This window comes from Trinickia sp. (assembly GCF_057351765.1).
On the sequence record NZ_JBMRBK010000053.1, the window covers coordinates 1 to 86,975 of the forward strand.

Genomic DNA, 86,975 nt, shown 5'->3' on the forward strand with positions numbered 1-86,975 from the left:
CGTTGCCGAGATTCGGCACGATGCCGCATGCCTTCACTTTTACGAGCACGTCGGTCGGGCGCGGCGCTGGAACCGGGATGTCCTCCACTACCATCGGCTCGCCTACGTTGTGCATGCGCGCCGCCCGCATCATCTTCGTCGCCATCGTTTGTCTCCTGTTTGTCAGTACGTGCACGATATGTATTTTTGTGCACAAATCAAATCATCGTTTACCTGAACATCACCGCAGCCCGTCGAGCCCTTGGATTTCCGAGGCCCGTAATCCACCGAGCCGCGCGTGCACGCGTCCGCCCGTCGCCATGGCCAGTGCAAACGCGATCTCGTTGCGGCGCGGGCCGTCCCACACCGTGACCTCGCACGTTCCGAAATGGCTGCGGACATAGGAAGCTTGAATGTGACCGAGCGGAACCATCAGACGTGTGCCCACTCCGCCGATGGTCTTGGCCGATGGCACGATCGCCTTCGGGCCGCCCAAGGTTTCGCGCATCGCCCAGCCGCCCGCCTCGTGCCAAACAGCGCCGTGTTCAAGTTCGCCGTCCTCGCCGACGATCGCGCCCTTTCCATATGCCTGCACCTTCGATGTACCGCCCAACTGCGCCATGAGACGGGACGAAAGATCCGCTCCAAGCTGCCGCAACGCACTCATGAACGGCAAAAGATCAGGCTCGTACCGTCCCGCGTAAGGATTCGCGACGATCGCCGTCGCCACGGCAACCACCAGCGGCTCGGCGAGCCGCTCACCGCCTTCGTGCCAGATCTCTTCGATATCCAGCTTGACCTTTCTTACATTGACTAGCGACATCCGCTGCTCCGAGGAAATAGTTCGCATCCACTGCTTCGTCTAGATCGACTACTCAGCCGGCGTTATCTCACACGCCAGCGCTTGCATTATATCCATCACGGTGTAATATGCACAAAAATATCTTTTATGCCCATCAGGAGCGAACACATGAAACTGGTCTCGTACCGATACCAAGGCCAACCGGGATTCGGCGCAGTCAAGGGTGAGGGCATCGTCGATCTGGCGACACGGCTGCCGACCGTCCCCGATCTCGCGGCGCTCGTATCGAACACGGCCGCACTCGACGAGGCGCGACGGCTCGTCGATGCGGCCGAGGCTGACGACTTCGCGCTTACCGCGGTTGCGCTCGAGCCGGTCATTCCTCGGCCGAACAAGATCATCTGCGTCGGGATCAACTATGTTGCCCACGCCGCGGAGGCGGGACGCACGGTGGGCCAGTACCCGGTCATCTTTCATCGCTTCGCTCAAACGCTCGTAGCGCACGGCGCGCCGATCATCCGGCCGCGCGTGTCGGAGCATTTCGACTTCGAAGCCGAACTCGCGGTCGTGATCGGCAACGGCGGCTCGCACATCAAAGCGGAAGATGCGATGGATCACGTCGCCGGCTACACGTGCTTCAACGACGCGAGCGTGCGCGACTGGCAGTTTCATACGCACCAGTACGGAATGGGCAAGAACTTCCGCGGCACGGGTTCGCTCGGTCCCTGGCTCGTTACCGCGGATGAAATCCGGGACTATCGGGAATTGTCGATTCAGGGGGTGCTCAACGGCGAACGCATGCAAACCGGCAAGCTCTCCGAACTCGCCTTCGACATTCCCCACCTGATCGCCTACGTCTCGCAGGCCCTAGATTGGCAACCCGGCGATATCTTGGCGACGGGCACGCCGAGCGGAATCGGTTTTAAGCGTCAGCCGCCGATCTTTCTGAAGCCGGGCGATACATTCGACGTCGTCATTCCGGGCATCGGAACGTTGTCGAACCCCGTCGCAGACGAGGCGTGAATGGGCGGACACATCAGCAGCCCTGCATCTAGACGTCCAACCAGTTGAACAAAACGCAAACGAGACATCCGGAGACATCCATGGCAGCCTTGCCGAAAATTCAGTTCACGCACTGCGGGATTTTTTGCAGCGACCTCGAAATGATGGTCGACTACTACCGAAAATTCCTGGGCTTCGTCGTCAGCGACAGGGGTGTCGCCTCGACAGGCCACCGTCTGTATTTCATGACGCAAGATCCCGAGATCCACCATCAACTCGTCTTGTTCGATGGAAAGCCGACCGATCTTCCGTTCAACCCTGTCAATCAATTGTCGCTTCTGCTCGATTCGCTCGCCGATTTGCAGTCGTACTATCGGCGGGCCGTGAAAGCCGGGGTCAAAGGCATTGAGCAAGTCGACCACGGCAACGCCTGGTCGATCTATTTCAAAGATCCCGAAGGCAACCCCATCGAGTTGTACGTCGATAGTCCGTTCTTCACCGCTCAGCCGTGCCGAGAACCGCTCGACCTCGACCTTTCGATAGACGAAATCCTGAAGCAGACCGAAGCGATGTGCCTGCGCCGTCCCGGGTTCTTGTCGCGCGAGGCTTGGATTGCCGAGATGCGCGAGCGGATTGCCGCCCAGCGCGTGGCGTTCGACGCTTGAGTACCAACCGGGCCTCTATATGAAGCGCAATTTTATCGGTGGCCACTGGCACGAAAGCACGGCATCGCGCAGCGACCTCAATCCGTCCGACCTGGACGATGTCGTCGGGGAATACGCCCAAGCCGATGCCGACGGTGCGCGAGCCGCCATCGAAGCGGCTCGCACGGCACAAGGCACGTGGGCGCATAGCGGCATTCAGGCGCGCTCGACGTCACTGGATTTCATCGGCTCCGAGTTGCTGGCGAGACAAACCGAACTCGGCACGCTGCTTTCCCGCGAGGAAGGCAAGACGCTTGCCGAAGGTATCGCGGAAGTGGCGCGCGCCGGCCAAATCTTCAAGTTCTTCGCCGGAGAGGTCCTGCGCACGGGCGGCGAAAAGCTGCCGTCCGTTCGTCCGCTGGTCGACGTGGAAGTCACACGGGAACCCGTCGGCGTTGTTGGCATCATCACGCCCTGGAATTTCCCGATCGCCATTCCGGCTTGGAAGATCGCGCCCGCGCTCGCCTACGGCAACTGCGTCGTGTTCAAGCCCGCGGATCTCGTTCCCGCATCGGCGTGGGCGCTCGCCGAGATCATTTCTCGCAGCGCAATTCCCGCGGGCGTGTTCAACCTTGTCATGGGACGCGGCAGCGTCGTCGGCAACGCAATCGTTTCGTCAGCCGATGTCAACGCCCTGTCGTTCACGGGCTCTGTCGAAACCGGGCGCACGCTGTTGCAACGCGGGGCGCAGCAGTTCACGCGCATGCAGCTCGAAATGGGCGGCAAGAACCCGCTCGTCATTCTCGACGATGCGGATCTCGATGTCGCGATCGATTGCGCGGTTCAAGGTGCCTACTATTCGACGGGGCAACGGTGCACCGCTTCGTCCCGGTTCATTGTGCAAAAGGGAATTTATTCCCGGTTCGTTTCTCGTCTGACGGAAGCGGTCGAGAGCTTACGCGTCGGCCATGCGCTCGATCCGCAAACGCAGATCGGCCCGGTAGTCGACGAGTCGCAGTTGCGGCACGACGAGGGCTATCTGAACATCGGCAAAAACGAGGGTGCCAAGCTTGCCTGCGGAGGCCAGTTCCTGACGCGAGACACCCGTGGCCACTACCTATCGCCTGCGCTATTCGTTGATGCGACACCGAAAATGCGCATTGCACGGGAAGAGATCTTCGGCCCCATCGCGTGCGCCATCGCCGTGGAGAGCTACGAGGAAGCACTCGCCGTCGCGAACGACAGCCCGTTTGGGCTCTCGTCCGGCATCTGCACGAGCTCGCTCAAATACGCGGCGCATTTCAAGCGGCATGTGAAAAGCGGCATGACGATGGTGAACGTGCCGACCGCCGGCGTGGATTATCACGTGCCGTTCGGCGGAACGAAGGCGTCCAGCTACGGGCCGCGCGAACAAGGCACGTATGCGGTCGATTTCTTCACGACCGTCAAGACCGCTTACACAAAGGCATACTTCGATTAATACATGCGCCGGCCAAGACGACCAGCGCACCGCAAACGCTGCCGCGCGCGCTTGCGCAATAGCATTCCTTAAGGAGGAGACGTGGACTTCGATTTGATCATCGTCGGGCTCGGACCGGTAGGCGCGGTCGCAGCCAATCTGGCCGGCGAGGCCGGGCTGCGCACGCTCGTGCTCGAAAAGTCCGTGACGGTCTTCGATAAACCTCGTGCAATGGGCTTCGATCACGAAATCATGCGGATCTTCGGCGATCTCGGACTCGCCGACAAGCTTGCGCCTTACGTCATGCCCTATCGCCCTTCGGAATATCGCACGACCGATTCCAGCCTGATTCGCCGCATCGAGGCCGCCGAGCCGCCGTTCCAACTCGGCTGGGCACCCAACTACGTTTTCATGCAGCCCCAGATCGAAGGCATCCTGCGCGAGAACCTAGCCCGCTTCCCGTCGGTGACAGTCAAGCTCGGCGCGCAAGTCGAAGCCGTGACGTCGGGCGACGACGGGGCGTCGGTGACGGTTGTCGAATCGTCGAACGAGAAGAACCTGCCGAACGTACCGAGCACGTACCGATCGCACTATGTGCTCGCATGCGACGGCGGCACGAGCCCGATCCGCACGGGGCTCGGTTTGGAGATGGAAGATCTCGACTTCGACGAACCTTGGCTCGTGGTCGACATCGTCCTCAAGGACGGGTGCGGCGCAAGCCTGCCGGCGACGAACGTCCAATACTGCGAGATCGAACGCCCTTGCACATTCGTAGTCGGGCCGGGTCAAGTCCGGCGCTGGGAATTCATGATCAACGCAGGCGAAACGCCCGCACAAGCCACGGAGCCCGCGTTCGTCCGCCGGCTCATCTCGCGCTGGCTCGACGAAAGGGAATACGACATCTGGCGCGCCTCGGCTTATCGTTTCCATGCCCTCGTCCTGCGCCAATGGCGGTCGCAGCACGTGTTCTTCCTCGGCGACGCCGCGCATATGACGCCCCCGTTTCTGGCGCAGGGGATGTGCCAAGGCATCCGTGACGCAGCCAATCTCGTTTGGAAGCTCACGCTCGTCAACCGCGGCGCGGCCGGTCCCGGCCTGCTGGACACCTATCAGGCCGAGCGGCTCCCGCATGTGAAGCAAACCACGCTCGTCACGAAATCACTCGGCAAGGTGATATGCGAGCGCGATCCCGTAGCTGCACTCGAGCGGGATAAACGCCTGCTCGAAGAAATGGCCGCCAATCCGCGCGGAACCATCAGGCAATCTTTGATTCCCCCGCTCAACGCGGGCCTCCTGGCCGCATCGAGTGACGGCCCGCGCGGTCAATTATTTCCGCAACCGCTCGTCAAAACCGCAGACGGTCGTCAATGCCTGCTGGACGAAGCGACCGGCATGACGTTTCGCATCGTCGTCGAGAACGACACCGATGCAGCCATCATCGAACGCATGGTGGCGCAATGGGATGCACTGAGCGATATTCCGGCGGCGCGGGTCGTGATCGGCACTGAACCGCTCAAGGCCGGTGCACCGTCATATGCCTATCAGGACGCCGATGGCGTACTCGTCAGTTGGATGCAGCGGCATGGTTGCGCCGTAGTGATCGTGCGGCCCGATCACTACGTATACGGCGGCTGCCGCAAAGCAGAAGACGCAGTTGCGATGATCAGTGAGTTGGCCGCTGCGCTGAGGGCGAGCAATGCTCACGAATATTCCGCAACCTCAGCCTGCGCCTGATCGAAAACGCACTCTGTGCAGCGCGAGGGATCCTACCCTCGCGCTTTTTTTGTTTACGCGGTAAAACAGTTCGATCTTGCATATCGATCAATTTTGCGCATAAAATGCGTCTCATCGACAAATGCGTAGTCAACTCAAACCCATGGACTCGACATCCGCTTCGAATGGTGTACCGCTGATCGATGTAGCCTTCGCCCGGATGAAGACGTCCATCATCCGCTGCGAACTCGCGCCGGGCACCCGCCTCAAGGTCGAAAGCCTCTCCAAGGCATACGGCCTCAGCAGCTCGCCGATCCGCGAAGCCTTGAACCGGCTCGCACAAGACGGCATCGTCCAAGCGACGGAAAACCGTGGGTTCTGGGTCGCCCCAATCAGCATCGACGATTTCAAAGACATCACACGGCTGCGCGTCCTGCTCGAACTCGAGGCGCTCAGCGATTCGATCGCGCATGGCGACGAAGAATGGGAAGTGACCGTGCTCACGGCCTTTCATCGATTGAGCCTCGCGGAGAAACGTCTCGGCTCCGGCCCGGTAGCACTCGACGACGACTGGTCCGAACGCCACCGCGCCTATCATATGGCGTTGCTGTCGGCCACGCCCAGCGCTCTGCTCTCCAATATGGTGGCTTCGCTCTTCGATCGCGCCGAACGGTACCGCCGCTATTCCGCACTGCATCGAACCGAAGAGCGCCATAAGAACAGCGAACACGAGGCACTGATGAAGGCTGCGATCGATCGAGACGCGGAAAAGGCTGCGCGTCTGCTGCGCAAGCATATCGAAGGCACGCTGACACGTGTCACAGGCGCGCTCGAGCGCCAATTAGCGACGGTCCAATAAGCAAGCGCCGTGCTGATCTGAAACCGCACGGCGCCTCCTTTGTGGCGATATCGGCAAGGCAACGTTTTGTCTCACCTGGCCGACATTCGCGTCCTCAAAACATCGTTTGCATGCCGATCCGGCCTATGAACTGCGAGCGGCCGCTCGACGGGCCGAAGGTCCCGTTGATGGCTGCGGTAGCGCCAGAGTTGGTCAACTGATAGGCGCCTTGAACATAAACCGCCGTACGCTTGGACAGGAAATACTTGGCAACGGCGCCAACTTGATGCGCATGGTTGTGATCCACCCCTGCATTGCCCCACATATAGGTGTAGGCGAGGCTTGTGGAAAAGGCCGCCGTAAAGCGATAGAGCGCGCCGACTTCCACGGCGTTCACCGCCGCACCGTTCTGCGTGTTGCGCGTATTGGTGAAGAGCGCCGTCAACAGCAGTTTCTGTCCATTGTATTTCGCACCGAAGCCGAAGTTGCGAATGCTGTCGCCGAGCATCGCCGCGTAGCGAACGTCCGTATAGGCTGCACCGAATGCGAACGGCCCGGTGGTGTAGCTCGCACCGAAACTATCCGCGCTATTCTGACGAAAATTCCCGGCAGTGCCGCCAAAGGCGTACATGCCCCCGAACCGCAGCCCTCCGAAAAGCGGACTCGTATATTTCACCGAATTATTCAGCGGGGTATCGCCGTTCATCCGATCGAAATCGAACGCCTCATCCGGTGGTGAATCTGGAATGCCCAGCTTGGCAAACGGGCCATCGCGAAACTGATAAAAGCCGCCGCCATACATCGCTATATCGGCGCCCACGTCTGCAAACAGCGTGTCGACCATGAAGTCGTATTGGCGGCCGAGCGAGAGCTTCCCGTACCGATCGTTATCCAGACCCACCCACGCATTTCGCGCGAATAGACCGACTCCGGAGCCGCTGCCGTTCGATTTCTGGGAAACGAGCGTTCCATTCAAAGAGAACTGTGTCGTCAACTGAAAAACCGCGCGGGTGCCGTTGCCCAGGTCTTCCGAGCCCTTAAACCCCATCAGGTTCGGCAGCGCGATGCCGTCGTCCATCCTCCATGCGGAATGTCCTCCGATATTGCTGATGTACGACACGCCGGCATCGAGCAAGCCCCACAGCGTCACGCTGCTTTGAGCGTGCGCACTCGGCACGGCGCCGACACACGTTCCCACCGCGACTGTCGCCGCGGCCATGATGCGCTTCTTCACTATCGTCTCCTCCGGTTACATTGCTCAGATCACATTTAACGCACAAACAGACACACAATCCATGTTTTATGTTTTTGTGCATATTCAACCAAACGCCCATGTTGGTCAATGCCGATGTGGGCAAATCGGGCTCAGTGTTTACTCGCGTATGCGTGCGTGTGCATCGTGGAAGTCAACAGGAGGGAGCATCGAACTTGCGAAGTGGCGAAGGCGAGTCACATCGCGAACGGGGGCCTCGCACGTGGGATGGCTGCGACGAGGAATGGGCCAGGATGAGGGGGCGCTGCGTCTTGCTGCTGGAACCGCTTTGTCACAACATCCACGGTGTCGTAGCAGTAGATGCGTGGCACCCAAGGTAGGAGTGATGCGCCTAGTAGCGATGAAGCTCGTTCTGAGTTTGCTGTTCGAGTTGGTGCCGCGCGTCAATCAAGATGAGAACCGCATTGGCTCAGGTTTTTTGTTACCAGGCGAATTTGCTTCGATAGTGCGCCACACGTCTTTAGGGACGCCACGACGGGAGAGATACCCCGTTCCAGAACGGGTTTTGAACATGAATTGAGGCATGCGGTCACCTTCGGCCGCGCCCCCGTTCTTCGCATGGTTTGTACCTGGCTTTTGTACCCGGCTTTGTACCGTACAAAAAATAAACCCCCTGTAACGCCAGCAGATTCTGGCAAAACAAGGGGTTGCAGGCAACCTGGCGGAGAGAGAGGGATAGGCTCCCCGCACACCAAAACCTGATAAAAATCAGCAACTTAATCCTGTGGGCGAAATATCAGTGTACCAGCGGTTGTGTACCGGTCAAGCTTGCGACCGGATTCAAAATCGCCGTGTATCAACTTGGTCACACCCACCGGAAATCGAAACCCCGCGCTCATACAAGGGGATACGGGCGTCTCTGCTGTCGAGTAAGCGCACGACTCCCATCCGCCCCGAAGCGGAAGTAGGCAATCAGCGTTGCGCGCCATAGCGGACATATACTGTTGGCACTGACTCCGCTTTGAATCACCGCATCGATCCAGCGGCCACCTGATCGGTGCATGTGCCATACACGCATGCGGGTTTGGAGTCTGAAGGCTCGGTGCTCGCTGACGTCGGCATATCTTCTGAAACGTGGCTCATTTCAGCGTCGGCGCCAACGTGAAAATGCGGAAAACTGCTCATAAAGGGAATCGATGGCTCCTGTACTTGATGACCTGCTTAACGATGGCCGGCTAGCGCGGCTGTTTTCGAAGGACACGCGCCACTGCGCGCTGCAGCTGTGGATCTTGCAGATCAAGTCCGAGCAATCGATTGAGAGCCGCGTCATCTACGGTCGCTTACTCCCTTACAGCCATTCCAACGACCACTGGTCCTCCAGTGACGATAACTTCCATACCTTCGGACAAGTCCAGGCGCAAGTTATACGGCTCGAACTGTACGTCAAAAGCACCCATTGCGCGGACCTCCTACGGCAATTGAGCGTCGGCCGAACTGTCTCGACATTAAGCGAGGACCTGAAGCTCGGGCTCTCGGACGAATTGAAGGCGCGGTTCGGAGCGACCGCGCTTGCCGCCGACGACTTGGCGTACCGCCCGGTCGCCTACCTGCTCAATCGCGACGCACATGACCATCATTCGCCATCCAGCCCGCATGGTGGGGCTGGGGCCTTCAGCGCTTCGATAACCCAGACCGACAAAGGGACGCTGTTCCGCGTAGGTCAGGACTACGACGTCGCCTTGACCGCATCGATGGTCAAGCACCTCAACGCGGATACTGGCCTAGACTTCGGTGGCGTCGATACCGCTCGGTTCGGCGACCTCGAACTGTTGGTTTTTCCTGCGCTGGACGACCTAGAGAGGCGCTTGCTAAGCGTGAGCTGGGTTGACGCCCCGTGCGCCTTGGTCGCCCGATTCGATTCGATACAGGTACCGCACTTCAGCGGCTTCCAGTTCCGCCTGAGCATTGCGAACGACAGCCAAATCGTCTACTCGGGCGTCGCCACAGCAGAACGCAATGCGGAGGACGTGTTCGAGTGCAAGTTCGAACTGAACGACCAGCTGCGCGCCAGTACTGACAGCACCGATTTGGAGATCTTCGGCTTCCATGGCGACGATTCCCGCGAGGGTACGCTGTGTTGCCGGTGGCGGATCGGATATGTTCGGGAGTTCCGTCTTCAGGGTCATGTAGTCGGCCACGCGGTCAGCCCGGTCAAGTTCGACTGGCTAGAAAGAGCTACTCGGAAGGCGGTACCGGCGCGGGTGAAGGCAGCCCTGACGATCAATCGCGGCAATATGGGATTTGCCAACCGCTTCGGTGGGCGAGAGGCGGACCCTTGGGTCCCGGCCAACCGAAATCTCGCGTCCCTTTTTGCACGGCTCCATCCGCCGAAGTCGGAGGGGCAGTTCTTCATGCGCTGGGGCTTGGGCGATGGCGAGGGGCGGCTGCAATTCGTGGAGTGGTTTAGGGCGCTGCTGGCCAAGTACCAGCAACACCAGATAGTCATTTTTGATCCCTATTTCGAGACCGCTGGCCTGGGGCTGGTGTTGCTCTGTGCCGCACCGCAGGCCGATTACATCATCTTCAGGTCCCTGCCCAAACAAAAACCCAAGAAAGGCGAAGCGACGCCGGACGAATCCGACAAGCCCACCCCCAGCGGGATTGACAACCTGGTGGCGAACTGCGAGCAAAACCGCTACCTACTGAAGCACATCAAGCTGCGCATCTACGGCCTGAGGAAGGGCCGGCTGCATGATCGCTACATTCTGATCACGGGAGCGGACAAGTTGCCGGTCGCGGGCTTCAACCTGTCCAACTCGTTTCAGGCAGCCGCTCAAGACCAACCATTGCTGATCACCCCGATCCCTGCGGATGTCCTGCTCAAGGTTCAGCAATACAAGTTCGAGTTGGTACAAGAGGCCGAGAGGACGCAGGCAGCACAGCCCGAAAGCGAGAACGAGAATCCCTCCATGCGACCTCTCTTCGACTCCAAGGCGTTGCCGACGGCGCCCCGAAACTACGAGCTACTCAGCTTCATCGAAAAGGCCCGGGCGGGCGACGTATTAAGCGTGTGGACTGGCGAGCCGTCACTACAGGGCTTGAGCGGAGATCCGTTGAAGGAACGGATGGTCACGGTGGGACTGCTCATGGATGACTCGCTCACGCTGCCCGAGACGGCAGGCTTGCGCAATTTCTTGGCTCAGCACGCGGGTAACTTCGCGGACTTCACGGCGACCTGGGAGGTGCTCGGCGACGTGCTCGCGCATTCGCGCATCGAGGACCGCCACTTTCGCGAACTCGAATCCGAGCGCGGCTTTTTGGAATTCCTGGCGCGGTTCCTTGAGACGTCGTTCAACCGCGTGTATGACGAGGGAGATAAGGAATTGGCCGTGATGGACGCTCGATTCTTTCGGGAACCGGTCGAGACCCTGCTACACAGCTCCTATCACTTGCATCACTTGTTCCACGCGACAAAATACGCGGCCCTGACTTGGCCGGAGTACTTCGCCATCAAGTTTCTATGGTGGTATGCCCCAGAGGCTCTGCTATCGATCGCCGAAGCTCAGGTGGCCGGCGTGCCAAGGGAACCGCAAGTTCGGGACGTGGTGCGGCTGTCTCTGTTGAGCCAGATCGTCGGCGACATTTCGCTGTCTATACAGTTCGATATCAACGAGGTGCAACGGGATCTCCTCGTTCGCAGCAGCAACGGTCTGCTGCAATGGATGGGACTGAACGCGATTGAGCGGCAGCTGGAAAAGCCTGAAGGGCTCGCGCCAGTGCTGCAGTTGACGGGCTCCTTTGCCTACCCGGAGCAAGTGCGTGCCCTTGGTTGGATGGTTCATCACGCGGCAGGAAATCCGGAGAAGGCCGAAATCTTCAACGGCCTGGTTGCGGCGCTGCACGACGCGCTACCAGCGACCATCCCCACTGAAGAGCTCAGGCGTCTAGTCGACTCCATGCGTGGTCATATGCGGCAACTGGCCTGGGCCGAACCATGGCTGTTCCACGATGTGATCTTTCCGCTGTTACGGAATGGCCGCGCAAACACCGACGATGCCTGCAAGATCTGGGTGCAGGAGCTCGCCCGCATGCTGGAACCGGAGTTCAAGGAACAGCCCCGGCTGTTTGACGGAGCGCGCGAAGGCCAGATGACCAACATCGCCGCGTTCCTCTTTGCCTACAGCAGCCCCGAGCGACAGCTGGCCAGCCTGAAGTCGATGCAGGTGATCCTGAAGCGGCAGCAGAAGATCGTGCTACAGCCTCTCGCCAGCACCTCGGACTGGACCCGGTGGGACGGCGCCCTCACTGTGTCGCTGTGGATACTGGCCTTCGCCAGATGGGGTGAGTACTACTTACGCCAGCGCGGCATGACCGATCGCGAGTTGGAGTGGCTGTCGCGGGACGCCCGAGAGCTGACCAAGTTTAGGCCGATGGTCGAATGGCGCAGGGAGGGCGCTGGCAAACCCGACCAACTCGTCGCGTTCCTTGATCAAGTGGAGGAGCTTCTGGCCTCATGCAAAGAGTCGCAAAGCAAACTTCAATAGGTTCACCCAAGCAACAGTGCTGGTGAGCGACAACGAGTCCTGAGCGGCGGCCGAATGCGAGTCGACCCAGAACAGAATGGCGAAAAGCAGCTAGTGGTCGTGCTGCCAGCAATCGCTGTGTACCAGCAGTTCGTGCAACCGGTTTCAAAAAGGCAGGTCGCAGCGCGTACTGCGTACATGCCCCATGGAGTTGGCCGCTTTGACCTAGAATCCTTGGGATTCAAGTCTATCTCGGCATACACCAACCGACCAAGGAGCGCGTGAGATGGCAATCGCCCAAGAGGTCCTTGAGACTGGACGCCAGGTCGCCGCTGTCTGCGCAGGGACTCTTTCAGCCGCCTTGCGAGCGGGAATCGAACGGTACGTCGGATGGCCGTACAAGGTAGCGTCCGCCAGCGTTGTCGATGCTGACGGCGCGGTGTCGGATACCTTCGCAGCTGTCGTGTACGCGGCGAAGGAAACGTCGCCGGCTGCAACTCTTGCGCAAGTGCCGGCGGATTCTACCGCGGTCGTTGCTGACGCGACCGACAGTCTGACGATCGACAACTTCCGGGCAGCTTACGCGCGCGTTGCACGCGCGAAGCGGCTGAAGAAATCGCCAGCACCGAAGCGGGATACGCCGACGACGACCGTAACACTCGGCGTGATCTACGCTCAGAGGTCGGATTTGCCGCTGGAGGCTTTTGCCGAAGAGCTTGAGCGGCTCAACGCCGCGACTGCGAGCAGGGAATGGCCTGACATGATCGTCGTTGCTTCGATGGGCGCGATCCAGTATGCGGCGCAGTTTCCGGGAGAGTCACTGAGCGGCGACTATCTGCCGCCAGCAGAAGGTGCGCTCAACAACTACATGCCGGCAGTCTACGTCCTGATCGTCCTGAGGCCGACGGGCGCGTTCACCTTCAACAAGATGATGTCTTTTGTTGTCGCGCACTTGGGCATCTTCTCGCCGGGCGCGAAGCTTTCCAACTTCACCGAATTGCTGGACGGCGTACCGAACGCGGCTGTGGTGATGTGCGGCTATCAGTACGACCTCAAGGGCAATCTAAGTCCCGTTCCACACAATCAGTACCAAGACCGCTTTGTGCCAGCGCCGCCGTTTCAGATCACGGACCGGCGCGGGCAACACATGGCCACGATTCAACTTATCCCGTGGCAGGACGGAGGCACGATCCTTCTTAAGGGTAAATTGTCGCTGCTCGGCCTGCTGCCGTTCTTCGGGAGACAGGACATACTGAAGGCCGGAGTTATCACCCGGCCGGATGATTTACAAATTTCGTATGTCCTACCAATTACGCCGGCAGATTTCGGCGACATGCTGACTCGGTTTCAGCAACGGTCAAACATGCTGGTAAAGCAACCGCAGAGTCAGTGGATCGTTCAGAAGCTCGCCGACGAGGGCTCGGCGTCACCCTTCATGGCGCGTCTGTTCATGGGCCTCATGCGGCTGCGCGACGCCGTTTATCCCGATCCGGTGGCGCGCGAAAGCTTCGACAAGGCTTTTGACTTCGTCCCAAACTCGCTGTTCACGGCGCGAACAGCGGCTAAAGAAATATCCGAGCTCTGGGCAAGACACGCGCACAAAGTCGCCGCCGGGGAAGTCGTGCGGCGGCAAGGTGTGGCAATCCACATTGACGAAAACATCGACAAGGAACTTAGGAAGCAGGCGGAGCACTTCCTTAACAGCGCCGCGCGCGTCATCAAGCAAGGCATGCAGGGACTCACGACGCAGCTTGGCGTAGACATCGGCTTCATGTTCAAGCAGCAACCTGCCTTTGAGCGCGGTATTGCTGCACTGAAGGCAACCGATCCGCTGCTAGCAGATTATCTAGAGAAGTGTCGGCAGACGTGGTCAGAGCGGCTTATCAAAAGTCGCAACGATCTGGAGCACAACAACTGGTCCTTGCCACGCGTCACGTATGACACCTCGGGCGCGAACATCGTCGCGGTCGAACCCCTCGTCGCCGGCCAGCCGGTCACGGAATTTGTGCAAGCGATGCTTGACCGCGTGTGTTGTTTTGTTGAGGACGTAACTGCACATTGCATACAGCAAAAGATGGCCGCGCCGATTACCATCACGGAAATCCCGTTGGCGGAGCGTCGTTCGGAAGCGCCCGAGCGCTTCCAGCTCACTCTTGCCGTAGGCGGCCAGCCTCGCTGGAATATTTCCTACCAGTCCTCTTTGTTCGAAAAAGTGTAGGAGCGGGCAATGCGTTGAGGTCGCGTCGCCCATCCACGGGTCGTCAATGTCCGCACTTGGCCCGACATGGGACGGACACGCGGCGCGCTGCGGGCGAAACCAACCGTACCGCGGCTTTTGGACACGTCATCGGCAGATGTCCAAAAACGGACGATTTTGGACGGGTCATGTTGCCACGTCGGGCAGCAGACGACCCATAGCAGCCATACACCACGCCGACACTACCCCTTTCATAACGCCATTCTTTCGGCGCCATTGGCGGCGCAAATGAGCTTCTGTTATCGTGGTCTACTTTTTAGGGGAAGACGATGGCTGCACCCATTGACGACATGAAAACATTTCTTCTTGAGGGCTCTCGCTTGTACGAGGCCATGATTCGGCTGACGACCAGCGAAGTCATCAGGCGATACCTGGCGTTCAGAATCATCGTGAATGCAATGGCTTTCGAGGATTTAATCGGCAACCGCATCCACGCCCGGTTCCGGCAAATCAGAAATGTCCTTCTGGCTCACAAACAGGAGTCGGATTTCTTTGCCGGCTATCGAGCTGCCGACGAGATCACAAACGCCAGCGTCTCATCGTTAATCACGTTTATGGCTGCGTCAACGCCCGCTCCCGATCCTTCTTATATCGCACCTGAACTCTCAGCCGGCAGCACGCATAGAACATTTTCCTACCTGATGCCGCAGGTCTTCGACCAGTATCACTCGGACTTTCTCGCTGGCTTCAGGTTGATCAACAATCACCTTTGTTACACAGGCTTGAGCGTACAGGAGGTGAGCGCCGGCGAGCTCCCAGGAGTCTTCTACCGCTACCACAGCTCTATGGCCCTGTTCCAGCTCGCCCAGTACGTCCACAACAATGCTCAGAATTTCCCGGAGCTAGTTTGGACAGTTCGACACGCGAAGCTGGACATGTTGCTGCATGCCCAGAATCTCGCGGATACAGTGTTCAAAGATGTCAACAACCAGCACTCGATTGAGGGCCTTTTTGAAGTGATGACATCAGAGGGAATTGGGAGTGTCTTTAGTCTACAACAATTAAGGGGAAATCCACGGTTTGCGGCCATCTATCCCAGTATCCGGAAAGTGCGCAACAAACTAGTGGGCCATATTGACAAACAAGCCCAGCTACCTGTTCTGCTGGCCGACCTGGATGCACTGCCCATCGCGGATATTTGCGAACTTGTCAATTTGATTGACAAGGCCGTATTTGACGCCGCGCAGACACATATCGCAATCAGGCTTAGATACACGTCCGGAAATCAGCCAATAAACAACCCTATGATCGTCGACATAGCTGGTCTCAAGCCCGCGCCTTACTTTTGAAGGTACGCGCATCCAACTGATTCAAGCGACGTGCGGTCGGGAGAGTGCTGTCGCTTGTCCGGTGGCGCTATGTCCGTTTCTGGGCCGAACTGGGACTAACACGGGGCGCTCAGGGGTTGGGAATTGACCGGCAAAAAAATTAGCCGTGAAAGGGAGATACCAAAAATTTGCAACCGGTTGCACGAAGTTAGTGCCCACGTCCTCGCGACCCGCGCTTTGCGGTGATGCGTCGGCCGAACTTCGCCGGACTGCCACGCTGTCTCAAGACTCGAGAGGAAATCCGCGAGTGGGACCTCGCTTGCTGTCTTGGTCTCCGTTGAGACGTCACCGGAGGCGCTGCATTCTGCGAGATGCTGCTGTGCTTCGCGCATTCGACGCAGCAGATCCAATGGATCGAGCGTACGAAACCGCGCACGAAGGTGGCGTTTGGTTGCCTCTGGAATCGAGACTGACCGCAGGACGCGCTCAAGTGGCGTCAACGGCGCCTCATAGCGCTTCGTTACCTTGGCGCCGTGGCGAGTCTTCGATTTAAGTTTGAATGACGGCTGGAAGAAGTTGATGTACAGCCGCGACACTTGATACAGGGAGGCAAGCGCTTCTGTGGCTTCGAGGCCTCTTAGCCTTCCATATCCAACGAGGCGACGCACGACGGCGCCATTCTTTTGCTCGACCCACGCCTGATCGTTTTTCTTATATGCCCGCGAGCGCGTCAGCTCGATATCCCTTGCCTTGCAGAAGTCGAAGACAGCCGCGTTCATAAACGCGCTATCGTTGTCGCAATCCAGACCACGCAGCGGAAACGGCAAGGCATCGCGAATCCGCGAGATGTGCTCGAGCACGAACGCCCCGCTGCGCAGCGGCATAGCGAGACACTCGGTCCAGCCGGTGGCGATATCCGTCATCACGAAGCTGTGAACGAAGTCACCGTCGATCTTCGGTATGCGGTCCACGAACGACGCCCTTCAGAGAAGGTGTCGGAGTGTGTGAGGTGGGTAACGCTGCGGGTCAGCGGAGCTCGGCAGGCATCTTCCAGGGCAGCAGCGCGTCGTAATCGTCAACGGTCTTCGCCAGGGGCAGACGCTGGAACAGCCAGGTGAGGTATCGGTACGGGTCGATGCCATTGGCCTTCGCCGATTCGACCAAGGTATAGAGATTGGCGCTCGCGTTTGCACCATCGACGGTGTCGGAGAACAACCAGCCGCGGCGCCCCACGCAGAACGGGCGAATCGCGTTTTCGCAGGGATTGTTCGAGATGGGCCAATCGCCATTCTCGAGGTAGCGGATCAACTTCGGCCATTGCGCGCGCAAGTAGGTCAGTCCCTTGCCGAGCAGGCTTTTCGGTACGATACCCGGCGATTGCTCGAGCATCAGCGCATGGATAGCGTCGAGTACGCGTGCACTGTAGCGTCGTCGCAATCGCTGTCGTCGCTGCGACGGCCACGTCTCACTGCGCGTCTCGGCAGCGAACAGCTTTCCGATCAGCTTGATGAAGCGCGTCGCGAGCAGATTGGGCGTTCGGGCAGCCCTCGGTACGCTGTCCTCCGCTTTGACGAAGTACCGTCTTACGTGCACCCAGCATCCAAGGTGAACGAGCTGGTGACGTTGAGCGATGTCGTTGTAGGGCTCGTAGCCGTCGGTCATCATGACCGCGCCTTCGTGGATTCCGGTGAACAGCTTGTCGGCCAGCTTGGTGCCGCGCCCCGGCGTATAGGTGAAGCAGCGGATGGGGACACCCGAACCGGTCATTTGCGCCCAGAGGTAACTCTTCGTTTGGGGGCGGCGGCCTTCCTCCTTGAGCACCTGGAGCGTCGTCTCGTCGCAGTAGATCAGCTCGGCATCGAGCAACGCGTCGCGCATCAGGTTGATCACGGGCTGCGTCGCGAGGCCAACTCGGACCATGCTGGCGGCGATCGTGTTCGACGAGATGTCGCCGCCGAAACGACTCAGCAGGCCGGCCTGGCGATACAGAGGCATGCCGAACTGGTACTTGCCGGTGGCAATCCACGCGAGTGCGGATTCGCTCAACAGTCCGCGAGGGATGATGCGCGGCGGCGCCGGCGTGACCTTGATGCCGAGATCGCAGCACGGACACGTGTATTTGACGCGATGGTGCTGGATCACGCGAAGCTGCTCGGGGATCACATCGAGCTGCTCGCTTATCTCTACGCCGAACTCGACGAGCGCGTGCCCATCGTTTGCGCAGAAGCGTTCAGCTTCGGGCAGTTCGTGTCGCACGACGTCGCGCGGCAGGTTGGGATCGAGCGGTTTGCGGTGGCCGCGCTTCTTGCGCGTATGCGCAGCGACCGCCAATTCCGCAGTGTCTTCCTGCGCCGGCGTCGCCTTCGTGCCCAGTGCTTCGGCTTCATTGAACAGACCGAGCTGTTCCGAGGATCGCGCCTCACTTTTGGCGCCGAATAATTCGTGCCGATAGGCGCGCAGCCGCTCCTCAGCGAGATCGCGTTCCGCCGTCACGAGACGCAGCGTGCCGCGAACTTCTTCATGCTCGCGCTGAAGCGAACCATACGCTTCGCGTATCGCGAGCAGCGCGGCAAGTTCGTCGGCGGTGATGGTGACCTGGATCGGCATGCCGATTCGACAGACACGCCGATCCCGCGTTCAACTGACGCGACGATATTCGCGTCTCGGATGCCGCTGGATCATAGTAATGTCGTCACCGTCGAGCAACGCGTGCAGCAGATCCGTCGTCATCGTCACGACTTCGGTTTTCTTGTCTGGCCAGGTGAAGCGATCGGCCTCGAGGCGTTTCATTAGCAGCCAGAAGCCGTTCCCATCCCAGCCGAGGATCTTGATTCGATCACGACGCCGATTGCCGAACACGTAGAGCGAAGCATCCATCGGGTTCAGTCGCATCGACTGTTCGACGAGAATCGACAGGCTGTTCATGCCGTAGCGGAAGTCGACAGGATCGCGGTGCAGGTAGACCTTCAAGCCTTCGTCGAACCGGAACACGGCATCCTCCCCAGGATCTGAACCAAGGTCGTCAGTTCGTCGACGGTCGCGATGGCCTTGCCCAGCTCAAGTTCGACACCGTTGGATAGACGCACATGCAACGCGAGCGTCATCGATGCTGATGTGGGCGGTGTCAACGACGGCGCCGAAACGACCGGCACGAACGCAGATGCTGGTGCCGTGGCCGAAATGCGCTTGAGCGAACCCGGGAGATCGATAGCCACACCATCGACCACTTCGACGGCGGGGGGCAAATCGTGCCCGTCAGCGTCGTTATCTTGCGACGCCGGCACGAGGCCTTTCTCGCGCTCCATCAGATACTTCGAAATCCACTTGCGTAGCAGGTTGGCGTTGATCCCGTGCTCCTGCGCCAGGCGAGCCACCGACACGCCCGGGCGTAACGCCGCCTCGACCAATGCGCGTTTGCCCTTCTCGTCGTAGCGGCGACGGCCGTCGCTGTTTTGACGAACCACTCTCAACTCAGAGTCTTTGTCAGCCATAGGTGTCCACCTCCAAAATAGGTGGACACCTATGCTCCTCGCTCAGAGCGCCGTTGGGTAGACGCCGACAATGGACCGCATACGGTGAACCGCCGCATGGGGATTCATTTCACGTTATTGATGTGGCCGGGCGCAGATTTCCAGGCTATGCATGGGGCTGCATGTTTTCGATGTCCGATTGCTCGAGCGTCATTGCTTTCAGTTGGATGGAACGGAAATTCGAACGACTGACGACGGTTATCGACGTGAGACATTCTAGGTACTTCGTTTTGCCGCAATACATCTACCATCCACGCGTCGAATGGCCATCAATCCTAGACGCGACGAACGACCAGCAAGGGTATGCGTTCGACGGGACGGAGGCTTGGAGGATCTTTTGACGAACACCGAACTCTTACTCAAGATCGATGCAGCTCTATCAGCTATCGGACCTCTGGTGGCTCCCACATGGCCAAATGTACAGAGCATTCATCGGCAATTGACGTGGTGCCGTGCCCAAATTTCCGACGAATCGTCGGAGCCAAAGCAGGGGCCACTCACAATGGGACTGATTGCCACTCGGGAATTCGACATGTGGGGTGACAAACCGGAACTTGCAGCCCTGATCAATCAGATACAACGCGCTTTTGAGTGAGTTGAGTGACCGCTTTCGGCAACCTCGAATGTCGGCTTAGGGTCGTTCAGCGACCGCTGGCTGGCGGGCACACTGGATATCCCTTCGATTGAAAGGAAATCCTCATGGAAAAGCATACGGCGCCCGTCGGCTCGCGCGCGCCGTGGAACAAGGGCACGCTCACCGGCCAGAAGCCACCGTTGAAGCTTCCGGAAGTCTGGGCGATTCGCCCTAGGCTGCAAATGTCGTCGAACTTCCGCGAGCTGGCGATGTTCAATCTTGCAATCGATAGCAAACTTCGGGCGTGCGACCTCGCACGCCTGCTCGTGCAGGACATCTGCCAAGGCGCCCACGTCGGATCCCGGGCAATGGTAATGCAGCAGAAGACGCAACGACCTGTTCAATTTGAGATCACCGAAGAGCATCGCGGCCTGGGTCCAGGTGCGTGGACTGAAGTCTGCCGACTATCTTTTCCCAAGCCGCTTGCGTGCGTCGCCGCATCTGTCGACACGGCAATACGCCCGACTGGTTCATCGGTGGGTCGCCGCTATTGGACTTGACGATACCAGCAGCTACAGCAACGACGCAACGACGGTATCAGGAGTGAGGCGAGCCGCGTCTGTCGGGCGACTAGAAGGCCCAGCCGATCTGTACCCATCCACGCATCGGGCTGTCCGGCTCGGCCTGGGCATGCTGAGCGCCGCGAAACGCCAGAGCAATGCTCCAGGCGAAGGTGCCGCGACTGCCGTGGATGCCTGCGCCATATCCCCGCAGTACCCGCGAATTCGCGCTATCGAGGTAGGGATGCTTGTTGATCGTCACCCCGCCGAGGTCGTAAAACACGCTGGGAATCAACATGGAGCTGATCTTGTACGAAAGCTCCGTGGATGCGAGCCAGCCTTCGTCACCAGTGCCTTCCCCGGCCGGATAGGCACGTACGCCGCCGGGGCCGCCCAGCGTGAACTTCTGGTACGAATCGAGGTTGCGTGAGGCGAGTTGCCCGCGCGCACTGAGGAGTACGCTCCAGCGGCTGCTCAACTGCTGATTGCGCTGCAGATCGAGGTTGAGCGTACCGTATCGTCCTGTGGACTGAGCGCCCGCGGCGTCGATCGCCGCTGCAGGCTGCGACAGGATCGTCAGCGTACCGGTGCCGAGGCGCAGCGCAGCCTGTGTGTTCGCGCCCGCTATCAATTCGTCTTTGCCGCTGAACAGCAGGTTGATGCTTTGGTGAAACGCGTGTTTATGTGTGTCGCTCGATGTCGCGCCGACTTCGTCGAACAAGTCGCGGAATTCCGATGTGAATTGCCCGATGACATTGATCGGGACGCTCCGCACCACCGCATAGGCCAGGTTCCACTGGACGATGTCCGCGCGGCCGCGGGCACCGAGCGCGGCGAAGTCAGACCCGAGCAAATACTGAGTGTGCGTGAGGCTCATACCGGTGCTCAAGCCGGCGTTGGCCACGGGCATCTGCCCTGCGAGCCGTCCATAGTAAAGGTTCGAGTCGCTCGCAAGGAAATGGGCGGTGAACTGCTCGCCATAGCCGAGGGGACTGTTCAGGCTCAGAGAGCCGCCGATGCGGGCCTTACCGGTGTAGCGTGAACCGTAGTTGTCCGCGCTCAGCTCGCCGCTGACGAGCGGCGTCGCCGCGTTGCGGACGTCCAACACGGTCTGTCCAGGCTGCGCGCCGGCCGTAAGGTTTGCAGTAAGTCGCGCACCGCTCAAGTCCGATAGCAGCAGCAATGCCCGGTCGACTTCCGGCTGATTTAACGGGGCGCCGCGTTCAATCGCTGCAAGATGCGCGTCGATTACGCTCGAACGCAGGCGGCTGTGCGGATCGTTCACGACGTGTACGCTCGACAGCGTTCCTTCCTCAACGCGGATTTCGACGTCGCCGTTCTTGATCGATTGAGCCGGCACGTACGCGTGCGCCAGTATCCATCCGTGATCGCGATAGAAATGCGTAATACGTGCGGCGCCTCGCACGAGATCTGCGAGCGTGCGTTCGCCGTCGTTCAGGCCGAAAACGAGCGCTTCAAGAACGCGCGGCGAATAGAGATGCGCACCCGTCACTCGAACGCGACGCACGGAAATGCGTGTTCCGTCTCGCGGCAACGCATCGGTGTCGGTGTCTTTCGGCAGAGCGAGCGACCTGTCTTTCGAGGGAGCAGGTAGCGCTTCGATCGGTGCGACGTCGCGTGCGACGCCGCCGGCGTCAGGCCGAACCTGAGCTAACGCGGCGTGTGATGCGAAGGTGACGAGCAGGCCCGGTATGGCAACTCCCAAGCCTGCGCGCGCGAATCCGGCGCGGCGTTTTATCTTGCGCAATGACATGATGCTGCGGTTCACTCCGATGCTGCCGCGCGAGTGCCACCCACCTCATCGCCAACGGAATCGTCGATATGGAAGGTGGCCGCCACGGCTCGCCACCCCAGCCTGATCTTTTGTGCAGGCAACGGTGCGTCGACGCTGCCGCTCACGCGTGCTTTGGCCTCGGCATCGGCAACGGCGCTCACGTACGATGAGTCCATGGAAGTGGACCCGAGCATGACGGTGGACACACTCGCCGTGCGGACTGTCAGTATCCCGGGAACAAAGCTGATGCTGTAGTTTTGGCTCGAGAGTCCATCCACGGAAACGGCGTAGGCCCCGGCGCCGGAAAGGGTGTTGGCAGTGGTCGAAAAGCTCAACTGGCCTTGGAGTCCCGCCGTTTGTATCGTCTCTCCGCTGACTAGTCCGCTGTATGAAGCGCTGAACGACGGGTTTTGTTGGCCGATGTACCGACTCGCTCCGTTGACCGAGATCACGAGCGGCGCGGGGGTGATTCCGAAGGTATGGCCGGTGGTGAACGTCACCTGATAGCCGAGCTGATCGGCCAGCGTGCCGGACGCTATCACGTAGCTGCCCACGTTTTGCCCCGATGCGCGCTCGAGCGAGCCCGAGAAGATTTGCGCCGCGGTATCTCCGTTGACTTGCCCCATCGTGCCATACGCCAGCTGCGGGTCCGCGCCGGCGCTACCGTTGTACACCTTGGTGTTGGTGGAGTCCGTCGGCGTGACTGTGACCGTCGGCCGCTGGCGATACATGACGTAGGTAGCGCCATCACCGATGCCCGTCGCGCCGGCTGCGTCGCCATTCTGCCGGTCGTAGCGGAAATTGCCCGAGCCCGCGGCCGCCCGCTGCGCGAGCGAGCCGCCCAGCATTGTCGAATCGATGGAGCCGCTGTACACGGTGGCCGTTTTGCCCGTGTCCAGCGTAAAAGTCGCGCTGTTCTTCACATCGCCGCCACTGCCCGTTCCGCGCGCGGTAGCGGCACCGGCGGACAGCGTCAGATCGCCGTTCGAGACGGTCCAGTTGCCGGTCGTGGTCAGATTGCCGGAGAGCGTCGTCAGGCGCACGTTGCCAGTCGAGTTCACGCCGGAGACGGTGAAGGCGGTGGCGGCGGTGATGGTCGCATCGGCGGCACTGCCGACCGAGAGCAGACTGAACGAGTTGCCGCTATTGGTCAGTGCGAGCGAGCCGCTACCGACGTTGAGCGTGGTGGCGCCGCTTACGTTCAACGTACTGCTTTGCGTAATGCCGCTTGCGGCCAGGTTCAGCGAACCGCTGAGCGTGGATGCGCCCATGTTCAGTGACGAGCCGCTCGAGAGCGTCGCATCCGCGGCCGTCAACGCGATCGCTTCGGAGAACGTATTGCCGCTATTGCCGAGCGTGATGGCGTTGCTGCCGGCGTCAAGCGCAGTGGTGCCCGTGACCCTGACAGCACCGGTTTGAGCGATGCCGGGTGCGGTGAGCGTCAAGTTTCCGGCGATTGCCGACGTACCCAACGTCAGGGCCGTGCTATTGGACAGCGTCGTATCGGCCGCATTCATCGAGAGTGTCCCGTTGAAGGCGTTCCCGCTGTTGGTCAGGCTGATGGTGTTGCCCGATCCGCTCGCGTCGATCGTCGTTGTACCGCTTACCTGGAAGTAGCCGCCATGGGTCGTATCGTCAGCGATGGAACCGCCCGTGGACATTATGTCGAGGTTGCCGGGCGTGATCAGTCCACCTTTGTTCCAAACCGCCTTGCGCGCGTCCACGTTACTGAGCGCGGTGATGTTGAGCGGCGCCGCGGTCGCGACCGTCAACGTTGCACCGTTGCCGATATAGAACCCGCTATACCCGCTCACCGAATCGAGCGAACGCGCGTCGATATCGATCGACGAAGCGCTGGGGGCGCTCATTGTCACAGCGGCGGTGCCGGAACCCCACACGCCGTCCCCGCCGGCGTTCGATCCGGAAATGGCGATAGCGCCGCTGGTTGCCGTGACGTTCACTTTGCCGGCGAATTTCACTGCGGCGTTTGCATTGCTCGTGCTGGCTGAGCCGCCCACGACTTCATTCGTGCCAGCGATATCGACGGTCCCGCCGCTCAAGGTCGCCGCATTCGAGGACGTCGCCGTGATATTGACGGCTGAAAGCTGATTGCGATAAGTCGTCGACGTCGGATTGCTCACAGTTCCGATGATCGTCAGCGCGCCCGACGTCGAGAGGCTGTCCAGCGCGCCGATCGTGACGCCGCTGCCGGCCCATGTGCTCGTCGCCCCCGTTGCCGTGCCGGTCAACGTGATCGCGCCGCCACTAGTGCTCTGAATCGTGTTGCCGCCGACGAGGTCCACGCCGATGTCGTTGATGGAGAAAAGCGGTGCGCCGCCGCTGTTGGTGCCCGTGACCGTAGCGATGCCGCCGCTCGTGCCCGATATCGAAATTGCGCCGGAAGCCGTTCTCAGCGTCGTCGATTTCAGGTACACGCCCTGGCTGTTACCGTTGCTGGGCATCGTGCCCGACAGACTAATCGTGCCACTGCCGGTCGTCACCCACGTGCTGTTCTCGAGATCGAGTGCCGCAACGGTGCCCGACCGCGCACCGGTGGACACCGCGCTGATATTGCCGCCGTTGGCGGTGATATCGAGGTAGCTGAACTTGATGCCGTTGGTGTTCGATGCGCTCGTCGCCGCATTGGCCGTCATCGATACGTTGAGCGCGCCGCTCGTGCTTGTGATCGTTCGGTGCGCTCCGCTGCTGGCGTTTGTCGTGATACGACCGTCGGCGATCAAGGTCAGCGCGGCGTTGCCGCCGGCGGTCTTGGCGATGCTGCCGTTGATGGCGATGTTGCCTTCTTGCGTGCCCGCGCCGGCCGTAGTGATCGTGACGTTGCCGCCACTGTTCAAAATGCTCTGGATGCTCGAGACGTTGACGACGGAGCCATTGGCGCTGGGCGTCCAGACGTTGCTCGAAAACGCCCCGCCCGTTTGAGTGCCCGTGGATATCGTCACGTTGTACGGGTCGAGCAGCCACAGTCCCCCCGTGCCGCCCGTCGTTCCCGCAGCCACGCTGACCGCAATGCCATCGGTGTCCAAGACATGGCCGGACGTCTCGATGCTGCCGCCGTTACCGCCTGCGACTCCGCCATTGGCGGAAAGCAAGCCGTGCACGTTTGCACTGTCGGTGCCCCAGACGACTATTTTGCCGCCGCTGCCCGTGCGAACGGCGTCGGCATCGATCGCGGCACCGCTTGCGACGTACGTTGCCGATGCATCCTGCTTGGGGCCAGCACCGCGCGAGTTTCCGCCGATCAGCGCCGTGCCGCCGCCGGCCATCCCGCTGACATCGACGCGTGCGCCGTCGAAAAGCCCCACCTTGGCACCGAGCACTTTGACCGCGCCCCCTATGCCCCCGGCTTCTGGCGCGCTGGCGTCGAGTTGTCCGCTGACGGCCGTGGCGCCGGAGTCCGGGTCGCCGACCAACTCGATGGTGCCTTGTTTGTTGGCCACCGTGCGAGCCCGCACCACGCCGCTTGAGTTAACGACGGCTTCGCTCAAAGCGTCGAGTCCTTTGGCGGTCAGCACAACATGGCCGCCGTCCGCCTGAATCAGGCCCCCGTTGGCGGCGAGCGTGCTGGCTGCGCCGCGACTGATCGTATAGCCGAGCGGGCTGCCGTCCACGAGCGTCAGCGTGACAGCGCTCGCACCTGCCATCAGCACACTGCCCTGTGGTGCGTTGATGGTGCCCCCATTGTTCACGGCGGCCGCGATCAACGCGACCTTGCCGCCGGGCGGCACCATAAGCGTTCCTTGATTGACGACACTTGCCGTGCTCGCGCCACTGAGCGCGTAGCGGCCCGCCAGAAAATCGGCGTCGCTCAAGCCAAGCGTGCTCGCGACCAGCCCGCCGACATTGACCTGCGCGCTGCTGCCGAACAGGACGCCGTTCGGATTGAGAATGAATACGGTGCCGTTGGCATTGAGGTTGCCCAGAATGGCACTCGGCTCTCTGCCCGTTACGCGGTTCAGTGCGATCGCCCCGGTGCCTGGCTGGAGGAAATTGACGGTTTCGCCGGCCTGGATGCTGAATTTCGACCAGTCGATCGCGAGCTTGTTCGTATTCTGGGTAATGGTGGTAGTTGCACCCGTCTGACTGATGTTGGCGCTACCCGCGGTGACGGTGCCGCCGGCGGGGGCGGCAAGAACGGCAGCGCTTGCGAGCGCCGAGCACGCCAGCGCGATTACCGTGGGGACGCGGAATATCGAGGGATCGCCGTGCCGGGTGCCCGCCGCGCGGGAATATGCGGGAGAGCAATGCCGGATTACACGATCGGCATGTTGGCTCATCGTGCGGGCTGACATGGGGACGTATTGACTGATTGAATTCGCCGGCAATGAATAAAGGAGTTATCGGCACTCTGATTCGATTCTTGAGGGCGTTTCCATGCCCCTTTTTTGCCGATAAATCATCAAGAAAGGGCGAGGTTTGCCGAAATAGCAACTCCGCGCTTCGCGACGCTGTCGTCGCGAAAGTACGATCACGCTCGAAGAGACCTGCAAATGGCCAACAAACCGCTTTCCCGCACCAAGGCGCTGTGCATGTTGCTCGCCTGCCTATTCTTCATTCCCGTATTCGGCGTACTGACGGCGCATTTCATGGCCTCGGAGTACGAGAGCCAGTTTCACGATTCGGTAGTGTTCAATCAGCGCTTGGTCACCGAAGAAAACTATCAAGCTCGGCACCTGAGCTATGTTTCGGTTTGTGCACAGATCCGCGCTGGGGAAAACGCGGAGGGATATAAGGAAATGTGTTCCCCGGCGGACGAGGTCGCGATCGTCAAATACGCTTCGTGGGCGATTGCAGCCATCGGTGGTTTGATCTTGCTCGTGATTTACGGCGGCAGAGCGATCGCCGGCACGAATCGCGCACGGTTGAGCCGGATATTCGGCTTCGTTGTGCGTGCCGTGATGTTCCTGCTCGCGCTCTCGGTGTTCGGGCAAGCGGTGTTGTTCGTCTTTTCGGTCTACACGATCGAGACCATGACGATTCATCAGGTTCACGCGGTGCTGCTCGCCACCGTGGGATTTGCAGCGCTGCTCGTGTGCTGGACGCTGCTGCGCTCGACGTTCCAGTTCCTCAAGGAAACACCGATGCTTATCAAGGCCGTGCAACTCGATCGCGATTCTCAGCCTCGGTTGTTTCAATTCGTCGACGACATCGCACGTCGGCTCGGCGCACGATCACCGGTCAATATCATCGCCGGGCTCGAGCCCAATTTCTTCGTTACCGCAGGGCCCGTTGCGTTGTTTGGCCGTCACGGCACGGTCGCGAACGAAACGCTGTTTATTTCGCTTTGCACGATGCGCTTGTTCAGCAAGCCGGAGTTTGCCGCAGTGATCGGCCACGAACTCGGACACTTCCGTGGCGACGACGTGTCGCCGGCCATGAACCGTCATTCGACACCTCGACCAGAATCGTCGACAATCGACCGATCTGACCATCCACGATGCACCAATGTCGATCGACGTTCCGGGAACCGAAGGTTATGCCAAGCATGCCGAGGCTTTGGCTAATGAATGGCGCAAGATTTCATTCGAAGACCACCACCGACCAGTTCTGCATCTGATCCCGGACGTACCTTCACGCATCCTCGATCTAGGGGCAGGCATGGGCCGCGATGCTGCCGCATTGGCATCGATGGGGCACGCGGTGTTGGCGGTTGAGCCCGTCGACGAACTGCGGGCTGCTGCGACCAACATCTATCCCGCTTCCAGCGTTGTCTGGCTCGACGATAGCTTGCCGGATCTGTGCCTCGTCCGCGAGAGGGCGAACCGGTTCGACGTTGTCATGGTTACCGCAGCGTGGATGCACCTCGACGAAGTCCAACGTCGCCGAGGCATGGGCACCATCTCTGACCTGTTAGTCGATGGTGGCGTCGTCATTTTGTCGTTGCGCCATGGCCCGTTTCCGGAGGGGCGGCGCATGTTCGACGTCTCCGCGGCGGACACGATCCGGCTTGCCGAAGCCCATCGTCTCCAGCTTCTGCTCAACGTTCGCAGCGGCTCAGCCCAGCAAGCAAACAGGAACAAGGGCGTCACATGGACGCGCCTTGCTTTCGGGAAGTGAGAGCCGGTGTGGCGGTATCCTCTCGGCCAGCTTCTGCCGCTCGCCCGAGCTATAAAGCGCACCGTCGAACGGCTGGTCCCCTCCGAAACCACCATTCCATGTCGGATCCGCAAACGAACGACTGGCACGCCGCGCGGCCGGTCATCGCCGTGATCGTCAGGTGATTGGCAGACAACATGTGTGCCTCCGGCTGGAATACAGGTTACAGATATCCGCGCAATCGCGGTCGTTCCAGATGTCGAGCGACGAACCGTCCAGGAAAACAAGTCGATCGATGGTTCCCAAGTGCTGTATGGCGAGCAACGCGCTCCGGTTGACGAACGCACCGGGTCGATCGTCAGGAAAGACGACCTGCGTCAGGGGAGCGAAGCGCTGGGTTACCTCGGTGAAGCTCACCTCACTGGACGGCTCCGTCCCGTCAAGCCAGTAGACAAGCGCCGCCGTTGGACTGCCTGGCTTTCGCGCAATGAAGCGTACTGTTTTTTCGCCTGACAATTCATTCATGATTACCTGCCCGGTTAGTGCGTTCCTCTTTCAAAAGCAGTTCGGCGTTGCTTGCCGGGCTTGTTGATATGACGCGCTGTACGGCGCCTTTCGCAAGCCGGTGCTCGACCCAAATCCGCCCCCATCGGATCGCGTACTGCAATGCCTGTGCTGGGTCGTAAAAATAATCCAGCGCGTGGAAGCAGCGCTGCGTCGGGCAGCCTGGCCGTTCGATCACAAGATGGGCTGCATGCAACGCACTCTTCACGGGTTCTGCTCGGGCCGTCAATCGGTAGCCCTGGCATTGGGCCTGACAACTGACAGGGCCGATGATTGCGACGGAGCGTTCCCGACTGAGCGTCGGCGTCTCATTCAGATGTCTGGTTTGCTTTCTCATGGCTTCTCTATCCTTCGACGACGATCCCATCCCGCTGCAGTTAGGTCGCGCGGCTAAGGAGCGGCGCGCAGGCAGCGCAATGGATCTCGAGTTCGTTCGGCACGCGAGCGGACACCCATCACGCAAGCCGCGATGGAGCACCGTCGGTGGTCAACAGAAAGATGGTGGGCCCGGCTCTCGTTTAATTGGCTTTTGGTTTATTCGGAGAGCCGGGCAGGAGAAAGTGCTGCCTTATCCGCGCAGCTGGCGCGGTGTTGTGTGCGCCTAGAGGTATCGGTTTTCCAGTGCCCGCCAGTACGCGCCCCCATTAGTGCAGGAGTGCAGAACAAGGCGAGGCGAGAACGCGGGATGAAAAGCACGACTATGACCTCAAGTCAGTGGCCAGCGAGTAATCAAATCAAGAATGCGGCAGTCGTTCCATTAGAGCGCATCTGTAAGCATTTTGCAAGGTTACCTGGTGATATCGCCGTGCGGCATTGGGACGCAAAGGCATTTCATGCTGGGCGCCCCAATCCTGGAAACGCCGGGTGCAACGGCGGAACCGTGTGTGGCCGGCGCAGACGACGGGACCACTCTGTTAGCTGCTGTGGTGTCGGACCTACGACGCATGGGCGATACTCCCCGTGTTGTCGCGGTCGCCCGGCCCTGGGATCGGGGGACGCACGCGCCGCCTGTCCCCAAGACGGACTTTATTACTCCGGCTCATTGGTGTAAGCGCAACGGCTATCGCCACCACAATACTTGACATCTAAACTATTCCAACCTAAATTTCCTCCATCGCCAAGGAGGATGGAACATGCGCATCGTCTGTATCGGAGGGGGCCCCGCCGGCCTCTACTTCGGCCTCCTGATGAAATTGCGCAATCCGGCGCACCATGTATCGGTCATCGAGCGCAACCGCCCCTACGACACGTTCGGCTGGGGCGTAGTTTTCTCGGATCAAACGCTCGACAATCTCCGCGCAGCCGATCCGCCAAGCGCGGATATGATCCTGGATGCCTTCAACCACTGGGACGACATCGATATCCATTTCCGTGGCCGCACCCTCCGCTCATCGGGTCATGGATTCTGCGGTATCGGACGCAAACGTCTGCTCAATATCCTGCAAGCCCGTTGCGAAGCGCTCGGTGTCGAACTCGTGTTCGAAACCAGCGTGACAGACGACGACCGCTACGACGCCGACCTGATCATCGCGTCCGACGGCGCGAACAGCGCGATCCGACAGAAGTACGCCGCGACTTACCAACCGGATATCGACTTGCGCGACTGCCGCTTCGTATGGCTCGGCACGAAAAAGCGCTTCGATGCCTTTACATTTGCATTCGAGCAGACGGAATGGGGTTGGTTTCAAGCGCACGCCTATCGCTTCGACGACGACACATCCACATTCATCGTGGAAGCACCCGAGCGCGTCTGGCGTGCCGCCGGACTCGAAGAGATGAGCAAGGAGCAAGGCATTGCGTTTTGCGAGCGTCTCTTCGCGAAGTACCTCGACGGCAACCCGCTGATCTCGAATGCGGCGCACCTGCGCGGCTCCTCGCAGTGGATTCGTTTTCCACGGGTGGTCAATCGCGAGTGGGTTCATCTCAGGCCGCGTTCGGACGGCGGATCGACGCCGGTTGTTCTGATGGGCGACGCAGCCCATACGGCGCATTTTTCCATCGGCTCCGGCACCAAGCTCGCGCTTGAAGACGCAATCGAACTCGCGAACAGTATCGATGCTCATGCCGACGATCTTCCAGCCGCGCTCGATCGATACAAACGCATACGCAGTGTCGACGTGCTGCGGCTGCAAAACGCCGCTCGCAATTCGACGGAGTGGTTCGAGCATGTCGACCGATATGCCTCGTTCGAACCGGAGCAATTCGCCTATTCGCTACTGACGCGATCGCAGCGTATTTCGCATGAAAATCTGCGGGCACGCGATGCCCATTACGTGGCCAGCTTCGAAAACTGGCTCGCCGCGCGCACGGGCACCTCGCAACCGCGCACAGCACCCTCGATTCCGCCGATGTTCACACCCTACGCTGTACGCGGCGTCCGGCTGAAAAACCGCATCGTTGTTTCGCCGATGGCGCAATACTCAGCCGTCGAAGGCACGGTGGGCGACTATCACCTGACCCACCTCGGCGCCCGTGCCATGGGCGGCGCGGCACTGGTAATGACCGAAATGACGTGCGTCAGCGCCGAAGGCCGCATTACGCCCGGCTGCCCAGGCATGTATACAAGCGAACATCGTCAAGCGTGGCAGCGCATCGTCGATTTCGTACACGGCGCAAGCGATGCCAAAATCGGCATGCAGCTCGGCCACGCCGGCGCAAAAGCATCGACGCGCGTCAGTTGGGAAGGCATCGACCAGCCGCTCGACGAAGGCAACTGGCCGCTCGTTTCTGCTTCGCCGCAACAATATCTGGCGGGCATCAGCCAATGGTCACGCGAAGCCACGCTCGACGATTTGCGCGAAATCGAAAACCAGTTCGTGCGCGCAGCGAAGATGGCGGACGAAGCGGGCTTCGATTGGCTCGAACTGCACTGCGCGCACGGCTACTTTCTATCCAGCTTCATTTCTCCATTGACGAATCGGCGCACGGACGAATACGGCGGGGCGCTCGAACATCGGCTGCGCTATCCGCTCGAAGTATTCGCCGCCATTCGCCGTGTATGGCCTGAGAACAAACCGATTTCCGTACGCATCTCGGCGCACGACTGGGTGGAAGGCGGCACGACGCCGGACGACGCGGTACAGATTGCCCGCGCATTCAAAGCGGCCGGCGCCGACATGATCGACGTTTCCTCGGGGCAAGTCAGCAAGCTCGAAAAACCGGTCTACGGCCGCATGTACCAGACGCCGTTTTCCGATCGCATTCGCAACGAGGCCGGCATCGCGACGATAGCGGTTGGCGCGATCTCAGAGGCCGATCACGCGAACAGCATCATCGCAGCCGGTCGCGCGGATTTGTGCGCCGTCGCGCGGCCGCATTTGGCCAACCCGGCATGGACGCTCACCGAGGCCGCAAAAATCGGCTACCTCGACATCGGCTGGCCCAAGCAATACACGGCCGCAAAGGCCCAACTCGAACGCAACGCAGAACGCGAGCGTGCTCAAACCCCATCTTTGCCGATATCGGACACGCAATGAACAACCACTCCCTCAACGGTAAGCACGCCGTCGTGACAGGCGGAGGCAGCGGCATCGGCGCAGCAATTGCACGCTCGCTCGCGCAAGCCGGCGCGCGCCTGACGCTGACGGGCCGCGATGCAAAGAAACTTGCCGCCCAACGCGAACAGCTGGCCGCCTATGACGATGTGGGCTGCGTCACGATGGACGTGACGGAACCCGACTCGGTCGCGCAAGCCTTCGCCGCTGCGGTGCAGGCGATGGGGCCGGTCGATATCCTGATCAACAACGCCGGCCAGGCGCAGGCCTCGCCCTTCACGGCTACCGATCTGGCGCTGTGGCGCCGCATGCTCGACGTCAATCTGACCGGCGTCTTCCTGTGCACGCAGGCGGTCATGCCCGCGATGCTCCAAAGAAAATACGGCCGCATCGTCAATGTGGCCAGCACCGCGGGGCAAATCGGCTATCCCTACGTGGCCGCCTACTGCGCCGCGAAGCATGGCGTCATCGGTCTGACCCGCTCGCTGGCGCTCGAAGTCGCGGCCAAAGGCATCACCGTCAACGCGGTTTGCCCCGGCTACACCGAAACCGAGCTGCTGCATACCGCACTCGATCAAGTCGTCTCCAAAACGGGCCGAAGCATGAACGAAGCCCGCACCGCGTTGCAGCGCGCCAACCCGCAACAACGCTTCATGTCGCCGGAAGAAGTCGCGCATGCGGTGCTCTGGCTCGTGCAGCCCGAATCGTCGGCCATGACCGGGCAATCGATTTCAATCTCTGGTGGAGAAGTAATGTGAGCCGCACTGCCCGTTCCTCGGCAAAAAAAGACGCCGCGCAATCGATCGAAACGACGAAGCCAGCGCACGGCGACAATGTCGTCGATATGGAAGCCCGTACAGGCGCCGATAGCCACATGAGTCTGCGCCTATGGTTGAGATTGCTCGCAACCACCAATCTCGTGCAAGCCGAGCTGCGTCGCCGCCTGCGCGACGAATTCGAGACCACACTGCCGCGCTTCGACTTGATGGCCCAACTCGAACGCCATCCCGAAGGACTGAAGATGAGCGAAATCTCGCGGCGCCTGATGGTCACCGGCGGCAACGTGACAGGCATCACCGATCAACTCGAGAAAGAGGGTTTCGTTGCACGCGAGGCGGACCCGAACGACCGACGCGCCTTCAGCGTGCGTCTGACGCCTGCGGGCCGCATCGCTTTCGACAAGATGGCGCGCGCCCACGAACAATGGGTCGTGGAGCTGTTGGGCGGCCTGGGCCGCGACGAGAAGTCGAAGATGTATCAGCGTCTCGGCAAATTGAAAACGCATTTGGTCGAAAACGCGCAGCGTTGAATGGTCGCTTACGCGCCATCACGCACTGTGCCTGACGTCCAACGAACGATTCGAACCCGCCCATGACTCATTCACCCTCATCCGCCGCACGCCTTCGCGCAGGCAACGCCGTCGCCCTCGCCGGCTATGCAGCCCACCACTTCGGCTGGTCCGTCAGCGACGGCGTGGGCACGATCGTGCTGAACCGACCCGAGCGCAAGAATCCACTGACCTTCGATTCCTATGCCGAACTGCGCGATCTGTTCCGCCAGCTCGCCTACGCAACAGATGTCAAAACAATAGTCATCTATGGCGCCGGAGAGAACTTCTGCTCGGGCGGCGACGTGCACGAAATCATCGGTCCGCTGATCGGCTTGCCGATGCCAGAGCTGCTGATGTTCACGCGAATGACGGGGGATGTCGTGAAAGCCATGCGCCATTGTCCGCAGCCGATTGTAGCGGCCGTGGACGGCGTATGCGCCGGAGCGGGAGCGATCCTCGCGATGGCGGCCGATCTACGCTACGCCACCGCGCGCAGCAAGCTGGCGTTTCTGTTCACGCGCGTCGGTCTCGCGGGCTGCGATATGGGTGCCTGCGCGATTCTGCCGCGCATCATCGGCCAGGGACGTGCATCGGAGCTTCTGTTCACGGGCCGGGCGGCGAGCGGCGAAGAAGCTTTTACGTGGGGTTTTTATAACCGCCTCTGCGAGCCCGGCGATTTGGTTGCACAGGCAACCGAATTGGCGCGCACACTCGCGAGTGGCCCGACCTTCGCGCACGGCATGACGAAGCGGATGCTGCATCAGGAATGGAGCATGAGCGTCGACGACGCCCTCGAGGCGGAGGCCCAGGCGCAGGCAGTCTGCATGGCCACCCAGGACTTCGAGCGGGCTTACCGCGCATTTGCGGCGAAGGCACGTCCCGAATTCAAAGGAGATTGACGTGGCGATCGACGCCCCTTCGAGCATGCTGGATTGGCCGTTTTTTGAAGCGCGGCACCGCACCCTCGCGACGGATATCGATGCGTGGTGCAACGAGCACTTGCCTGCAGTGAGCTCGCTGTTGCACGAACGCGATGGCGCGGATGAAGGATGTCGCCAACTCGTGCGTATGCTCGGCGAAGCCGGGTGGCTGCGCTACGGCATCGGCGGACGAACGTACGGCGGCGATGGCGACGAGATCGATACGCGTGCGGTCTGTCTGTTACGCGAGACCCTGGCGAAACACGCGGGTCTCGCCGACTTCGCGCTGGCCATGCAAGGGCTGGGTTCGGGCGCGATCACGCTCGCCGGTACGCAAGCGCAAAAACAGCGGTATCTGCCGGCCGTTGCCAACGGCACGGCGATTGCCGCGTTCGCCTTGACGGAGCCCGAGTCCGGCTCGGATGTGGCCGCACTCACGCTGACAGCGCACGACGACGGCGATGCCTATGTTCTCGATGGCGAGAAGACATGGATTTCGAACGGCGGCATTGCCGACTTCTATATCGTCTTCGCACGCACGGGCGAGGCACCCGGTGCACGCGGCATCAGTGCATTCATCGTCGACGCCGATACGCCCGGACTCACGATCGCGGAGCGCCTCGAAGTCATTGCACCGCATCCGCTCGCCCGGCTGGAATTCGCGGGCGCACGTTTGTCCAAGCGCTGCATGCTCGGCGCGCCCGGCGAAGGGTTCAAGCTTGCCATGCGTACGCTCGACATCTTCCGCACTTCGGTCGCGGCAGCAGCGCTCGGTTTTGCCCGCCGCGCGCTGGCCGAGGCGCTGCACCGCGCAAGCACGCGGCATCTTTTCGGGCAAACGCTTTCCGACTTGCCGTTGACGCAGGCAAAGCTCGCGCAAATGGCGTTGACGATCGATAGTGCCGCACTGCTCGTCTATCGGGCCGCCTGGATGCGCGATCAAGGCAAGCGCGTGACGCGCGAAGCGGCCATGGCGAAGTGGCACGCCACGGAAGGCGCGCAGCAAGTCATCGATGCGGCCGTGCAGATCTGGGGGGCGCAGGGCGTGCAAAGCGGAACGACCGTCGAGACGCTTTATCGCGAGATCCGTGCGTTGCGCATTTACGAAGGCGCGACAGAAGTTCAGCAATTGATCGTTGGGCGCGACCTTCTGGCGCAATATGCTGCGCGCGAAGGGGCTGTGCGATGAGCATTCCGGGCGCCATCCTCTTCGAGCGGTCGGTGCGGGTTCGCTTCTCGCATTGCGACCCGGCCGGCATCGTTTTTTTTCCGCAATATCTGACGCTCACGAACGCCCTTGTCGAAGATTGGTTCAACGAGGGGCTCGGGATCGACTATGCAGCGATGATCGGAACGCGCCGCATCGGCCTGCCGATTGTCAAACTCGAATGCGAATTCGTCCGCCCGAGCCGAATGGGCGAATCGCTATCGATGCGATTGTCACTCGATGCGCTCGGACGACGCTCGATCTCCATCGGCATCGAAGCGCTTCGTCATGACGGTGTCTGCTTCCGATCGAAGCAAGTGCTCGTGACGACATCGCTGGCTTCACATCAATCGATCGATATTCCTGACGATATCCGCACCGCGCTCGAACGCGCTGCATCGTCACCTTTGAGCTTCGAGGCCCAGTCTCTATGAAACGCACTTTTCTGCCATCCGGCTGGACGAAGCCGCGCGGGTACGCCAACGCGGTTGCCGCACGCGGTACGTCCGTTTATATCGCCGGGCAAATCGGCTGGGACGCCGACGAACAATTTCATTCGACAGAGTTTGCGGCGCAGGCGCGTCAGGCGCTGCTCAATGTCGCCGCTGCACTGGAGGCCGCAGGCGGCCGGCCCGAGCATCTCGTGCGCATGACATGGTACGTCACCGACAAGCGCGAATACCTGGCTTCATTGCGGGAAGTGGGACAGGCGTTTCGCGAGGTGATCGGCGACTACGACATCGCCATGAGCGCCATGCAGGTGGCCGCACTGATCGAAGATGAAGCCAAAGTCGAAATCGAAGCCACCGCCGTCATTCCCGACTGATCCCGGAGGGATGTCATGGAACCGTCTGCCCACGTCGATACTTTCGCCCGGGACAATTTGCCCCCGCTCGAGCAATGGCCCGTATTGCGGCTCGACGATCCCGGCCTTGCCTACCCTGCCCGCCTTAACTGCGCCGCGGCATTGCTCGATGAGGCCATCGACGCGGGGCACGGCGAGCGGGTTGCGATCTGGTCGAACGTCGACGGTCAGCCCAACGCGACGACCTACAACGAGCTTCGCGCCATGGTCGATCGCTGGGCACACGTGCTCGTAGAGGACTTGGCACTCCGACCCGGCAATCGTGTGCTGCTGCGCGGACCCAATACGCTGCAAATGGCTGCGGCGTTGCTGGCCAGTCTCAAAGCCGGGCTTGTCGTCGTGCCGACGATGCCGCTTTTGCGTGCCAAAGAACTGAAGCAAATCATCGATAAGGCGCGTATCGGCGCTGCGCTGTGCGATGCTCGGCTTGCGGATGAGTTGAACCGGTGCCGCGAGCCCGGCGATGAATACTTCGCCGCGGATCTCGCACAGGTGGCGTTCTTTCATAGCGATGCGGACGATTCGCTCGACACGCGCGCCGCTGGGAAGCCTGCACATTTCGATGCTTGCGATACGGCGGCCGACGATGTCTGCCTGATCGCTTTTACAAGCGGCACGACGGGCGCACCGAAAGGCTGCATGCATTTTCATCGCGATGTGCTGGCGATGTGCGACCTTTTCCCGCGCCACGTTCTGCGGCCGAACGCCGACGACGTGTTTTGCGGCACACCTCCGCTCGCATTCACATTCGGGTTGGGCGGTCTGCTCTGCTTTCCCTTGCGTGTCGGCGCATCGACGGTGCTCATCGAAAAGCTCACCCCGGAGACGCTGCTGCAAACGATCGAGCGTTTTCGCGCGACGATCGTGTTCACGGCACCAACGTTTTATCGGCAAATGGCTCCGCATGTCGCGCGCTTCGATCTGTCGAGCCTCGCAAAGACCGTATCGGCCGGCGAAGCGTTGCCCGACGCCACGCGCGCGCTCTGGCGCGACGCCACGGGTATCGAAATGATCGACGGTCTCGGCGGCACCGAGATGATCCATATTTTTATCTCATGCGCAGCCGAGGACATTCGCCCGCACGCTATCGGCAAGGCGGTGCCGGGCTACGAAATCGCGGTCGTCGACGATGCCATGCGGCGGCTGCCACCGGGTACGGTCGGCAAACTCGCCGTGCGCGGCCCGACGGGCTGCCGCTATCTTGCGGACGAAAGGCAGAAAACGTTTGTGCGCGAAGGCTGGAACCTGCCCGGCGATGCGGTCTATATGGACGAGGACGGCTACGTGTTTTACCAGGCGCGTGCCGACGACATCATCGTATCGGCTGGCTATAACATCTCGGGGCCTGAGGTCGAAAGCGTGCTGCTCGAGCACGAAGCTGTCGCGGAGTGCGGTGTGATCGGCGTGCCCGACGACGAACGCGGGCAAATCGTCAAGGCGTTCGTCGTCGTCAATCCGGGTTATGTGGCGGACGATACGCTCGTTGCCGAGTTACAAGCCTTTGTGAAAAGCCATGTGGCGCCGTACAAGTATCCGCGCGTGATTCGATTCATCGAGGCATTGCCGCGCACAGAGACAGGCAAATTGAAGCGTTTCGCGCTGCGGACAATGTAGGTTCTGTCGGCAGCCGAGATCACAGGGAATTCATAAGCAAATATTACCAATTGCACAAGTTGAGATTCGGAAAAATATTCTTATCGAGTAATTGACGGCTCATTCTATTTTGTGGGAACAAATTTGTGTGTAGAATCGCGCGACCGTCGATATCGGCGATCCGTCAAGCATACAAATGAATACCGACCTGTCCGTTCAAGACCTCCGAAAGCTCGCTGCGGGAGGTCAGAATAATCGGTTTTTGACGCTGTCGTTTCCAGACGGCGACGCTCCCGGGGAAATTCTGCTGGCGAATCGTCTCGAAGGGGAAGAATTCCTGTCGCGCGATTTCCGATTCATTGTCGAAATTCTGTCCGACAATGCGAAGCTCGACCCGAAAGATTTCGTTGGAAAGTTGGTGTCCGCGCGATTGCTGCGCAACGATGGCAACTTTCGGTATTTCACCGGCTATATATTTTCGTTTCGCTTGACGAAGGCGGATGGCGGGATTGCGTTTTACGAAGCCGAGATCGGCCCCTGGTTACGCTATCTGACGCTGCGCAAGAATAACCGGCTGTTCAAGGACTTGACGATAGCCGGTCAAACCGATGCCATCTTTCAAAATTACGGCTACCTGCCCGTCTGGGAGTGGAGAGTCCGCGAGGACGACCCGAGGATGAAGATGGCGTGCCAGTTCGACGAGCACGACCACAATTACGTCCATCGTCGCTGGGAGCACCTGGGCCTCACCTACTGGTACGAACATACGGCCAAGGGTCATAAGCTGATCCTGTCCGATCCGCTTCGCGACGACCAGTCGATCGATGGCAGCACCCCGGAAATTCGCTATCAGAGCGAGGCCGGGTCGCAGGAAGCGGATGGTATTGCATCGTGGTCGCCCGTTCAGACGGTCACGTCGACGCACATGGCGCTATCGCGGGCCGACTTCAAGGATCCTGGGCGCACGGCAAATACCGGCGGCCTGGCCGATGCGCAGGTCGACGGATGGGACGGCCGCATTCCGAAGCTGGAATGGTACGAGTACGCCGGTGCGTACGGCTATCGCAACGCCGACGATGGCCAGCGGTTGGCGCAGCGACGCGTCAACGCAATCGAGGCGAACGCGCGGCACTATGAAGCGCGCGGCAATTGCCGCTCCGTGATGCCTGGCCGCTGGTTCCGGTTGACCGATCACTTCGGCGGCATGATCGGCCGCACGAGCCGCGACGACGAATACCTGATCGTTTCCGCGCGTCACGTTGCGACGAACAACTACCTTCAGGGCGTTGACGCGCCGGCTGCGTACGAGAACGCCTTTACGTGTGTCCGTCGGGACCTGCGGTGGCGGCCAGCGCCCGGTTACAACAGCGTCGATACACGCATACTGGCGCCGCAGACCGCCACCGTCGTCGCGCCGCAACCCGTCGTCGACTCGAAAGGCGACAGTATCTTCACGGACGAGCACGGGCGGTGTCTCGTGCAGTTCCATTGGGACAGAGAAGGCAAGTACACGACCTGGGTGCGCGTGTCGAGCGGCTGGGCCGGCGGAAGCCAGGGCATGACAGCGCTGCCGCGAATTGGCGCGGAAGTGGTCGTTCAATGGCTCGACGGTAATCCGGACCATCCGATCGTCACGGGGCGGGTCGGCAATACGACGAATCAGCCGGCGTGGCAGTTGCCGCATCAGCGCGCATTGACGGGCATTCGCAGCCGCGAGTTGGTGGGCGATGCCGGCAACCGGGCGGCGGGCAACAGCAATCATTTGATTTTCGACGATACGGCGGGCGCCATTCAGACGCAATTGCGCAGCGACCATAAGGCCAGCCAATTGTCGCTGGGCAGCGTCACGCGTATCGAGGATTGGCAGGGACGGCAGGATGCGCGTGGCGAGGGCTTCGAGTTGCGCACCGACGGAGTCGGGGCGGTCCGCACGGCTCAGGGGATGGTGGTCAGCACCGAGGGCCGGCCGAAGGGTCAAGCGCATATCGCCGATGTGAGTGAGCCCGTATCGCGTCTGTCCAAGGCGCAAACACTGCACGACCAACTTGGCAAGCTCGCTCAGAAGCATGATGCACAGGACAGCGGCGCCGATCAGAGCGTGGTCGCCGATGAACTGAAATCGCAGGCCGACGGCATCAAGGGCTCAGGCGGTGGCGCTAGCGGCGATGGATCGTTCCCGGAGCTGAACGAACCGCACTTGTTGCTGGCGGGCGCGGCCGGTCTCGAGATGACTACTCCTGCAACCGTTCATATGGCGGGCGGCCAGCATGTGGCTGTCACTGCAGGCCAGAACGTCTCGATCGCGGCGGGCAAATCGCTTTATACGAGCGTCTCGGAAAAGTTCTCGTTGTTCGTGCACCGCATGGGTATGAAGCTCGTCGCGGCGAGCGGTAAGGTTCAAGTGCATGCGCAAAACGACGACCTCGAACTGCTCGCGAAAAAGGTCGTTGCGATCATCAGTACAACGGACTGGATAAATATCACTGCGAAGCAGGGTATCCGGTTGACGGCGGGCAACAGTCAGTTCGAGGTCAGCGCGAAAGGCATCGTCGGTTATACGCCCGGCGAGAACAAGGTTCATGCGGGCAGTCACGATACGGTCGGACCGGAGAGCGTGCCTGCGCAGTTCCCCGGCAACGATTTGTGCGAGCAGGTCGCTGGCGCTGCGTCGCAGGCCGGTCAGGCGTCGGTCGCGCTGACCTGACGAGGCCATCATGACGATCTCTCAGATGCAGGCCGCCCCAGCGTCTTCGGGGCCATTGATGCACGGCTTTTTGCTCGTCGAACCGACTATGCTCGTCCACGTGCCTGAACTGGCCGCACTGGACATGCGCCCGTGTGTACACCGCACACTTGCTCATCGGGAAGAGCTGATGCCGCAATTGATCGACGTTGCCGCGTTGGACGATGAAGCACGTGTGCTGGCGACTGAGTCCTGGATGGCGGAAACGCATGTCGAACGTCCGCCAGTGGTGTGCGCATGGTTAGATTGCGATGCCGGGGTCGATGCCGTTAGCGAACATATCGCACAGTATTTGGTAGGCCCGGGAGCTGGCGGCAAGTCGGTGTTCTGGCGGTATTACGATCCGCGTGTATTGGCATTGACGTTGGCGATCCTCGATCCGGAGCAGCGCGAGGCGTTGCTCGGCCCGGTCAAGGTATGGCAGTTCGCATGGGCAGGACACCGCTGGAGCGTTACTGGTACTGCCGACGGGTCCAAGGACGCCGATCGATCGTCGGGCTGGCCACGCGCGGAGCAATGGACGCGCATCAATCGTAGCGAAACCGCGGATCGTGTGATGCGTCGTCTCCCCGTCATGTCCGTCGAGCAAACTGCTCGGTTGCCGGCGGCCCTCGATCAGTTGTTTTCCGATGTGGCGCTGAACAGCGACGCGGAAGACGTGGATGTGCTTGCGGGGTTCATGTCGGAGCGTGTACGCAATGACTTTGCGCTCGATGCCGAAATTCAGGGATCAAAATCATGACAACTAAAGGATGCCCGTTGTGCGATCGGCAGTCGCTGCTGATCTATCCGGTTCGCTATGCCCTCGCGTGCCCGCGCGGTGCGGCGAAAGCGCCGGCCCTGTCCGGCAACTTCAAGATCGATGGTCGCGCTCCGCCGTCAGTTGGTACCGCCAAGTACACGCTGCGTGCGCTGCGGCAGGGGTACCTGTACACCTACGATGAGAAGCGTAAGCGGCTTAGCGCGTATATGGTTCTCGACGATGGCTCGTTGTGGTATTTCCCGCCGGATACGACGCCGCCGCCGGGCGCGAAGGACGCGCTCACCCAAAGCTGTGTCTACAACGGCGAAACGGACTTCGAATCGCTTGGGCGATGTATCAGTGTCCAGCACACGCCTGGCAGCGATGAAGCGACGAACCTTTGGATTGGTTGGTCGAATGTCCGATGGACCAAGGATCTCGTTCACAACAAGGTCGTTGATGAGGCTTGGCGCAAGCAGCATATGCAGTGCATCAACGTCCCGGCGATGCTCGCGGGTGGCGCCATCGATACAGGGGAATTTCAAGCCAGTCAAAGCAAGGTGGCGCATTTCGCGATGGACGATCACGCGATGAAGGACGCGTTCGGCTTTAGCAATCGCGCGCCCAAGGACGAAATCCGCCTGCGCCAACGCAACGTCGCAAAACGCATCAGCGACGCGATGGCGAAGTCACCGCTCAAGAAGGGCTTCATCGTCGCGGTCAACGATCCCGTCGGTATCGCGAACGATCTCGCGGAATTGACAGTCCCAAATCTGAATAACGGTTTCGACGAGCAGATCTACTGGAAGTACGTCTCAGCTCAACTTTTGGAGCGGGCCGAAGCCGGTATTCGCGCCAACGCCAAGGCATCGACTGGACTGTCGTACCGAATGTCTCAGACGGCCCAACAAGTCAACGACCTCAATTCGCGAATCGGCAATTACAACGCCCCGCCCATGGCCGATTTGACCGGGCTTTATCGTCTGATCAAGGGGGTCTTCAAGACGGGTAGCTTCGAACAGGCCGCGAAGGAAGAAGATGCGCGGATGGCCAACGTTCCAGCGACGGTAGAGGCGTCGGCCAATGAGGCTTGGGAAGAAGCGTCGACCAAGGTCGGGCCGGATGGCAAGCGAACCAGCGTGTTGGACGAGGAAGCACTGAAACGCTTCCCGCAGGAGTATCAGCAAGCGCTCGAAGCGTTCAAGCCGAAATGGCAGCCGCTAGTGCAAGCGCATGCCGATTGGCTCAATTCAAAGCTGCTCGCAGAATGGATGGCGGGTAATCACGACCCGCAGGATCTTCGCAGCGGCTATGCGTACAGTGAGTCATGTGCACAGGCAATTGGGTCGGCCGCCGGTACGGAACCATGCAAGAAGGTGATCGATGAGTGGCTGAACGGTCAGGCCGCGAATGTCCGCAATGTCTACGTACGTGCCCTGCTGTTTAATCAGGACGCAATGATAAAAGCAGCGGATGCACAGGTACACGGTTCCGATATCCAGTACGAGAACTTCCTGAACTTATACAAGGAAGCGTTCAAAAAGATCGAGAGTCTAGGTAACGCGGCCAGCTTGCGGGACCGGCTTATCGTGACTACCGCCAATCATATTGTCGGCGTACTCACAAGTACGGCACGCGGCGCGGCGATCGGATTTGTGACCATTCGTCTGGCGATGCAGTCCGGCGTTCGCCTCAAGCCATCGCAGGTCAGCAAGCTTGCAATTCGAGACTGGGTCCTGCGGGAAGCCCGGGCAGCGGGCGTCCAACTGGACGGCGACCGTACCGACCAGCGCGCATCGGCGACTCAAGTCGGTAAGCAGGTCATAAAAGCCGCGCCACCGCGCGATCCGAATATCGTTGCCTATGAGATGGATGTGGATGCCCTGGTCAAGGACGGAAAGTTGGACGCCGATGCGATCAAGGCCATCAGAGTACCTGGTGTGGACGCCGCAAAGAAGTGGCTCAATTCGTCCCGAGAGTTCAATCTCGGTGTCGTGACGGTGATTTTTCAGATGGCAACACTGACGTTCGCAGCTAAGGATTGGGCTGGCAGTGACCAGTTCAATCAAGGGGAAACCGGGCTCAAGGCGGTTGGCGCTGTCGTTTCGATCGTCGGCACCGTCATAGAGACGGCATCGGAGACCGTCGCCAAGGCACCGGCTCATCCGTTGTCGGCATTCATCATGAAGCAGTGGGCTGGGGCTAGCGAGTGGGCGGAGGTAGGTGCAAAAATCGGTCGCGGATTAGGTGCGATTGCTGGCATCGTTTTGGCTGGATATGACCTTTTCAAGAACGTACCGGAAGCATTTCGCAACAAAGAATATGGCTTAACCGCGCTCTATGCTCTAAGCAGCGTTCTCGGTGCATACGTGGCCGTCGCTGCCTTCTTCAGTCTACCTATGTTCTGGCCTGCCTTGATACTTTCCATTCTGGTTGGTGTCGCAATTGCAATTTTCAAAGCGTCGGCGCTTAAAGACTGGGTGTCAAGGTGCAAGTTCAGCAAGGAGGAACACTACGATTCTCTCGAGGCGGAACTCACGGCATTTAGCTCGGCGGCAGGAGGCTAGCGTATGGACGAACGCGTCATGAAAAAATGCATCGGCCAACCAGTCCCGGAGTGGGATCTGGCGCATCGATTGTCAATCAACCGATCGGCCGGTCCTACCATTCAGGATTTTGGCTCGACGTTCAGTGTCACATCGACCTACATGGATGTGATAGAGCCATCCTTTCTTGAAAAGCAATGGTTCGTCACGGGTACGGTGCTGGCTTTCTTGTGTATAGGAATCGGCCCATATATTTATTTTCTTACACACGCCGATCCGGCTCCTGCATTTTGGATGTTCATATTCAATTGTATCGCTATCCTTCCGGTAGTCCTTTTTGGCACGATTGTTTGGAAGCTCGGACGCGGCCTGTTCTTCGGCTTACTCCACCGCCCAATCCGCTTTCATCGTGAAGCCCGCAAACTATATGCGATCCGCGCGCGACGCTTCTTCGCCAAACCCGGCGAGGGTGACGTGGTCTGGGAGGCACCTTGGACGGAAGACTCGATTTTCTGCCTCCACCGTGAGGTGACATCCTTCGGCACGATCTTCCACATTCGGCACTATACGGTCGACGATCACGGCAATGTCACGCGTGTGTTCTCCATCGGCCGAGAATGGACTGGTAGGCTACAAGTCGAAATGGCGCTTGCACAATGGAACTACTGGCGCCTGTACATGAATGACGGCCCGAACGGTTTGCCTAAACCGATGCTGTTTCACACGCAGCACGAGACGCTGCGCGAGTCGTTCCTTTTTTCGATGTACAGCTTCGGAATGCGAGCTCCCGTCGTCGTTCGACTGTTTATGATGCCGCTTATCCTCGTCTTCACCGTCATGCGGACGTTGGCCAACAAGACTTGCCGCGCTCCTGTCTGGCCCGACGCCATCAAACGAATTTCGGCTGTTGCGTCCGACGATCCGTACGCCGAGCCGCGCCCCGGTACTCCAGTTGGCTGGGGCGACACCGTCTTGGCTCAACAGCGCGGTGAGTATCCAAACGATCCCAAAGCACGGGTTAACGGCTGGTCAGGGGAGGCTGATGGCCGCGAGTACGCGCTGGCTTGGCTTGAGAATCCTCATTCCAAGATGGCGCACTCGGCAGTACAAGGCTAATGACACCGAACAGAAAGATGAAAAGGCAAATCGTCACATCCCTGTATGTAGGACTCGCTTTGCTCGGTAGCTACCCACCAAGTGCATCGGCGAAATATGGCACTGCAGAAACGGCTGTCAAATCCGCTCTAGCCAGCGCTCGAGATATTAGATTTGACGATGAATACGAAATGACTCATGACTTGCATGGAACGGACCCAGTCCGGAACTTGAAGCGAACTTTCATTTGCGGACATGTCGCATACAAAAATGCGGACGGTAAAGGTGTCCGGGCGCGCTTTATCTACGTGACAGATTCGAATGATCCGCTACTCGCCGAATATGGCCCGCTTGCATTGGAGAAGCCCGAGCTGGATTACGGGATTCTTGATGAAAGCAATGGAGGGAGGTATGCGACCGCATTCGAATTTTCCGGCTGGAATAAGACTTGCGCCAATGCGCAACATCCCAAGACGTTTAGCGGGGTTGCTCCAAAGAGCGACAATTGAGCCGCACGGAGGAGTCCACGCAGCGGTTCTTGGCCCAGCGCGTCGATGCGACACCGAACTACGGTCCAAGGATGAACGTCCGGCAACCCGCCGGGGCTTGAATAGGGTGACTGCCACGATGACAAACACAGTTGACGGGGAAACGGGCAGCGTGCATGAGTTGCCTCTGACAGAGGAGACCGCTCGTGACTTAGCTGATCCGACCGCTACCGCCGCCAGTGCGGAAGGCATTCCCCATAATCTCGTCTGTCTCAATACATTGTGGACGCTTGCTCTCATTGATCAACCACTTTTGGAGCAGGCAAAGGACCAACTAGGCGATCGTCCGGATTTCGCGAAAGAAGGACAGCAGCCGGCCATAGGCGGCCCCGCGGCTGCGCTGGAATGGATGATTGAAAGCAATCTGCTGACAAGGGCTCAATTTGAGGCACTCGCGGAGCGCTACATCCGGGAAGGCGTCGAGAGAGAGAAGAATCAAAAGGAAGATTTGCAACGAATATTGATCGTCGAGACTGTCGATTCTGGCTTCTGCGATGGCGTCTTTCGGAAGGAAATGAGCTTAAAAAAAGCAAGAATCTATAGTCCGTACATCTCCGGCGTCATCCTGTTTATCGCGTTCTTTTATCTGCTTCCTATGCTCGTTAGATTCTTGAGGCATGTTTTTGGTTGACTGTAAGGGGGGAACACTATGACTCGTTCGCAGCAGACTCAACTCACCTGTTCCGGAGTAGGAAGCTGACACATGGACGAACGAGTCATGACCAAATGTATTGGCAAGCCGGTGCCGGAGTGGGACATGGCCCATCGCTTATCGATCAATCGGCCAGCAGGCCCAGATATTCAAGATTTTGGTTCGACGTTCTGCATCAATTCTGTCTTTATGGACGCAATCGAGCCGTCCTTTCTAGAAAAGCAATGGTTCATCACAGGTGTGTTCGTTGCGTTTCTGGCGGCCTTAAATGGCCCATATATGTACAGCTACACTCACAAAGGTGATTCCTCATCGTTTTATCTGTTTGTGGCCGATGTGATGGCTCTATGCTTCGTAGTGTTGTTTGGCGGAATGGCTTGGAGACTGGGGCGAGGTCTGTTCTTCGGCTTGTGCTACCGTCCGATTCGCTTTCATCGTGAAGCCCGTAAGCTATATGCGATCCGCGCGCGACGCTTCTTCGTCAAGCCCGGTGAGGGTGACGTGGCGTGGGAGGCACCTTGGGCGCAAGATTCAATCTTCTGTCTCCACCGCGAGATCACATCCTTCGGCACGATCTTCCACATTCGCCACTATACGGTCGACGACCTCGGCAACGTCACCCGTGTGTTCTCAATCGGCCGTGAATGGACCGGCAGACTGCAAGTCGCAATGGCGCTCGCACAGTGGAACTACTGGTGCGTCTATATGAATGACGGCCCAAACGGTCTGCCCAAGCCGATGCTGTTTCACACGCAACGCGAGACGTTGCGCGAGTCGTTCCTGTTTTCGATGTACAGCTTCGGCATGCGCGCACCCGTCGCCGCCCGATTGCTCATGATGCCGCTGATCCTGGTGTTCACGGTCATGCGGACACTGGCCAACGCGACCTGCCGCGATCCGGTCTGGCCCGACGCGATCGAACGAATTTCAGCCATCGCTTCCGGCGATCCCTATGCCGAACCCCGCCCCGGTACGCCAGTTGGTTGGGGCGACACAGTCTTGGCTCAACAACGCGGCGAGTACCCGAACGATCCGAAAGCCAGGGTTAACGGCTGGTCGGGCGAAGCTGATGGCCGCGAGTACGCGCTGGCATGGCTTGAGAATCCGCACTCCAACCCGGCGCACTCCGCAGCGCGTATCTAGCGCTCATTGACGACGATGGCTCTCGGGTTGCACGGGGCCGCCTTTGCGGCTCACTCGAGGCGGAACTGAAGACAGGCTAGCTCGAGGAAATGAGGCGAATACATGGACGAACGAGTCATGAGGAAGAGTATCGGCAAGCCGGTGCCAGACTGGGATTTGGCGCATCGCTTGCCGATCGGCCGGCCAGGCGGTCCAGACGTTCAGGATTTCGGCGCGACGTTCAGCATCAACTCACTCTTCATGGACGCGATAGAGCCATCTTTTCTCGAAAAGCAATGGTTCATCACAGGTGTATTGCTTGCTTTCGTGTTCATCGGAATCGGGCCGTACATCTATTGGCTCACCAATATTCGCTATCCATACGCGGGCAATATATTGGGGGATGTTTTCGCAGTATGCGTATCCCTAGTTTTTGCCTCCATTGTCTGGAAACTCGGACGAGGCCTCTTCTTCGGCTTGCGCCACCGACCAATCCGCTTTCATCGCGAAACTGGCAAGCTATACGCGATCCGCGCGCGACGCTTCTTCGCCAAACCCGGCGAGGGTGACGTGGTCTGGGAGGCACCTTGGACAGAAGACTCGATCTTCTGCCTCCACCGCGAGACCACATCCTTCGGCACCGTCTTCCACATTCGACACTATACGATCGACGATCATGGCAATGTCACCCGTGTGTTCTCGATCGGCCGTGAATGGACCGGCAGGCTGCAAGTCGAAATGGCGCTCGCGCAGTGGAACTACTGGTGCGCGTATATGAACGATGGCCCCAACGGTCTGCCTAAACCGATGCTGTTTCATACGCAGCGAGAAACATCGCGCGAGTCGTTCCTTTTTTCGATGTACAGCTTCGGAATGCGCGCACCCGTCCTCGTTCGACTGATGATGATGCCGCTGATTTTGGTCTTCACCGTCATGCGAATAATCGCGAACGCAACGTGCCGCGATCCCGTCTGGCCCGACTCGATCGAACAAATTTCCGTCATCGCTTCAGACGATCCATACGCCGAGCCCCGCCCCGGCACACCGGTCGGCTGGGGCGACACCGTCTTGGCTCAGCAGCGCGGCGAGTACCCGAACGACCCGAAAAGCCGTGCCCAAGATTGGAGCGGTGAATCCGATGGCAGGCTGAACGCAGCGGCTTGGCTCGACAATCCAGCTGCCGGCAGGGGCCGGGTGACGCAACGCGCATGATGCCGAACGGAACACAACGATATATACCAACGCGAGGTTGAGAATGAAAGACGAAAACGGACGCGGGGTAATCCGCTTGAACGACAAGACGACGCACGGCGGTCACGTAACCACCGCCAGCGATGATTTGAAGGCGTTAGGCGTGCCCGTCGCGCTGAAGGGCCATCTGACATGGTGCCCCAAGTGTGGCGGCCACTTTGCCATCGTCCCCGAAAACAGCACGCGCCAACACCATGGCGTACCAGTCGCGTTTCACAACGACCCGACCGAATGCGGCGCGCGCTTGATTTCGTCGCTGTAGCGCGAGAACACGGAGAAAAAAACGTATGAGCGAACTTCCGAAGGCGCTCGCATTCCAACGCGATCACTGCGGTCGCCGCCACGAAGCCTCGAAGAATCATATATAGGCTGATTCCTCTCGCCTCATGCGCCGGGTGGCGAACCGCCCTCACCCCCCAGCCACCCCCTGCGTATTGACATACAACGCATACACCGACTGACACGACGCCATAAAAAGGCGATTGCGCTGCAACCCGCCGAAGCACAGATTCGCGCATCGCTCCGGCAATGCAATACGCCCGATCAGCTTGCCGCGCGGCGAAATCACCATGACGCCGTCGAGCTCCTCGCTACCCATGCCCCAACCACACCAGAGATTGCCGTGAATATCGCAGCGCATGCCGTCTATGGTGCCCTCCCCTGCATCCAGGAACACGCGGCCGTTTTCGATCGTCCTGCCATCGTCGGCCACGTCATACACCCAGATCTTGCGGTTCGGCGTGCCCCGCGATTCGATGAGATAAAACAACCGCTCGTCAGGCGAAAAGCACAGCCCGTTCGGCCCGGCCACATCGGCAGCCACGATCGACGCCTCGCCCGTCGCCGCGTCGACACGATAAACATGCTGCGGTAACTCAGGCTCCGCCTGATAACCCTCGTAATACCCAAGAATCCCGAAAATCGGATCGGTGAACCAAATGGAGCCGTCGGACTTCACGACAACATCGTTCGGCGAATTCAACGGCTTGCCACCGAAGGAATCGAGGATCACCGTCAGCGAGCCATCGTATTCGGTGCGCGTGACACGCCTGCCGCCATGCTCGCAACTGATAAGCCGCCCCTGGCGATCCCGCGTATGTCCGTTAGCAAAATTCGACGGCTTCCTGAAAACACTCACCGCTCCGGTCTCTTCCTCCCACTTCATGATCCGGTTGTTGGGAATGTCGCTCCACAGCAGATAGCGCCCATCGCCGAACCACACGGGGCCTTCGCACCAGCGAAACCCGGTGGCAATGCGCTCGACGGCCGCAAGCGGCAGACAAAACGCTTCGAACTCCGAATCGATGATCTGAACGCGGGGATCGGGGTATCGCTCGCTCTGCTGCCACATGGAAAAACGCTCCTCCGTTCGAATTCGCTTCGCTCAGAAATAGTTGAAATGCTACGACTCAATTCGCACGCAACGCCGTTGCAATCGGCAAGCGCGCCGCACGAATGGCAGGCAGCAGCCCCCCAAGCATGCCCACGGTACAGGCCAGTACAACGCCCGAAACGAGCAACGATGCCGTGACGGTCAGATGAAACACCACCTGGGTAAAACTGGCGCCAAGCGTATTGACCGTATTGCCGTCGAAAAAAATCCATGCGGCAACGGAGCCGATCGCACTGCCGATCAAGGCGAGCAGCAACGACTCTACCAGAACCGAAATGACGATCGGCAACCCGCCGAAACCAATGGCGCGCAGCGTCGCAATCTCGCGTGTCCGCGTGGAGACAGCCGTATACATGGTATTGAGTGCGCCAAAGCACGCGCCCAGCGCCATGATGCCGCCGACGAAATACGCCAGCAGATTCAGCAGCTTCGAGAGACGGCTCGATTGAGCCGCATAGTAGTCCGTCTCGCGCTCCACGCTGACCTTCAGCGTCGGGTCCGTCGTCAACGCGGCTTTGAAGCGATCGAATGCACCGGCCGACTCGAGCATCACCGAAACCGATTGAAAAAGATTACGCCGATAAGCGGACAACACGGTCTCGACATCGCCCTGCAACTCGGATTCATGCGCATCTCCACCGGTTTCGAACACGCCCACCACGGTCCACTCTGAATCGCGAAATGCAATTCGACTACCTAGCTCGAGGCCTTTGAACTGAGCCAGGGCCGACTTCCCGACGATGATCTCGCGCACAGCCGGCTTGAACATGCGCCCGGCAATCAGATGCATTTCAGGCCGCAACGTCGACGCATTTGCGCCGATTCCACGCAGCGTCACATTGGCGTCCACGCCGTCCTTCTTCTGCGGCAACGCGACGATGACTACGGCTTCGGCCGATGCGATGGGCCGCCCCGCCGCATCCTTGCGAACGCCGGGCGCATCCATGATCGTCTGCGTGTTCTCCCGCGAGATCGTACTGGCGAGTTCGCCTTCCGAACCCGAGCGCAATACGATCGCGCGGTCTGTCCGGGCGGTGCCCTTGAGCGTCTTGGTGAATCCCTCGGCCATGGCGAGCACGGACACCATGACCGCAACGGTGACCGCAATCCCAATCACGATGACCCACGCCGTGCCCATACGCTGGGGCAAACTGCGCAGATTCATCGCGGTAACGGCTACGATTTGCTTCATCATCATGAGCGTAGGGCCTCCACGATCACTAGCCGCTTGGCACGCCACGCGGGCACGATACCCGTGGCGGCAGCCAGGATGGCGGCCATCAACACACCTTCGGCAATGACGCTCGCCGGCATCTTCACGACACCGAACGTGTCGCGCAACATCGGAAACAGCAAACTCGCAACGCCAAGCCCCACCAGGGCTGCAACGACGCACAACATCAACGCCTGCACGAGCACCAGCATGAGCATCTGCGTATCGCTGAACCCAAGCGTCTTCAGCACGGCAAGCTCAGGCACCTGCTCGCGCACCGCCTGCATCGCAGTGCTGCCGACGGCAAACAACAACGCAAAGAACACCGCAAAAAGAATGTAGGTGACGATCAGGCTGATATCCGCGATCTGTTTCATGAAGGACTGCTGAAACTCTTTCTCAGTCTGGGTCTTGGTCTCGTTGGGCGAATTGGCGAAACGCTTGTCGATCTCGGCGGCCACCTGAGCCGATTGCCGCGGATCGCTCAATTGAACGACATACCAGCCCACCGTACCCTTGCCGAAACTGCGCGCCTCGTCGAAATACTTGTAATTGAAGAACATGGCGTCTTCACGCGCGCGATTGGAAGGCTCCTCATAGATGCCGACGATATCGAAATCCCAATCCGACGTTCCGTCGGATGCCTTCACCCAGATCGTCGAATGCAGTGGGATGCGCTGGCCGATCTTCCATCCGTACTTCGCGGCAAGCCCTTTTCCGATGATTGCGCCTGTGCGCGTGCGCTTCAACGCTTCGATCTGGTCCTTAGGAACCACGACTTCCGGATGCGCGGCAAACTCGCGATCGGGCTCGACGGGAAACGCGGCAAGAAAGTTCTTCGGGTCCTGATAGTACGGACCGAACCACGACTCGTGCGACACCTTGGCGACGCCGGGGATCGTTTCGAGCTGTGACAGATAGGCGTACGGCAGGCTCTCGGTCAGCGAAATCCGGTTCGTCACGATGAGGCGATCGACATTCGACCGCTCAATGGTTTCCTGAAACGCCGCGTTGATGCCTTGCAGCATGCCGAACAGCAAGAACGCAATGACGATCGATAAGAGCGTCAGCGACGTACGCATTTTCTTGCGCCATAGCATCGCCCATATCAAGGGAATGAATTTCATATTTCAGCCTCCGGGGCTTACGCTTCAGTCCTGACGCGCTCGTCGACGAGCCTGCCCTTGTCGAGGTGCAGCGTATGCGTGGCGAAATCGGCCGCTTTTTGGTCGTGCGTCACCATGACGATGGTCTTGCCGTATTCGCGGTTGAGCACCTGGAGCAAATGCAAAATTTCATCGGCCGTGGCGCGGTCGAGGTCGCCTGTCGGCTCGTCGCATACGAGCAGCTTCGGATCCGAGACGAGCGCTCGCGCAATGGCTACACGCTGCGCCTGCCCCCCGGAGAGCTCGGACGGTTTGTGCTTCGTCCGGTCCTCCAATCCCACCACCGATAGCGCGGTCTGCACGTTGCGCCGCCGCTCTTCCTTGCTCAGCGACGTCAACAAAAGCGGCAACTCGACGTTGCGCTCGGCACTCAGCATCGGCATCAGGTTGTAGAACTGGAACACGAAGCCGACGTTATCGGCACGCCAACGGGCCAGACGGCTACCCTTGAGCCGGTCGATGTGCTCTCCGGCCACGACGATCTCGCCGCTCGTCGGATGGTCGATACCTCCGATCAGATTGAGCACCGTCGTCTTGCCCGAGCCCGACGGGCCCATCAGCGCGACGAAGTCGCCCTCGGCCACCGAAAGATTGAGGCGGTGCAGCACTTCCACGGACTGCTTGCCGCGCGTATAGGTCTTGACGACGTCGCGCAGAGAAACGATTGCACTCATGTGTTGCTCCTCGTTGAAGTGTCGGCTGCGTGTTGAGCGCCGTTCAGCGCTCGGCGATCTTGACGCGTGCCCCATCCTTCAGCTTTGAAAAATCGCCAAGCGCGACGCGCTCGCCCGCCGAAAGGCCCGACAGCACTACCTGTCCATCGGCGGAACGCGCACCGAGCCGCACGACGCGCCGCTCGACCGTATCGCCATGGATCACAAATACTGCGCCCGTGTCCGCGCCCGACTGAGCGCCCGGCACCACCGCTTCGGCCGGAATCACGACGCCGCCCGCGGCCGGCGTCGCCCCCGACTTGTTCTCGCTGCTCATGAACGAGACCCGTGCGCCCATCTCGGGCAGGATGCGCGGATCGCGCGACTTGAAGCCGACGCGCACCTTGACCGTCGCCTTGCTGCGATCGGCCGTGGGAATGACGGCGATGACATAGGCGGGGATCTGCCAGTCCGGATACGCGTTGAGCTTGAGGATCGCGGGTTCGCCGGCATGCACACGGCTGATGAAATTCTCGCTCACGTCGACCTCGACCTCGAGAGAATCCATATCGACAAGTGTGCAAATCCCCGTGCGGGTGAAGCCGCCTCCGGCAGACAGCGGCGAGACGATTTCGCCCGGCTGCGCATTCTTCGTCGTCACGACGCCGGTAAATGGGGCGTGCACGATCGTATCTTCCTCCTCGCGCTGCGCCACCAGCAAGGCCGCCCGGCGCACGGCGAGATTGCCTTGGGCCACCGCCAGATCGGTCTGCTTCGCGTCGAAATTCGCCTTGCTCGTATCGAGCACTTCGGCGCTGATGACGCCGGCCGCCGCGAGCTTGCGATCGCGGCGGTAGATCGGCGCGATATCGTCCGCGGCCGCCTTGGCCTGCGCAACCGTAGCCTCGGCCTGTATCACGCCGGCTTTCGCCTGCATGAGCGCTGCGGCAGCGTTCGTATCATCGAGCTTTGCGACGACCTCGTTTTCCTTGATGTGCTGCCCCTCTTCGATGAAGAGCTCGGACAGCTTGCCCGTGATCTTGGCGGAGACGGTTGCTTGCCGGCGCGCCACGACGTAGCCCGAGGCATCCAGAATCGATGCGCCGGATGGCCCCGACGCGTCGGAGCCCGTCGAAACCGCACGCGCGGCAGCGGCTTTGACTTCCGGCACGGCCGATCGGGACCAGATCAACGCGCCCGCTCCCAATACGATCAGCAGGGCGACGATCGCGACGACAACCCGTCGCCAGCGTGGACCGCCTTCGTCACCGCCTCGTTTGTCGCGATCGATGCGCAATTGGCGCAGGAGCTCGGATTTATCCGTCTTGTCCGTCATATCGGGTTTTCTAGTGGTGTCGAACGACTGGTCTCATGGGTTCATTGCTGCAGCGCCGGCGCGCGCTGCGCACCGTCTCCGGCTTGCCGGTCGCGCCAATCGCCGCCGAGCGACAAAAACAGGGCCGCAGTGTCCTGATAACGCGAGGCCAGCGCTTGGACATAAGCAATCCGCGAGCGCTCATACTGCTGCTGAGCGACGAGCAGCTCGACGTGATTGGCGCCACCGAGGCCAAAGCGTTGCTCGATCAGGCTCAGACTGTCCGCAGCCGCCTGCTGCGCGCGGTATTGAGCGTTGAGCGTCTGCGCATCGGTATCGAGCGCGCGCAATGAATCCGACACATTCTTGAATGCAAGCAGAACCGTCTGTCGATATTGCGCAAGCGATTGATCGTAAAGCGCGATCGCCGCGCGCCGCCTGGCATTGAGTGTGCCCCCTTGAAAAAGCGGCTGCGTGACGTTGCCGGCCAGGGAAAAAACGCCGCTCGAAAAAAGCGAGCCCAGCTTTTGGGCCGAATCGCCCGTACTTGCACTGAGGCCGAACTGCGGCAGCATGTTGGCCGTGGCGACGCCGATGTTCGCACTCGCCTGATGCAATTGCGCTTCGGCGCGGCGGATATCGGGCCGCTGGCGCACGATATCGGACGGCAGCATGACGGGAATCTCGCGCGGTAAATGCAGCGACGCGAGCTCGAAGCTCGCCTCGGTGTAGTCGGCGGGAGAACGGCCCAGATAGACAGCCAGCTGGGAGCGCGCCGCGGCAAGCTGCTGCTCGAGCGGCGGCAGCAGCGCTTGCATGGATGCGAGATTCGATTCGGCCGACAGCACGTCCGATCGCGACGCGCCGCCGAGCTCGAATTGCTGGCGGCTCAAGTCGGCCTGATGCTGGGCCGACGCGATGAGGCTCTGCGTCGCATCGATTTGCGCGCGCAGCGACGCTTCGAGCAGCGCCGCCGTCACGACGTTTGCCGCGAGCGTCTGATAAGTCGCCTGCAGTTCTTCCTGCTGTGCGTCGCGCGCCGCCTCCTGCGCTTCGATGCCGCGCCGCACGCCGCCGAATACGTCGAAGTTGTACGAGAGGCTGACGGACGCGTTATACAGCGTGAACAGGAAACTGCCCGCTTCAGGAAAGCCTTGGGCGGCGCCGTTGATCTTCTGCCGCGAAGCGGTGAAACTGCCGCTCGCCGAAGGAAACAGTCCGCCGCGCTGCGCGGCGACTTGCTGCTGCGCAGCGCGCAGCGCAGCCTGCGCTGACGCCACGGTCGGACTCGCGCGCAGCGCCTCGTCGACGAGCCGCTCCAGCGTTGGCGAGCCATAAGTACGCCACCAGTGCGAATCGAGTGCCGCGGCAGCGGTGAATGTCTGCGATTCGCCGCCCGCAACGGGCGTGGCCTGCGTTTGCGGCGGCAGCGGCGTTTCCGTCACGGACGACGCGACAGGCGGCGGTGGAGCTTTGAAGTCGGGGCCGACTGCACACGCGCCAAGCAGCGTTGTCGCAATCAATACCAAAACCACCCGGTACGACTTCACCGGATATGGACACGCAATCGGATACCGTCGCGATTCGCGACGCTCTTTGTTATCCATGCTTGAAATCGAGGGGCTGTGCGGCTTGATTCCTCCGTTATTTCCCGGAGGGGCCCAAATCCCGTGACGGGCGTATGAGGTTTGCAAAGCGGCAACGAGTATAGCGCTGCGCTTCATTTATCGATAGTGACGGCGTACGTCAGCCAATGCGAATAGCGATTGATGAAACCACGGATTTTCGCAGTCCGCGATGCGGAAAATCCTGCCGTCGCATCGTCGGCGCCGATCGTTCGAAAATAGCGACGAAAGGCCGCGCGCACTCGCGCGAGCACCGGCGTTTTCAGCGAATGCCCCATTCAATCGGTTGAAGCGCTTGCCCAAACCGTGCGATGGTGCGAAATGCTCGCGAAGCACCCTTCAGGCTGCGCTCGCTTCAACCGGAATTTCGCCCACGATGAAAACGCTGACCGATCAGCTCGCGCAATATGCGGCCTATCACCGCGACAGACGCAATATCGCCACCCATTTCGTCGGCATTCCAATGATCGTCGTCGCACTCGCCGTGTTGCTCAGCCGGCCCGCCTCGACGTTCGGCGTGCTCCCGCTCGCCGTCTCGCCTGCATGGCTCGTCTTCGGCGCGGCGACGCTCTATTACCTCGCACTCGATGCGCCGCTCGGCGTGGCGATGGCATTCGTCAGCGCCGGGTGTCTGGCGCTTGGGAGATGGATCGCGTCATCGTCGACGACGACATGGGTCGGCACGGGCGTCGCCCTCTTCGTCGTCGGCTGGGTCTTTCAATTCGTGGGGCATGCCGCCTACGAGCACAGAAAGCCCGCTTTTGCCGACGATCTGATCGGCCTCCTCATCGGACCGCTGTTCGTGCTGGCCGAGGCGCTCTTCGAACTGGGATGGCGGCCGCGCTTGCGCGAAGCTATCGAGAACGCAACAACAGCACGGCATGCGCGGCCGTGATTGCCACCGCGAACCAGATCGGCACGTAGGTGGCGAGTTGTCCCGCGCGCAGCGTCTCGCCGAGCAGCAGCACCGATACCAGAACGATCAATACCGGCTCCACATAGCCGAGAATGCCGAACAGTGCCATCGGCATCAGGCGGCTCGCTTTCAGATAGCAGGCAAGCGCGATCGTGCTGAGTGCGCCAAGCCCGGGCAGCAACAGCGCGCCGAGCACCGGAAGATGAAACGCGGCATGCGCTGTGGCGCTCGTGGCAATGAGCCAGATGGCGGCCGGCAGCAAAAGCAGTACCTCGGTCGCAAACGTGACGAGCGAATCCGAGGCAATCGTGCGTCGTACGACGAAGTACGGGGGATAGCCGAGCACGACGACGAGCGTGGGCCAGGAAAACGCATGTGTGGCACGTAGTTCGTGGGCGACGCCGATCGCGGCGCAGGCAACGGCGAGCCATTGCAACCGCGCGAGCTCTTCGCGATAGTAGAATCGGCCGACGAGGACCATGGAAAGCGGCAGCAAAAAATAACCGAGCGACACCTCGAGCATATGGCCATGGAGGGGTGCCCACATGAAGAGCAGGAGCTGGGAGCCCATCAACGCTGCGCACGTCACGAGCTTGAACGCCAATCGCGGCGCGCGGCTGGCTTGCACGAGAAGATCGCGCAATTGCGGCAGGCGCGAGCGCCACGCGACGAGCAGCAACGCGCCGGGCACGGTCCAAACGATGCGCCACGCAAAGATGTCCACACCGCCGAGCGGCGAAAGTAACCGCGTATAGGCCGCAAATAGTGCAAACAACGCTGACGCCGCGACTGACAGCGCAATTCCGCGACCCACTACAGAAGAATTCATTTAAAAGGGGAAATTGTTGGTATTGTGCTGGCCATCGCTTCGGCGGATCAGATCAGGAGCTCTCTTTCGATGACAATGCAACGAACAGGTGATATCGGTTGAACTCAATGCTGCTCGAAACGTGCGAAACGCTTCTCGAGCGCCCGCTCTTCGCTGACGAAATCGGTGACGCGGGCCGAGGGCGGCCCGCGCCGCATCCATTCGAGCATTCTGTCGATCTGTTCTGCCGGCCCCTGCACCAACGCCTCGACGGAGCCGTCCGCGAGATTGGAGACCCAGCCGGTGATGCCGAGTTCGTGCGCGCGCCGCACCGTCGCATGACGGAACCCGACACCTTGCACGACACCGCGCACATGCACGTAATACGTTTCGATCCTCGTGTTCAAATCGGGCCCAGTCATACCCGCGTCTCCCAATGCTCGGCTGCTCCAAGCCGGCATTGTAGTCGTCTTGCGTGCACCGCATCGGGGCACCGCTTGCTAGTCTAAAGAATGCCGGCAAAACAGCCGTTAAATCGCACTATTGAGTTTGCGCGCTTGCTCATTGGCGTGACAGGAGACTTTACGGTGGGTCAACGACACCACGCGGCACGAGTCGATCGCCACGGAAAAGCCACGATTCGGTACGCCGAACAGGCACGGACCGTCGCGGCCCTCGCGCTGGGCGCGGCGGCTGCGTACGCCGCCTGGCTCGCAACCGGTCGCCTCGCATTGGGCCACCAGTTGGATGCCGCGGCCGTTGCGGCCGCCTGTGTCGTTTTCGCTTACGGCGTGCATGCGCATTGGCGCATCGGAATCGAACGTGCTCGCGCACAAAAAGACGCGATCGAAAAGGAACTGGCGCAAGCGGCCCTGCAGGAATCCAAGCAGATGCTCGAGGCGGTCATCGACAGTGTGCCGCAACGGATTTTCTGGAAGGACGTCAATTCCCGCTATTTGGGCGGCAATCGCGCGTTCGCGCAGGATGCGGCAATCGAGCACCGCGCCGCGATCGCGGGGCTCACCGACGACGATATGCCGTGGCATAGCACGGCGGCCGAGGCGCGTCGTCGCGATCGGGAACTCGTCGAAAGCGGCAAACCCCTGCACTACGAGGAATTGGTGCCGACCGCCCGCGGCGAGCTGCGCTGGCTGCATACCTCGAAGGCACCGATCAGAAGCGCCGACGGCACGGTGATCGGCGTGCTCGGCAGCTACGAGGACGTGACCGAACTCGTGCAATCGCGCGAGCTGCTCAATCGGCAAGCCAACGTCGATTCGCTGACGATGCTGCCGAACCGCAACCGGTTCACCGAAAGGCTCGAACAGGCGATTCGCGACGCGCAGACGTCCGGTACGCGCGTCGCACTCGTCTTCATGGATATCGATCACTTCAAGGATGTCAACGACAGCCTTGGCCACGGTGTCGGCGACCGCCTGTTGCAAGAGATCGGTGCGCGGTTGTCCGCGTCCACGGAGCCAACGGATACGGTCGCGCGCTACGGCGGCGACGAGTTCGTGATCATCGTGCTCGAAAGCGGTGTCGACGATCGGCTGAGCGAAGTGCTCGCGCGCGTCTCGCAGACCTTCGCTCAGCCCGTGGTCGTCGACGATAGCGAGTTTCATGTGGAAACGAGTATCGGCATCGCGTGTTTTCCGAGCGACGGCGCCGATGCGGAAACCTTGCTGCGGCGCGCCGATCTCGCGATGAACCGCGCGAAATCGAACGGCCGTAACGGTGTACAGCGCTTTACGGCGGAACTCGGCCAGCAGGCCGATCAGCGGCTCGCGCTGTCGCGGCGCATGCGCGTGGCACTTGCGAACGGCGAATTCCGTCTTGCCTACCAGCCGCAAGTCGACGTGCGGACGAATCGCGTGACGGGTGTCGAAGCGCTGTTGCGCTGGGACGATGCCGAGCTGGGCCCCGTGAGCCCAGCGACCTTCATCCCGATCGCCGAAGAAAACGGCCTCATCGTCGCGATCGGCGAATGGGTCATGCAGCAGGCCTGTTTTCAGGCGCAGACGTGGCAAGCGACTCTGCCGGGCCTGCGCATGTCGGTCAACCTTTCGCCCCGTCAATTCGCGCGCGGCGATATCGTGCGCGTCGTTCAGCGGGCGCTTTCGCGCGCCCAGCTCTCGCCGCAACTTCTCGAGGTCGAAATCACCGAAAGTGCGTTGCTCAATCTCGGCTCGCTCGATGTGTTGCGCGCCTTGCGCGCGTTGGATATCGACATCGCCATCGACGACTTCGGCACCGGCTACTCGAGCCTGTCGTATCTGCGGCGTTTTCGCGCCGAGCGCCTCAAGCTCGACATGTCGTTCGTGCGCGGCATCGGCGTGCATCGGGAGGACGAAGTCATCACGCGCGCCATCTTGTCGCTCGGGCGCGCGCTAGGCTTCAGCGTCGTCGCGGAGGGCGTCGAAACCGACATGCAGCTCGCCTTCTTGCGCCGCCACGGTTGCAGCGTCGTGCAAGGATATCGATTCGCCCGTCCGATGCCGGCCGCGCAGGCGCACGCGTTCATTCAGCGCTTCAATCAAGGTGTTCTCGCCTTGGAATGAGCGAATCGGCGCGCTGTCGTTGAATTCGAGAAAACCGTTCGATTGGGGCTCTCGCCTTCGTCAGCGATTACAATCGCACGTTTCGGCGCGGCGGACCTGCCCGCGCCGCGGGTCATGAATCGAGGAATCCAGTCAGATGAGGGCCACTTCGGGCGATCTCGTGCTCGTCACCGGGGCATCGGGCTTTGTCGGCTCGGCTGTCGCGCGCGCGGCAATCGAGCGCGGCTTCAAGGTACGCGTGCTCGTACGCGCAACCAGTCCGCGCAAAAACCTTGAAACGCTCGATGCCGAAGTCGTCATAGGCGATATGCGCGACGAGGCATCGATGCGCGCGGCACTCGGCGGCGTGCGGTATCTGTTTCACGTGGCGGCCGATTATCGCCTTTGGGCACCGGACCCCGACGAGATCGAACGCGCGAACCTCGAAGGCACCGAGGCGACGATGCGTGCCGCGCTTGCCTCGGGTGTCGAGCGTATCGTCTATACGAGCAGCGTTGCCACGTTGAAAGTGACGCGCGAAGGACGCATCGCCGACGAAACGGCGCCGCTGCGCGCCGACGAAGCCATTGGCGTCTACAAGCGCAGCAAGGTCCTTGCCGAACGCGCCGTCGAGCGCATGATCGCTGCCGAACGCCTGCCGGCCGTCATCGTCAATCCATCCACGCCGATTGGTCCGCGCGATGTACGGCCGACCCCGACGGGACGGATCATCGTGGAGGCGGCGCTCGGCAAAATTCCCGCATTCGTCGACACGGGGCTGAACCTCGTGCATGTCGACGATGTCGCCACGGGACATTTGCTCGCGCTCGAACACGGGCGCGTTGGAGAGCGTTATATCCTCGGCGGCGAGAACCTGCCGCTTCAGCAAATGCTCGCCGATATCGCCGCACGCACAGGGCGAAAGCCGCCCACGATCAGCCTGCCGCGTTGGCCGCTCTACCCGCTCGCGTTCGGCGCCGAATGTGTCGCGAAGCTCACGCGCCGCGAGCCGTTCGTGACCATCGACGGCCTGAAAATGGCTAAAAACAAAATGTATTTCACGTCCGCGAAGGCCGAGCGGGAGCTTGGCTATCGCGCGCGCCCGTATCGCGAGGGTCTCTACGACGCGCTGGATTGGTTCCGCGCGGCAGGCTATCTCGGCACGTAGCGCACCGGTGGCACGCCGCGCGTTGCGTGCATTTTGTTACAACGTCGATATCGGGCGATGCGGAGATACGCGTAGCGAGCCGGTAAAATCGCGAGTTCTTTCCGGACTATGCCGCGCATGAACCTTCAAGAACAGATCGGCGCACTCGAAGTGCGCGTCGATCAGATCAACGAGCTCAACCGGCTCGCACAAGCCGCGCTCGCCGCCGCAGCGCCCGAAGCCGCAGCCGCCCCGGCTTCGGATCCTGATTCAGACGAAAAGCCTGCGCTGCACGTGAGCCGCCCGTCGCAAAACGCGCTGACGCTCGCTATCGGCGCTCAATCGGTGACATTGCAGCCCGAGCAAATCGGGCAGCTCATCGAAGAGCTCGCGAACGCCCGCGCCTCGATGTCGCCGGAGCCCCCGATGGCGATCCCGCCCGGGTGGCGTTTCGCATCGACAAAAAACCCCGTGATGGCCGTGCAAAAACAGCCGAACGGCGACCGCCTGCTCGTGGCGCGCCACACCGGCCATGGGTGGGTGCCGTTCACGTTTGCGCCGGATGTCGTCGTTCAGCTCTATATGTTGTTGTCGCAGTGAGCCGGCTGAGGCGAACGGTCCCTCAGCGGTCCTGGACCGGTGCCTGCACGCGCGCCTTCCACTGACCGCCCTTACCGCGCCAATAGCGCACAGCCGAGGCAAGCGTTGCACCTACATAAAAAAGTGCGACGAGCGGCAACGCCGGCGCCCAATAAGGCGAGCGGCCGTAGTAACGCAGCATCGGCGCATAGGCGCAGCACATCGCGGCCCACGCGAGCCACGCCGGCCAACCGGGCGCACCGCGCACGAGCGCGATCACGGGCGGGGCGAGATAGATCAGCGCCATCCCCACCAGTGTGCCGGCCAGCAGCCACGGCGAATAACGCAGTTGCGTGAATGCCGTGCGCGCGATCATGTTCCAGATTTCGCGCGGACTATCGTAAGGCCGAAGCGACACGCTTCGCGCCGCCACATCGAGCCGAATCGGATGCCTGCCGCCGCCACGATGCTTGATCCGGGCGGCCAGACTGCAATCGTCGATGAGCTCTGCGCGAATCGACTCGATGCCCCCCGCCTCTTCGAGCGCGTCGCGCCTGACGAGCATGCAGCCTCCGGCCGCCGCCGCGGTCTTGTTGCGCGGATCGTTGACCCATGCGAACGGGTAGAGCTTTGCGAAGAAAAAGACGAATGCCGGAATCAGCGCCTTCTCCCAAAACGAATCGCACCGCAGGCGAACCATCAACGAGACGAGATCGCGCCCTTCGGCCGTTGCACGCGCAACGAGCTGGGCCACGGCATCGGGAGGGTGGCCGATATCCGCATCGGTCAGCAGTAAATACTGCGCGGCAAGCCCCAGCGATTTGACGGCCGCAATGCCTTGCGACTGTGCCCACACTTTGCCCGACCATCCGGCCGGCAGGGCGGCCGCCTCGATGACCGTGAGCCGCTCGGGCCGCCCGAGCGCGAGCGCGGCGGCGCGTGCGGCATCGGCCGTACCATCGGTACTATGATCGTCGACGACGATGACGTGAAAGTCCCCTGCGTATTCCTGCACCAGCAGGGTGCCGATAGCCTGACCGATCACGTCGGCCTCGTTGCGGGCCGGCACGATGGCCACCACGGCCGGCCATTCGGTCAGGGCTTCGAGCTGGCCGGCCGGCAGGAATGCCGGGGGGCGCGTACGCCAAAAACCGCCGCGCGCGAAAAGCAGGACAACCCAGATGACGAGAGAAACGACGGATACGGCGAAAAGCACGGCGTTCATACTCGGCGCTCCAGCTTGCGAGCAACTATATTGATGGTGCGGGCCGGCGAATAGGTCATAGCGATCGAGTCAGCGAATTGTAAGGGTCTCGGCGAGGCTGCCTAGTTTACTGTGGTCGGCGCCGCGCTGCCGTGCGGCGGACCGGGCAGGCTCCGATGGCGCGTCCGTACAACGCGGCCAAGCCAGCTTGGGAGCGTGCATTGGCCGAAACGCGTTAGAATGCGCGTTTTGATTCCTTTGCCGGCTATCACGCCCGCTTTCTAATAATTGGTTGGGTCCGGGCGATTGCGAGCCATGTCGTTGGCTTGGTTCGATACCCCGATTCAGTCGGAGTTCGCCAGAATATGCGAGTCATCCTTGCTCAACCGCGCGGCTTTTGCGCGGGAGTCGTCCGCGCAATCGAGATCGTCGATCGCGCGCTCCAGCGGCACGGTGCGCCCGTTTATGTGCGCCACGAGATCGTCCATAACCGGCACGTGGTGGAAAACCTGCGCAGCAAAGGTGCGCGTTTCGTCGAAGAGCTCGACGAGGTGCCCCATGGCGCGGTGACCGTTTTCAGCGCGCATGGGGTGGCGCAGAAAGTGGAACACGATGCCGAAAGCCGCGGGCTCGACGTGCTCGACGCCACCTGCCCGCTCGTCACGAAGGTTCATGTCCAGGGGCGTCAGTATGTCGCCGCCGGGCGCACGCTGATCCTGATCGGCCATGCCGGACATCCCGAAGTCGAAGGCACGATCGGCCAGATTCCCGGCAAGGTGCTGCTCGTGCAAAGCGAAGCGGAAGTCGCCAAGCTCGAGCTGGCCAACGATACGCCGCTCGCATATGTGACGCAGACGACGCTTTCGGTCGACGATACGCGTGGCATCATCGATGCCTTGATGCGCCGGTTCACCGATATCGTCGGGCCCGACACGCGCGATATTTGCTATGCGACCCAAAACCGCCAGGCCGCGGTGCGGGAGCTCAGCGAGCATGTCGATGTTCTGTTGGTCGTGGGTGCGACCAACAGTTCGAACTCGAACCGCCTGCGCGAAATCGGCGCGGAGAGCGGCGTACCGAGCTATCTCGTGGCGGACGGCTCGGAAGTGAAGCCGGAATGGTTTGCCAACGCGCAAGCCGTCGGTATCACGGCGGGCGCTTCGGCGCCCGAGGAAATGGTCGAACATGTGATCGGCGCCCTGCGCGCGCTTGGCCCAGTCGAAGTATCGACGATGGCCGGCCGCGAGGAAAAAGTCGAATTCAAGCTGCCGTCGAAGCTCGCCGAGCCCGTCGCCGCACGTTAAGTTTAAGGAGGACGCCTTGTCGATCCCGCTTCTTCAGAAGGTCCGCGTGGGCGCTTATATCGCGCGCCAGCATTTCACGGGCAACAAACGCTACCCGCTCGCGCTGATGCTCGAGCCGCTTTTTCGCTGCAATCTCGCATGCAATGGCTGCGGCAAGATCGATTACCCCGATCCGATCCTGAATCAACGGCTGTCGGTCGAGGAATGCCTCGGCGCCGTCGACGAATGCGGCGCGCCGGTCGTCTCGATCGCAGGCGGAGAACCGCTCCTGCATAAGGACATGCCCGAGATCGTCCGCGGCATCATCAAGCGCAAGAAGTTCGTCTATCTCTGCACGAACGCGCTGCTGATGGAAAAGAAGATGGACGATTACCAGCCGAGCCCGTACTTCGTCTGGTCCGTGCACCTGGACGGCGACAAGGCGATGCACGATCACTCGGTCTCGCAAGAAGGCGTGTACGACAAAGCCGTGGCTGCCATTCGCGAGGCCAAGCGCCGCGGCTTTCGGGTCAACATCAACTGCACGCTGTTCAACGACGCTCAACCGGACCGCGTGGCCGCGTTCTTCGATACGGTTGGCCCGATCGGTGTGGACGGCATCACGGTCTCGCCCGGTTACGCTTATGAGCGTGCGCCCGACCAGCAGCACTTTTTGAACCGCGACAAGACGAAGCAACTTTTCCGCGAGATCTTCAAGCGCGGCAGTCGCGGCAAGAACTGGGCGTTCAGCCAATCGGCGCTGTTCCTCGATTTCCTGGCCGGCAACCAGACCTATCACTGCACGCCCTGGGGCAACCCCGCGCGTACGGTATTCGGTTGGCAACGTCCGTGCTACCTCGTTGGCGAGGGATATGCCAAGACGTTCAAGGAACTGATGGAAGAAACGGACTGGGACGCCTACGGCACCGGCAACTACGAGAAGTGCGCCGACTGCATGGTGCATAGCGGCTTCGAAGCGACGGCCGTCATGGACACAGTGGCACATCCGTTGAAGGCGTTGGGCGTCAGCTTGCGTGGGCCGAAGATCGAAGGTGCCTACGCAAAGGACATCCCGCTCGACAAGCAGCGTCCCGCCGAGTACGTGTTCTCGCGGCACGTCGAGATCAAGCTCGAGGAAATCGGTCGCGCGGCGAGCACGAAGAAGACACAGCGGACGGCCCCCGCGCATTAATCGTTTTCATGGCGCGGGCGGTATGCGCGCCTTGAAAACGGTGTTGCGGTTCTATCATCGATAAAAACATAAGCCCCGCGCTCTTATTGCTGAGCGCGGGGCTTATTGCATTTCAAGGCCGATACTTCGGCGCACGGTGAGCTCGCGGCGGTGCCTGATCTAACAGGAAACCCGCCGCCCGCCCCGCCGATCAACGACCGCGATACAGGTCGTCGACGCTCGATTGGGCCCGAGCGATCGAGCTGTGAACCCCACCCGATTGCACGGTTACCGCGGTACCGCCAACGTCGCTCGAGCCTGCGGCTTGTTGTTGGACCGCCGCCGCTTGGACAGGCACGTCGGCGTGTGACGAGGAATCGGCGATTACAGGCCGATAAAACGGTGCCGGGCCGAGGCCGCTTGCGAATGCGGGCGCTGCGAGTGCAGCCGACGTTGCGATCAAAAGACCTGCGATGAGTTTCGATTTCATGATGACCTCCGGTGCTTATCTGGTAACTGGAACGCGTCTCGGTTGGTTCGTTCGACGCGCTGGTTTCGATGTCGACAGGAGGCAGTGTAGGTTTGTGAGCGGCCCGGAAAAAGAGCCGAAAGTTGACAAGACTTTTTTCAAATTTCGAACAATCGTTGCCTATGCAGGTATCGACGACGACGCGCTGACCGGCTCACGGAGCCGGATAGGCTCCGAATCGCCTTCTCAGCAACACGTCCCGGCCCCGGCCCCATATCGCGCGTTCTGCCGCTCCCGAAAGAACGCTTCGTAGCTCATGACAGGCGCATCGGGATGCGTCGCGCGCATGTGATTCACATACGCGTCGTAATCGGGCAAGCCGACCATCAGGCGCAGCGTCTGACCGAGATAACGGCCGGCGCTGCGCAGTTCGCTGAGATTGGAGAACATCGTTTTGTGCCCCGATCACTGAGCGGCGGCGACGGTCTGCCCGATCTGAGGCGCCTGTTCGAACGGCGTTTCCAACGTGCTCGGCCGATCGCTGCGACGAGCGCGCATGATCGCGAGCACGCCGTACACCACCATGCTCAATACGACGACAACGAAAAGCGCACACAACGTCGCGTCGATGTAGTCGTTGAAGATGACACGGCGCATCTGCTCGATCGACTTTGCGGGTGCAAGCACCTTCCCTGCATCCACCGAAGCGCCAAGCTTTGCCGCATGAGCGAGGAAACCCACCCTCGGATCGGCCGAGAAGATCTTCTGCCAGCCCGCAGTCAGCGTACAGACGAGCAACCATGCCGTCGGCACGATCGTGACCCACGCATAACGCTCGCGCTTCATCTTGAACAGCACCACCGTCCCGAGCACCAGAGCAATCGCCGCCAGCATCTGGTTCGATACACCGAAAAGCGGCCAAAGCGTATTGATTCCGCCGAGCGGATCGACCACACCCTGATGGAGGAAGTAGCCCCACGCGGCCACGCATAGCGCCGTCGCAATCAAGTTGGCCGGCAGCGATTCCGTGCGCTTGAGCGCCGGATGGAACGAGCCCAGCAGATCCTGCAACATGAAGCGGCCCGCGCGCGTGCCCGCATCGACGGCCGTCAGAATGAAGAGCGCCTCGAAGAGAATCGCGAAGTGATACCAGAAGGCCATCATCGCCGGACCGCCGATCACGCGATGAAGAATCTGCGCCATGCCGACTGCGAGCGTCGGAGCGCCGCCCGCACGACCGACGATCGTCGTTTCGCCTACCGCGCGTGCCGTCTCCGTCAGCATATCGGGCGTCAGCAAGAAGCCCCAGTGCGTCACTGTCTGTGCGACCGCCTCGGGCGTCGTGCCCAGCAACGCTGCCGGCGCATTCATCGCAAAGTAGACGCCCGGCTCGATCACGCAGGCCGCTACGAGCGCCATGATCGCGACGAGCGATTCCATCAACATCGCGCCGTAACCGATGAAGCGTGCATCGATTTCGTTTTCGAGCAGCTTCGGCGTAGTTCCCGACGCGATCAGCGCATGGAAGCCCGAAACGGCACCGCATGCAATGGTGATGAAGAGGAACGGGAACAGGTTGCCGGACCAGACGGGACCGGTGCCATCGACGAACTTGGTGAACGCCGGCATCTTCATTTCAGGCGCGACGATGAGAATGCCAATGGCGAGACCGAGAATGGTGCCGATCTTCAGGAACGTCGACAAATAATCGCGCGGTGCAAGCAGCAGCCACACGGGCAGGACCGACGATACGCACCCATAGCCAATCAAGATCCACGTGAGCTGCGCGCCGCTGAACGTGAACCACGCGGCGAGCGCCGGCACGTCATGCACATGCTGACCGAACGCGATCGACGCCATCAACGACACGAAGCCGATGATCGAGACTTCGCCGATGCGGCCGGGCCGAATGAAGCGTGTGTAGACGCCCATGAACAACGCGATCGGAATGGTTGCGGCCACCGTGAACGTCCCCCAGGGCGAGTTCGTGAGCGCCTTGACGACGATCAGTGCGAGCACGGCAAGAATGATGATCATGATCAGAAACGCGCCGAACAGCGCGATCACGCCTGGCACCGTTCCCAGCTCCATCTTGACGAGATCGCCGAGCGAGCGACCGTCTCGGCGCGTCGAAATGAAAAGCACCACGAAGTCCTGCACCGCACCCGCAAAGACGACGCCCGCAAGCAGCCAGAGCATCCCCGGCGTGTAGCCCATCTGTGCGGCGAGTACCGGTCCCACGAGCGGGCCGGCGCCGGCAATGGCGGCGAAGTGATGGCCGAACAGCACGAAGCGATGCGTCGGGACGTAATCGAGGCCGTCGTTGTGCTTGACGGCCGGCGTCATCCGGCGCCCGTCTAGCTGCAATACGCGGCTCGCAATGAAACGGCTGTAGAAGCGGTAGGCGATCAGATAAATGCAGACGGCCGCGATGACGACCCACAGCGCACTCACCCGCTCGCCGTGCGCGAGTGCAATGGTGCCGAATGCGTATGCGCCCGCCAGGGCGAGCAGTGACCAGAGCGCAAAGCGCCCGAGCCGATTCGTAGGATTCACGATTGTCTCCTCCTCCGTCGATCCTTATGAAGTTCCGATCCTGCGACCGGCCCGCAGCGGTCAAGCGAGCAAGAGGCATGACGCCCCGATGCGCGTGTAGTATTCAGATTCGCTCTGCCCCTCACAAGCGCATAACTACGTAACAGGGCTAAGTAGTAGTACGTATCAACTGCATGAGCGCCGCACGCGCGCATGCCATCAACGTTTCAGCGATGAAGGTCAAAACCAAAATCTTTCTGCTGGCGATCGTGCCGTTTCTCGTTGCGATAGCGGGTATCGGCATCGGGGTTCGACTGCAAGCGACAGCGCTCGCGAAAGCGCAACATGCAACCGTCGAAGCGGCCTATATGTCGAGCAAGCAGACGGAGTTGCGGCACTACGTGGAACTCGCGACGAGCGCGATCGCGCCGCTTGACGAGGCCGTCGCTCAGGATCCACGCGATGACGAGGCGCTGCGGCATCGCGCCCTGGCCGTACTGCAAAACATGGACTTCGGACCCGACGGCTATTTCTTCGTCTACGACATGGAGGGCAATTCGCTGATGCATCCGCGCGAGCCCGACCTCGTCGGCCGCAATCTTTGGGGGATGCGCGATCCGCAAGGCGCGTTGACCATCCAGGAGCTCATCGCGGCCGCGAAGCACGGCGGCGGCTACGTGCGATACGTCTGGCATCGGCCATCGACGAATCAGCTCGAACCGAAACTGGGCTATGTCGTCTTGCTGCCGCGATGGGGCTGGATGATCGGCACGGGCATCTATCTCGACGGCGTGACTGCCGCCCTCGCACGGATCGACGAAAGTGCATCGGCCAACATCCGGCGCACGATGATGTGGATCGGGGCCATCGCGTTGGCGGGTTTCATCGTCATTGCCGCATGCGCCGTGTTCGTCAACGTCACCGAATATCGCAGCGCCGATGCGAAGCTCAAGCGCCTCGCGCAGCAAGTCGTCGAATCGCAGGAACAAGAGCGCGCCCGGCTCTCGCGAGAATTGCACGACGGCATCAGTCAGAAGCTCGTCTCGGTGAAGCTGCTCGTCGAATCGGCGCTCGCACGCCTCGAATCTGCCGGCCCGCAGCGCGTCGGCGCGTCCGATCCCCAGGCCCCGCTGGCCACCGGCCTCACGCGTCTCGCCGATGCGCTGCGCGAGGTACGCCACATCTCGCATGCACTTCGGCCCGCCATGCTCGACGATCTCGGACTCGCGGCGGCGCTCGAGCAACTGACTCGCGAGCTCGGTGAAGAAGCAGGCATCGATATCGCATTCGTTCGGACTACTGACGACGATGCGGCCCACGCTCGCCTGCTAGGGCTGTCCGAAGGCGTCAATACGGCATTGTTCAGAATCGCTCAGGAAGCGCTCGCCAATATCGTGCGGCACGCACACGCCGCGCATGCGACACTCGCGCTCGATGTGTCCGAGCACGCCGTCGCCCTCTCGATCTCGGACGACGGTCGCGGCTTCGACATCGACCGCGTGCAGGCCGATGCACGCGGCGGCATCGGCCTGCGCAACATGCGCGAGCGGCTCGAGCCGCTCGGCGGCACGTTGACGCTCGCGTCGGAGCCGGGCCGCACAGTCGTCACGGCACGCGTGCCGCTGCCGTCGAAAAAACGTGAATCCCCTTCCCTCGCCTCCCAGAGCCGCACTTCATGACCGCACAGCATCAGTCCATCGCCAATATCATTCTCGTCGACGATCATCCGCTCGTTCGCGACGGCCTGCGCCTGCGGCTCGAAGCGGTACCTGGCCTGCATGTCGTGGGCGAAGCCGGCAACGCGCAAGAAGCGCTCGCGCTGGCGGAAACGTCGAACCCGGATCTCGCATTGATGGATGTCGGCATGAATGGCATGAACGGCATCGTGCTCGCCGGCATCTTTCACGAGCGCTTTCCGGCGGTGCGCGTGCTGATGCTGTCGATGCACGACAACGTCGAGTACGTGACGCAGGCGGTGCGCGCCGGCGCAAGCGGCTATGTACTCAAGGATTCGCCCGCCACCGAGATCGTGCATGCCATCGAGGCGGTGCTGGGCAATCGCACGTTCTTCAGCGCGGGAGTCGCTGCTCGCATGATTCAAGCGAGCGCGCTGCAAACGCCGGTGGAGCGGCTCACGCCGCGCGAGCTGGAGATTCTCGACGCACTGGCGGAAGGTCTCGCGAGCAAGCAGATCGCGGAACGCTACGGTTTATCGGTCCGTACCGTGGAAACGCACCGCCTCAATCTCAAGCGCAAGCTCGAGATCGAGGGGCAAGCGGAATTGATCAAATTCGCGGTCGAGCGGCGTCGCCGCTGAGGCTGCTCACTCGGTCCGCGCGTTATGCTTTTTGAGGAAGTCGATGAGCGCGGGCACGCCGCCTTTTTGCAGTTGCGTCTTGAACTGCCCTTGATAGACCTGGATCAACCAAGCCCCGGACATGTCGATGTCGTAGATTTTCCAGGCGCCGCCGACCTTGCCGAGCCGATAGGCGACCGTCTGGGAGTCGCCCGGCGTGGTCACCGTCGACGTGACGAGCGCATCGTTGCCCGTCGTGGTGCTTTCCTTGAAGCTGAACTTGGCGTCTTGCGTGCCCAGTTGCGCAAGCGAGGCGGCATAGGTGGCCGTCATCAACTTACTGAACTGGTCGACCAGCTCCTTTTGCTGCTCGGGCGTGGCCTGCTTGTACGCCTCGCCGACGGCAATGCGCGTCGTGCGGCCAAAATCGGTCGCCGGAATGAAGTCGTCATTGACGATTTGCTTTATCTTCGTCATGTCTCCGCCGCTGGCGGCGGGGTCCTTCTTCATCGCGTCGACCGTGCCGCGCACCGCATGCTGAACCACGTCGACGGGCGCAGTCTGCGCCTGAGCGGCCAGGCTGACGAACGCAGCCGTGAAAAAAGCGAACAGATGACGTTTCATGGGGAATCGGGTTCGAGTGGAGAAGAAGCCGGAGCCCCAGCGCAGGCGCGTTGCCTGCTCGGGTGTCCGGTGTAGCGGCAGTATACCGAGCGGCGCGGGTCGAGCATCCGTTTGATACAGCTGCTTGCAAACGTATAACTGGCGATACAAGCATCGCGCGTACCCGGGCAGCTTTGGCCGTGCGTCGCGCGCTCGACGCGGCGCGATACCCGTTGGCCGGTATACTTGCTTATTTTGTCGTTTACCCTTTCCGAGCTGGCCGATTCATGCTGATGTCCCTCATCGTTCGCCTCGTTGCCTCGTCGGTGCGCCGCCCGGTCTGGGTCGTCGTGCTTTCGTTGGTGTTGGCGGCCGCAAGCAGCGTCTACATCGCCCGCCATTTTCGGATCAATACCGATATCAGCACGCTGATCGAGAACGATCCCCAATGGTCGGCACTCGGCGACGCCATCGATCGGGCCTTTCCCCAGCGCGGCCAGACGATCCTAGCTGTAGTCGAGGCCCCGGCGCCCGAACTCGCCGACGCCGCGGCCGACGCGCTCGCGACCGGGCTCAAAGCGCCGGCGTATGCAAGCAAGGTGGGCGATGTCTCGCAACCGGGCGGCGGCCCGTTCTTCGAACACAACGGGCTGCTGTTCGTCTCCCCCCGCACGCTGAGCGGCACGACATCGCAGCTGGCCAGCGCCCGCCCGCTCGTCAACACGCTCGCGCACGACCCGAGTCTGACGGGACTCGCCACGACGCTGTCGACCATGCTGGGTCTGCCGCTCGAATCGGGTCAAGTTACGCTGCCTGGACTGACGACCCTTTTTTCGCGCAGCGCGGACACCGTCGATGCGGTCCTCGCCGGCAAACCCGCCGCCTTCTCGTGGCGCGCGCTCGTCGATGCGGACTCCGCTCGCCAGCCGGCTCGCGCCTTCGTCACCGTGGCGCCGGTCGTGAACTATGCGGTGCTGCGGCCCGGCGCCGAGGCCACGGCGGCCATTCGCGCCGCGGCCCGGCAGCTCGAGCTGGAAAAGCGCTTCGGCGCCGTGGTTCGGCTGACCGGGGAACAGCCGCTCGCCGACGAGGAATTCGCTTCGGTCGAAGACGGAGCGCTCGTGAACGGCATCGCGACGCTCGCGGTGGTGCTCGGCATCCTGTGGCTCGCGCTGCGCTCGAAGCGGATGATCCTCGCCGTGTTCGTGACGCTGGCCGTCGGGCTGCCCATTACTGCCGCGCTGGGGCTGTTGATGGTCGGCTCGTTCAACATGATTTCGGTCGCGTTCATGGTGCTGTTCGTCGGTCTCGGTGCCGACTTCGCGATCCAGTACGGCGTCAAATATCGAGAGGAACGCTACCGCGACGAGCGCCTCGATCATGCGCTCGTCGGCACGGCGCATTCGATGGGCGCGCCGTTGACGCTGGCTGCGACGGCCGTCGCCACGAGCTTCTTCGCGTTTCTGCCGACGGCTTATCGCGGCGTGTCCGAACTCGGGCTCATCGCCGGCGTCGGCATGATCGTCGCCTATCTGAGCACGATGACGCTGCTGCCCGCTCTGATCAAGCTGATGGCACCGCCCGGGGAGCCCGCGCGGCCGGGCTTCACGGCGCTCGCACCCATCGACGAGTACCTGCAGGACCATCGCAAGCCGATACTGATCGGCACGCTCGTCGTGGTAATCGGTGCATTGCCGCTGCTCCTGCATCTTCGCTTCGATTTCAATCCGCTGCATCTGAAGGATCCCCACACCGAATCGATGGCGACGCTGCTTTCGCTCAAGGACTCGCCCGAAGCAGCGGTCAACGACGTATCGGTGCTTGCGCCATCGTTGAGCGCCGCGGATGCCGTCGCGGCGCGGCTGACGAATCTGTCCGAGGTCGGGCGCGTAACGACGCTCTCGTCGCTGATTCCCCCCGATCAACCGCAAAAGCTCGCATCGATCGCACAAGCCGCCCAGTCGCTGCTGCCCGCGCTGACGCAGCAGCCGGCTGCGCCGGCGACCGACGCTCAGCGCGTCGCCGCACTCAAGCGCGCCTCCAATCAGCTCTCCTATGCGGCCGAGGATCACCCCGGGCCCGGCGCGGCCGAAGCGAAGCACCTGTCGGCATCGCTCGCACAGCTCGCTGCCGCCGATCCCGCCACGCGCGATCGCGCCGAAGCGGCATTCTCCGTTCCGCTTCGCCTTGCGCTGCGCCAATTGACGATGCTATTGCAGCCTTCGGCGATTACACGACAGACGCTGCCGCCCGAGATGGTTCGCCAGTGGGTTGCCCCGGACGGTCGTGCGCTGGTGCAGATCTCCCCGCGCGTGCCGCCGGGCGTGGACCCCGGCGACGATACGATGCTGCGCCGCTTCGCCAATGCCGTGAAGAAAGCGGAGCCGGGTGCCACGGGCGGCCCAATTTCGATCCTGCATTCGGCCAACACGATCATCAAGGCGTTTCTGCAGGCGGCCGCACTGGCCGTTATCGCGATCACGGTGCTGCTCTGGATCGCCCTGGGCCGCTTCGCCGATGTGTTGCGAACGATGATCCCGCTGCTCGTTTCGGCCATCGTCACGCTGGAGCTCTGCGTGGCTTTCGACATGCCGCTCAATTTCGCCAACATCATTGCGTTGCCGCTGATGCTGGGCGTCGGCGTGGCGTTCAAGGTCTACTTCGTGATGGCGTGGCGCAACGGCCAGACGAGCCTGCTCGCATCGAGCCTCACGCACGCTGTGCTGTTCAGCGCCGCTACGACGGCTGCAGCGTTCGGCAGCCTCTGGCTCTCGCACCATCCCGGCACTGCTAGCATGGGCAGACTGCTCGCGCTCGCGCTTTCGTGTACGCTCATCGGCGCGGTCGTCTTTCAGCCCATATTGATGGGCAGACCGCGCGACGCTCACCCGCCCACAAAAGAACTAGAAGGAATCGATGGATAAGTTGCGGACCCTCCCTGTGGCGCTGGGCGCCGCGATCGTCCTGGCCGGCTGTGCGAGCGCACCGAACCGAACGGCGGGCGATCCGCTCGAGCCGATGAACCGGGCGATCTTTCGCTTCAACGATGCCGTCGACAAAAGCGTGGCCGTGCCGATCGCGAAGGGCTATCAGAAGATCACGCCGCACCCGTTGCGCACGGCCATCAGCAATTTCTTCTCGAATCTGGGCGATTTGACCAACGTGGCCAATGAGTTGCTGCAACTCAGAATTACGGATGCCACTTCGGACCTGATGCGCTTCACGATGAACACCACGTTCGGGGTAGGCGGCCTGATCGACTTCGCGACGCTCGCCCGGCTGCCCAAGCACCATCAGGACTTCGGGCTGACCCTCGGGCGTTGGGGCATCCCCTCCGGACCCTATCTGGTCCTGCCGATCTTCGGTCCCAGCACGTTTCGCGACAGCGTCGGACTCGCCGTCGATGTTCGCTTCAATCCGCTGAACTACGTCGAGCCGGCGGCACGCACTCCGCTTTACATCCTGCAGTTCGTGAGCGTGCGCTCCGACATGCTCGGCGCGACGAACATCCTCGAACAGGCAGCCCTCGACAAATACTCGTTCGTCCGCGACGCCTATCTGCAACAACGGCGCTCACGGACGAACACGGGCGGCGCCGCGGCCGCACCCGCGCTGCCGAACTATGGCGACGAGGGTGAAAGCGATTCGAGCGGCACGACCGCAGCACCCGCTGCCGCGAGCGACGCCGTGCCTTCGGCGCCCGCACCCGCGCCGGCAAGCGGCGTCACCCCCGCTCCGGCCGCGGTCACCCCCGAGCCTGCGGCGCCAGCCAGCGCGCCGCAATCCAAATAGCGGAAAAAGGCGACGTCAGGGCCGCGCGAATGCGGGCCCAAGCGTGCGGCGCGCTTCGGTGAGCGCGGCACGCGCCGCGTGCGCATCGGCGGCCAGCCGGATCATCGCGCCGAGCTGCGAAGGCGCACGTATGAGCGACGCGAGAATCGGGACGAGAGCCGTCGTGCCGTCGTCGCGCAGGCCCGCTGTGGCCGCCTCGGGCAGCGCTCGCCACGCCGGGTCGACGATCGCCCGGCAGGCCATGAACGGCAGGCCGTGCGCGCGCGCCATCCCGGCCGCGATGTGAGACTCCATATCGACAGCCAACGCACCGCGGGCCCGGTTGAGCACGGCCTTTTGTTCGGTGCTCGTCAGCGGTGCCGTGACGGCCGCGAGCACGCCGCACTGCCAGGGCGCGTCGAGCGTCGCGGCAGCAAGCCTCGCGACGATGCGCTCGCGCCAGGCGGGGTCCGTCGGCATGCTACCGTCCGGGCCATCGATGGCATCGGCGACGATCAGCGTACCGGCCCGGAGATCGGCGGCGAGCCCGCCCGCCGTACCGAAGCTGATGACACCCGATGCGCCGCGTGCCAGCGCCGCGGCCAATGCGCGTTCGAGCAAGTCGCTGCGGGCCGCATAGACCGCATGCACACCCTCGCCGCGCGCGATGCGGGCTTCGAATGCCATGCCCGTCACGGCAATCACGGGCAGTGGCGCGTGCGGTTCCATCGTCACATGCCGACAGATACGCGCACCTGCCGGCCGCGCACGAGGTTCCGATAGCGGGCAAGCGCCCATAGCGGAAAGAACTTGCGGTAGCCGTGATAGCGAAGGTAAAAGACGCGCGGAAAGCCGGTCGCGGTAAAACGCGTCTCGTCCCACAAACCGTGCTCGCGCTGCGTGCGCAGCAGGTAGGCCACTCCGCGTTCGACCGCGGGATGCGCGACCGCACCGGCCGCCATGAGCCCAAGGACCGCCCAAGCCGTTTGCGAGGCCGTGCTGAGCGCGCGCTCGTAGCCGCGATAGCCGAGCTTGTAGCTCGTGCCGTCCTCGCCCCAGCCGCCATCGTCGTTCTGGATGGCCGCGAGCCATTGCACGGCGCGGCGGATCCGCGGGTCCTCGTGAGACATGCCGGCCGCGTTGAGCGCACAGAGCGCCGTCCAGGTGCCGTAGATGTAATTCATGCCCCAGCGGCCGTACCAGCTGCCGTCGTCCTCCTGCTCGTCGAGCAAGTAGTCGTAGGCGCGCCGGGCAGGCTCGCTCGCGGCCGGCAACTCGCCCAACTGCGCGAGCATCGACAGGCAACGCCCTGATACGTCGGCCGTCGGCGGATCGAGCAACGCACCGTGGTCGGAGAACGGAATGTTGTTGAGGTGGTAATGCGTGTTCTCGGGCTCGAAGGCGCCCCATCCGCCGTCGCTGCTCTGCATGCCGACCACCCACTCGCGTGCGCGTGCGATCGCCTCGCGGTCCACGTTGGAGCCCGTGAGCTTCGCTGCGCGCTCCATCGCCATGGCAACGACAGCCGTATCGTCGACATCGGGGTAGTGCGGATTCGCATACTGGAATGCCCACCCCCCCGGCCGCACGTTCGGGCGACGCGAGATCCAATCGCCCCGCACATCGAGAATCTGCAGCGGACGCAGCCACTGGATGCCCAGCAACGCCGCCTGCTCGGCGCGCGGCAGCTCCGTCTCCAAGAGCGCATGCGCCGCGAGCGAGGTGTCCCAGACCGGTGACAGACACGGCTGACAGTAAGCCTCGTCGTCGCCGATCACGAGCAGCTTCTCGATCGATGCCCGCGCGATCGCACGGTTCGGATGATCGGGTGGATAACCGAGCGTGTCGTACATCATGACGGCGTTCGCCATCGCCGGGAAAATCGCGCCGAGCCCGTCTTCGCCATTCAGGCGCTCGTCGACGAACGCGACGGCCGCCTCGATCGCACGCTGCCGTGTCGCCTTCGGAAACAATCGGTCGGTCACGCGCAGCACGCTGTCCACGGCACGAAAGAACGCGAACCAGCCCTTGCTTTGATGCGGTGCGCGCGGCAGCAGCCGGGCATCGCCCGGCGCACCGCGAAACAGCTCGTCGATGCGAACGCCACGTGGATTGCGCGCCACCGGACGCCGGGCGTTGAGTACGAGCAACGGCACGATCACCGTGCGAGCCCAATACGAGACCTTGGACAGATGAAACGGAAACCACTGCGGCAACAGCGCGATTTCCACGGGCATCATCGGGACGCCACGCCAGGGCATCACGCCATACAGCGCAAGCAGGATGCGCGTGAAGACATTGACGGCTTCGGCCCCGCCCGCGGCCAGAATCGCGCGACGCGCGCGCTGCATGTGATCCGCGCTCTCGGGTTCACCCGCCATTTTCAGCGCGAAATAAGCTTTCACGCTGGCGCTGATATCGAGCGCGCCATCCGTGAAAAGCGGCCAGCCGCCGTCGTCGAGCTGAATCCGGCGCAAGTAGCGCACGATCTTGCGTTCGAGTTCTGCGTTCGGCGTCTCGCCGAGGTAATGGACGAGCAGGATGTATTCGGCGGGAATCGTCGCATCGGCTTCGAGCTCGTAGACCCAATGGCCGTCAGGGCGCTGATCGGCCAGGATCGCATCGGTCGCGCGCGAAATCGCGCTCTCCAGCGCATCGTCCCCGGGTGCCGCGCGCGTGGCATCGAGCGCGGCAACGGCGGTATGTGCTGAGGAAAAATCGTTCATCGGCATGTATACGTTTGATTGAGAAGCGCTCATGTCGCCCCGTTGCGCTTTGTGCGGTGTGCTTCCGCTCGCCCGGATTTAAAAGAGCGCGTACCGGGCGACGATCCACATGAGCCGCAGGCGTGGCTTGGACACCGGCGTGCGCGGCACGTCGAACCCGCGTTCGAGCGTGCGCTCGAGCAGGAACCGATAGACGCCCGACATGATCCGTGGCGCCCGCACGACTTTCTTCGGGGCGGCGTCCATGATCGCATCGGCTCGACCGAAGTGGTCAAGGGCACGCTCGGCCAACGTCGCGCAGACGCGCGGCAGCGATGGATCGTCCGCGATCGCGAGCGGATTCGCGGCCGCGATGCCTTCCCGCGCCAACAGCTCGCGCGGCAGATAACAGCGATTGATCGCGGCGTCTTCGTCGATATCGCGCAGGATGTTCGTCAACTGCAATGCCCGGCCGAGATGGTACGACAGGGCCCTTCCCGGCTCCTCCTGCATGCCGAAAATCCGCACCGAGAGCCGCCCCGCGGCACTCGCGACGCGGTCACAGTAAAGATCGAGCGTGGCTTCGTCGGGCGCACAGATATCGGCGGCCGCATCCATCGCCATGCCGTCGATCATCGCGTGAAAATCCTCGCGTTGCAGATCGAACGTGCGGATATGACGCGTCAGCGCGGCGAGCGACGGCCGCGGCGTGCCCGCGTAACAGGCGTCGATATCGTTGCGCCATCGTCCAAGAGCGGCGCTGCGTTCCGCGCGCGGCGCGTCGCTGTCCGCGATGTCGTCGACCGCCCGGCAAAATGCGTAGACCTGATACATCGCATCGCGTTGCGGCGCAGGCAGAATGCGCATCGCGAGATAAAACGAGCTGCTCGAGGTGACGGCGGCGGCGTCGGTTTCGGATTCGTCCACGACGAGATTTGAAACAGCCAAGGCGAACTCCGCTGTGGCGCCCTCCCGGGCGATTGAAAGTCGATACCCCACGCGGCGTGCCGTTAAGGCACCACGCGGCGTCATCGGCCCGCGCGATCAGCCGCAATGCGCCGGCGGGAGTGCCGGAAACGCGCCAAAGTATATCAACCTTTTTTGGGGCCCGTCAGGCCAGCGCGACCGAGCGGTTGCGCCCTTGCCGTTTGGCGCTGTAAAGCGCCGCATCGGCCTCGTTGATGAGGACTTCGTAGCCCGGCAGGCCGGGGCGCGCAGCGGCACCGCCGACACTGGCGGTCACGGGCACGCGCATGCCTTCGGCTTCCACGGGCGTATCGCAGATCGTGGTCCGGATTTTTTCGGCGACGATCATGGCATCGGCAAGCGGCGTGCAGGGCAACAGCAGCGCGAATTCTTCGCCGCCGAAACGCCCGAAGATGTCCTGCGCGCGCAATGCATCGGCCACCCGCTGCGCCATCACGCGCAGCACGGTATCGCCCACGGCGTGCCCGAACCGGTCGTTGATGTCCTTGAAATGATCTAGATCGAAGAGCAGCACCGAAAGCTCTCCGCCGTAGCGCTGCCAGCGCGCAAATTCGTCGCGCAGCCGCGCTTCGAAAAAGCGCCGGTTCGCGATGCCCGTCAGACCGTCGCGGTTCGCATACTCGCGCAGCTTGACGACGGCCTCCTCGCGCTCGCGTTGCATCACGCTCACATTCGTGACGTCGGAAATCGTCACGCACACCGCGACGACTTCGCGCCCGCGCGTAAGCGGCATGAACGTGCAATCCTGCTGCATGAAATCGACCCCGCCGGTGATGGGCCGGTCGTGGTCGAACTTGAACAGATAGGGGCGCTGCTCCCAGGAGCTGAAGGCGAAGCTGCCGAGCTGAAAGACGCTCTCCACCTTGCGCGTGAGCCAGACGCGCGGCAGTTCGGGAAAACTATCGAAGACCGACTTGCCGACGACTTGTTCGGCCGGCAATCCGCTGTGGTCCTGCATGAAGCGATTCCACATCAGTACCTTCATCGTGCGATCGAGCACGAAGATGCCGAAGTCCACCCGCTCGATGACGAGATCGCTGAGAGACTGCTCCATCACTTGATTCATAGGCTGGACAGGATCGCATTGAGCGCCTCGTTCATGCGGCGAATGGATTCTTCGGCCATCAGCATGACGAGATGGGCGCGGAACGTCTTATCTTCGAGCGAGAAATTGACTTCGAGCAGCAGTGCCGTCCGCCAGGCCAGCACGTCGGCATGGAAGACGTCTTCGAGCGCGAGCTTTTCGCCGAGCAGCCCGGGCGCCGAGAAGATCGGCGTGCGATCGAGCTGATTCATGATGCACGACACGCACGCACCGGTCAGCACGTTCGCCACATCGAACATCAACTCGGTCTGGCTGACCGATTCATATGCCGAATGAACGTAAGGGTCATTGACGAGTGCGCATAGACTGCCGACGCCGCTGCTGCGGCAGATGACGAGCGCCTCGCCTTTGATGTCCGACCGAAAACCCTGACGCACGGCGATGACATGCTCGTCGATGCCGGTCATGTCGCGCAGCGTGCGCGCCGCATCCTCGACTCGCACCACCCTCACCCGCGGCACGGACAGCTCGATGAACGTATCGAGCAGCGTCGCGAGGCGCGTGGCGGCCTGGCCCATCGCCAGATTGGCGATTTCCTGCAATGCGTCGCGCTGGTCTTCGGTCAGAACGGTCTCACGCATACAAGCCGTACTCCTTGAGGATCGGCAGCAAGGCCTCGGGGGTCACGGGCTTGGCGACGAACGCGGCGGCGCCGAGCGCGCGAACGCGCTCCTGCGCAAGAGGTTGCACGTCTGCCGACACCACGATCACGAAGGTATTGAGGTCCTCGTGCTGCAAGGCCTCGAGTACCTGATAGCCGTTCATGTCGGGCATCGTGAGGTCGAGGAACATGACCGACGCTTTGCCCGCCCGATAAAGCGCGAGCGCCTCGCGGCCGTTCGATGCATAGGTGATGTCGACGTCCCAGTCGTCCGGCAAGGCTTTCGTCAGAACCTTGCGGGCAAGCAGGGAGTCATCGGCGATCACAATCGGCAAGGGCATGGCAGGCGTGACGAAAAGGCGGATCAATCTACACCGAGTTAACGGCGGCTCGGAAACCTTCTTTAGCGAGAGGGCGAGCTCAGGTCGGCAGGCTGCGAGCGCGCGGCGAGCAGCGCGCTTTCCGGACGGACCGGAAGAGGCGCCGCGGCGGCTCCGCGCACGCGTATGGCGGCGAAGCAGGCATGCCTCACAGGTGCGTCCCCCCCGCAGGACGCGTGTTTTCTCGTAAAAGTGAGCCAAATTCTCTTGGCAAACAGACGGAAAATCAACTCCCCCAGTTTTGGCAGAACGATGAAACGTCGCAGCATTTATCAATGTGAAGAAATGGAAGGGACATATTTCGCTAATATTGCGTGGATTATTCTTTTGTGTACGTTTGCGCTTCCGATTTCGTCGCTGTTTTCGTCGGCCGAAAGGTCGACGAGCCTCATAAATGTAACGGAGCACACGTTAGGCAGCGATTCAAGTCGCTTATGATTGGAATCAGGCAACCTATCCCTCCTTGGATCTCTCGACCATGACGCGTCACCGGCGCGACGCACCGGCAGCGAACCCGACGCCTTCGAGTTGGCAGGAAGAGTCGTCGTACCCGAGCGTCCCCGAGCCCGACTTCGCGGGCCGGCGCACCACGCTGATCGTCATGCTCGGAGCGGCGATCGTCCTGCCGTGCGTCTATGCGGCGGCCGTGGCCTATTCGGATTTCCGCACCGGTGTCGCTCGGGCGACCGACGCTGCGGTGCGCACCGTGCGCATCGCCGAGGAACACGCGCTCAAGGTTTTCGATCTGAACGAAACGCTCGATGCCCGCGTGGACGACCTCGTGCACGGGCTCGACGACAGCCAGGTGCGCGCCCGCGAAGCATACATCCACGACAGTCTCGTCAAAATCGGAGGCGGCTATCCGCAGGTGGGCTCGATTTCGATCTTCGGGCCCGACGGGCTGCTCCTCGCGAACAGCCGCTATTACCCCGCGCCGCTCGCGTCGATCGCCGGGCGCGACGATTTCGTGGGCATTCGGGGCGGGCAGATTCTCGAGCATGTCTCGAAGGTCATGGTCTGGCATGCCGGCAGCGGCGAGGCGGTATTCAATACGGGCATTGCCCGGCGCCTGCCCGACGGCAAGTTCGGCGGCCTCGTTTCTGTCGCGCTGCGGCGTTCGTACTTCGAATCGTTTTACCGGGAACTGCTTGGCTCGGAGAGCCGCGCGCTCACGATCTCGCTGATGCGCTCGGACGGCGCGGTGCTGGCGTCGTACCCGCAGTCGAGCGAGGCCGCCCCGCCGCCGGCGTTTGCTTCCGCGCTCCAACGCGGCACCAAGGCGGGTGTGATTCGAGTCGGTCATTCGCCGGAGACCGGTCACGGCGAGATTCTTGCGTTCCGGCGCGTCGGCGCCTACCCGGTATATGTCTCGTGCGCGTATAGCGGTGCGGCGATTTGGGCAGACTGGTCGCACCGCGTTGCCGTGCTTGCTGTATCGATTTTCGTTCCATCCATCGTCCTTTGGTTCGTTCTCGGCCTATCGTTACGACGTCTTTCGGCCGAAGAAGAAGCGTGGACGCGCTGGCAAGCCGAAGCTTCGATGCGGCGCTCCATCGAAACGGCGTACCGGCAGTCGCGCAAGATGGAGGCGTTGGGCAACCTCGTCGGCACGGTCGCGCACGACTTCAACAACCTGCTGATGATTGTTGCCACCAACGTCCAGATCGCGCGGCGCCGCGGGTCCGCCCAGATCGAAAGCGAACTCGGTGCGATCGAGCGCGCGCTCAAAAGCGGCCAATCTCTCACGCGCCAGTTGCTCGGCGTCGCGCGCAAACAACCGCTGCGCAGCGAGACGATCGATCTGGCGCGTTGGATCGCAGCCAGCCGCGAATTCCTGCATGCATCGCTCGGCGCGAAGGTCAGTCTCGTCATCGACATCGCCAACCCGATTTGGCCTATCGAGGTCGACATCGCCGAACTCGAGCTTGCGCTGATCAATATTGCCGTCAATGCGCGAGACGCGATGCCGAACGGCGGGCAGTTCACGATTCGCGCGCATGACATTCGCCTCGAGCGCGAAAGCGGGTTCGCGCTTACTGGCGAATTCGTGGTCGTGACACTCGAAGACACCGGAACGGGAATGTCGCCGGAAGTCCTTGCTCACGCATTCGAGCCGCTTTATACGACGAAACCGCAGGGCATGGGTACGGGGCTCGGATTGCCGCAAGTCTTCGCATTTTGCGAGCGTTCAGGCGGACTCGCGACGATCGATAGCACGTTGGGCGTCGGGACATCCGTACGACTGTATTTGCCGCGCTCCACCGCCACGCCGGCCGAGCCCGCTCTTGACTCGCCGCGCTCCGGAAGCGCAGAGGGCAGCAGCGGTCTGCGCATTTTGCTCGTCGAAGATAACGACGAGGTCGCCGCTGGCACCGAAGCCTTGCTGCGCATGATGGGGCATGACGTCACCTGCCTATTCAATGCGGATGCCGCACTGCAACTCATCGGGCACCCCACGACGCCGGCATTCGATGTCGTCATTTCGGACATCCATATGCCGGGTACCCGCAATGGCCTCGATCTAGCGGAGTCGGCGCAGTCGCTCGTGCCCCCGCTGCCCGTCATTCTTGTGACGGGTTATGCGCAAGAACTCGAACGCGCGCGGAATGTCCGCGTACGCGTGCTGTCAAAACCTTTCGATATCGCCCTGCTCGACGCGATGCTGCAGACCATCCGGCGAGAACGGGAAGAACACGCCCCAGCGGCGGGCAAGGCGAGTTGAGCGGGGCCGGCCCATTATTTGCAACAATTAATGTGCCGTGACTAAAAGTCGATAGGGGGAGCGCATCATGCAGCACACGGTCATTGCATTTTTCGATACGTACGCCGGGGCGGAGGAAGCTCGCGACGCATTGGTCGTCCAGGGAATCGCCCGGACGTCTATTACGCTGCAAGCGCGTTGTGAGCCGACGTACGCCACCGACGCCACAACGGTTGTCGAGCCGCCGCATGTCGACGAAGGGCTGCTCGCGAGCATCGAGCGATTCTTCGAATCGCTTTTCGCGAGCGAGCCGCCACGGCGCGAAACGACTCAATACGCCGAAGCCGTGCGCCGGGGGGCTGTCATGCTGAGCGTGGATGTCGTCGATGACGCGCAATGCGAGGCGGTTCGCGCCGCCCTCGCCGCGCGCAACCCGATGGACATCGAAGAACGGGCTGCCACGTGGTGCGCCCCGGCCGACGAGGTGGCGCGGGAGCGCTCGCCGCTCGAGGAACTCGGTTTTCGGCGAAACCCCACCGTGACCACGCGCGGCAGGGTGCACAGTTTCGCGCGAAAAGAGCAAGCCGCGGAGCCGTCCGGCCCGGCAGCAGCCAAGGACGTGGCCGCGAGCGAGGCAGACGCCATGGCCGTTGCCGCGGGCGCTGCCCCCGGTATGGGCGCGGTGTTCGCTGGACGGCGCGACGAGGCGCGGGCACAAGATGCCGGCACGCCTTCCGGTGCGGCCGTCACGCCAGCAGCGCCAAGCGCTTCACCGTCGTCTGTACCCGACGAGTACCTGCAGGAGGAAGAGCATTTTCACGGCAGCGAGCGCGACGATCGATAGCGGTCGCTAGCACGCGACGCACGATCAATGCTTCGCCGTCTGGCGTTGCACCCAGGCGGCGAAGCGATCGACGAACCCTTGCAGGAACTTGCGCGTGCTCTCGTTGGCGATATTCCCCGACGCGTCGAAAAAGTCTTCGGTGTGCTTGAGGAATATTTCGGGCTGGCCCATCGTGGGCACGTCGAGATACGCGAGCACGTTGCGTAGATGCTGTTGTGCGAGCGCCGTACCCGTCGCACCGACAGAGATACCGCAAACGGCCGCGGGTTTGTCCTTCCACGAGTTGTGTCCCCATGGACGCGAGCCCCAATCGATCGCGTTTTTGAGTACGCCAGGCATCGAACGGTTGTACTCAGGCGTCACGAACAAGAGCCCATCTGCTGCTTCTATCCGCTGCTTGAATTCGCGCGCGACTGGCGGGAAGTCCGCATCGTAGTCCTGCGAATAAAGCGGCAACACGCCGAGATCCAGGTACGAGAACGTCATCTCCGAGCCTGCGAGCCGGGCGAGCGCCTGCGCCAGTTGCTTGTTGAACGAATCCCGGCGCAGACTGCCCACCACCACTTCGATTCGATAAGCCATCAAGTCGCTCCTTGCACATTGAGAGGCGCCGCCCCAGGTACCTCCGGGACGACGAGCTTTCCATGATAGTCGCCCATGTGTCGAACCAGCGGCCAATTTATGCGCAGCCCAGTCAGATGGCAGCGGGCTCTGGGTTTCAGGCCGCCTTTCCACAACCTTTTCCACAGAATCTGTGGATAACTTCGGTTTCCCGCTCCCCGCTTACCGATCGTCACAATCATGACGTTTGGATGACGACGGCGTCCGGCGTCCGTCCCAGCACTGCCGGCTGTAAGGCAGATCAACCGAACAATGCACGGACCGCCTCGGGCGGTCGCCCGATGACGGCTTTACCGTTGCGCGTCACGATCGGCCGCTGGAGCAAGATGGGATGACCCGCAAGCGCGGCGAAAAGAGCATCGTCGTCGAGCGAAGCGTCCGCGAGTCCGAGTTCGTCGTACACGGGCTCCGTATCGCGAATCATGTCGCGAACCCGCCCGCCGAGCATGCGATGAAGCGCTTTCAATTCGTCCACACTGAGCGGTTCCTTCAGGTATTCGACGATGCGCACCGGCTCCCCGGAGGTATTCAACGTACTGTCGATCAGTTCGCAGGTGGAACGTGACTTCGAACAGCGCGTGTTGTGATAGATGGTGATCATGGATAAACAGCTCCTGCCTGAACGTTGGAAATATTCGGTCGTGATTCTACGAAACGCGGAACCGCCGCGGTAGCGCAGCTTAGTGGATGTGCTCCGGAAATACTGGCGATGCTTCGAGCGAGGAGCCTGCTAGGGGGCGGCAGGACGGCCGGGAGTTGTTAGGGAATAAGTTGCTCTTCGTCGAATTCAACATATTTTTATTTTTTGTCGAACGCATCTCGATGACGCAGTAATGAGCTGGCTCCGGATTGGGTTCGCGGCTTATGGACTGTAAGACCGTGGCGCTGGAAGGGATTGTGGAAGGTGCCTGCTCGGCGCAGGTTTGCTGACGGCCATCTCTGACGAGATTACGGGCCACTCGGCGAGGCGAGCGCAACGTCTCGTTGTCATTTGGCACCGGCAACCGTCCGCGGGAACCGAGAACTTTATGCGCATAAAGCGTCGGCCCCTTTGCCGCTCCCCGGGAAGGAGTGTGAAAAGCGCGATCACCACGGGGCGCGAGCCACGGCGGCCCGTGCGCGATGGGGCGTTAAGAAGCGGACGTCATTCCGATCCAGCGATAGGTGCCCTGATGCAGGTGTGGTCCGTTGATCCACAAAACATTTTCGGGCGACGCAATTGCGCCCAAGCATTCGACGCTGCCTCGGGGAGCGCGTTCGGCGCGGGGCTCGCGCCAGACAGACCTAGACCCATGAGACGCTAGCCACAGTCCTGAATTGTTCCGATCGGCTCTCGGCTCTCGGCTCTCGGCTCTCGGCTCTCGGCTCTCGGCTCTCGGCTCTCGGCTCTCGGCTCTCGGCTCTCGGCTCTCGGCTCTCGGCTCTCGGCTCTCGGCTCTCGGCTCTCGGCTCTCGGCTCTC

Annotated in this window: 70 protein-coding genes and 1 pseudogene; 40 read left to right on the top strand and 31 right to left on the bottom strand. The window is 61.4% G+C overall.

The window, feature by feature from the left end; translation table 11 throughout:
* Positions 1-220 precede the first annotated feature (220 nt).
* Positions 221-802, bottom strand: a complete 582-nt coding sequence (locus tag ACO1XS_RS14545; protein ID WP_486391007.1) for an amino acid synthesis family protein — start codon at positions 800-802, stop codon at positions 221-223.
* A gap of 147 nt (positions 803-949) precedes the next feature.
* On the opposite strand from ACO1XS_RS14545, the gene ACO1XS_RS14550 reads away from it, so the two are divergent.
* From ACO1XS_RS14550 to ACO1XS_RS14570, 5 genes are all read left to right on the top strand, one after another.
* Complete coding sequence (locus tag ACO1XS_RS14550; RefSeq protein WP_486391008.1) at positions 950-1,804, top strand: fumarylacetoacetate hydrolase family protein; 855 nt, start codon at positions 950-952, stop codon at positions 1,802-1,804.
* A gap of 80 nt (positions 1,805-1,884) precedes the next feature.
* Complete coding sequence (locus ACO1XS_RS14555) at positions 1,885-2,448, top strand: VOC family protein (RefSeq protein ID WP_331569196.1); 564 nt, start codon at positions 1,885-1,887, stop codon at positions 2,446-2,448.
* A gap of 19 nt (positions 2,449-2,467) precedes the next feature.
* A complete protein-coding gene (locus ACO1XS_RS14560; protein ID WP_486391009.1) occupies positions 2,468-3,907 on the top strand; it encodes an aldehyde dehydrogenase family protein in 1,440 nt (479 codons plus the stop codon).
* An 81-nt stretch (positions 3,908-3,988) separates the two neighbouring features.
* Positions 3,989-5,620 carry a bifunctional 3-(3-hydroxy-phenyl)propionate/3-hydroxycinnamic acid hydroxylase gene (locus tag ACO1XS_RS14565; protein ID WP_486391010.1) on the top strand — a complete coding sequence of 544 codons (1,632 nt, stop codon included), beginning with the start codon at positions 3,989-3,991 and terminating at the stop codon, positions 5,618-5,620.
* A gap of 142 nt (positions 5,621-5,762) precedes the next feature.
* Positions 5,763-6,458, top strand: coding sequence for a GntR family transcriptional regulator (locus tag ACO1XS_RS14570; RefSeq protein ID WP_331569190.1), 696 nt, complete (start codon positions 5,763-5,765; stop codon positions 6,456-6,458).
* Positions 6,459-6,552: 94 nt separating this feature from the next.
* On the opposite strand, the gene ACO1XS_RS14575 is transcribed toward ACO1XS_RS14570, so the two are convergent.
* Positions 6,553-7,671, bottom strand: coding sequence for a porin (locus ACO1XS_RS14575; protein WP_331569188.1), 1,119 nt, complete (start codon positions 7,669-7,671; stop codon positions 6,553-6,555).
* 1,175 nt (positions 7,672-8,846) lie between these two features.
* Between ACO1XS_RS14575 and ACO1XS_RS14580 the strand changes: the two genes are divergently transcribed.
* The 3 genes from ACO1XS_RS14580 (at position 8,847) to ACO1XS_RS14590 (ending at position 15,719) form a co-directional block, all read left to right on the top strand.
* A complete protein-coding gene (locus ACO1XS_RS14580) occupies positions 8,847-12,194 on the top strand; it encodes a VPA1262 family protein (protein ID WP_486391011.1) in 3,348 nt (1,115 codons plus the stop codon).
* 265 nt (positions 12,195-12,459) lie between these two features.
* Positions 12,460-14,391, top strand: a complete 1,932-nt coding sequence (locus tag ACO1XS_RS14585) for a hypothetical protein (protein WP_486391012.1) — start codon at positions 12,460-12,462, stop codon at positions 14,389-14,391.
* Positions 14,392-14,699: 308 nt separating this feature from the next.
* Positions 14,700-15,719 (top strand): hypothetical protein, encoded by a 1,020-nt coding sequence (locus ACO1XS_RS14590; protein WP_486391013.1) that lies wholly within the window; start codon positions 14,700-14,702, stop codon positions 15,717-15,719.
* A gap of 95 nt (positions 15,720-15,814) precedes the next feature.
* Here the strand turns inward: ACO1XS_RS14590 and ACO1XS_RS14595 are convergent, their stop codons facing one another.
* Genes ACO1XS_RS14595 through ACO1XS_RS14610 form a run of 4 tightly spaced genes read right to left on the bottom strand, consistent with a single transcriptional unit; the run spans position 15,815 to position 19,189 of the window.
* On the bottom strand, positions 15,815-16,669 hold the full coding sequence (locus ACO1XS_RS14595) for a hypothetical protein (protein ID WP_486391014.1): 855 nt from the start codon (positions 16,667-16,669) through the stop codon (positions 15,815-15,817).
* 55 nt (positions 16,670-16,724) lie between these two features.
* Positions 16,725-18,305, bottom strand: a complete 1,581-nt coding sequence (gene tnpC, locus ACO1XS_RS14600; protein ID WP_486391015.1) for an IS66 family transposase — start codon at positions 18,303-18,305, stop codon at positions 16,725-16,727.
* A gap of 30 nt (positions 18,306-18,335) precedes the next feature.
* Positions 18,336-18,689, bottom strand: a complete 354-nt coding sequence (gene tnpB / locus ACO1XS_RS14605; protein WP_059586051.1) for an IS66 family insertion sequence element accessory protein TnpB — start codon at positions 18,687-18,689, stop codon at positions 18,336-18,338.
* Entirely contained in the window at positions 18,665-19,189 is a 525-nt protein-coding gene (locus ACO1XS_RS14610; RefSeq protein ID WP_486391016.1) for a transposase, read from the bottom strand. Before ACO1XS_RS14610 ends, tnpB begins: the two co-directional genes overlap by 25 nt.
* A 738-nt stretch (positions 19,190-19,927) precedes the next feature.
* Between ACO1XS_RS14610 and ACO1XS_RS14615 the strand changes: the two are divergent.
* A pseudogene (locus ACO1XS_RS14615) lies at positions 19,928-20,372 on the top strand (tyrosine-type recombinase/integrase); the annotation flags it as partial.
* A 60-nt stretch (positions 20,373-20,432) separates the two neighbouring features.
* Here ACO1XS_RS14615 and ACO1XS_RS14620 read toward each other — a convergent pair.
* Entirely contained in the window at positions 20,433-22,136 is a 1,704-nt protein-coding gene (locus ACO1XS_RS14620; RefSeq protein WP_486391017.1) for a ShlB/FhaC/HecB family hemolysin secretion/activation protein, read from the bottom strand.
* Positions 22,137-22,147: 11 nt separating this feature from the next.
* Entirely contained in the window at positions 22,148-26,467 is a 4,320-nt protein-coding gene (locus ACO1XS_RS14625; RefSeq protein ID WP_486391018.1) for a beta strand repeat-containing protein, read from the bottom strand.
* A gap of 198 nt (positions 26,468-26,665) precedes the next feature.
* Between ACO1XS_RS14625 and ACO1XS_RS14630 the strand changes: the two genes are divergently transcribed.
* Both ACO1XS_RS14630 and ACO1XS_RS14635 read left to right on the top strand, forming a co-directional pair.
* A complete protein-coding gene (locus tag ACO1XS_RS14630) occupies positions 26,666-27,679 on the top strand; it encodes a M48 family metallopeptidase (RefSeq protein ID WP_486391019.1) in 1,014 nt (337 codons plus the stop codon).
* Positions 27,621-28,232, top strand: a complete 612-nt coding sequence (locus ACO1XS_RS14635; protein WP_486391020.1) for a class I SAM-dependent methyltransferase — start codon at positions 27,621-27,623, stop codon at positions 28,230-28,232. Before ACO1XS_RS14630 ends, ACO1XS_RS14635 begins: the two co-directional genes overlap by 59 nt.
* 156 nt (positions 28,233-28,388) lie before the next feature.
* Here ACO1XS_RS14635 and ACO1XS_RS14640 read toward each other — a convergent pair whose 3' ends face one another.
* Together ACO1XS_RS14640 and ACO1XS_RS14645 are read right to left on the bottom strand one after the other, a co-directional pair.
* Positions 28,389-28,736, bottom strand: coding sequence for a hypothetical protein (locus ACO1XS_RS14640; protein ID WP_486391021.1), 348 nt, complete (start codon positions 28,734-28,736; stop codon positions 28,389-28,391).
* Positions 28,729-29,112: a hypothetical protein gene (locus tag ACO1XS_RS14645; RefSeq protein ID WP_486391022.1), complete on the bottom strand. Its 384-nt coding sequence runs from the start codon at positions 29,110-29,112 to the stop codon at positions 28,729-28,731. Before ACO1XS_RS14645 ends, ACO1XS_RS14640 begins: the two co-directional genes overlap by 8 nt.
* A gap of 796 nt (positions 29,113-29,908) precedes the next feature.
* Between ACO1XS_RS14645 and ACO1XS_RS14650 the strand changes: the two genes are divergently transcribed.
* The 17 genes from ACO1XS_RS14650 to ACO1XS_RS14730 all read left to right on the top strand — a co-directional run bounded on the left by ACO1XS_RS14650 (position 29,909) and on the right by ACO1XS_RS14730 (position 49,145).
* Positions 29,909-32,251, top strand: coding sequence for a bifunctional salicylyl-CoA 5-hydroxylase/oxidoreductase (locus tag ACO1XS_RS14650; RefSeq protein ID WP_486391023.1), 2,343 nt, complete (start codon positions 29,909-29,911; stop codon positions 32,249-32,251).
* Positions 32,248-33,027 (top strand): SDR family NAD(P)-dependent oxidoreductase, encoded by a 780-nt coding sequence (locus ACO1XS_RS14655; RefSeq protein ID WP_486391024.1) that lies wholly within the window; start codon positions 32,248-32,250, stop codon positions 33,025-33,027. The genes ACO1XS_RS14650 and ACO1XS_RS14655 overlap by 4 nt, the downstream gene beginning before the upstream one ends.
* Positions 33,024-33,578 carry a MarR family winged helix-turn-helix transcriptional regulator gene (locus tag ACO1XS_RS14660; protein ID WP_486391025.1) on the top strand — a complete coding sequence of 185 codons (555 nt, stop codon included), beginning with the start codon at positions 33,024-33,026 and terminating at the stop codon, positions 33,576-33,578. Before ACO1XS_RS14655 ends, ACO1XS_RS14660 begins: the two co-directional genes overlap by 4 nt.
* A gap of 62 nt (positions 33,579-33,640) precedes the next feature.
* Complete coding sequence (locus ACO1XS_RS14665) at positions 33,641-34,498, top strand: enoyl-CoA hydratase family protein (RefSeq protein WP_486391026.1); 858 nt, start codon at positions 33,641-33,643, stop codon at positions 34,496-34,498.
* Positions 34,499-34,523: 25 nt separating this feature from the next.
* Positions 34,524-35,708 (top strand): acyl-CoA dehydrogenase family protein, encoded by a 1,185-nt coding sequence (locus ACO1XS_RS14670; protein ID WP_331569176.1) that lies wholly within the window; start codon positions 34,524-34,526, stop codon positions 35,706-35,708.
* Positions 35,705-36,160: an acyl-CoA thioesterase gene (locus ACO1XS_RS14675; RefSeq protein ID WP_486391027.1), complete on the top strand. Its 456-nt coding sequence runs from the start codon at positions 35,705-35,707 to the stop codon at positions 36,158-36,160. The genes ACO1XS_RS14670 and ACO1XS_RS14675 overlap by 4 nt, the downstream gene beginning before the upstream one ends.
* Positions 36,157-36,552, top strand: a complete 396-nt coding sequence (locus ACO1XS_RS14680; RefSeq protein ID WP_331569158.1) for a RidA family protein — start codon at positions 36,157-36,159, stop codon at positions 36,550-36,552. The genes ACO1XS_RS14675 and ACO1XS_RS14680 overlap by 4 nt, the downstream gene beginning before the upstream one ends.
* A 15-nt stretch (positions 36,553-36,567) precedes the next feature.
* Positions 36,568-38,205: an AMP-binding protein gene (locus ACO1XS_RS14685; RefSeq protein WP_486391028.1), complete on the top strand. Its 1,638-nt coding sequence runs from the start codon at positions 36,568-36,570 to the stop codon at positions 38,203-38,205.
* Between the two features lie 175 nt (positions 38,206-38,380).
* Positions 38,381-40,888, top strand: a complete 2,508-nt coding sequence (locus ACO1XS_RS14690; protein WP_486391029.1) for a type VI secretion system Vgr family protein — start codon at positions 38,381-38,383, stop codon at positions 40,886-40,888.
* A 10-nt stretch (positions 40,889-40,898) separates the two neighbouring features.
* Complete coding sequence (locus ACO1XS_RS14695) at positions 40,899-41,669, top strand: DUF4123 domain-containing protein (protein ID WP_486391030.1); 771 nt, start codon at positions 40,899-40,901, stop codon at positions 41,667-41,669.
* Positions 41,666-44,236, top strand: coding sequence for a T6SS effector BTH_I2691 family protein (locus ACO1XS_RS14700; protein ID WP_486391031.1), 2,571 nt, complete (start codon positions 41,666-41,668; stop codon positions 44,234-44,236). Before ACO1XS_RS14695 ends, ACO1XS_RS14700 begins: the two co-directional genes overlap by 4 nt.
* 3 nt (positions 44,237-44,239) lie before the next feature.
* Positions 44,240-45,331, top strand: coding sequence for a DUF6708 domain-containing protein (locus ACO1XS_RS14705; RefSeq protein WP_331569148.1), 1,092 nt, complete (start codon positions 44,240-44,242; stop codon positions 45,329-45,331).
* Positions 45,332-45,348: 17 nt separating this feature from the next.
* Complete coding sequence (locus ACO1XS_RS14710; protein WP_486391032.1) at positions 45,349-45,819, top strand: hypothetical protein; 471 nt, start codon at positions 45,349-45,351, stop codon at positions 45,817-45,819.
* Between the two features lie 118 nt (positions 45,820-45,937).
* Positions 45,938-46,489 (top strand): hypothetical protein, encoded by a 552-nt coding sequence (locus ACO1XS_RS14715; protein WP_486391033.1) that lies wholly within the window; start codon positions 45,938-45,940, stop codon positions 46,487-46,489.
* A 72-nt stretch (positions 46,490-46,561) separates the two neighbouring features.
* Positions 46,562-47,653: a DUF6708 domain-containing protein gene (locus ACO1XS_RS14720; RefSeq protein ID WP_486391034.1), complete on the top strand. Its 1,092-nt coding sequence runs from the start codon at positions 46,562-46,564 to the stop codon at positions 47,651-47,653.
* A gap of 102 nt (positions 47,654-47,755) precedes the next feature.
* The gene (locus ACO1XS_RS14725) at positions 47,756-48,844 is read left to right on the top strand and encodes a DUF6708 domain-containing protein (protein WP_486391035.1); all 1,089 of its coding nucleotides are present in this window, start codon (positions 47,756-47,758) and stop codon (positions 48,842-48,844) included.
* A 43-nt stretch (positions 48,845-48,887) separates the two neighbouring features.
* Positions 48,888-49,145 (top strand): PAAR domain-containing protein, encoded by a 258-nt coding sequence (locus tag ACO1XS_RS14730; RefSeq protein WP_331569139.1) that lies wholly within the window; start codon positions 48,888-48,890, stop codon positions 49,143-49,145.
* Between the two features lie 147 nt (positions 49,146-49,292).
* On the opposite strand, the gene ACO1XS_RS14735 is transcribed toward ACO1XS_RS14730, so the two are convergent.
* From ACO1XS_RS14735 to ACO1XS_RS14760, 6 genes are read right to left on the bottom strand one after another with little or no spacing between them, the layout of a single operon-like run.
* On the bottom strand, positions 49,293-50,234 hold the full coding sequence (locus ACO1XS_RS14735) for an SMP-30/gluconolactonase/LRE family protein (protein ID WP_486391036.1): 942 nt from the start codon (positions 50,232-50,234) through the stop codon (positions 49,293-49,295).
* A gap of 58 nt (positions 50,235-50,292) precedes the next feature.
* Positions 50,293-51,474, bottom strand: a complete 1,182-nt coding sequence (locus tag ACO1XS_RS14740; protein WP_486391037.1) for an ABC transporter permease — start codon at positions 51,472-51,474, stop codon at positions 50,293-50,295.
* Positions 51,471-52,616 (bottom strand): ABC transporter permease, encoded by a 1,146-nt coding sequence (locus ACO1XS_RS14745; RefSeq protein WP_331569133.1) that lies wholly within the window; start codon positions 52,614-52,616, stop codon positions 51,471-51,473. The genes ACO1XS_RS14740 and ACO1XS_RS14745 overlap by 4 nt, the downstream gene beginning before the upstream one ends.
* Positions 52,617-52,633: 17 nt before the next feature.
* Positions 52,634-53,329 carry an ABC transporter ATP-binding protein gene (locus tag ACO1XS_RS14750; protein ID WP_331569131.1) on the bottom strand — a complete coding sequence of 232 codons (696 nt, stop codon included), beginning with the start codon at positions 53,327-53,329 and terminating at the stop codon, positions 52,634-52,636.
* A gap of 43 nt (positions 53,330-53,372) precedes the next feature.
* The gene (locus ACO1XS_RS14755) at positions 53,373-54,644 is read right to left on the bottom strand and encodes an efflux RND transporter periplasmic adaptor subunit (RefSeq protein WP_486391038.1); all 1,272 of its coding nucleotides are present in this window, start codon (positions 54,642-54,644) and stop codon (positions 53,373-53,375) included.
* Between the two features lie 41 nt (positions 54,645-54,685).
* Positions 54,686-56,230, bottom strand: a complete 1,545-nt coding sequence (locus ACO1XS_RS14760; RefSeq protein WP_486391039.1) for an efflux transporter outer membrane subunit — start codon at positions 56,228-56,230, stop codon at positions 54,686-54,688.
* A gap of 394 nt (positions 56,231-56,624) precedes the next feature.
* Between ACO1XS_RS14760 and ACO1XS_RS14765 the strand changes: the two genes are divergently transcribed.
* Complete coding sequence (locus ACO1XS_RS14765; RefSeq protein WP_331569125.1) at positions 56,625-57,143, top strand: Mpo1 family 2-hydroxy fatty acid dioxygenase; 519 nt, start codon at positions 56,625-56,627, stop codon at positions 57,141-57,143.
* Here the strand turns inward: ACO1XS_RS14765 and rarD are convergent.
* Both rarD and ACO1XS_RS14775 read right to left on the bottom strand, forming a co-directional pair.
* On the bottom strand, positions 57,103-57,993 hold the full coding sequence (rarD, locus tag ACO1XS_RS14770; RefSeq protein ID WP_331569123.1) for an EamA family transporter RarD: 891 nt from the start codon (positions 57,991-57,993) through the stop codon (positions 57,103-57,105). The two genes, ACO1XS_RS14765 and rarD, sit on opposite strands and share 41 nt — an antisense overlap.
* Positions 57,994-58,097: 104 nt before the next feature.
* Positions 58,098-58,394: an acylphosphatase gene (locus tag ACO1XS_RS14775; RefSeq protein ID WP_331569121.1), complete on the bottom strand. Its 297-nt coding sequence runs from the start codon at positions 58,392-58,394 to the stop codon at positions 58,098-58,100.
* Between the two features lie 165 nt (positions 58,395-58,559).
* Between ACO1XS_RS14775 and ACO1XS_RS14780 the strand changes: the two genes are divergently transcribed.
* From ACO1XS_RS14780 to ACO1XS_RS14790, 3 genes are all read left to right on the top strand, one after another.
* Complete coding sequence (locus ACO1XS_RS14780; protein ID WP_486391040.1) at positions 58,560-60,533, top strand: putative bifunctional diguanylate cyclase/phosphodiesterase; 1,974 nt, start codon at positions 58,560-58,562, stop codon at positions 60,531-60,533.
* A 136-nt stretch (positions 60,534-60,669) separates the two neighbouring features.
* Entirely contained in the window at positions 60,670-61,680 is a 1,011-nt protein-coding gene (gene hpnA / locus ACO1XS_RS14785) for a hopanoid-associated sugar epimerase (protein WP_481579610.1), read from the top strand.
* Positions 61,681-61,797: 117 nt separating this feature from the next.
* The gene (locus ACO1XS_RS14790) at positions 61,798-62,259 is read left to right on the top strand and encodes a hypothetical protein (protein ID WP_331569115.1); all 462 of its coding nucleotides are present in this window, start codon (positions 61,798-61,800) and stop codon (positions 62,257-62,259) included.
* A 22-nt stretch (positions 62,260-62,281) separates the two neighbouring features.
* Here ACO1XS_RS14790 and ACO1XS_RS14795 read toward each other — a convergent pair whose 3' ends face one another.
* Positions 62,282-63,463, bottom strand: coding sequence for a glycosyltransferase (locus tag ACO1XS_RS14795; protein WP_331569113.1), 1,182 nt, complete (start codon positions 63,461-63,463; stop codon positions 62,282-62,284).
* 344 nt (positions 63,464-63,807) lie between these two features.
* Here ACO1XS_RS14795 and ispH point away from each other — a divergent pair, with 344 nt between their 5' ends.
* Positions 63,808-64,746 carry a 4-hydroxy-3-methylbut-2-enyl diphosphate reductase gene (ispH, locus tag ACO1XS_RS14800; protein WP_331569111.1) on the top strand — a complete coding sequence of 313 codons (939 nt, stop codon included), beginning with the start codon at positions 63,808-63,810 and terminating at the stop codon, positions 64,744-64,746.
* 16 nt (positions 64,747-64,762) lie between these two features.
* Entirely contained in the window at positions 64,763-65,917 is a 1,155-nt protein-coding gene (hpnH, locus tag ACO1XS_RS14805) for an adenosyl-hopene transferase HpnH (RefSeq protein WP_331569109.1), read from the top strand.
* A gap of 190 nt (positions 65,918-66,107) precedes the next feature.
* Here the strand turns inward: hpnH and ACO1XS_RS14810 are convergent, their stop codons facing one another.
* The 3 genes from ACO1XS_RS14810 to ACO1XS_RS14820 form a co-directional block, all read right to left on the bottom strand.
* The gene (locus ACO1XS_RS14810) at positions 66,108-66,386 is read right to left on the bottom strand and encodes a hypothetical protein (RefSeq protein WP_440558798.1); all 279 of its coding nucleotides are present in this window, start codon (positions 66,384-66,386) and stop codon (positions 66,108-66,110) included.
* A 225-nt stretch (positions 66,387-66,611) separates the two neighbouring features.
* Positions 66,612-66,815, bottom strand: coding sequence for a YbdD/YjiX family protein (locus ACO1XS_RS14815; protein ID WP_331569105.1), 204 nt, complete (start codon positions 66,813-66,815; stop codon positions 66,612-66,614).
* Between the two features lie 15 nt (positions 66,816-66,830).
* Complete coding sequence (locus ACO1XS_RS14820) at positions 66,831-68,921, bottom strand: carbon starvation CstA family protein (protein WP_486391041.1); 2,091 nt, start codon at positions 68,919-68,921, stop codon at positions 66,831-66,833.
* A gap of 212 nt (positions 68,922-69,133) precedes the next feature.
* On the opposite strand from ACO1XS_RS14820, the gene ACO1XS_RS14825 reads away from it, so the two are divergent.
* Together ACO1XS_RS14825 and ACO1XS_RS14830 are read left to right on the top strand one after the other, a co-directional pair.
* Positions 69,134-70,579: a cache domain-containing protein gene (locus ACO1XS_RS14825; protein ID WP_331569174.1), complete on the top strand. Its 1,446-nt coding sequence runs from the start codon at positions 69,134-69,136 to the stop codon at positions 70,577-70,579.
* Complete coding sequence (locus ACO1XS_RS14830) at positions 70,576-71,217, top strand: response regulator transcription factor (protein WP_331569101.1); 642 nt, start codon at positions 70,576-70,578, stop codon at positions 71,215-71,217. Before ACO1XS_RS14825 ends, ACO1XS_RS14830 begins: the two co-directional genes overlap by 4 nt.
* Positions 71,218-71,223: 6 nt before the next feature.
* On the opposite strand, the gene ACO1XS_RS14835 is transcribed toward ACO1XS_RS14830, so the two are convergent.
* Positions 71,224-71,820 carry an MlaC/ttg2D family ABC transporter substrate-binding protein gene (locus ACO1XS_RS14835; RefSeq protein WP_331569099.1) on the bottom strand — a complete coding sequence of 199 codons (597 nt, stop codon included), beginning with the start codon at positions 71,818-71,820 and terminating at the stop codon, positions 71,224-71,226.
* 266 nt (positions 71,821-72,086) lie between these two features.
* On the opposite strand from ACO1XS_RS14835, the gene hpnN reads away from it, so the two are divergent.
* Positions 72,087-74,723 carry a hopanoid transporter HpnN gene (gene hpnN, locus ACO1XS_RS14840; RefSeq protein ID WP_331569097.1) on the top strand — a complete coding sequence of 879 codons (2,637 nt, stop codon included), beginning with the start codon at positions 72,087-72,089 and terminating at the stop codon, positions 74,721-74,723.
* Complete coding sequence (locus ACO1XS_RS14845) at positions 74,716-75,591, top strand: MlaA family lipoprotein (RefSeq protein WP_486391042.1); 876 nt, start codon at positions 74,716-74,718, stop codon at positions 75,589-75,591. Before hpnN ends, ACO1XS_RS14845 begins: the two co-directional genes overlap by 8 nt.
* A gap of 15 nt (positions 75,592-75,606) precedes the next feature.
* Here ACO1XS_RS14845 and ACO1XS_RS14850 read toward each other — a convergent pair whose 3' ends face one another.
* From ACO1XS_RS14850 to ACO1XS_RS14875, 6 genes are all read right to left on the bottom strand, one after another.
* A complete protein-coding gene (locus ACO1XS_RS14850) occupies positions 75,607-76,299 on the bottom strand; it encodes a phosphorylase (protein WP_486391043.1) in 693 nt (230 codons plus the stop codon).
* A gap of 2 nt (positions 76,300-76,301) precedes the next feature.
* The gene (gene shc, locus ACO1XS_RS14855) at positions 76,302-78,296 is read right to left on the bottom strand and encodes a squalene--hopene cyclase (protein ID WP_486391044.1); all 1,995 of its coding nucleotides are present in this window, start codon (positions 78,294-78,296) and stop codon (positions 76,302-76,304) included.
* Between the two features lie 78 nt (positions 78,297-78,374).
* Positions 78,375-79,223: a presqualene diphosphate synthase HpnD gene (gene hpnD, locus ACO1XS_RS14860; protein ID WP_486391045.1), complete on the bottom strand. Its 849-nt coding sequence runs from the start codon at positions 79,221-79,223 to the stop codon at positions 78,375-78,377.
* Positions 79,224-79,386: 163 nt separating this feature from the next.
* Positions 79,387-80,316 carry a sensor domain-containing diguanylate cyclase gene (locus ACO1XS_RS14865; RefSeq protein ID WP_414720223.1) on the bottom strand — a complete coding sequence of 310 codons (930 nt, stop codon included), beginning with the start codon at positions 80,314-80,316 and terminating at the stop codon, positions 79,387-79,389.
* Between the two features lie 8 nt (positions 80,317-80,324).
* The gene (locus tag ACO1XS_RS14870) at positions 80,325-80,948 is read right to left on the bottom strand and encodes a chemotaxis protein CheC (RefSeq protein ID WP_331569088.1); all 624 of its coding nucleotides are present in this window, start codon (positions 80,946-80,948) and stop codon (positions 80,325-80,327) included.
* The gene (locus ACO1XS_RS14875) at positions 80,941-81,309 is read right to left on the bottom strand and encodes a response regulator (RefSeq protein WP_331569086.1); all 369 of its coding nucleotides are present in this window, start codon (positions 81,307-81,309) and stop codon (positions 80,941-80,943) included. The genes ACO1XS_RS14870 and ACO1XS_RS14875 overlap by 8 nt, the downstream gene beginning before the upstream one ends.
* A gap of 517 nt (positions 81,310-81,826) precedes the next feature.
* On the opposite strand from ACO1XS_RS14875, the gene ACO1XS_RS14880 reads away from it, so the two are divergent.
* Positions 81,827-84,070 carry a hybrid sensor histidine kinase/response regulator gene (locus ACO1XS_RS14880; RefSeq protein WP_331569083.1) on the top strand — a complete coding sequence of 748 codons (2,244 nt, stop codon included), beginning with the start codon at positions 81,827-81,829 and terminating at the stop codon, positions 84,068-84,070.
* A gap of 67 nt (positions 84,071-84,137) precedes the next feature.
* On the top strand, positions 84,138-84,893 hold the full coding sequence (locus ACO1XS_RS14885; RefSeq protein ID WP_331569081.1) for a hypothetical protein: 756 nt from the start codon (positions 84,138-84,140) through the stop codon (positions 84,891-84,893).
* A 24-nt stretch (positions 84,894-84,917) separates the two neighbouring features.
* Here the strand turns inward: ACO1XS_RS14885 and ACO1XS_RS14890 are convergent, their stop codons facing one another.
* Entirely contained in the window at positions 84,918-85,475 is a 558-nt protein-coding gene (locus tag ACO1XS_RS14890) for an NADPH-dependent FMN reductase (protein WP_331569079.1), read from the bottom strand.
* A 280-nt stretch (positions 85,476-85,755) separates the two neighbouring features.
* Positions 85,756-86,115 (bottom strand): arsenate reductase (glutaredoxin), encoded by a 360-nt coding sequence (gene arsC / locus ACO1XS_RS14895; protein ID WP_486391046.1) that lies wholly within the window; start codon positions 86,113-86,115, stop codon positions 85,756-85,758.
* Positions 86,116-86,975: the final 860 nt, after the last annotated feature.

Bases quoted from the DNA above. Each gene is read 5' to 3' on its own strand.
- ACO1XS_RS14735 (WP_486391036.1), bottom strand. From the start codon at position 50,234: ATGTGGCAGCAGAGCGAGCGATACCCCGATCCCCGCGTTCAGATCATC.
- ACO1XS_RS14815 (WP_331569105.1), bottom strand. From the start codon at position 66,815: ATGTTCTCCAATCTCAGCGAACTGCGCAGCGCCGGCCGTTATCTCGGT.
- ACO1XS_RS14700 (WP_486391031.1), top strand. From the start codon at position 41,666: ATGACAACTAAAGGATGCCCGTTGTGCGATCGGCAGTCGCTGCTGATC.
- arsC (WP_486391046.1), bottom strand. From the start codon at position 86,115: ATGATCACCATCTATCACAACACGCGCTGTTCGAAGTCACGTTCCACC.
- ACO1XS_RS14835 (WP_331569099.1), bottom strand. From the start codon at position 71,820: ATGAAACGTCATCTGTTCGCTTTTTTCACGGCTGCGTTCGTCAGCCTG.
- ACO1XS_RS14795 (WP_331569113.1), bottom strand. From the start codon at position 63,463: ATGAACGCCGTGCTTTTCGCCGTATCCGTCGTTTCTCTCGTCATCTGG.
- ACO1XS_RS14610 (WP_486391016.1), bottom strand. From the start codon at position 19,189: ATGGCTGACAAAGACTCTGAGTTGAGAGTGGTTCGTCAAAACAGCGAC.
- hpnN (WP_331569097.1), top strand. From the start codon at position 72,087: ATGCTGATGTCCCTCATCGTTCGCCTCGTTGCCTCGTCGGTGCGCCGC.
- ACO1XS_RS14635 (WP_486391020.1), top strand. From the start codon at position 27,621: ATGTCGATCGACGTTCCGGGAACCGAAGGTTATGCCAAGCATGCCGAG.
- ACO1XS_RS14830 (WP_331569101.1), top strand. From the start codon at position 70,576: ATGACCGCACAGCATCAGTCCATCGCCAATATCATTCTCGTCGACGAT.
- rarD (WP_331569123.1), bottom strand. From the start codon at position 57,993: ATGAATTCTTCTGTAGTGGGTCGCGGAATTGCGCTGTCAGTCGCGGCG.
- ACO1XS_RS14645 (WP_486391022.1), bottom strand. From the start codon at position 29,112: ATGAGAAAGCAAACCAGACATCTGAATGAGACGCCGACGCTCAGTCGG.
- ACO1XS_RS14865 (WP_414720223.1), bottom strand. From the start codon at position 80,316: ATGGAGCAGTCTCTCAGCGATCTCGTCATCGAGCGGGTGGACTTCGGC.
- ACO1XS_RS14765 (WP_331569125.1), top strand. From the start codon at position 56,625: ATGAAAACGCTGACCGATCAGCTCGCGCAATATGCGGCCTATCACCGC.
- ACO1XS_RS14705 (WP_331569148.1), top strand. From the start codon at position 44,240: ATGGACGAACGCGTCATGAAAAAATGCATCGGCCAACCAGTCCCGGAG.
- ACO1XS_RS14825 (WP_331569174.1), top strand. From the start codon at position 69,134: ATGAAGGTCAAAACCAAAATCTTTCTGCTGGCGATCGTGCCGTTTCTC.
- ACO1XS_RS14640 (WP_486391021.1), bottom strand. From the start codon at position 28,736: ATGAATGAATTGTCAGGCGAAAAAACAGTACGCTTCATTGCGCGAAAG.
- ACO1XS_RS14810 (WP_440558798.1), bottom strand. From the start codon at position 66,386: ATGAAATCGAAACTCATCGCAGGTCTTTTGATCGCAACGTCGGCTGCA.
- tnpC (WP_486391015.1), bottom strand. From the start codon at position 18,305: ATGCCGATCCAGGTCACCATCACCGCCGACGAACTTGCCGCGCTGCTC.
- ACO1XS_RS14620 (WP_486391017.1), bottom strand. From the start codon at position 22,136: ATGTCATTGCGCAAGATAAAACGCCGCGCCGGATTCGCGCGCGCAGGC.
- ispH (WP_331569111.1), top strand. From the start codon at position 63,808: ATGCGAGTCATCCTTGCTCAACCGCGCGGCTTTTGCGCGGGAGTCGTC.
- ACO1XS_RS14585 (WP_486391012.1), top strand. From the start codon at position 12,460: ATGGCAATCGCCCAAGAGGTCCTTGAGACTGGACGCCAGGTCGCCGCT.
- ACO1XS_RS14730 (WP_331569139.1), top strand. From the start codon at position 48,888: ATGAAAGACGAAAACGGACGCGGGGTAATCCGCTTGAACGACAAGACG.
- ACO1XS_RS14710 (WP_486391032.1), top strand. From the start codon at position 45,349: ATGAAAAGGCAAATCGTCACATCCCTGTATGTAGGACTCGCTTTGCTC.
- ACO1XS_RS14670 (WP_331569176.1), top strand. From the start codon at position 34,524: ATGCTGGATTGGCCGTTTTTTGAAGCGCGGCACCGCACCCTCGCGACG.
- ACO1XS_RS14550 (WP_486391008.1), top strand. From the start codon at position 950: ATGAAACTGGTCTCGTACCGATACCAAGGCCAACCGGGATTCGGCGCA.
- ACO1XS_RS14870 (WP_331569088.1), bottom strand. From the start codon at position 80,948: ATGCGTGAGACCGTTCTGACCGAAGACCAGCGCGACGCATTGCAGGAA.
- ACO1XS_RS14740 (WP_486391037.1), bottom strand. From the start codon at position 51,474: ATGATGATGAAGCAAATCGTAGCCGTTACCGCGATGAATCTGCGCAGT.
- shc (WP_486391044.1), bottom strand. From the start codon at position 78,296: ATGAACGATTTTTCCTCAGCACATACCGCCGTTGCCGCGCTCGATGCC.
- ACO1XS_RS14755 (WP_486391038.1), bottom strand. From the start codon at position 54,644: ATGACGGACAAGACGGATAAATCCGAGCTCCTGCGCCAATTGCGCATC.
- ACO1XS_RS14695 (WP_486391030.1), top strand. From the start codon at position 40,899: ATGACGATCTCTCAGATGCAGGCCGCCCCAGCGTCTTCGGGGCCATTG.
- ACO1XS_RS14685 (WP_486391028.1), top strand. From the start codon at position 36,568: ATGGAACCGTCTGCCCACGTCGATACTTTCGCCCGGGACAATTTGCCC.
- ACO1XS_RS14650 (WP_486391023.1), top strand. From the start codon at position 29,909: ATGCGCATCGTCTGTATCGGAGGGGGCCCCGCCGGCCTCTACTTCGGC.
- ACO1XS_RS14590 (WP_486391013.1), top strand. From the start codon at position 14,700: ATGGCTGCACCCATTGACGACATGAAAACATTTCTTCTTGAGGGCTCT.
- ACO1XS_RS14580 (WP_486391011.1), top strand. From the start codon at position 8,847: ATGGCTCCTGTACTTGATGACCTGCTTAACGATGGCCGGCTAGCGCGG.
- ACO1XS_RS14875 (WP_331569086.1), bottom strand. From the start codon at position 81,309: ATGCCCTTGCCGATTGTGATCGCCGATGACTCCCTGCTTGCCCGCAAG.
- ACO1XS_RS14545 (WP_486391007.1), bottom strand. From the start codon at position 802: ATGTCGCTAGTCAATGTAAGAAAGGTCAAGCTGGATATCGAAGAGATC.
- ACO1XS_RS14880 (WP_331569083.1), top strand. From the start codon at position 81,827: ATGACGCGTCACCGGCGCGACGCACCGGCAGCGAACCCGACGCCTTCG.
- ACO1XS_RS14690 (WP_486391029.1), top strand. From the start codon at position 38,381: ATGAATACCGACCTGTCCGTTCAAGACCTCCGAAAGCTCGCTGCGGGA.
- ACO1XS_RS14675 (WP_486391027.1), top strand. From the start codon at position 35,705: ATGAGCATTCCGGGCGCCATCCTCTTCGAGCGGTCGGTGCGGGTTCGC.
- ACO1XS_RS14560 (WP_486391009.1), top strand. From the start codon at position 2,468: ATGAAGCGCAATTTTATCGGTGGCCACTGGCACGAAAGCACGGCATCG.
- ACO1XS_RS14655 (WP_486391024.1), top strand. From the start codon at position 32,248: ATGAACAACCACTCCCTCAACGGTAAGCACGCCGTCGTGACAGGCGGA.
- ACO1XS_RS14775 (WP_331569121.1), bottom strand. From the start codon at position 58,394: ATGACTGGGCCCGATTTGAACACGAGGATCGAAACGTATTACGTGCAT.
- ACO1XS_RS14790 (WP_331569115.1), top strand. From the start codon at position 61,798: ATGAACCTTCAAGAACAGATCGGCGCACTCGAAGTGCGCGTCGATCAG.
- ACO1XS_RS14745 (WP_331569133.1), bottom strand. From the start codon at position 52,616: ATGAAATTCATTCCCTTGATATGGGCGATGCTATGGCGCAAGAAAATG.
- ACO1XS_RS14720 (WP_486391034.1), top strand. From the start codon at position 46,562: ATGGACGAACGAGTCATGACCAAATGTATTGGCAAGCCGGTGCCGGAG.
- ACO1XS_RS14715 (WP_486391033.1), top strand. From the start codon at position 45,938: ATGACAAACACAGTTGACGGGGAAACGGGCAGCGTGCATGAGTTGCCT.
- ACO1XS_RS14625 (WP_486391018.1), bottom strand. From the start codon at position 26,467: ATGTCAGCCCGCACGATGAGCCAACATGCCGATCGTGTAATCCGGCAT.
- ACO1XS_RS14665 (WP_486391026.1), top strand. From the start codon at position 33,641: ATGACTCATTCACCCTCATCCGCCGCACGCCTTCGCGCAGGCAACGCC.
- ACO1XS_RS14680 (WP_331569158.1), top strand. From the start codon at position 36,157: ATGAAACGCACTTTTCTGCCATCCGGCTGGACGAAGCCGCGCGGGTAC.
- ACO1XS_RS14570 (WP_331569190.1), top strand. From the start codon at position 5,763: ATGGACTCGACATCCGCTTCGAATGGTGTACCGCTGATCGATGTAGCC.
- ACO1XS_RS14555 (WP_331569196.1), top strand. From the start codon at position 1,885: ATGGCAGCCTTGCCGAAAATTCAGTTCACGCACTGCGGGATTTTTTGC.
- ACO1XS_RS14725 (WP_486391035.1), top strand. From the start codon at position 47,756: ATGGACGAACGAGTCATGAGGAAGAGTATCGGCAAGCCGGTGCCAGAC.
- ACO1XS_RS14885 (WP_331569081.1), top strand. From the start codon at position 84,138: ATGCAGCACACGGTCATTGCATTTTTCGATACGTACGCCGGGGCGGAG.
- ACO1XS_RS14850 (WP_486391043.1), bottom strand. From the start codon at position 76,299: ATGGAACCGCACGCGCCACTGCCCGTGATTGCCGTGACGGGCATGGCA.
- ACO1XS_RS14630 (WP_486391019.1), top strand. From the start codon at position 26,666: ATGGCCAACAAACCGCTTTCCCGCACCAAGGCGCTGTGCATGTTGCTC.
- ACO1XS_RS14750 (WP_331569131.1), bottom strand. From the start codon at position 53,329: ATGAGTGCAATCGTTTCTCTGCGCGACGTCGTCAAGACCTATACGCGC.
- ACO1XS_RS14845 (WP_486391042.1), top strand. From the start codon at position 74,716: ATGGATAAGTTGCGGACCCTCCCTGTGGCGCTGGGCGCCGCGATCGTC.
- ACO1XS_RS14760 (WP_486391039.1), bottom strand. From the start codon at position 56,230: ATGGATAACAAAGAGCGTCGCGAATCGCGACGGTATCCGATTGCGTGT.
- ACO1XS_RS14890 (WP_331569079.1), bottom strand. From the start codon at position 85,475: ATGGCTTATCGAATCGAAGTGGTGGTGGGCAGTCTGCGCCGGGATTCG.
- hpnA (WP_481579610.1), top strand. From the start codon at position 60,670: ATGAGGGCCACTTCGGGCGATCTCGTGCTCGTCACCGGGGCATCGGGC.